This is a genomic window from Thermosynechococcus sp. QS41, assembly GCF_031583515.1.
Lineage (GTDB): Bacteria > Cyanobacteriota > Cyanobacteriia > Thermosynechococcales > Thermosynechococcaceae > Thermosynechococcus.
On the sequence record NZ_CP134181.1, the window covers coordinates 1877678 to 1991772 of the forward strand.

The 114095-nt window shown below is 53.8% G+C and carries 108 protein-coding genes, 1 tRNA gene, 3 pseudogenes and 1 riboswitch (2 of these 113 running past the window's edge); of the genes and pseudogenes, 51 read left to right on the forward strand and 61 right to left on the reverse strand.

Annotated elements, in window-relative coordinates; all coding sequences use genetic code 11:
• Positions 1 to 219 carry the start of an exopolysaccharide biosynthesis protein gene (locus RHJ80_RS09275; RefSeq protein ID WP_310800850.1) on the reverse strand. 432 nt of this gene lie to the left of the window's left edge, so only the first 219 of its 651 coding nucleotides appear in the window; its start codon is at positions 217 to 219; its stop codon lies beyond the left edge, outside the window.
• A 112-nt stretch (positions 220 to 331) separates the two neighbouring features.
• Here RHJ80_RS09275 and RHJ80_RS09280 point away from each other — a divergent pair, with 112 nt between their 5' ends.
• On the forward strand, positions 332 to 694 hold the full coding sequence (locus RHJ80_RS09280; protein ID WP_149818841.1) for a DUF6464 family protein: 363 nt from the start codon (positions 332 to 334) through the stop codon (positions 692 to 694).
• 76 nt (positions 695 to 770) lie between these two features.
• On the opposite strand, the gene RHJ80_RS09285 is transcribed toward RHJ80_RS09280, so the two are convergent.
• Complete coding sequence (locus RHJ80_RS09285) at positions 771 to 3299, reverse strand: glycogen/starch/alpha-glucan phosphorylase (RefSeq protein WP_310800851.1); 2529 nt, start codon at positions 3297 to 3299, stop codon at positions 771 to 773.
• A 144-nt stretch (positions 3300 to 3443) separates the two neighbouring features.
• A complete protein-coding gene (locus RHJ80_RS09290) occupies positions 3444 to 4190 on the reverse strand; it encodes a hypothetical protein (RefSeq protein ID WP_310800852.1) in 747 nt (248 codons plus the stop codon).
• Positions 4191 to 4320: 130 nt separating this feature from the next.
• Here RHJ80_RS09290 and RHJ80_RS09295 point away from each other — a divergent pair, with 130 nt between their 5' ends.
• Together RHJ80_RS09295 and RHJ80_RS09300 are read left to right on the forward strand one after the other, a co-directional pair.
• A complete protein-coding gene (locus tag RHJ80_RS09295) occupies positions 4321 to 5262 on the forward strand; it encodes a MoxR family ATPase (protein ID WP_310800853.1) in 942 nt (313 codons plus the stop codon).
• Entirely contained in the window at positions 5259 to 6716 is a 1458-nt protein-coding gene (locus tag RHJ80_RS09300) for a DUF58 domain-containing protein (protein WP_310800854.1), read from the forward strand. The genes RHJ80_RS09295 and RHJ80_RS09300 overlap by 4 nt, the downstream gene beginning before the upstream one ends.
• Here the strand turns inward: RHJ80_RS09300 and RHJ80_RS09305 are convergent.
• The gene (locus RHJ80_RS09305; protein ID WP_310800855.1) at positions 6713 to 6928 is read right to left on the reverse strand and encodes a hypothetical protein; all 216 of its coding nucleotides are present in this window, start codon (positions 6926 to 6928) and stop codon (positions 6713 to 6715) included. The genes RHJ80_RS09300 and RHJ80_RS09305 overlap by 4 nt on opposite strands.
• Before the next feature lie 164 nt (positions 6929 to 7092).
• Complete coding sequence (locus tag RHJ80_RS09310) at positions 7093 to 7353, reverse strand: hypothetical protein (RefSeq protein ID WP_206199935.1); 261 nt, start codon at positions 7351 to 7353, stop codon at positions 7093 to 7095.
• Between the two features lie 436 nt (positions 7354 to 7789).
• Here RHJ80_RS09310 and RHJ80_RS09315 point away from each other — a divergent pair, with 436 nt between their 5' ends.
• Positions 7790 to 10471 (forward strand): CHAT domain-containing tetratricopeptide repeat protein, encoded by a 2682-nt coding sequence (locus tag RHJ80_RS09315; RefSeq protein WP_310800856.1) that lies wholly within the window; start codon positions 7790 to 7792, stop codon positions 10469 to 10471.
• On the opposite strand, the gene RHJ80_RS09320 is transcribed toward RHJ80_RS09315, so the two are convergent.
• Together RHJ80_RS09320 and RHJ80_RS09325 are read right to left on the reverse strand one after the other, a co-directional pair.
• Positions 10468 to 11625 (reverse strand): DUF58 domain-containing protein, encoded by a 1158-nt coding sequence (locus tag RHJ80_RS09320; RefSeq protein WP_310800857.1) that lies wholly within the window; start codon positions 11623 to 11625, stop codon positions 10468 to 10470. The genes RHJ80_RS09315 and RHJ80_RS09320 overlap by 4 nt on opposite strands.
• Before the next feature lie 14 nt (positions 11626 to 11639).
• Positions 11640 to 12098 carry a thioredoxin domain-containing protein gene (locus RHJ80_RS09325; protein WP_310800858.1) on the reverse strand — a complete coding sequence of 153 codons (459 nt, stop codon included), beginning with the start codon at positions 12096 to 12098 and terminating at the stop codon, positions 11640 to 11642.
• A 32-nt stretch (positions 12099 to 12130) separates the two neighbouring features.
• Here RHJ80_RS09325 and RHJ80_RS09330 point away from each other — a divergent pair, with 32 nt between their 5' ends.
• Together RHJ80_RS09330 and recA are read left to right on the forward strand one after the other, a co-directional pair.
• The gene (locus tag RHJ80_RS09330; protein WP_310800859.1) at positions 12131 to 12919 is read left to right on the forward strand and encodes a hypothetical protein; all 789 of its coding nucleotides are present in this window, start codon (positions 12131 to 12133) and stop codon (positions 12917 to 12919) included.
• A gap of 74 nt (positions 12920 to 12993) precedes the next feature.
• A complete protein-coding gene (gene recA, locus RHJ80_RS09335) occupies positions 12994 to 14052 on the forward strand; it encodes a recombinase RecA (protein WP_302678148.1) in 1059 nt (352 codons plus the stop codon).
• On the opposite strand, the gene RHJ80_RS09340 is transcribed toward recA, so the two are convergent.
• Positions 14019 to 14558, reverse strand: a complete 540-nt coding sequence (locus RHJ80_RS09340; RefSeq protein ID WP_310800860.1) for a GNAT family N-acetyltransferase — start codon at positions 14556 to 14558, stop codon at positions 14019 to 14021. The two genes, recA and RHJ80_RS09340, sit on opposite strands and share 34 nt — an antisense overlap.
• Position 14559: 1 nt before the next feature.
• Positions 14560 to 15426: a tetratricopeptide repeat protein gene (locus RHJ80_RS09345; protein ID WP_310800861.1), complete on the reverse strand. Its 867-nt coding sequence runs from the start codon at positions 15424 to 15426 to the stop codon at positions 14560 to 14562.
• Positions 15427 to 15685: 259 nt separating this feature from the next.
• Between RHJ80_RS09345 and RHJ80_RS13135 the strand changes: the two genes are divergently transcribed.
• Positions 15686 to 15907, forward strand: coding sequence for a CD225/dispanin family protein (locus RHJ80_RS13135; protein ID WP_315863378.1), 222 nt, complete (start codon positions 15686 to 15688; stop codon positions 15905 to 15907).
• Here the strand turns inward: RHJ80_RS13135 and nagA are convergent.
• From nagA to RHJ80_RS09390, 9 genes are all read right to left on the reverse strand, one after another.
• Positions 15894 to 17045, reverse strand: a complete 1152-nt coding sequence (gene nagA / locus RHJ80_RS09350) for an N-acetylglucosamine-6-phosphate deacetylase (protein ID WP_310800862.1) — start codon at positions 17043 to 17045, stop codon at positions 15894 to 15896. The genes RHJ80_RS13135 and nagA overlap by 14 nt on opposite strands.
• On the reverse strand, positions 17042 to 17269 hold the full coding sequence (locus RHJ80_RS09355) for a ferredoxin family protein (protein ID WP_011057929.1): 228 nt from the start codon (positions 17267 to 17269) through the stop codon (positions 17042 to 17044). Before RHJ80_RS09355 ends, nagA begins: the two co-directional genes overlap by 4 nt.
• Before the next feature lie 50 nt (positions 17270 to 17319).
• Positions 17320 to 18951, reverse strand: coding sequence for an ATP-binding protein (locus RHJ80_RS09360; RefSeq protein ID WP_206199942.1), 1632 nt, complete (start codon positions 18949 to 18951; stop codon positions 17320 to 17322).
• Between the two features lie 3 nt (positions 18952 to 18954).
• Entirely contained in the window at positions 18955 to 20202 is a 1248-nt protein-coding gene (locus RHJ80_RS09365; RefSeq protein WP_310800863.1) for a D-alanyl-D-alanine carboxypeptidase, read from the reverse strand.
• Positions 20203 to 20209: 7 nt separating this feature from the next.
• Complete coding sequence (locus RHJ80_RS09370) at positions 20210 to 20416, reverse strand: DUF2839 domain-containing protein (RefSeq protein ID WP_206199944.1); 207 nt, start codon at positions 20414 to 20416, stop codon at positions 20210 to 20212.
• A 59-nt stretch (positions 20417 to 20475) separates the two neighbouring features.
• On the reverse strand, positions 20476 to 20961 hold the full coding sequence (gene cysC / locus RHJ80_RS09375) for an adenylyl-sulfate kinase (protein WP_225901714.1): 486 nt from the start codon (positions 20959 to 20961) through the stop codon (positions 20476 to 20478).
• Positions 20962 to 21068: 107 nt separating this feature from the next.
• Positions 21069 to 23636 carry a leucine--tRNA ligase gene (gene leuS / locus RHJ80_RS09380; protein WP_310800864.1) on the reverse strand — a complete coding sequence of 856 codons (2568 nt, stop codon included), beginning with the start codon at positions 23634 to 23636 and terminating at the stop codon, positions 21069 to 21071.
• Between the two features lie 73 nt (positions 23637 to 23709).
• A complete protein-coding gene (locus tag RHJ80_RS09385; protein WP_206199946.1) occupies positions 23710 to 24408 on the reverse strand; it encodes a response regulator transcription factor in 699 nt (232 codons plus the stop codon).
• Between the two features lie 52 nt (positions 24409 to 24460).
• Positions 24461 to 25066, reverse strand: coding sequence for a hypothetical protein (locus RHJ80_RS09390; protein ID WP_310800865.1), 606 nt, complete (start codon positions 25064 to 25066; stop codon positions 24461 to 24463).
• Positions 25067 to 25260: 194 nt separating this feature from the next.
• Between RHJ80_RS09390 and RHJ80_RS09395 the strand changes: the two genes are divergently transcribed.
• Both RHJ80_RS09395 and RHJ80_RS09400 read left to right on the forward strand, forming a co-directional pair.
• Positions 25261 to 25334: transfer RNA gene (locus RHJ80_RS09395), tRNA-Met, on the forward strand.
• A gap of 69 nt (positions 25335 to 25403) precedes the next feature.
• On the forward strand, positions 25404 to 26111 hold the full coding sequence (locus RHJ80_RS09400; RefSeq protein WP_310800866.1) for a fimbria/pilus periplasmic chaperone: 708 nt from the start codon (positions 25404 to 25406) through the stop codon (positions 26109 to 26111).
• Here RHJ80_RS09400 and RHJ80_RS09405 read toward each other — a convergent pair.
• The 7 genes and pseudogenes from RHJ80_RS09405 to RHJ80_RS09435 form a co-directional block, all read right to left on the reverse strand.
• Positions 26108 to 28591, reverse strand: coding sequence for an O-antigen ligase family protein (locus RHJ80_RS09405; RefSeq protein ID WP_310800867.1), 2484 nt, complete (start codon positions 28589 to 28591; stop codon positions 26108 to 26110). The two genes, RHJ80_RS09400 and RHJ80_RS09405, sit on opposite strands and share 4 nt — an antisense overlap.
• Positions 28592 to 28662: 71 nt before the next feature.
• On the reverse strand, positions 28663 to 29895 hold the full coding sequence (locus RHJ80_RS09410; RefSeq protein WP_206199950.1) for an LL-diaminopimelate aminotransferase: 1233 nt from the start codon (positions 29893 to 29895) through the stop codon (positions 28663 to 28665).
• Positions 29896 to 30168: 273 nt separating this feature from the next.
• Positions 30169 to 30641: pseudogene (locus RHJ80_RS09415) on the reverse strand (AvaI/BsoBI family type II restriction endonuclease).
• Entirely contained in the window at positions 30641 to 32068 is a 1428-nt protein-coding gene (locus RHJ80_RS09420; protein WP_315863335.1) for a site-specific DNA-methyltransferase, read from the reverse strand. Before RHJ80_RS09420 ends, RHJ80_RS09415 begins: the two are co-directional and overlap by 1 nt.
• A 166-nt stretch (positions 32069 to 32234) precedes the next feature.
• Positions 32235 to 34910 (reverse strand): alanine--tRNA ligase, encoded by a 2676-nt coding sequence (alaS, locus tag RHJ80_RS09425; protein ID WP_310438144.1) that lies wholly within the window; start codon positions 34908 to 34910, stop codon positions 32235 to 32237.
• 302 nt (positions 34911 to 35212) lie between these two features.
• Positions 35213 to 36064 carry a prepilin peptidase gene (locus RHJ80_RS09430; RefSeq protein WP_399372818.1) on the reverse strand — a complete coding sequence of 284 codons (852 nt, stop codon included), beginning with the start codon at positions 36062 to 36064 and terminating at the stop codon, positions 35213 to 35215.
• Positions 36019 to 36246 carry a hypothetical protein gene (locus RHJ80_RS09435; RefSeq protein WP_225901554.1) on the reverse strand — a complete coding sequence of 76 codons (228 nt, stop codon included), beginning with the start codon at positions 36244 to 36246 and terminating at the stop codon, positions 36019 to 36021. The genes RHJ80_RS09430 and RHJ80_RS09435 overlap by 46 nt, the downstream gene beginning before the upstream one ends.
• A 317-nt stretch (positions 36247 to 36563) precedes the next feature.
• Between RHJ80_RS09435 and RHJ80_RS09440 the strand changes: the two genes are divergently transcribed.
• The gene (locus RHJ80_RS09440; protein WP_310800870.1) at positions 36564 to 40304 is read left to right on the forward strand and encodes a PAS domain S-box protein; all 3741 of its coding nucleotides are present in this window, start codon (positions 36564 to 36566) and stop codon (positions 40302 to 40304) included.
• Here RHJ80_RS09440 and RHJ80_RS09445 read toward each other — a convergent pair.
• Both RHJ80_RS09445 and RHJ80_RS09450 read right to left on the reverse strand, forming a co-directional pair.
• Positions 40237 to 40818, reverse strand: a complete 582-nt coding sequence (locus RHJ80_RS09445) for a hypothetical protein (RefSeq protein ID WP_302677770.1) — start codon at positions 40816 to 40818, stop codon at positions 40237 to 40239. The genes RHJ80_RS09440 and RHJ80_RS09445 overlap by 68 nt on opposite strands.
• A gap of 81 nt (positions 40819 to 40899) precedes the next feature.
• Complete coding sequence (locus tag RHJ80_RS09450) at positions 40900 to 41079, reverse strand: hypothetical protein (RefSeq protein WP_206199958.1); 180 nt, start codon at positions 41077 to 41079, stop codon at positions 40900 to 40902.
• Between the two features lie 236 nt (positions 41080 to 41315).
• Here RHJ80_RS09450 and hemL point away from each other — a divergent pair, with 236 nt between their 5' ends.
• Complete coding sequence (gene hemL, locus RHJ80_RS09455) at positions 41316 to 42551, forward strand: glutamate-1-semialdehyde 2,1-aminomutase (protein WP_315862931.1); 1236 nt, start codon at positions 41316 to 41318, stop codon at positions 42549 to 42551.
• Here the strand turns inward: hemL and RHJ80_RS09460 are convergent.
• The gene (locus tag RHJ80_RS09460) at positions 42542 to 44698 is read right to left on the reverse strand and encodes a histidine kinase dimerization/phospho-acceptor domain-containing protein (RefSeq protein ID WP_310800871.1); all 2157 of its coding nucleotides are present in this window, start codon (positions 44696 to 44698) and stop codon (positions 42542 to 42544) included. The genes hemL and RHJ80_RS09460 overlap by 10 nt on opposite strands.
• A 218-nt stretch (positions 44699 to 44916) precedes the next feature.
• On the opposite strand from RHJ80_RS09460, the gene RHJ80_RS09465 reads away from it, so the two are divergent.
• The 5 genes from RHJ80_RS09465 (at position 44917) to RHJ80_RS09485 (ending at position 50331) form a co-directional block, all read left to right on the forward strand.
• Positions 44917 to 45768, forward strand: coding sequence for a circadian clock protein KaiA (locus RHJ80_RS09465; RefSeq protein ID WP_310800872.1), 852 nt, complete (start codon positions 44917 to 44919; stop codon positions 45766 to 45768).
• 5 nt (positions 45769 to 45773) lie between these two features.
• Complete coding sequence (gene kaiB / locus RHJ80_RS09470; RefSeq protein ID WP_302678165.1) at positions 45774 to 46100, forward strand: circadian clock protein KaiB; 327 nt, start codon at positions 45774 to 45776, stop codon at positions 46098 to 46100.
• A 75-nt stretch (positions 46101 to 46175) separates the two neighbouring features.
• The gene (gene kaiC, locus RHJ80_RS09475; RefSeq protein ID WP_302678166.1) at positions 46176 to 47732 is read left to right on the forward strand and encodes a circadian clock protein KaiC; all 1557 of its coding nucleotides are present in this window, start codon (positions 46176 to 46178) and stop codon (positions 47730 to 47732) included.
• Positions 47733 to 47736: 4 nt separating this feature from the next.
• The gene (locus RHJ80_RS09480) at positions 47737 to 48657 is read left to right on the forward strand and encodes an NAD(+) kinase (protein WP_310800873.1); all 921 of its coding nucleotides are present in this window, start codon (positions 47737 to 47739) and stop codon (positions 48655 to 48657) included.
• Positions 48658 to 48717: 60 nt separating this feature from the next.
• Complete coding sequence (locus tag RHJ80_RS09485; RefSeq protein ID WP_310800874.1) at positions 48718 to 50331, forward strand: HD domain-containing phosphohydrolase; 1614 nt, start codon at positions 48718 to 48720, stop codon at positions 50329 to 50331.
• Here RHJ80_RS09485 and RHJ80_RS09490 read toward each other — a convergent pair.
• Genes RHJ80_RS09490 through RHJ80_RS09500 form a run of 3 tightly spaced genes read right to left on the reverse strand, consistent with a single transcriptional unit; the run spans position 50328 to position 51732 of the window.
• Complete coding sequence (locus RHJ80_RS09490; RefSeq protein WP_206199966.1) at positions 50328 to 50924, reverse strand: CPBP family intramembrane glutamic endopeptidase; 597 nt, start codon at positions 50922 to 50924, stop codon at positions 50328 to 50330. The genes RHJ80_RS09485 and RHJ80_RS09490 overlap by 4 nt on opposite strands.
• 4 nt (positions 50925 to 50928) lie before the next feature.
• A complete protein-coding gene (locus tag RHJ80_RS09495; RefSeq protein WP_149818908.1) occupies positions 50929 to 51255 on the reverse strand; it encodes a 2Fe-2S iron-sulfur cluster-binding protein in 327 nt (108 codons plus the stop codon).
• A gap of 42 nt (positions 51256 to 51297) precedes the next feature.
• Positions 51298 to 51732 (reverse strand): thioesterase family protein, encoded by a 435-nt coding sequence (locus RHJ80_RS09500; protein ID WP_149818910.1) that lies wholly within the window; start codon positions 51730 to 51732, stop codon positions 51298 to 51300.
• Between the two features lie 112 nt (positions 51733 to 51844).
• Here RHJ80_RS09500 and RHJ80_RS09505 point away from each other — a divergent pair, with 112 nt between their 5' ends.
• On the forward strand, positions 51845 to 52891 hold the full coding sequence (locus tag RHJ80_RS09505; RefSeq protein WP_310800875.1) for a WD40 repeat domain-containing protein: 1047 nt from the start codon (positions 51845 to 51847) through the stop codon (positions 52889 to 52891).
• A gap of 88 nt (positions 52892 to 52979) precedes the next feature.
• On the opposite strand, the gene sufB is transcribed toward RHJ80_RS09505, so the two are convergent.
• Positions 52980 to 54416: a Fe-S cluster assembly protein SufB gene (sufB, locus tag RHJ80_RS09510; RefSeq protein WP_310800876.1), complete on the reverse strand. Its 1437-nt coding sequence runs from the start codon at positions 54414 to 54416 to the stop codon at positions 52980 to 52982.
• A gap of 121 nt (positions 54417 to 54537) precedes the next feature.
• On the opposite strand from sufB, the gene sufR reads away from it, so the two are divergent.
• From sufR to aroQ, 5 genes are all read left to right on the forward strand, one after another.
• Entirely contained in the window at positions 54538 to 55197 is a 660-nt protein-coding gene (sufR, locus tag RHJ80_RS09515; protein ID WP_149818916.1) for an iron-sulfur cluster biosynthesis transcriptional regulator SufR, read from the forward strand.
• A 1-nt stretch (position 55198) separates the two neighbouring features.
• On the forward strand, positions 55199 to 56077 hold the full coding sequence (locus RHJ80_RS09520; RefSeq protein ID WP_206199970.1) for an alpha/beta fold hydrolase: 879 nt from the start codon (positions 55199 to 55201) through the stop codon (positions 56075 to 56077).
• Positions 56078 to 56127: 50 nt separating this feature from the next.
• The gene (psb28, locus tag RHJ80_RS09525; RefSeq protein ID WP_149818920.1) at positions 56128 to 56460 is read left to right on the forward strand and encodes a photosystem II reaction center protein Psb28; all 333 of its coding nucleotides are present in this window, start codon (positions 56128 to 56130) and stop codon (positions 56458 to 56460) included.
• Positions 56461 to 56586: 126 nt separating this feature from the next.
• Positions 56587 to 56715 (forward strand): hypothetical protein, encoded by a 129-nt coding sequence (locus tag RHJ80_RS09530; RefSeq protein ID WP_255451719.1) that lies wholly within the window; start codon positions 56587 to 56589, stop codon positions 56713 to 56715.
• A gap of 50 nt (positions 56716 to 56765) precedes the next feature.
• Positions 56766 to 57212, forward strand: coding sequence for a type II 3-dehydroquinate dehydratase (gene aroQ, locus RHJ80_RS09535; protein ID WP_190278250.1), 447 nt, complete (start codon positions 56766 to 56768; stop codon positions 57210 to 57212).
• Here the strand turns inward: aroQ and RHJ80_RS09540 are convergent.
• A complete protein-coding gene (locus RHJ80_RS09540) occupies positions 57209 to 57748 on the reverse strand; it encodes a YqeG family HAD IIIA-type phosphatase (RefSeq protein WP_206199971.1) in 540 nt (179 codons plus the stop codon). The genes aroQ and RHJ80_RS09540 overlap by 4 nt on opposite strands.
• Positions 57749 to 57891: 143 nt before the next feature.
• On the opposite strand from RHJ80_RS09540, the gene RHJ80_RS09545 reads away from it, so the two are divergent.
• From RHJ80_RS09545 to RHJ80_RS09560, 4 genes are all read left to right on the forward strand, one after another.
• On the forward strand, positions 57892 to 58389 hold the full coding sequence (locus RHJ80_RS09545; RefSeq protein WP_206199972.1) for an HNH endonuclease: 498 nt from the start codon (positions 57892 to 57894) through the stop codon (positions 58387 to 58389).
• Between the two features lie 172 nt (positions 58390 to 58561).
• Positions 58562 to 59272, forward strand: coding sequence for a Crp/Fnr family transcriptional regulator (locus RHJ80_RS09550; RefSeq protein ID WP_310800172.1), 711 nt, complete (start codon positions 58562 to 58564; stop codon positions 59270 to 59272).
• 68 nt (positions 59273 to 59340) lie between these two features.
• A complete protein-coding gene (locus RHJ80_RS09555; RefSeq protein WP_302677762.1) occupies positions 59341 to 59925 on the forward strand; it encodes a hypothetical protein in 585 nt (194 codons plus the stop codon).
• A gap of 112 nt (positions 59926 to 60037) precedes the next feature.
• On the forward strand, positions 60038 to 61150 hold the full coding sequence (locus RHJ80_RS09560) for an RNA polymerase sigma factor, RpoD/SigA family (RefSeq protein WP_310800877.1): 1113 nt from the start codon (positions 60038 to 60040) through the stop codon (positions 61148 to 61150).
• On the opposite strand, the gene ispE is transcribed toward RHJ80_RS09560, so the two are convergent.
• Positions 61147 to 62082, reverse strand: coding sequence for a 4-(cytidine 5'-diphospho)-2-C-methyl-D-erythritol kinase (gene ispE, locus RHJ80_RS09565; RefSeq protein ID WP_206199976.1), 936 nt, complete (start codon positions 62080 to 62082; stop codon positions 61147 to 61149). The two genes, RHJ80_RS09560 and ispE, sit on opposite strands and share 4 nt — an antisense overlap.
• Before the next feature lie 82 nt (positions 62083 to 62164).
• On the opposite strand from ispE, the gene RHJ80_RS09570 reads away from it, so the two are divergent.
• Positions 62165 to 63019, forward strand: a complete 855-nt coding sequence (locus RHJ80_RS09570; protein ID WP_149818932.1) for a metal ABC transporter permease — start codon at positions 62165 to 62167, stop codon at positions 63017 to 63019.
• Here the strand turns inward: RHJ80_RS09570 and tsaD are convergent.
• Positions 62964 to 64025, reverse strand: a complete 1062-nt coding sequence (tsaD, locus tag RHJ80_RS09575) for a tRNA (adenosine(37)-N6)-threonylcarbamoyltransferase complex transferase subunit TsaD (protein ID WP_310800878.1) — start codon at positions 64023 to 64025, stop codon at positions 62964 to 62966. The genes RHJ80_RS09570 and tsaD overlap by 56 nt on opposite strands.
• Positions 64026 to 64240: 215 nt before the next feature.
• On the opposite strand from tsaD, the gene RHJ80_RS09580 reads away from it, so the two are divergent.
• Together RHJ80_RS09580 and cysK are read left to right on the forward strand one after the other, a co-directional pair.
• Positions 64241 to 64678: an Rrf2 family transcriptional regulator gene (locus tag RHJ80_RS09580; RefSeq protein ID WP_206199978.1), complete on the forward strand. Its 438-nt coding sequence runs from the start codon at positions 64241 to 64243 to the stop codon at positions 64676 to 64678.
• Between the two features lie 63 nt (positions 64679 to 64741).
• On the forward strand, positions 64742 to 65707 hold the full coding sequence (cysK, locus tag RHJ80_RS09585; RefSeq protein WP_302677758.1) for a cysteine synthase A: 966 nt from the start codon (positions 64742 to 64744) through the stop codon (positions 65705 to 65707).
• Positions 65708 to 65792: 85 nt separating this feature from the next.
• On the opposite strand, the pseudogene RHJ80_RS09590 reads toward cysK, so the two are convergent.
• The 3 genes and pseudogenes from RHJ80_RS09590 to RHJ80_RS09600 form a co-directional block, all read right to left on the reverse strand.
• Positions 65793 to 66068 (reverse strand): annotated as a pseudogene (locus RHJ80_RS09590) (transposase); the annotation flags it as partial.
• A gap of 83 nt (positions 66069 to 66151) precedes the next feature.
• On the reverse strand, positions 66152 to 66457 hold the full coding sequence (locus tag RHJ80_RS09595) for a hypothetical protein (protein ID WP_149818940.1): 306 nt from the start codon (positions 66455 to 66457) through the stop codon (positions 66152 to 66154).
• A gap of 92 nt (positions 66458 to 66549) precedes the next feature.
• Complete coding sequence (locus RHJ80_RS09600) at positions 66550 to 67941, reverse strand: ParA family protein (RefSeq protein ID WP_302677757.1); 1392 nt, start codon at positions 67939 to 67941, stop codon at positions 66550 to 66552.
• 218 nt (positions 67942 to 68159) lie between these two features.
• On the opposite strand from RHJ80_RS09600, the gene rpsB reads away from it, so the two are divergent.
• Together rpsB and tsf are read left to right on the forward strand one after the other, a co-directional pair.
• Positions 68160 to 68951: a 30S ribosomal protein S2 gene (gene rpsB / locus RHJ80_RS09605; protein ID WP_149818942.1), complete on the forward strand. Its 792-nt coding sequence runs from the start codon at positions 68160 to 68162 to the stop codon at positions 68949 to 68951.
• A gap of 17 nt (positions 68952 to 68968) precedes the next feature.
• Positions 68969 to 69895 carry a translation elongation factor Ts gene (tsf, locus tag RHJ80_RS09610; protein WP_206199982.1) on the forward strand — a complete coding sequence of 309 codons (927 nt, stop codon included), beginning with the start codon at positions 68969 to 68971 and terminating at the stop codon, positions 69893 to 69895.
• 5 nt (positions 69896 to 69900) lie between these two features.
• Here tsf and RHJ80_RS09615 read toward each other — a convergent pair whose 3' ends face one another.
• Genes RHJ80_RS09615 through RHJ80_RS09635 form a run of 5 tightly spaced genes read right to left on the reverse strand, consistent with a single transcriptional unit; the run spans position 69901 to position 76704 of the window.
• Positions 69901 to 70551, reverse strand: coding sequence for a riboflavin synthase (locus RHJ80_RS09615; RefSeq protein WP_310453735.1), 651 nt, complete (start codon positions 70549 to 70551; stop codon positions 69901 to 69903).
• 7 nt (positions 70552 to 70558) lie between these two features.
• A complete protein-coding gene (locus tag RHJ80_RS09620) occupies positions 70559 to 72409 on the reverse strand; it encodes a S9 family peptidase (RefSeq protein WP_310800879.1) in 1851 nt (616 codons plus the stop codon).
• A complete protein-coding gene (purF, locus tag RHJ80_RS09625) occupies positions 72406 to 73854 on the reverse strand; it encodes an amidophosphoribosyltransferase (protein ID WP_310800880.1) in 1449 nt (482 codons plus the stop codon). Before purF ends, RHJ80_RS09620 begins: the two co-directional genes overlap by 4 nt.
• Positions 73855 to 76140: a phosphoribosylformylglycinamidine synthase subunit PurL gene (purL, locus tag RHJ80_RS09630; protein ID WP_310800881.1), complete on the reverse strand. Its 2286-nt coding sequence runs from the start codon at positions 76138 to 76140 to the stop codon at positions 73855 to 73857.
• Between the two features lie 39 nt (positions 76141 to 76179).
• On the reverse strand, positions 76180 to 76704 hold the full coding sequence (locus RHJ80_RS09635; RefSeq protein WP_310800882.1) for a GNAT family N-acetyltransferase: 525 nt from the start codon (positions 76702 to 76704) through the stop codon (positions 76180 to 76182).
• A 71-nt stretch (positions 76705 to 76775) separates the two neighbouring features.
• Here RHJ80_RS09635 and RHJ80_RS09640 point away from each other — a divergent pair, with 71 nt between their 5' ends.
• Both RHJ80_RS09640 and RHJ80_RS09645 read left to right on the forward strand, forming a co-directional pair.
• Positions 76776 to 77498, forward strand: coding sequence for a hypothetical protein (locus RHJ80_RS09640; protein ID WP_302677752.1), 723 nt, complete (start codon positions 76776 to 76778; stop codon positions 77496 to 77498).
• Between the two features lie 40 nt (positions 77499 to 77538).
• Positions 77539 to 79197, forward strand: coding sequence for a Ppx/GppA phosphatase family protein (locus tag RHJ80_RS09645; RefSeq protein WP_310800883.1), 1659 nt, complete (start codon positions 77539 to 77541; stop codon positions 79195 to 79197).
• A gap of 10 nt (positions 79198 to 79207) precedes the next feature.
• Here the strand turns inward: RHJ80_RS09645 and RHJ80_RS09650 are convergent, their stop codons facing one another.
• The 6 genes from RHJ80_RS09650 to RHJ80_RS09675 all read right to left on the reverse strand — a co-directional run bounded on the left by RHJ80_RS09650 (position 79208) and on the right by RHJ80_RS09675 (position 82202).
• Positions 79208 to 80143, reverse strand: coding sequence for a branched-chain amino acid ABC transporter permease (locus tag RHJ80_RS09650; protein ID WP_206199990.1), 936 nt, complete (start codon positions 80141 to 80143; stop codon positions 79208 to 79210).
• Entirely contained in the window at positions 80144 to 80527 is a 384-nt protein-coding gene (gene gcvH / locus RHJ80_RS09655; protein WP_206199991.1) for a glycine cleavage system protein GcvH, read from the reverse strand.
• Positions 80528 to 80543: 16 nt separating this feature from the next.
• Positions 80544 to 80741, reverse strand: a complete 198-nt coding sequence (locus RHJ80_RS09660) for a hypothetical protein (protein ID WP_206199992.1) — start codon at positions 80739 to 80741, stop codon at positions 80544 to 80546.
• A gap of 18 nt (positions 80742 to 80759) precedes the next feature.
• Positions 80760 to 81326 (reverse strand): peptide deformylase, encoded by a 567-nt coding sequence (gene def / locus RHJ80_RS09665; RefSeq protein WP_310800884.1) that lies wholly within the window; start codon positions 81324 to 81326, stop codon positions 80760 to 80762.
• 73 nt (positions 81327 to 81399) lie between these two features.
• Positions 81400 to 81741: a LapA family protein gene (locus tag RHJ80_RS09670; RefSeq protein ID WP_149818967.1), complete on the reverse strand. Its 342-nt coding sequence runs from the start codon at positions 81739 to 81741 to the stop codon at positions 81400 to 81402.
• A 95-nt stretch (positions 81742 to 81836) separates the two neighbouring features.
• Positions 81837 to 82202: a hypothetical protein gene (locus RHJ80_RS09675; RefSeq protein WP_206199993.1), complete on the reverse strand. Its 366-nt coding sequence runs from the start codon at positions 82200 to 82202 to the stop codon at positions 81837 to 81839.
• Between the two features lie 78 nt (positions 82203 to 82280).
• On the opposite strand from RHJ80_RS09675, the gene RHJ80_RS09680 reads away from it, so the two are divergent.
• The 4 genes from RHJ80_RS09680 to RHJ80_RS09695 all read left to right on the forward strand — a co-directional run bounded on the left by RHJ80_RS09680 (position 82281) and on the right by RHJ80_RS09695 (position 86152).
• Positions 82281 to 83108, forward strand: coding sequence for an aldose epimerase (locus RHJ80_RS09680; RefSeq protein ID WP_310800885.1), 828 nt, complete (start codon positions 82281 to 82283; stop codon positions 83106 to 83108).
• Between the two features lie 33 nt (positions 83109 to 83141).
• Positions 83142 to 84662, forward strand: a complete 1521-nt coding sequence (gene trpE, locus RHJ80_RS09685) for an anthranilate synthase component I (protein ID WP_310800886.1) — start codon at positions 83142 to 83144, stop codon at positions 84660 to 84662.
• Positions 84663 to 84828: 166 nt separating this feature from the next.
• Positions 84829 to 85446: a Crp/Fnr family transcriptional regulator gene (locus RHJ80_RS09690; protein ID WP_310800887.1), complete on the forward strand. Its 618-nt coding sequence runs from the start codon at positions 84829 to 84831 to the stop codon at positions 85444 to 85446.
• 124 nt (positions 85447 to 85570) lie between these two features.
• Positions 85571 to 85655, forward strand: a riboswitch (Glutamine riboswitch).
• A 44-nt stretch (positions 85656 to 85699) separates the two neighbouring features.
• Positions 85700 to 86152: a DUF4278 domain-containing protein gene (locus RHJ80_RS09695; RefSeq protein WP_206199997.1), complete on the forward strand. Its 453-nt coding sequence runs from the start codon at positions 85700 to 85702 to the stop codon at positions 86150 to 86152.
• A gap of 117 nt (positions 86153 to 86269) precedes the next feature.
• Here RHJ80_RS09695 and RHJ80_RS09700 read toward each other — a convergent pair whose 3' ends face one another.
• From RHJ80_RS09700 to RHJ80_RS13140, 3 genes and pseudogenes are all read right to left on the reverse strand, one after another.
• Entirely contained in the window at positions 86270 to 86818 is a 549-nt protein-coding gene (locus tag RHJ80_RS09700; RefSeq protein ID WP_302677741.1) for a hypothetical protein, read from the reverse strand.
• Positions 86819 to 87369: 551 nt separating this feature from the next.
• Complete coding sequence (locus RHJ80_RS09705) at positions 87370 to 87504, reverse strand: FmdB family zinc ribbon protein (protein WP_225901716.1); 135 nt, start codon at positions 87502 to 87504, stop codon at positions 87370 to 87372.
• A gap of 5 nt (positions 87505 to 87509) precedes the next feature.
• Positions 87510 to 87626 (reverse strand): annotated as a pseudogene (locus RHJ80_RS13140) (acetamidase/formamidase family protein); the annotation flags it as partial.
• A gap of 130 nt (positions 87627 to 87756) precedes the next feature.
• On the opposite strand from RHJ80_RS13140, the gene RHJ80_RS09715 reads away from it, so the two are divergent.
• Both RHJ80_RS09715 and lnt read left to right on the forward strand, forming a co-directional pair.
• Positions 87757 to 88956 carry a DNA double-strand break repair nuclease NurA gene (locus RHJ80_RS09715; RefSeq protein WP_310800888.1) on the forward strand — a complete coding sequence of 400 codons (1200 nt, stop codon included), beginning with the start codon at positions 87757 to 87759 and terminating at the stop codon, positions 88954 to 88956.
• Positions 88907 to 90427 (forward strand): apolipoprotein N-acyltransferase, encoded by a 1521-nt coding sequence (gene lnt, locus RHJ80_RS09720; protein ID WP_310800889.1) that lies wholly within the window; start codon positions 88907 to 88909, stop codon positions 90425 to 90427. The genes RHJ80_RS09715 and lnt overlap by 50 nt, the downstream gene beginning before the upstream one ends.
• Here the strand turns inward: lnt and RHJ80_RS09725 are convergent.
• Entirely contained in the window at positions 90390 to 91217 is an 828-nt protein-coding gene (locus RHJ80_RS09725) for a DUF3598 family protein (protein WP_310800890.1), read from the reverse strand. The genes lnt and RHJ80_RS09725 overlap by 38 nt on opposite strands.
• 179 nt (positions 91218 to 91396) lie before the next feature.
• Between RHJ80_RS09725 and RHJ80_RS09730 the strand changes: the two genes are divergently transcribed.
• Genes RHJ80_RS09730 through RHJ80_RS09740 form a run of 3 tightly spaced genes read left to right on the forward strand, consistent with a single transcriptional unit; the run spans position 91397 to position 94853 of the window.
• Positions 91397 to 92263 (forward strand): response regulator, encoded by an 867-nt coding sequence (locus RHJ80_RS09730; protein ID WP_310800891.1) that lies wholly within the window; start codon positions 91397 to 91399, stop codon positions 92261 to 92263.
• Positions 92260 to 93507, forward strand: coding sequence for an FAD-binding oxidoreductase (locus tag RHJ80_RS09735; RefSeq protein WP_310800892.1), 1248 nt, complete (start codon positions 92260 to 92262; stop codon positions 93505 to 93507). Before RHJ80_RS09730 ends, RHJ80_RS09735 begins: the two co-directional genes overlap by 4 nt.
• 20 nt (positions 93508 to 93527) lie before the next feature.
• The gene (locus RHJ80_RS09740) at positions 93528 to 94853 is read left to right on the forward strand and encodes a heterodisulfide reductase-related iron-sulfur binding cluster (protein WP_310800893.1); all 1326 of its coding nucleotides are present in this window, start codon (positions 93528 to 93530) and stop codon (positions 94851 to 94853) included.
• On the opposite strand, the gene RHJ80_RS09745 is transcribed toward RHJ80_RS09740, so the two are convergent.
• The 3 genes from RHJ80_RS09745 to RHJ80_RS09755 are packed head-to-tail and all read right to left on the reverse strand — an operon-like array spanning position 94850 to position 97447.
• Positions 94850 to 95284 (reverse strand): hypothetical protein, encoded by a 435-nt coding sequence (locus RHJ80_RS09745; RefSeq protein ID WP_206200005.1) that lies wholly within the window; start codon positions 95282 to 95284, stop codon positions 94850 to 94852. The two genes, RHJ80_RS09740 and RHJ80_RS09745, sit on opposite strands and share 4 nt — an antisense overlap.
• Before the next feature lie 27 nt (positions 95285 to 95311).
• Positions 95312 to 95683 (reverse strand): hypothetical protein, encoded by a 372-nt coding sequence (locus RHJ80_RS09750; protein ID WP_149818994.1) that lies wholly within the window; start codon positions 95681 to 95683, stop codon positions 95312 to 95314.
• A 54-nt stretch (positions 95684 to 95737) separates the two neighbouring features.
• The gene (locus tag RHJ80_RS09755) at positions 95738 to 97447 is read right to left on the reverse strand and encodes an AarF/ABC1/UbiB kinase family protein (RefSeq protein WP_302677732.1); all 1710 of its coding nucleotides are present in this window, start codon (positions 97445 to 97447) and stop codon (positions 95738 to 95740) included.
• A gap of 357 nt (positions 97448 to 97804) precedes the next feature.
• Here RHJ80_RS09755 and RHJ80_RS09760 point away from each other — a divergent pair, with 357 nt between their 5' ends.
• Both RHJ80_RS09760 and RHJ80_RS09765 read left to right on the forward strand, forming a co-directional pair.
• A complete protein-coding gene (locus RHJ80_RS09760; protein ID WP_310800894.1) occupies positions 97805 to 99730 on the forward strand; it encodes a DICT sensory domain-containing protein in 1926 nt (641 codons plus the stop codon).
• A 48-nt stretch (positions 99731 to 99778) separates the two neighbouring features.
• The gene (locus tag RHJ80_RS09765) at positions 99779 to 100504 is read left to right on the forward strand and encodes a segregation/condensation protein A (protein WP_310800895.1); all 726 of its coding nucleotides are present in this window, start codon (positions 99779 to 99781) and stop codon (positions 100502 to 100504) included.
• Here RHJ80_RS09765 and RHJ80_RS09770 read toward each other — a convergent pair.
• Complete coding sequence (locus tag RHJ80_RS09770; RefSeq protein ID WP_310800896.1) at positions 100501 to 101352, reverse strand: inositol monophosphatase family protein; 852 nt, start codon at positions 101350 to 101352, stop codon at positions 100501 to 100503. The genes RHJ80_RS09765 and RHJ80_RS09770 overlap by 4 nt on opposite strands.
• A 6-nt stretch (positions 101353 to 101358) precedes the next feature.
• Entirely contained in the window at positions 101359 to 101751 is a 393-nt protein-coding gene (locus RHJ80_RS09775; protein ID WP_225901556.1) for a 2Fe-2S iron-sulfur cluster binding domain-containing protein, read from the reverse strand.
• 141 nt (positions 101752 to 101892) lie between these two features.
• Here RHJ80_RS09775 and RHJ80_RS09780 point away from each other — a divergent pair, with 141 nt between their 5' ends.
• Positions 101893 to 102441 (forward strand): DUF1269 domain-containing protein, encoded by a 549-nt coding sequence (locus RHJ80_RS09780; protein WP_149819006.1) that lies wholly within the window; start codon positions 101893 to 101895, stop codon positions 102439 to 102441.
• 231 nt (positions 102442 to 102672) lie between these two features.
• On the forward strand, positions 102673 to 104445 hold the full coding sequence (locus RHJ80_RS09785; RefSeq protein WP_310800897.1) for a hypothetical protein: 1773 nt from the start codon (positions 102673 to 102675) through the stop codon (positions 104443 to 104445).
• 6 nt (positions 104446 to 104451) lie between these two features.
• Here RHJ80_RS09785 and RHJ80_RS09790 read toward each other — a convergent pair whose 3' ends face one another.
• Entirely contained in the window at positions 104452 to 105285 is an 834-nt protein-coding gene (locus RHJ80_RS09790; RefSeq protein WP_206200012.1) for an acyl-CoA desaturase, read from the reverse strand.
• 702 nt (positions 105286 to 105987) lie between these two features.
• Between RHJ80_RS09790 and RHJ80_RS09795 the strand changes: the two genes are divergently transcribed.
• From RHJ80_RS09795 to ntcA, 4 genes are all read left to right on the forward strand, one after another.
• Positions 105988 to 108714 carry an MGH1-like glycoside hydrolase domain-containing protein gene (locus RHJ80_RS09795; RefSeq protein WP_310800898.1) on the forward strand — a complete coding sequence of 909 codons (2727 nt, stop codon included), beginning with the start codon at positions 105988 to 105990 and terminating at the stop codon, positions 108712 to 108714.
• Positions 108715 to 109084: 370 nt separating this feature from the next.
• Positions 109085 to 109744 carry a hypothetical protein gene (locus tag RHJ80_RS09800; RefSeq protein ID WP_310743736.1) on the forward strand — a complete coding sequence of 220 codons (660 nt, stop codon included), beginning with the start codon at positions 109085 to 109087 and terminating at the stop codon, positions 109742 to 109744.
• A 6-nt stretch (positions 109745 to 109750) separates the two neighbouring features.
• On the forward strand, positions 109751 to 110395 hold the full coding sequence (locus tag RHJ80_RS09805) for a DUF2834 domain-containing protein (protein WP_310743737.1): 645 nt from the start codon (positions 109751 to 109753) through the stop codon (positions 110393 to 110395).
• 174 nt (positions 110396 to 110569) lie between these two features.
• Positions 110570 to 111235: a global nitrogen regulator NtcA gene (gene ntcA, locus RHJ80_RS09810; RefSeq protein ID WP_190278317.1), complete on the forward strand. Its 666-nt coding sequence runs from the start codon at positions 110570 to 110572 to the stop codon at positions 111233 to 111235.
• Here the strand turns inward: ntcA and RHJ80_RS09815 are convergent.
• Together RHJ80_RS09815 and psb35 are read right to left on the reverse strand one after the other, a co-directional pair.
• A complete protein-coding gene (locus RHJ80_RS09815; protein ID WP_310800899.1) occupies positions 111232 to 112848 on the reverse strand; it encodes a cyclic peptide export ABC transporter in 1617 nt (538 codons plus the stop codon). The genes ntcA and RHJ80_RS09815 overlap by 4 nt on opposite strands.
• Positions 112845 to 113075: a photosystem II assembly protein Psb35 gene (gene psb35, locus RHJ80_RS09820; protein ID WP_315862966.1), complete on the reverse strand. Its 231-nt coding sequence runs from the start codon at positions 113073 to 113075 to the stop codon at positions 112845 to 112847. The genes RHJ80_RS09815 and psb35 overlap by 4 nt, the downstream gene beginning before the upstream one ends.
• Before the next feature lie 159 nt (positions 113076 to 113234).
• On the opposite strand from psb35, the gene RHJ80_RS09825 reads away from it, so the two are divergent.
• On the forward strand, positions 113235 to 114095 hold the 5' portion of the coding sequence (locus tag RHJ80_RS09825) for a TIGR03279 family radical SAM protein (protein ID WP_310800900.1). The gene runs 483 nt beyond the window's last position; 861 of the gene's 1344 nt are visible here — the first part of the coding sequence; the start codon lies at positions 113235 to 113237; the stop codon falls past the right edge of the window.

The following is a 114095-nucleotide window of genomic DNA, read 5'->3' on the forward strand; positions in this document are numbered from 1 at the left end:
TAACAGCACAATGCCAAAGGGGGTGGAGTAACCGGGGGCTGGAATAGGCAGCGCCGAGGGCAATGAAAGTACAGCCAGCAAAAAGCCGAAGGTTCGCTCTCCTGCCAACTGCAGAATATCCCCCAAGGACACCAGTTGCTGCGTTAACACCTCGCCATCGCTGAGGCTGGGCACAGGACTCAAAAAGGCACGTTCGAGGTCAGTGGACAGTTTTGCCATAAAAAATTACGGGAGGTGGAAATGTTGCCACTGCTAGGATACGATAGATTGATCGTTAGTTATGCCCAACACAGTTGACAGGCGATCCTAAGGCCGCGATCAACCTGAAGCCATGGCAACCCCATCCGACTTACCGACAGAGTTGCACCTGATCAACCCGCGGCGATCGCTGGGTCATGTTTATCTCGACTGGACACCCCAACCTGGTTGCCATGTGGATCATGAAGGGGAAACCTATACCGTGTTAGAACGCCGTCATCGCTACCGGTTTCGTGGCGGACGTTATCAACTGGAAAAAATTGCCCTCTATGTGCAGCATAGTGACACCACGAGCGATCGCCATCTCGTCAATGGACAGTGGGTGATTGGAGATCCCACCTGCCGCTGGAATGCGCTTTCACCCTTGTTGCGGTGTGCTGTGAACCCTCAAGGCTCCTGCCAAGACTGTCGAGATTACCAGCCTCGAGAACCTTAACGTTTTGCTGCGAAACCCCCCCTCGCGCAGAGGGGGAGCATCAGGGTGATTTCAGATTGAGCCAGAGACGGCCAGCCTACTGCACAGCGGGCGTCATATAGGACGTTTCCGGTAGAACAATTTTCACCGGTTCAACGTGCCAGATGTCTTGGCAGTACTCGCGAATGGCGCGATCGCTAGAAAATTTGCCCATCCGTGCCACATTCAGAATCGACATTTTTGCCCATTGGGCTTGATCTTGATACACCTGAAGCACCTGTTGATGGCAGTCCATGTAGCTTTGGTAGTCTGCCAAGAGGCAATAGCGATCGTTTTGCCAGAGGTGTTCCACAATTGGGCGAAAGAGTTCCGTATCCCCATGGGAAAAGTAACCAGAGCCGATGAGGTCAAGGACTCGCTTCAGCATCGGGTTATTATTGGCAAACTCCCACGGACGGTAGCCGTTACGCCACAATTCCTGCAATTGCTCCACCCTATTGCCAAAGAGGAAGAAGTTTTCTGCTCCTACTTCTTCACGAATCTCCACATTGGCACCATCGAGGGTGCCAATCGTCAGCGCCCCATTGAGGGCAAATTTCATATTCCCTGTGCCTGAGGCCTCGTAGCCTGCCGTTGAGATCTGCTGTGAGAGATCCGCTGCGGGATAGACCCGCTGTCCCAGAGTCACATTGTAGTCGGGTAAAAAGACCACCTTCAGGCGATCGCGCACCGCTGGATCACGGTTAATCACGTCGGCTACCGAGTTGATGAGCTTGATGATCAACTTGGCCATGTAGTAGCCCGGTGCTGCCTTACCGCCAAAAATAAACGTTTGGGATACCATCTCCAGTTGCGGATTGTCCTTCAACATCTGATAGAGGGTGATGATATTGAGGACACACAGGTGCTGCCGCTTATATTCGTGGATGCGCTTCACCAAAATGGAGAAGAGGGAATGGGGATCCACCGTTACTCCCACGCGATCGCGAATGTATTCCGCAAGGCGTTCCTTGTTTCCATGCTTCACCGATCGCCACTGAGCCGCAAAGTCGCGATCCTCTGCCAAGGGTTCCAATCGCCGCAGTTGATCCAAGTGCTTCACCCAATCTTCGCCAATGCGTTCGGTAATCAGGCGAGTTAATCCGGGATTACTGAGCACCATCCAGCGCCGAGGGGTGACGCCATTGGTTTTATTGGAAAATTTCTGCGGCGTCAGTTCGTAGAAATCCTTGAGCACCGTTTGTTTCAAGAGTTCTGAGTGCAGCGCCGCCACTCCGTTGATGGCATGACACCCCACCGCTGCCAAGTGTGCCATGCGCACATAACGACAGCCACTTTCATCAATAATCGACAGCCGCCGTAGGCGATCGTTATCCCCCGGATATTGCAGGCGCACCTGATCGAGGAAGCGTTGGTTAATTTCGTAGATGATTTGCAAGTGGCGGGGTAGTAGTGAGCCAAAGAGATCTAGCGGCCATTTTTCCAGTGCCTCGGGCAAGAGGGTGTGGTTGGTGTAGGCAAATGTCTTGCAAGTAATGTCCCACGCCTGCTCCCAAGGCATGAGATGCTCATCCACCAACAGGCGCATCAGTTCTGCCACCGAAATCGCCGGATGGGTATCATTCAACTGCACGGTGAACTTTTCGTGGAAGCGGCTGAGATCCTTATTCCCCGATTGCTTGTAGAGGCGGATCATGTCCTGAAGGGCACAGGAGCAGAAGAAATATTGCTGCATCAGCCGCAGTTCTTTGCCCTGCAATTGCTCATCGTTGGGATAGAGCACCTTGGTGATGTTTTCCGAGGCAATTTTTTGATTGACGGCACCGTAGTAATCGCCCGTGTTAAAGGCTTGAAAGTCAAAGGACTCCACCGCCTCTGCCCGCCACAGACGCAGAAGATTGGCGGTATTCACCTTGTAGCCCAAGATTGGGGTGTCATAGGCTACCCCCTGCACCACTTGATGGGGGTGCCAAACCACTCGGTAGCGACCCTGATCATCGGTGTAGCTATAGGTATGGCCGCCAAACTTTACCTGCAAAATCAACTCTGGCCGCGGAATTTCCCACGGGTTGCCGTAGCGTAACCACTTATCCGTAATTTCCACTTGCCAGCCATCGCGAATCTCTTGGTCAAAGATGCCGTACTCATAGCGAATGCCGTAGCCAATGGCGGGGATTTCCAATGTGGCGAGGGAATCCATATAGCAGGCGGCCAAGCGACCCAAGCCACCATTGCCCAAGCCCGGCTCTTCCTCCTGATCAAGGAGTTCCTTGAGGTTTAAACCCGTTTGCCGCATGGCTTCCTCAACGGCTTCATAGAGCCCAAGGTTAATTAGGTTATTGCCAAGGTGTGGCCCCAGTAAAAATTCCGCTGAAAGATAGCAAACAGTGCGGCTTTCTTGATCTCGATAGGTTTTGGCAGAATTCAGCCAGCGCAACAGCAGGCGATCGCGCACGGTGTAGGCCAAGGCCAAGTAGTAATCATTTTTCGTCGCCACTTCGGGGAACCGCCCTTGGATAAAGAAGAGATTATCCATAAAGGCGCGGCGCAGCGTTTCAATACTCGTACCGGTGCGATCGTCTTCCGTCAGCACCGTGGGACAACCGGGCGGAATGAGACTGGTCATTGTGGGAATCCTCGCAAAGAATTAACGCGATTAGTAGTCAGCCCTTCCCTTCTGTTCTACCGCGATCGCCGAAGATTCCCCGCTAAGTACAGAATCTCTTTACCAGAAAAGGGCGGAACATCCCAAAGGAACCTTAGCAGGTGCTCATTGACTCTGGAGAAAGAGTTGGCAGGTGAGTTCTTCCTCTGCGTCTGTCTCTGAGGTGACGGCTGGAATAACAGTGGGTGGGGTACTGCCAAGGGTATCCTCTGGGGGTTGGTTTTGTGGATACCGTTGATAGAGCGTGCTTAGGAGTTTGATCAGGCGATCGCCCGCACTGGCATAGAGAGGGTCATCGGGCAAGCGCGCCAAAGCAGCGGCCATCTGCGTCTGCAAGATCTCTAAATCCCCATAGCGGCGAGTCAGCCGTTGCAGTAAATCAATGAGGGTAAACCGCTCTAGGCCTTGAGCATGCACCGGTTTGGTGGTCAACAGGGCAGCCACAAGAAGCTTCATCTGCAGGGGGGTACAGTAGCGAGTGACTTCCAAGCGCAAATCGTAGAGATCGGCGGTGCTGAAGGTTGGCGCCTCGATGGTCAGTGTGGCCGTTGGGGATTGGGTGTAGAGGGGCACCAAAATTTGCAGGAGTGCCGCTGAGAGAACCTGATAAGCCTGTGCTTTGTTGAGACTATTGACAATGGCCGTTAGGCGCTGTGCCAAAAGGGTGGGGGTTTTCAGCCGCTCAAGAATTTGGATCACGGCCTGTTGCACATCGCTGACGGTCCACGGCGGTGTTTGGGTCGGCCACTGATTCTGGTGCAGGGCATACAGTAGCTTAAAAAGACGGTTGTGCTGCGGATGCTGGACGATTTGTTGGGCAGCGGTGGCAATTGGAGAAGTCGTTGTCGTCACAGGTTTGCCCAAAGTCCCTCGATCTGTATTCTAGCCAATTTTCCTAGACGATAATTTATTGATTGTCATCAAGGGGAGATTGTCAAGACCTCTGCTAGCATTGGGAGAGTTTAGCAGTGACAGAACGGGTGTGAAAGCGCTTTTTCATCGCCTGCAGCAGCGTCTCAATGAGATTGTTGTCGGTCAAGGGGCGATCGCCCACGGGTTAATGGTGGCGCTTCTTGCCGAAGGCCATGTCATCCTTGAGGGGGTGCCGGGAACCGCCAAAACCCTCCTTGTGAAGCTCCTCGCTCGCCTAATTGCAGCGGAATTTCGCCGTATCCAACTCACCCCCGATGTCCTCCCCGCCGATATTCTCGGTACGAGTATCTTTGACTTTAACAGTCGCACATTTCGCCTGCGCAAGGGGCCAATTTTTACCCAAGTGCTGCTGGCGGATGAAATTAACCGCACACCGCCTAAGACCCAAGCGGCTCTCCTCGAAGCCATGGAAGAACGGCAGGTAACCCTTGACGGCACCACTCTCCCCCTCTCGGGTTTATTTTGGACAGTGGCCACCCAAAACCCCTTGGAATTTGAAGGGACATATCCGCTGCCAGAAGCCCAACTGGATCGCTTCCTCTTTAAGCTAGTCGTCCCCTACCCAGAGCCAACTTCAGAACGGCAAATGCTTGAAAATGCCCTTGGGGGCTTTGAGGCGCGGGATCTCGATCAACTCAATTTGGAGCCGTTGATTACCGTTGAGCAAGTCTTGGCAGCACGGCAGCAAGTGCGGCAAGTCCATGTGGCGCCTGCGGTGCTGGATTATCTGTTGGCCTTGGTGCAGGCCAGTCGTCAACATCCTGAACTGCTGTTGGGGGCTTCCCCACGAGCGGCGGTGGGCTGGTTACGTGCCACCCAAGCCCAGGCGTGGTTAGAGGATCGCGCCTATGTTACCCCTGAGGATGTGAAGGCGATCGCCACCCCGCTACTGCAACACCGCTTAATCCTCAAGCCCGAAGCCCAGTTAGACGGCACCACGCTGCCCCAAGTGATCCAAGGTATTCTCGCGAAAGTTGCTGTCCCCCGATGAAAGCACCTGCCAGTTATCAGTTTGGTCGCCATCGCCCCCGCTGGGTGCCCACGGTTCGCTTCTATGGCCTCTTGCTGCTGGGGCTTCTCTTTCCAGTGCTGACCAGCTTTCTGCCAGCAGAGCTATGGCCGATCGCCGAGGCAGTTCCCCAAGGGAAGTTGCGGGAATGGTTGCACCACTGGCCTCTGGGGCTGGGATGGCTCCTGATGGGACTGTACGATCTGGTCATTTTCGGCCTGTCCCTGTGGGACTATATCCGCATCGGTCGCTGGCAACTGACCCTCGATCGCGCCTGTGAGTCACGGCTCTCCATTGGTCGGCAAAACCCGATTCGCCTCAGGCTGCACACCCGTGGTGAGGTTTCCTTGAATGAGCAGATCTGGGTTGAACTCTACGACTATGTGCCTGCTGAGTTTACGGGTGAAATCCCCTACTTTGCCTTTGCGGCCTCAGCCCAGAGTACGCTGGAATTGCTCTACCATGTGTTTCCACCGCGACGGGGTGCCTTTCAATGGTCAGGCTGCGATGTGCGGCTGCGCAGTTCTTGGGGCTTGGCGTGGCGACGCTGGTTTGCACCCGTTGTGACTGAAGTGGAAGTCTATCCCGATTTGATGGGCTTGCGATCGCTCTCGATTCGCCTCAGTTTAGACTTCAGTGGCAGCTTGCGGCGGCGACGCTATGCCTTGGGGGGCACCGAGTTTGCCGAATTGCGGGAGTACCACTTGGGGGATGATCTGCGCCTCATGGACTGGAAAGCGAGTGCCCGCCGCGGACGGCCTCTTGTGCGCGCCATGGAACCCGAACGGGATCAACCCCTGATCATTCTGCTGGATCGAGGCCGCTTGATGACCGCTACTGTCGCTGGTTTGAAACGCTTTGACTGGGGCTTAAACGCGGCATTGGCACTGGCGCTGACGGGCTTGCGACGGGGGGATAAGGTGGGCTTGGGGATTTTTGATCAGCAACTGCACACGTGGATTGCGCCTCAAAGTGGCGATTCCCATCTGGGGCAGATTCTGAGTCAGGTGTATCGCTGTGAACCCGTTCTCGAAGAATCTGACTATGTGGGCACCGTCAGTGCGATCTTGGGACACTATACCCGCCGTGCCCTTGTGGTGGTTCTCACAGAGGTCATTGATGAGGTGGCTTCCCAAGAACTCCTCGCAGCCATGGCTCGCCTCACGCCGCGTTTTCTACCCTTCTGCGTTGCCTTGCGCGATCGCCACATTGAAACCCTTGCCCACCGCCCGTTGATGCCACAGCCCTTAGCTGCCGTGGATCAAGTGACCAGCCTCTATGAACAGGCCGTCGCTCTCGATCTGCTGCATCAGCGGCAACGTGCCTTTGCCCACTTGGAGCAACAGGGGGTTCTTGTCCTTGACGCGCCTGCGGATCAAATGAGTGAGCAACTGGTGGATCGCTATCTGCTGCTAAAAGCCCGTGGTCGCCTCTAGGGTTGGCTAGCCTCGATCACACTGGTATTCCTTGGCTCCTGTAATGGCCGTAGGGGCGGGCGATCGCCCGTTGGTGTCGCTAGGGGAAGGGGTGTCGAGGTCTGCGTCAGCCCACAAGTTGCCCGCAAACGCGCTTGCAGGAGTTGACTCACCACCTGACGTCGAATAAATTCTTGCTCAATTGCTGGGGGGACTGAACGTTGCAGTTCCATAGGTTGCCTCGAATTCACCGTTGTTCACGGCAACACAGGCTTCCGTGCGCTTCCCACACCCACATTCAACCGGTCATAGGCTTCACCTTGATCTTAACGGCGATCGCCCACGATTGTAAAAATGACTACCAAAATGCAGTGGGATTTGTGGGGATTTCCTAACACTATTGCAACGGGGATACATTCGGGGATTGAGGTGATTCCCATTTCTGCTGGCAAAACTCGTGGATCACCTTACCGCCATGAATAATCACATAGAGCGTCACTCCACTGAGGACAAAAGGCATGATCTTCTCGAGCCAAGGAAGATGGCAACCGAGGCGGGTCAGGACAAGGGCAAAGGCATCATCTAAAAGGCTAATCAACAAAGGTAGCAATTGTCTTAGAAGGGTAAGAATCTCTGGTAAATAACCATCACTATCCATAAAAATACTCTCGGCTGAGTTGACGCAGAAAATCACTTAAAGAAACATTGATTAGTTGGGATGATTGGTGAGTGGAAATACTTCATAGGCACTTCGTTCTCATCAATACAAATAAAGAATTGAAAAATGAATTACACGTCTTTACAAATTGATGACCTTTAGATAAGCCTACCCTAACTGCGATTGTTGTTTCTGCGAGTGTTCCCAAGAATAGCCGAAAACCCTGCCCGTCAGGCATTAAGGCTGCTATTGCTATTGCTAAGTTCGGTTGCAAATGAGAGATTATCGTGAATTGTTAACAACCGTAACACTTCTATTATAGGCAACGCCTAGGGGTTAGGGGATAACTGTAATTTGTCGTTACATTGGGAACGCATTCTGAAAGTTAGCTGTCTAGGATAGAGATGACAGCAGCGGCAGGTGCTTTATGAGACAGATGTCGGGTCATCGGTGTGGTTTTGCGCTTCTGTTGGCGATCGCCACCACCACAGGATTTTACCAGCGGGGACTCGCACAAAATGAAGCCCAACAGTTGCGCGATATTATGCAGCGGTTGGATGCCCTACAACAGCGCTATAGTGCCGCCGTCAGTGAACTAGACGTGATTCGCAAAACCTCTTTTGGCGGCGATAGTAATCATGTTATTGCCCTCACAAATCAGATTGAGCAGTTGCAAAAACAGGGGAATTATGGCGCAGCAGTGGCACCCTCGCGGGAATTGGTAGCGATCGCTGAGCGGGTTTTAGGTGCCCATCACCCCACTGTGGCTGCAACTTTGAATAACCTTGCTGTCACCTACAAGGAACTGGGCAACTTTAGTGAGGCGATTCCCCTCTATCAGCGCAGCTTAGCCATCCGTGAACAAGCCCTTGGCGCCAATCATTCCGATGTTGCCACCAGCCTCAATAACCTCGCCAACCTCTACACCGATCAAGGCAACTACGGTGAGGCCCTGCCCCTCTATCAACGCGCCCTTGCCATCCGTGAACAAGCCCTTGGCAAGACCCATCCCGATGTGGGCTTGAGTGTGCACAACTTGGCAGTGATGTACCATTTGCAGGGCAGCCTAACCACAGCCTTGCCCCTCTACCAGCGCAGTCTGGGTCTCCTCGAACCCGCCTTAGGGACAGAACATCCCTTGGTGGCAACGGTGTTGAATAACCTTGCCGAACTCTATCGTGCTCAGAGCAATTATGGCGCGGCACTACCCCTTTACCAACGCAGTTTGGCCATCCGCGAAAAAGTGCTGGGGACAGATCACCCCGATGTGGCCACTAGCCTCAACAACTTGGCTGAACTCTATCGAGTCCAAGGCAATTACGGGGCAGCGCTTCCCCTCTATCAACGCAGTATTGCCCTGCGGCAGCGTACCCTTGGTGGCGAACATCCCTACTTGGCGCTGAGTCTTGCCAATTTAGCCAAAGCCTACTGGGCACAGGGAATGATCAACGAGGCCTTAACGGCTCTCAACCGTGCCCTTGAGATTGAAGAGGTCAACCTTAGCCGCAACCTCGTGGTTGGCTCTGAGGAATACAAGCGCAACTATCTGGCCACGTTTCAAGACTCCACCAACACCGCGATTTCCTTCCATTTACAGGGGAATCCCCAGAATCCAGCAGTGGCCAACCTAGCCTTGACGACCATTTTGCGCCGTAAAGGTCGGTTGTTGGATGTTTTAGCGGCAACGGCCAGTCGCCTACGCAATCAATTGGATGCCTCGGGGCAGCAGCAACTGGATGAATTAATTCGTGTGCGAACACAGATTGCTAGCCTCACCTTTGTGCGCGATCGCCCACCGCCGGCCAGCCAAATTAGCCAACTCGAACAGCGAGCCAAGCAACTGGAAGCCCAGCTGATGAGTCAAAATGTCAGCTTCCGTTTAGACGTTACCCCCGTCACTCTCAGTGCCGTGCAGCAAGCAATTCCCGCCAATGCTGTGCTATTGGAGTTTATCCAGTATGTGCCCTACAACCCGAAAGCCAACCGCTGGGAAGCCCCCCGCTACGCCCTCTATGCCCTGAAAAATAGGGGTGCTCCCCAATGGCGTGACTTGGGTACCGTCGCTGATCTCGATACGGTCATTAAGGCAGCACGCCAGCGGATGGCGGATCCAAGATTGCCCGCTACGGTAACGAAGCCCTCTTTGAAGGCGGCCTATGAGCGCCTCTTGGCTCCTCTGGAACCCTTCCTAGCGGGCAGTACCCATCTGCTCGTCGCCCCCGATGGCCAGTTGAATACCTTGCCCTTTGAGGCTTTGGTGGATCGGCAGGATCGCTATCTGGTGCAGTCCTATACGATCACACTGCTCACCTCAGGACGCGACTTGCTGCGGCTGCAACAGCGGGGCAAACCGGCAAATCCCCCCTTGGTAGTGGGTAATCCCACGTTTAGTCAAGGGAGTGGTCGTGCCGTGGCAAGTAGTCAGCGGGGAGTGAACCCGCGATCGCTGGATTTGCGCAGCCTGACATTTACGGAGTTACCCGGAACCGCCACGGAGGTGAAAACCGTAAGCACGCTCTTGCCCCAAGCGCAGATCCTCACGGGTAGCAGTGCCACCGAAACTACCATCAAACAAACGCAGCGGCCACGGGTACTTCACCTCGCCACCCATGGATTTTTCCTAGAGAGTCCGCCCGTCTCTCCCCAAGTGCTGCAAAACACTCGTGGTCTCAATGCCAATACTCCCTTTAGGGGGGAAAATCCACTGTTGCGCTCCGGCTTGGCCTTGGCGGGTTTCAATCAACGGCAGAGTGGGGTGGATGATGGCGTGTTAACGGCTTTTGAAGTCACCGGCATTAACCTTGATGGTACCGAGTTAGTGGTGATGTCCGCCTGTGATACGGGGCGTGGCGATATTCTCAATGGCGATGGTGTCTATGGCTTGCGGCGAGCCTTTACCTTGGCGGGGGCACGTACCCAAGTGAGTTCCCTCTGGAAGGTGGATGACACCACGACCCAACAACTGATGGTTGCCTTTTATCAAAATCTAGCGGCTGGCAAGGGACGCAGTGAAGCCCTACGGCAAGCGCAGTTGCAGTTAATGAATGACTCCAGTAAGCAAATTCCCTATTTTTGGGCGGCCTTTGTTAGCAGTGGTGAGTGGCGCCCGCTGCCCTAAGACAGGGGGTAGCTGATAGGGGTTTGTAATTGGCTGCCGAGGGGGCGATCGCGATCAATCCACAGAATTGCCCCATGCCGCCGTGAGGGTGGCTCTCCCCAGAGCACAGTGATACTGCCGGGGGGCAAAGGTTCAGGACTAGGCCATTGACTGGTGAGCCAGACAAGGGAATCGATGGGATACTCAGCATCGGTGTCGCCGGGGGCGATCGCTGCTAGGGCCCGCAGTACCGTTGGCTGACCGTGGAGCATCCCCGTGGCGGGACTCCAAAACTGGACAGGAATTTGCTGTTGCAAACTGTAAAGGTAGAGGCTAGCCGCCGCAATCACCGCCTGCTCAAAGTCTTCGCCGCTCCAGTGGGGATGGGTATCAAGGGCAACGGTCACGGCATTGCCACCGCTAAAGGTGTCAAACTCGCGCACTCGCAGTTCGCCATAGCGGGCACTGGTGCGCCAATGCACTAGACGCAAAGGGTCTCCCCAGCGGTAGGGACGTAAGGCACGGGTGATGCCCTCTTGGGCAACGTGAAGATGATGCTGGCGATCGCGCCACTCTTGGGAAATCTCTTGCCCCAGTTGATCGAGTAAAGGACACTGTTGCAGTTGCAAAACCTGCGGATAAATCACCACCTGCTGCGGTACGGGAAATGAGCGCTGACACCAAAAGAGGCCCAAGGGAGCAGCGGTGCGCAGCCGAAGCTGTTGCCACTCATAAATCCCCCGCCGCGGTGGGATGAGATCGTACTGCCAAGTGGTTGTTTCCTGTGGTGGCAGCCGCTCGATCGCCTGTTGGGGACATTCGCGCTGGGTGGCTGACCAGAGGCCACGGGGAACGGGGTCAATCACTTGCAAATTGTGGCGAGGCGTTTGGGTGGCATTGGTCAGAAAGACGGTCAGGCGTAGGCGATCGCCCGCATGAACTGGATCCACCTTGGCTCGCTCCAGCACCAATCCCCGCAAATAGCGCGGCGGTAGAATCGCCGCCACCAAGAGCAGACCAAAAATGATCCCCGTAATCACGTACAGCCAACCCGCCATCGAATTAATGGCTGCCGCAAAAAGAAAGAGATTCATGCCCAATAGCAACAGTCCCGCATAGGCGGGGGTCACCCAGCGTTCCTCTAAAAACTGACTGAGGCGACGCAGCTTAGTCATCGCAACTTCGGGTCTTAGGAGCGGTGGGACTCAGCAGGCAAGAGGCTAGGAAAGGAGTGGGCAAGCAGTTGCTGCAAGGCTTGACGAAAGTCCCCCTTGACAAGAGCAGGATCAAACCGCTGCACCAATTCGCCGCGATCGAAAAAAAGAAGGGTTGGCAGACTCGTCAGTTGGAAGTGACGACTGAGGGCAAAGTTTTCATCGGCATTGATCCGAAGAATTTGCAACCGGTGCGGCAGCGACTGCTCCAGTTGATCCAGCAGGGGATCAATGAGGCGGCACAGGCCACACCAAGGAGCCCAAAAATGCACGATCACAGGCACAGGGGCACTGCGAATTTGCCGCTGGAATCCTTCAATATTAAATTGCTGAATGCCCTTCACGTTGTTATCTCGGTTTGTCTTGGGATCATGGTAGCAGTCAGCGGCGGTTTTGCAGCAGCGATTTGCGGCGATATGATGCCGTAGGATCAAAAATAGCTCATACGATCGATTGGCGCTCCCAAATGACCCCCAAGCCCACCCTTTGGCAAAACCTTTTCCCCCTGCTGTTACGGGAAGCGATCGCCACACTTCAGGGAATCAGTGAACTGCTTAGCAAGGCCACAGAGCAACTCAAGGGGGTGGCCACACAACGGGCGATTGCCCCGGAGCAGTTGACTCCGGAACGTTCATGGGTCAGTCGAGGGGCAGCCCTATGGTGGCAGGGAATGGGCTGGGTGCAGCAACGGCTGCCGAGTCATCTCCAGGAGCGTTATAACCGCGCCACATTGACCGCGATCGCGATCGCCCTACTTCTCATTTTGCTCTGGTTGAATCCCCTGAGTTGGTTTCAATCTCCCCCTCGGCCAACGGTGAAAGCAACCCAGCGTCCCCAACCCAGTGTCCTTGTGCAACCCCGCCCGGCACCCACACCCATGGCGGCAACACCCGCCCCAATACCCCAGCCGACACCGACACCCACTCCGTCACCAGGGGCGATCGCTCCTTCCACTTTCGTCAGTGACAGCCTCACCGTCCGCCAACAATTGCTGGCCCTTTGCGATCGCTACAGCAACGCTCTTGATCCCACCCTCACCCTCACCCCCAGCGAACAGCGCTTGGAATTGATGCTGGCCAACAGTTGGTATGATCTCAGTCCTACAAAGCAGGATCAACTAGCCCAGAACCTTTGGCAAACTGCCCATGACTTGGGGTATCAGACCGTGATTGTGGTGGATACCGAAGGTCACCTGCTTGTCCGTGATCCGGTGGTGGGTGATAATGCCATCGTTGTGCGTCGCAAGCTGATCTAACTCACCCTCGCAGCTTAAGCCATCAATTTCGCCAATCCGCTAACCTAGAAAAGTGCCAACTTCTTCAGCTTGCTATGAGTGACACCACCCTTTCCCCCGAAAAGCGCAAAGCCCTTGAGCTTGCCGTCTCCCAAATCGAACGCAACTTTGGTAAGGGCAGCATCATGCGCCTTGGGGATGCCACCCGCATGAAAGTGGAAACCATCTCTAGCGGGGCACTCACCCTTGACCTTGCTTTGGGGGGTGGACTGCCGAAGGGGCGGATCATTGAAATTTATGGCCCTGAAAGTTCGGGGAAAACTACCTTGGCGCTCCATGCCGTAGCTGAAGTCCAAAAAGCCGGTGGCGTGGCTGCCTTTGTCGATGCTGAACATGCCCTTGATCCCACCTATGCGGCTGCCCTCGGCGTGGACATTGAAAACCTACTGGTGGCTCAGCCAGACACTGGCGAAGCGGGTCTAGAAATTGTTGATCAACTGGTGCGCTCGACAGCCGTGGATATTGTGGTGGTGGACTCCGTTGCCGCCTTGGTGCCCCGCGCCGAAATTGAGGGGGATATGGGGGATAGCCATGTGGGATTGCAAGCCCGCCTGATGAGCCAAGCCCTGCGCAAAATTACCGGTAATATTGGTAAAACAGGCTGCACCGTGATTTTCCTGAACCAATTGCGGCAAAAAATTGGTGTCACCTACGGTAACCCAGAAACGACAACCGGCGGAACCGCCCTCAAGTTCTATGCCTCGGTGCGCCTAGATATTCGGCGGGTGCAAACCCTGAAGAAGGGAACGGAGGAATTTGGGATTCGCGCCAAAGTTAAGGTGGCCAAAAACAAGGTGGCGCCACCCTTTCGCATTGCCGAGTTTGACATTATCTTTGGTAAGGGCATTTCCAATCTCGGCTGCATTCTTGATATGGCCGAGGAAACCGGTGTGATTAGCCGCAAAGGGGCTTGGTACTCCTACAACGGTGAAAATTTGGCCCAAGGCCGCGACAACACAATTAAATACATGGAGGAGAACCCCAGCTTTGCCCAAGAGGTCGAACAGCAGGTGCGGCAAAAGCTAGACCAAGGGGCAGTTGTCTCCGCCAATACGGTGACTCATACCCACGATGACATGGGTGACGGAGAATAGGGGCGATCGCCCGCGAGGGACTTCCGCAGGAGTAATTTCCGCTCTCCCCAAAACGTGAAGCCTTCCTCAACCACTGCAAAGCCACAGCGGGCATATAATTGCTGTGCTGCTTGATTGTGAGCAAGGACGTGAAGATAAAGATCGGAGTAGTTAGAGCAGAGGCTGCCCTCAACAGTGTGCAGCAAGCGACGGCCAATGCCACGCCGCCGGTAGTCCGGATGCACCGCCAAATTGGACAGGTAAGGTTTGGGTTCACCCTTGATCTCACGGAGCTGCACTTCCACACTCCCCACACATAGAGCAGACGTTCCCATGGATATGACGGCTAGCCAACACTGGTAGTGGGGACGCTCGCGCTGCCAGCGATCGCGCAAATCCTGCTCCATCCCCAACTGGACAAAGCTGCGCCAAAGGGCTTGCCAACCACCACCGGGGTGAAAACTCAAGGCCACTAATTGGGCAATGCTGGCAAGGTCAGTGATCTCTGCCGCACGAATCTCAATCATTCTAGGGCTGAGGAAGGGCAGATTGCTCAGGTTGGAGTTGGCTCATCAGTGCCCGCAGAGGGGGCTTGGCCAATAGGGTTTGCGTATCGGCCACTAGGCGATCGCCCCAGAGGTTTTCCCGCTGGAATTCCACCGTGCCGTAGCGGCTATCGAGACGCAGGGCTTCCGCTGCCAGTTGTAGTGCTCTTGCTTCATTCCCCAGTTGCAGCAGGGCTGTGGCCAAAGCAAGTTTCGGCTCACTGGCTTTGGGGTCAATCTCTGCCGCCTGTTCCCAGTTCTTGGCTGCTTGGCGGATATTGCCTTGTTCATAGAGCACGAGACCAATGTTGGTATAGGCTGGCCAAAACTGACGATCCAAGCGCAATGAGCGGCGGTATTGCTCGATCGCCCGATCCTTTTGTCCCAGTTTTAGATAGGCGTTGCCAAGGTTGAACCATTCCTCTGTGGCATCGGGTTTCAGTGCCAATCCCTGCTCGATCGCCCGCACTGAGGCTCCATAATGTCCGAGGCGAAAATGGGCAGAGCCTAAGTTGAAATAAGCCCCCGGATTTTTATCATTGAGTTTCAAAGACTGCTCTAGGGCTGGCACTGCATCCTTGGGTTGATTGACCGTGAGGTAGAGTCCCCCCAGCAATGCCCAAATTTCGTGGGCTTGAGGTGCCAACTGCACTGCCAGTTTTGCCCGCACCAACGCCTCTTGAAATTGCTGGAACTGTGCCAGTTGCAGGGCTTCTTGCGCCACAATAAAACCATTTTGCTCCATCTCCTTGGCATTGAGTTCAAGGGTGCGCGGTAACACCACTTGTGCCGTTGCCAGACTGCCACTCAGGAGAACAAGACCCAGACTCAGGGTTAAACGGGCAAGCATTTTAGGCACGATCAATTTCCGTGTTGCAAGCTAAGTGAATTCCTCTTTAGTTTGCCATACCCTACCGACGTTTGCGGTGACTGAGGGCGACGCTTGACAAAAGTGGAAAGGAGATGATTGTCTTTAGAGAAAAAATAGGCTAGCCTGTGCTTATTCAAAGATCGCTAATCAATTGCTGTCAATTTTTTAAACCCTATTCAAACCTGATTTTTAAGGAAATTTAACAATGAACCCTTCAAATGAAAACATTCCTAACTACATGGTTCCAGCGATTCTGTCCACGATTTGCTGCTGTTTGCCTTTCGGTATTGTCGCTATTATTTTTGCTGCCCAAGTCAATTCAAGGTTAGCAGTAGGCGATCGCGCCGGGGCGTTGGAGGCCTCAAACAAGGCCAAGCTTATTTACTTGGATTTCGGTGATTGCGGGATTGCTCGGTGGTGCCCTTTATGCGGTACTCATGGTGCTCTCAATCATGGCTGAGCAAGGGGGGATGTAGCTCGCTGGGCAGTCGTTCATAGTGGTGGGGCGATCGCCAGCGCAGGAGATGACTCACCGGTTGCCCGAGTAACGCCGTCGTCAAACCAATGGCACGGCGGGGGTTCAGCGTTGCCAAGCCAAGAGCCGCCTCAAAATCACACACGCCCCAATCCACCAAGCGCCCCACCATTGCCAAGAGGGGAACCGTTGTGCCACAGAGAGTCCCATCCTCAAGGCGAGCAGTGCCATTTTTCACTGCAATGTGCCGTTGATCCCACGGGTAGATGCCATCCCCCAAGCCAAGGGGTGCCAAGGCATCACTGACCAAAAACAGGCGATCGCCTGCGCACTGCCACAACACCTTCAGTATTTGCGGATGAACATGAACCCCATCACCAATCACGCCGCACCAGACCCGCTGATCTGTCAAGGCTGCTGCTAACAGTCCCGGCTCGCGATGATGCAGAGGGGGCATGGCATTAAAGGCATGGGTGATCATTGTGGCACCGGCATCAAAAGCCGCCTGCGCTTCCTCCACGGTGGCCAAAGAGTGACCTAAACTCACGGTAATTCCCAACTGCCGCACATAGGGCAGCGCTTCACCATTGGCATCTAACTCTGGAGCAAGGGTGAGAATCTGAACGGTGTCACTGAACTCCCCTAAAACTGTTTGCACCCTTTCTAGGCTCAAGGGCTGAAGATGAGACTGAGGATGAGCACCGCGCTTCTGGGGATTGAGGAAAGGCCCCTCCAAATGCACACCTAAAATGTTGGCTTCAGGCTCTTGCGCATTAGGCACGTATTCGTGGATCACCCTCAAGGCAGTGTGAATTTCCGCGAGGGGAGCAGTCACAATCGTCGGGGCGTAGGCATCAATCCCCTCTTGCCAAAGATAGCGGCCAATTTTTGGCAGTGGTTCGGTGGTCTTTAACCAAGGAAAGGGAATGCCCAAGGCACCGTTAATTTGCAGATCGACGCCCCCAAGGGAGAGATAATCGCCGCCGAAGTCCAGCACCTCAGAGCCATCGGGGGGAATCAGGTCAGTGCCGATCGCCGTCACTTTACCATTTGTGAGTTGTACTTGTTGCCAGCGATCGCTCCCCAAAAGCCGCACGCGATCGAGCCATTGCTCAGTCATCATGCCGGCGTTGCTTGCAGATCAGGGCGTTCTTCAGGCACAATTGCCCCCTCCACGGGACATACCTGCAAACAAATGCCACAGTCAATACAGGTGGCAAAATCAATCCAGAACCAATCGGTGCCCTTGGCATTTTTCCCCGGTCCCGGATGAATACAGGCCACCGGACACGCCTCAACGCAATCGGCAACCCCTTCGCAGGTATTCGTGACAATGGTGTGCGCCACAGCGTTTTCCTCACTGAGAGTTGATTCAGGATCAATTCTAAAGCTCTAGGCTAGATCCCCAGATCTGACTTCGCCGCTTGAGCCGCCTCCAATAACATGGGTGTAGGGAGTTCCTCCCAATCGCGATCGCCGATCTCGGCATAGAAGGTTTCGTCATAGCTGCGGGTTTGGATCACCACAGGCATCGGCACCGCATGACCCAGCACAAGCGCCTGTTGTTTAGAATCCAGCTTGGCCAACACCGATCGCAACTGCTGCGAACCCGCCACCCCAGTGAAAATGGCCTCAATGTCCTTTTCATCGTTAAGGAGTGCGGTGATGCGGGTGCCAATTTGCGACATGATCTCGCTATCAATGCCCGAAGGCCGTTGATCAACAACGAGGAGCGTGACAAAGTACTTGCGCATTTCGCGGGCGATCGTCCCAAAAATCGTTTGCTTCACCGTCGCTGCATTCAAGAAGCGGTGAGCCTCCTCAATCGTGATCACCAGTTGACGCGGGCGATCGCTGGGATTTTTGGTTTGCAAAAAAATCTCCGACTGCTGCACATAGGCTTGGTGGATGCGGCGGGCAATAATATTCGTCGCCAGCATATAGGAGAGCATATTGGCTTGGGAGCCAAACTCAATCACCACATGTTGACCCGCCGCAAGAGTGTCCAAAATCTGACCAATGTAGTTCTTGGTACAGGTATTCCGCAGGTACTTCAGTTGCTCTAGCCGTGTCAGTTTGCGTTGCAGCGCCATGATCGAGGCTTTGCTGCCCATCTTCGTTTCGCAAAACTCCTGAATCTCCTGATTTGTCATCACCAAAAGGCGACTAATCCAACCCTTGCCAAACTCATTGCGCAGAATAATGGCATTTTCGAGGCTGGCTTCTGAAAGGTTAAGTTCCCCCTGCACCAGCGCCAGATCCTCCACCTCAATTTGATCAAAGCCAATGTAGAGTTCTTGGGCATCGCGCACCCCCCGCCGTTGCGTGGATTCGGGATCAAGGGTATAGATCTTCACCTGCTGTGGAAACAGTTGCCGCAATCCCTTAACGGTGCTGACTGACTTGCCTTCACGGGTGGCTTCCCAGCCATACTCCGAGTGCATATCAAAAATCAAGTTCACCGCCGCCTGTTTGCGGATAATCCCCGACAGCAACAGCCGCGTTAGGAAGGATTTGCCCGTCCCCGACTTGCCAAAGATGCCGTTGCTGCGCTCGACAAAGCGATCCAAGTCCAAACAGATGGGGACTGCCATATCTAAGGGAGTGCCAATGGCAAAGTTGCGCCGCTGCGGATCGTCTTCCCAGCCAAACACGGCGCGAAACTCCCGTTCACTGGCCTCATAGACAGGACTGAAATGGGCAGGGATCGTTTTTACGGGCAGTAAATCCTGCTCATCGTTGAGGATCATCAACATCGGTGCCACACTTAGCGTCGCAAACGTGCCCGTACCCGCCAGTACCTCCTGCAAAAAGGTATCCTCAAGGGCGGGGGGATTGAGCAGAATGCGGGGATTGGCCGTACCAAGCACGACATCCGTCAGCAGACAAAAGAAGCGCGATCGCTGGCCTTGCACCACCAAAAATTGACCAACCCGCAGTTCCTCAACGGAGACGCTACCACTGAGCCGCACTTCAAGGCCTTGACTGAGGGAACCTTGGACGACAATTCCCAGTTGTTGAGCCGTCATTGCCTATTGAGCCGTCACGAGTTGGATGCGTTGCGGGTCGCCAAACCGCGGAGCAGGGGCTTGGCGGTGAAATTCAGCACCCAGTCTTGGCGTCGCTTGTAGCGTTTGACTCAAGTGCTGCACATAGCGATCCTGTGCCCGCCGAAACCCTTCTAGGTTGTCTCCGCCATTGAGAAGCGCAAAGCAGACAGTGCCGTATTTTGCTGTGGGTAAGACGCCAACCAACGCACTCACATTCCAAAGGGAACCGGTTTTCACCAGTGTGGCGGTGGGTAACTGACGATACTCAACGGTGCCGCGATCGCGCCCCGCCATGGGTAGCACATCCGCCAAACTGTGGTTTTTCTGAGCGAGCATCTCCTGAAGCGCCAAAAGCATCCCACACGCCGCCCGGGGAGAAATGCGATTCTCCTCCCCCAGACCTGAGCCGTTGATCAGTTGAATTTCACTGGGGGGTACATTGGCTTTACGGGCGGCCACTTGAGCTACGGTTGCAGCACCCCCTGCCATTTCTGCTAGGGTTTCCGCAATCTCATTATTACTGTAGATATTCATTTGCCGCACAATTTCCCCCAAGGGGAGTGAGCGATGCTCGAGGCGCAGGGTAACACTCGCAGGGATCGTGCTTTGGAAGCGTGTTTCACCCGTCATACTTACTTGGGGGCGGGGTTGTCCCTTCAGGTGCTGTTCATAGGCCGTTTGAATTTCAGGCGTCCAGCGGCGGTGATCTAGGGCGAGTTTGAATAGCGCTGCGGCGGTCTGGGGTTCAGGGTAAAAGTTCATTACAAAAGGGGGAACGATGACTAAATTCCCCTGCACTTGACGAATGCCCAAGCGATTGAGGGCATTACCGATGGCGATCGCCTCCTCCCAGACAAAGAGGGGATCATTGCCGCCAATCAAGACCAAGTCCCCCCTGAGAACACCATTTTGCAGCGTGCCTGTGGTGCCGATGCGAGTCAGAAACTGATAGTCAAAGGGGTATTTATCCAGCACAGCAAGGCTCGTGGCAATTTTAGTGACCGATGCAGCCGCAAGGGGGCGATCGCCTTGGTGGTTCACGAGTAACTGCTGAGCACTTTGAACCCAGATGCCCTGTTGATTGGGAGAAAAACCCTCCTGTGCCAATGTTTGCAGGTAGCGATCGCGATACTGATGCAGTGCCACCTCAGAGGGAAAGATGACTGCCTTTAATGCCTCAATGCGCGGCTGTCCCCAGTACCATGCCAATGCTGCCAACAAATCTAGCATACCCGTTCTAATTTGCTGTCAATTGCCACCATCCCAAACTGGGGCCAATAAAGCGAACCGTTAGCCAAATCACCACCAGCAGGCCAATCCCTACCCAGGTGCCCCGCGTTACCCACTTCTGGATTAGCAGCAGTTGCTCTTTCTGGAGCCAGCCCTTCTTTTGTTGACCGTAGGCCTCACCGAGGGTTTCCTTGCGCCGTTTTGCCTCACCCATACTCGCTGCTCGAACGGTTACAATCTCTATCCTAGATACTTTTGCGGGGCAATGACCCTCTAGGACTCAACGATTGGGCACACCACACCAAACTTCGCCAGCTTTTGCAACACCTTAGCCGCACTCTCCTCAATCGTCTCCAAATCCGTGCGGCATTCCACCTCTGGATTCAAGGGTGGCTCATAGGGGTTATCAATCCCCGTAAAATTGCGAATCTCCCCTGCCCGCGCCCGTTTATAGAGTCCCTTTACATCCCGCTGCTCACACACTGCCAAGGGGGCATTCACATAAACCTCAACAAAGCGGCCAATTTTATGCCGCACCTCATCCCGAATCTCGCGATAGGGCGAAATTGCCGAGACAATCACGATCACCCCGTGGCGAGTCAGCAGTTGAGCCACAAAGCCAATGCGGCGGATATTTTCATCCCGATCCTCTTTAGAAAACCCCAGCCCCTTTGTCAAATGCTGGCGGACAATATCGCCATCGAGAAGTTCAACAGCATGGCCAGCCGCCTGAAGCTGCTTGTGGACATAGTGAGCCAGCGTTGTTTTACCAGCCCCAGAGAGACCAGTAAACTAGAGAGTTAAGCCTTCGGAGTGGGTCATAGGAGGTTAATACAGTTAAGTGGACTGCGGCAACCAGTGAGGGTCTAGGGGGCTAAGACAAAGTTCACTAACTTGCCGGGAACGACAATCACTTTTTTGATCGTTTTGCCCGCTAGGTAGCGTTGGCCAATCTCCGACTGCTTGGCGGCTTCCTCCAGTTCCACTTGACTAGCCGTGGCAGGCACTTGGATCGCGCCACGGGTTTTGCCCATGACCTGAATGACAAGGGTGATTTCATCGGCAACGAGGGCAGTGGGGTCTGCTTTTGGCCAAGGCTGGCGGTGGATGGAGTCGGTGCCACCCAGTTGGTGCCAGAGTTCTTCGCTGATGTGGGGGGCAAAGGGGGCGAGTAGGGTGAGTAGGGTTTGGATGCCTTCGCTATACACCCCCGAAGTGTGGCAGTCGGCACTGCCAAGGGCATTACTGAGTTTCATTAGTTCGGCAACAGCGGTATTGAGTTGATAGTCGCCTTCCAGATCGTCGCTAATTTCTTTGATGGCAGTGTGAATGGCACGGCGCAGCTCTTTTTCCGCTTTAGTCAGGGTGGTAGGTAAGGGTTGGCCAAGCTGACCGCCGTTGGCTTTGAAGGTTTGCACGAGGCGCCAAACGCGGTTGAGGAAGCGAAATTGGCCTTCGACATCGGCATCGTCCCACTCGAGGTCTTTTTCGGGGGGCGCCTTGAAAAGGATGAACATGCGGGCAGTATCCGCCCCGTACTTCTGAATCACATCGCCGGGGGCAACGCCGTTGTACTTAGATTTGGACATTTTTTCATAGACCACCTCTAGGGGCTCCCCTGTGTCCGGGTCGGTGGGTTGGTTGAGATCGGCGATGCGGCTAGGAATGATGTACTTGCCCGTGCGCGGATTTTTGTAGGTGCGCCCTTGAACCATGCCTTGGGTGAGTAGGCGTTGGAAGGGTTCACTGACATGGACAAGCTGGCGATCGCGCAAAACTTTGGTGAAAAAGCGCGAGTAGAGCAAATGGAGAATGGCGTGCTCAATCCCCCCTACATACTGATCCACGGGTAACCAGTCCTTGATGGCCGCTGGGTCAAAGGGGGCTTCACTGTTGCGAGCATCGGCGTAGCGGAAGTAGTACCAAGAGGAGTCAATAAAGGTATCCATTGTGTCCGTTTCCCGCTGGGCAGGGGTACCACATTTCGGGCAGGGAACATCGCGCCACGCCGCAAGTTTGGCCAAGGGAGAAGGGCCACGACCGCTAAACTCCACCTCTTCTGGCAGCAGCACAGGTAACTCTGACCGCGGCACCGGCACCGCCCCACACTGCGGACAGTGAATGATCGGAATGGGCACACCCCAGTAGCGTTGGCGAGAAATGAGCCAGTCCCGCAGCCGATACTGCACTTGTTCGCGTCCCCAACCTTGGGTAGCAGCATACTCGGTAATCGCTGCTTTGGCGGCGGTGGAGTCCATGCCATCAAATGGACCACTGTTGATCAATCTCCCCGGCTCCGTATAGGCGGCCTTGAGGCGGGCACTGGCTTTACCGTCTGGGGGAATGATCACTTGGCGAATGGGGAGCTTGTGGGCTTTGGCAAACTGAAAGTCGCGCTCATCGTGGGCAGGTACGCCCATCACGGCTCCAGTCCCGTATTCGTAGAGGACATAATCGGCAATCCAGATAGGAATTTCCTCCCCAGTAAAAGGATTGACGGCTTTGCCACCGGTGGCCACACCGCGTTTGGGGCGATCGCCCGCTGTGCGTTCCAGTTCACTTTCCTGTTGGACACTGGCAATAAAGGCTTCGACGGTTTTGCGGCGGCGGCTAGTGGTGACTTTCGGTGTCAGGGGATGTTCGGGCGCCAGCACCACGTAGGTCACCCCATAGACGGTATCGGGACGGGTGGTAAAAACAGCAATTTTCTCATGACTGCCAACAATTGGGAATTCCAGATAGGCACCCGTGGACTTGCCGATCCAGTTGGCCTGCATCAATTTCACCCGCTCTGGCCAGCCCGTCAGTTGTTCTAAGTCATTCAACAGTTCCTCGGCATAGGCGGTAATTTTCAGGAACCATTGCTTAAGCAGTCGCCGTTCCACTAAGGCGCCCGATCGCCACGATCGCCCTTCGCTATCCACCTGCTCATTGGCCAAAACTGTTTGATCCACGGGATCCCAGTTGACCGCTGCTTCCTTCTGGTAGGCCAAACCCGCCTCAAAGAATTCCAAGAAGAGCCATTGCGTCCAGCGGTAGTAGTCGGGGTGACAGGTGGCTACTTCCCGTTCCCAATCGTAGGACAGGCCAAGGCGTTGCAGTTCTTGGCGCATTTGGGCAATGTTTTGCTGTGTCCAAACGCGAGGATGAATCCCCCGTTCAATGGCAGCATTTTCTGCCGGCAGCCCAAAGGCATCCCAGCCCATCGGGTGGAGAACGCGATAGCCCTGCATCCGCCGACAGCGGGCAATGACATCGGTAATCGTATAGTTGCGGACGTGCCCCATATGCAGATTCCCAGAGGGGTAGGGAAACATGGAGAGGGCATAGAATTTCGGCTTTTGCGGATCGGTGTTGGTGCGATCGATCTGGCGGGCAGCCCATTCCTGTTGCCACTTGGCCTCAATCACTTGGGGGTCGTAGCGATCGTCCACAACAGTTTTCCCAAAAGAACAGCTTATCTATTGTATCTGGCACGTTCCTCTCCAAGATACGGCAACAGTGGTCTTAGCTTGCCGGTGCCGCAACGGGGCGTAGCCGATAGCCTTGACCATAGACCGTTTGAATGAGGGAGGGTTCGTCGGCATGCTCAATTTTGCGGCGCAAAAGTCGAATCTGGGCGGCCAATAGGTTGCGATTGACACAGGTCTGATCCGGCCACAGTTGACTGGCAATCAATTCATGGCTGAGAAGTTCTGTCGGGTGCTTGAGGAAAAGAGCTAGGAGCGCTGTTTCCTTCTCAGAGAGGGAGATACACTGTGTTCCTCGGTAAAGCAAGCGACCTTCGACATCGAGCCGCAGATCCTGCCAGCAAAGAATCGGTGCCGTACACCCCATCGTGTGGCGCCGTCGCAGCAGTGCTCGTACCCGTGCCAGCAATTCCCGCAGTTCAAAGGGTTTAACCAAGTAATCATCAGCACCGGCATCCAGACCCCGCACCCTGTCATCCACCGTATCTCGAGCAGTGAGAAAGAGAACGGGAGTCTCATCACCGGCTTGGCGCAATCGTTGACAAAGTTCTAGCCCCGTAGGCGGTGGCACCATCCAATCCAAAATTAAGAGGTGGTAGGGGCGCTGCGTTTGCCAGTAGGTTTGAGCCGTTTCACCATCGTAGGCCACGTCAACGTGGTAGCCCTCTTGGCGCAGGATGTGACCCAAGGGGTCGGCGAGTTCCGTTTCATCCTCTAGCAGCAGAATGTGCTCCACAACATCAATTGATGGCCGATGGACACCAAAATTTTAGCGAAATCCTCTTGAGTTAGGCGGCTGCTTGTAGCAACTGAGGCGGCACTGGAATTCCCGCTGCGATCGCCTCCGCTGGCAGTGTGGGTACAAGGCGATAACAGTAGAGAAGAAATTGCTCTAACCATGTTTGTAGCAGGTCTTGCTGCTTCTCATTGAGGTAGCGATCGGGAGCAGGTACTTGCTCAGTGTAAAAGGTCTCAACCCGAATCGTGCGCAGCCAAGGATGAGTCGGGCGGGTAATCAACCAGTAGTTACGCACAAGGGCACGACCGAGGTGATTCTGCACGATCTGGCTTGCCTTCCTAAACCATGGCAGATAGTTTTGCAGCGTCTGTACCACTGGTGGCGTAAACAAGGGGCGTACTGCGGATGTCACACCAAGCAGGTTCAGGATTTCACCCTCTAGTGCCAAGAGGTAGGCCAAATTGATAGGGAGAGACGCCTTAGCCCGAGCGTAGGACACCAGTAGTGTTTCTAGGGTGGCACGGCTCGCTTCTGGGAGTCCTTCAATCAACAGGAGAAGCTGATTTTCAGTTCGCAGGGGACTGGCAGAGAGGGCTGAGCCTTGGCGCTGATAAATTTCCCTCAGAGTATCGAGGAGAAGAGGCGGTAGCAGCATTGCTCAAGGAGTTAGTCTAAAAAGACCTAGGTAATCTTAATACTTTCTTTATAGGTGTTTGTCGGGATGATGGAAGTAAGGGTTGCTACAGTTGACCCAGAAAAAACTTAGGGTATTGATAGGATTTTATAAATCTTCTAGCGATCGCTTGCCAATCCTCTAGGGAATACGCTACCTTAGATAAGCTAGAGCAACGCGGGGTAGAGCAGTCTGGTAGCTCGTCGGGCTCATAACCCGAAGGTCCATGGTTCAAATCCATGCCCCGCCATTCATGATGTTCAATCGATTCTGGCGCTTCTTAGCTCCTTTAATTCCTCTCCCTAGCTTGATTCTTGGCATGTCCACAGCGCAGACGGCTCAATATCGCTTGAGTGCGCTGAAGATTGAACTGGCACCCCAAGAACCTTTTACGGTACTGGCGATCGCTAATACGGGCAATGTCCCCCTCGACTTTAAGGTGCGGGTGCAGCAGTGGCAACAGCGGGCAACGGGGGAAGATGAACTCCATCTCTTACCCGCAAATAGCCTAGAGCTAGTCGCCTTTCCCAACCTCCTGCATCTGCCCGTGGGCAGACGGGCTGAAATTCGCCTTGGCCATCGCTTGCCGGCTGCTGATGTCGAGCGGACATATCGGCTTTTAGTTGCAGAAATTCCTCCAGCCCCTCAAGGAATCGGCTCAGAAACGCGCCTCGTAACGGTGCATAGCCTACCCGTATTTATCAAACCAGCGGTCATTCGGCGGCAGGGGCAACTCCTCAATGCCCAAGTGCAGCAGGGAACCCTGCAAATGACTGTCAGTAATCGGGGCAATGTGCATATCGAGGCGGATCAAATCACAGTCAGAGGCTTGGCGGAGAATGGTCAACGGCTCTTTGAGCTGCGCCCGCAACGGGAATATGTTCTTGCAGGGGTGACGCGGCCCTTAATGCCCATGCCTTTGCCCCAAGACCAGTGTGCAGCCGTGCGAACCCTACAGATTGTCTTGGACATTGCTGCCCATCCCCCCACCACCCAAATTGAGCGACCCACGGGGGTTTGCCGTTAGAGCCTTTGATTAAGAGCAGCAAAAAGACGCTGGCGATCGCCCTCTAGAGCCTGATCTAGTTCTGGCAAAAAGGTGTTGTCTGGCCACAGCGGCGCGAATAAAGTCACCATTGGCAGACTGTCAATGGCAATGAAAAAGTCCGTAGGTTGGGGGCCATCAATGTGGCGACTATTGACGCCAAAACCGGCACGGGTATAGGTAATCGCCACGGCAGGCGCCGCCGAACGCAACCAATCAAGGGGTGTTGGCTGACCAGCTATGGAGCGCACCATCTGTTCCAGTTGCTCTGGACTTCCCGGCCAAATGGAGGCCAAGAGGTCACGGCGGTTGTTAGGGTCATCCCATGCCTTGAGGAAGGTTTGCAGCGTTGCAGGAGCCTTCAATGTTGCCTCTTGGGGGTTGGCCAAGGGTTGCAGCCATGCAGCTAGGGGGTCGGTGTCCCGAGGGAGTTCCCCTTGCCACCAGCGGAGGAGGGTTGACACTTGACGCACATAGGCGCCTGAGGGGCGATCGCTGGCAATGTCCTGCTCAAGCTGACGATAACGCTCCGTGACCGCCGTCAGAACTGGTTGATAAAAGGGTGCGAGGGGAGCAACCCGCCAAGCCGGACTGGTGATGAAGATGGGATGGCGCAGCACCTCAAGGATCAGGGCTTGGGTGGCGAGTTGCGGTTGATTCTTACGAATGAGGGCTAAGCCGAGACCCAGAAAATTGCCCCGTTTAGCCGGTACCAGTTGAGCCGCTTTGGCAAAGGTAGGAACTGCTGCACCCAAATTGCCCTCGCGCCAATAAAGCCATGCCAAGTTACTATAACCAAACTCAAGGTAGGGGGACAGCTCAATTCCTTTTTCAAACTCAACCGTTGCTGTACGCAAGAGGTTTGCCCGTGCTGTGGGGTTGTCTGTCATCATGCCCCGCTGGCCATAGTGCCACCCCCGTTGCAGCGGATAGTAGGGTTCCCAAGGGGCGAGTTCCTGAGCATGGAAGAGCTTCTCAGTAAAGCGATTCCAGTCGGGAGGGGTTTCCAAGAGGGCTAGAAAACCTTCGCTGCTACTTGCCCAAGCACGGTGAATCGGTGTCAGCCAACCCACCATCACTAGGATGATTCCTAAAGCCACGCCCACCAGCGAGAGTGCCCAGCGTACCCGCAACCGTTGGGGAGGAGTTTGCCCTTGGCCTGTGCGAATCAGGGTTGTTAAGAGGGTAAGTTCAATTAGGAAGAGGCCACCAATGCCAACATTGTCCAGTTGAAAATCCGTAAGACTGAGTACGCCGTAGCCCCAAAGCGCAAGGTAGAGGGCGATCGCCAGCCGTTGTTCCCGTTGTGTTAAGTTCGGCCACCAGCAACGATAGCGCATTGCCCAATAAACCAGTAGCCCCACCCCCAAGAGCAATACGGCAATGCCCCAAAGGCCAAGTTCGGCCCACAGTTGTACGGGGGTACTGTGGAGTTGATAGATCCACTCCGCTTCACGGCCAGCCCAGCCCGGCCGATAGTGCTGATACCACAGGGGCACACTGCCTAAGCCATTGCCCCTCAGAGGATGGGCGGCCCCCATCCGCCAGCCAACAATACTGGTAATCCAGCGGTAGGCTAGTTCGCTCCCTTGTCCTCCCTGCCAGAGAGCCACTAAGCTGCGGCGCAGGCGATCGTTGGCCAAAGCGACCACCGCTAAGCCCACCAAAGCCAACAAGCCCCACCAAGAGCGACGCTGGCGGCGATAGTGCCAAACCCAACCCACGCCAAGGGGAATGACCATTGCCAGTAAGCCGAGGCCACCCCCCCGTGAAAATGTTGTATAGAGGGTAACTAGACCCAAAAGCAGCACCGCCATCCAAAACCGGCGCGATCCACTGGCTTCTGCTTCTATGGCCAACAGTCCTACCAAGGGTAATGCCAGCAGCAGGTAGCCCGCCACGTAGTTTTGGTGGCCAAAGGGTGCCCAGTTGCGGAGTTCCAAAGTGTCCACATTGAGGTGGGGCGTTAATCCTTGGGGAGTATCAAAAATTGCCGGGGCGATCGTTGTGCCCAGCCAAAGGCCTAAACTGACAAGAATCACGAGGGCAGTGAGATAGCCTTGAAAGCGCACAATTTGCCAGCGGCGTTCTGGGGTGCGCAACCAAGCCCCGAGGGGATAAAGAACAGCAATACCTCCCAACAGTGCCCAGCCATACCAGCGAGCCTGATGGGGAAAAGTACTCCACGTCCCTGAAATCGCCAATGCCAACAGGAGTAATAGCACTACGCCATCAAAGCCATTTCCCAAGGGCTGCACCCGCCGTTGATAGGCCAACACCTGCAAAAACCAAAGCAGAGGCACCCCCAGCGCGGCTTGCCAGAGTAAGACCCAAGGCCACGCCACCATGAGACTGTGACTATCGGGTAGAAGCGTAAAAAAGGTATAGCCAGCTGCTGTGAACAACCCCAGCAGAATGCCCTCCTGTTTCGCTGCCTGTTCGCCCCAATGTTTTGCCGTCATCGGTGATGCTAAAAGGGTTTAAAGCCGCTCCAACCGCTTTGATGAGCCTTGTCCTGATTCTAGGTGAATTCTTAGGCAAAGGCTGCCACCACCCGATCCATGGCTTCAACCACATTTTCCCGACTATTAAAGGCCGAAAGGCGCAGATAGCCCTCACCCGCTGCCCCAAAACCAGCACCGGGGGTACCCACTACATAGCAAGTGTGCAGCAATTTATCGAAAAAGTCCCAACTGCCAATCCCTTGGGGCGTCTTCAGCCAGACATAGGGAGCATTGACCCCACCATAGACTGCAAAGCCCGCTTGGGTGAGTTTTTCGCGAATGAGACGGGCATTGTCCATATAGAAGGCCACCAGTTCCCGTACTTGGGCTTGACCGGCTTCAGAGTAAACCGCCTCGGCGCCCCGCTGCACCATGTAGGACACACCATTAAACTTCGTGGATTGCCGCCGTTGCCACAGCGCCCAGAGTTCGACGGCCTCGCCACTGGGGGTTTGCCCCTTGAGACCCTTGGGTACTACGGTAAAGGCACAGCGAGTTCCCGTAAATCCGGCATTTTTCGAGAAGGAGCGGAATTCAATGGCACACTCGCGGGCACCGGGAATTTCATAGATGGAGTGGGGAATAGCGGGATCGGTAATAAAAGCTTCGTAGGCGGCATCAAAGAAGATAATTGCTTGGTGGGCACGGGCATAGTCCACCCACGCCTCTAAATGCTCCCGTGTGGCCACCGCACCGGTGGGATTGTTGGGGAAGCAGAGGTAGATTAAGTCCACAGGTTCACTGGGTAGCGTGGCGGTGAAGTGGTTTTCAGCGGTAATCGGCAAATAGACCAGTCCAGTGTACTCCCCGCGTTCATTGGCTTCCCCCGTGTGCCCTGCCATGACATTGGTATCCACATAGACGGGATAAACGGGGTCGGTAACGGCAATGCGGTTGCCGTCGCCAAAAATATCGAGGATATTCCCTGTGTCGCACTTGGAGCCGTCGGAAATAAAAATTTCACTGGCATCAATGTCGCAGCCGCGGGCTTGGAAGTCGTGGGCGGCAATTTTTTCCCGTAGCCAAGGATACCCCTGCTCAGGCCCATAGCCTTTGAAGGTGGCGCGATCGCCCATTTCTTCCACCGCTTGAATCATTGCTTGACGACAGGCTGCCGGCAGCGGTTCGGTGACATCCCCAATGCCGAGACGAATCAGGGGGGCATCGGGATGGGCTTGCAAGAATTGATTGACACGGCGGGCAATTTCCGGAAAGAGATACCCTGCCTTGAGTTTGAGGTAGTTTGCGTTAACAAAGGCCATAGATTAGACTGCAATCAGGGAGATTTGTTAAATTTTAACCTCAAACATTCTAAAGTGATGCTTTAATTTGGGCAACTCAATATCCTTCAGGATGAGCACCCTAAAGAATACGGGATTATTCACGCTTTCCTCACTCATATTCGCCAGCGATTGCTCTATAAGCCTCTGGAACTGCACAGTAAAGCTCACGGCCTGAAAAGCAGTACTTGCAGCAAAAGTGAGTCCTCCATTGGGGCGATCGCTAGTTGGTATAACTAAATTGGGTCAGCACTTTTACAAATCACATAACCAGCGACAGATCGATGCAATTTGATTTGGATTGTTTAGGTTAGCAGCGTTGGCAAGTAATCCCTTTTCCAGTTGATCCCATATCTCGACCGCCATTTTCTTCTCAATCGCTGCACCTATAAAGAAAACATGCGGGGAGTGTTTCGCTTTCGAAAACGCTTCACGGATACGGTCAAGAGCCGCTCGCGCAGTTTTCCAATGCTCAGATGAACCAGCGCCTTGTCAGATAATCCTGCTGCCCTGAGAAGACCTACTTCTATGCCTTTGATAGCCAGCAAATCAGCAGGGGTTTTAGCCCTTGATGCAGCTTCTTGCAATGCCCTTGCTTCGGCGACATAGGGTGTAGAGCGACGATTCTTTTCGAGTGCAAGAGCAACAAAACCCGCGCGTGTGGCTTCATGGCTCGTGACGAGATCAGCACTAGACTGAAGATGGTTTCGGTATGGGCGCAAAGACATTACAATTTTCTCCAGATGTAAATGCCCTTACGTAGGGCTTCGCGTCCGTACTCCCCCATCTGCTGACTACTATTGCCTTTGCCGTTTGGCAAAACGAGAATACGTTCAACATAAAAGCCTAATTTCTCTGCAATATCAGAGAGGATCATATCGACCGAAACGCTCGCTCCTGCATAACGGACATTATCGTTGACCATAAACAAGAGTGCGTTTGGTTTCAGCACACGCGCACATTCGGCGATAACACAAGCCATCTCATAAAAATAGCCCTTCATTATCCGAGGAATTCCGTTATTGTTCAGAGCCCGTTGCGCTTTTTGGTCTTCCAAGTACTTCAGAATGGCTTGTAATAGTTCCTCCTCATCAGCAGCAGCCAATGCTGTTGCCCATTGCGGGTTAATGTCCAACAAGTCTTTTGGGCGATTTTCCACTGTACAACTAAGCATCTCTTGTCGAACTCTCAATAGTTTTTGTTCATCTGTGCCCAACAACGCGAGTTCCAGTGCATAGGTGCGCGTATAGTCATAGCGGTTGCAGTAAGGCGGAGAGGTCAGAATTGCATCGTAGGTGCTGTCGAGTAATTGCGGCAATATTTGAAGACATGAACCCTCAAACAAACGGATTTGCCCCTGAAGTTTCTCAGCAGGCAACAAAGTTGTTTGATGATCGGGTGATACATCTTCTAAAATCTCGTTTATCTTTTCACAAATAGCCTGATCGAACTCTAGGATTTCGCCCTTGTCGAAAATTTTCTTACCCTGTGTGCGTCCAGAGCGGTAATCCCACCGAAGGTATTGACCATCCTTTCGAGTAAAACTGATGGATTCCAGTACACAAAGTAAAGCAAAGCGCAAGATGGATTGAACTCTACTATTCTCGACTTGGTACGCGCCTATATATTTTTCGATAGCTTTTTTTGTTTTTTCGGGATAAGCTCTCTGTGTGATTCGCAGCTCTGGCAAGGGAACGCTTATTTGCGACTCTTTCCAAACTCTCAACGTCGACCATTGGCACAATCTCTCGAAGTCTTCAGGGGTGAATTCGGCATCTAGAATTTGTTTGGCCGCAATGATTTCGCGACCAATGGGTAACAACTCGATCCCATCTGCATCTATACCCATTGCACTTGCAGCAAACAAAGCTGTCCCACTGCCTGCGAAAGGATCCAGAATTCTACCTGCGTTAATACCGTACTTATGAAATAAATGTTCGACTAAAGAGGCTGAAAACGCTTCTTTGAACTTGTACCAGCGATAAGAAGGTCTAGTTTTATTGCCTTGGAAACTCACCAAAAAACGCGAGAGTGTAGGGTCAATGTCGAATCTGTTTCTGAACCGATCGTGTAGCTGCTTATCAAGATGTCTAATAGTGCTGAGGAACTCAGGGGGTTGAGACAATACAGCAGTGGATGCCGTAGTATATTGCATTTCAATAGCTGAATACTAAACGTACCGATAGGTTGTGACCTCTCGCCTGCACGAGCAGACTGTTGCTCTCGGTTAAGTGTTTCTGTCTCCGGGGCAGCCAGTTGTGCTTCACGACTCTCACTCCAACTGAGCAAAGATCGACAAAGAAGATAGTGATGCCAATCGATCAACCCTCGAGTATTTCCTGTAGCCGCGATCGCGCCCTTTCAAAGGCCTCGGCCAATTTCTGAGGTTGAGATCCGCCGGCCTGAGCAAAGTTGGGACGCCCGCCGCCGCGGCCACCACAGACTTGGGCGAGTTCCGCCACCAGTTGACCGGCATGAACCCCCCGCTCTACAACATCCGGACTGGCGGCGACTAAAAGGTTCACTTTGTCAGCAGCCGGTTGAGTGGCCAACACCACAGCTCCACTGCCCAGTTTATTCAGGAGCCATTCAGCAGCGGTTTTTAGCCCTTGGGGATCTACCCCCGCCAGCGAGGCAATAAGCAGATGGGTAGTGCCGATGGCTTCAGCCTGCTCCAAGAGGGCTTGGGTTTTGGCAAGAGCTAGTTCGGCTTTGAGGTGTTCCAGTTCCTTTTGCTGGGCTTTGAGATCCGCTTGGAGTTGGCTAATGCGATCTAGAATCTCTTCCGGTTTGGCTTTGAAGCGATCGCACAACTCGCGGACAATGCTATCGCGCTGTTGCAAATAGTCACGCACCGCCGGTCCAGCAATGGCTTCAATGCGGCGAATCCCAGCCGCCACACCACTTTCGCTAATGATCTTAAAGAGGCCAATTTCAGCAGTGTTGTGGACATGGGTGCCACCACAGAGTTCCATAGAGACACCGGGAATATCGAGAACGCGCACCTGCTCACCGTATTTTTCACCAAACATGGCGATCGCCCCCTTGGCCTTGGCTTCATTGAGCGCCATGATACTCGTGTGGGTGGCATGGCTTTCACTAATCCACGTGTTGATTTGATCTTCAATCTGTTGCAGCTCTTCGCGAGTGAGGGCACGGGGGCAGTTAAAGTCAAACCGCAGCCGATCAAAAGCCACCAGTGATCCCGCCTGGGAAATGTTTTCGTCAATCCGCTTTTTCAAGGCCGCCTGCAAGAGATGCGTTGCGGTGTGGTGCGCCTGTACCCGCCGCCGACAACTGAGATCAATTTGGGCGCTCACGCGATCGCCAACGCTGAGGCTGCCCCGCTCCACTTTGCCGTAGTGAACAAACACTTCCTTTTGCTTTTGCACATCGTGGATTTGCACTAGCGCATCACTGGTGGCGAGATACCCGCGATCGCCAATTTGGCCACCGGATTCAGCATAGAAGGGAGTTTCCTCAAGGATCACCTGCACTTCAGTCCCTGCTGTTGCCGTTGTTACCGGATGACCCGCCACCAAAATCGCTGTTACGGTCGTGGTCAAACTAAACTCGTCATAGCCACGAAACTGCGTCGGATGCAGTTGATCCGCTAGGGAGTCAATCCCCTCCTGAACGGTAATATCAATGGTTTCGTGAGCGGCTTGGGAGCGTTGCCGCTGCTCGGCCATACAGGCTTCAAACTCAGCCACATCCACACCAATGCCTTGCTCAGCGGCAATCTCTTGGGTCAACTCCAAGGGGAAGCCATAGGTATCAAAAAGAACGAAAGCATCGCGCCCTGCCAATTGTGGTTTACTGCGTTTTTTGCCCTTAGTTGTCTTCAATGGAGCGAGCATCTCCGCTAAGAGCTTCTCACCCCGATCCAAGGTCTTAAGAAACTGTTCCTCCTCCCGCTGGAGTTCGCTGAGAATCACTGCCTGCCGCTCGCGCACATTGGGATAGACATTGGCAGCCAGATCAATCGCCACTTGAGCCAAGGCAGGGGTCACCAGTTCATTGATCCCCAACAGCCGACTATGGCGGACAATGCGCCGAATCAATCGCCGCAGGACATAGCCACGCCCCACATTACTGGCGGTGACGCCATCGGCAATGAGATGAACCACGGCACGGGTGTGATCGCCAATCACCTTGAGGGACGTTTTGGTGCTGGCATTGGCTTTGCGGTACTGAATCCCGGCGCGCTGCGCTGCCGCCTCAATCATCGGGAAAATTAAGTCTGTCTCGTAGTTGTTGGGCACCCCTTGCAGAACCTGCGCCATCCGCTCCAAGCCCATACCGGTATCAATGTTTTTCGCCTTGAGGGGGGTGCGGCGCCCTTGATCGTCTTGGTTCAACTCCATGAACACCAGGTTGTAGAGTTCGATGAAGCGGCGATCGTCATCGAGATCAACGTCAGCTAGCCCCTTTTCCGGATAGAAGTCGTAGTAAATCTCAGAACAAGGGCCACAGGGACCCGTTGGCCCCGCCGTCCAGAAGTTGCTCTCCTCTCCCATGCGCTGGATGCGCTCCTTGGGCAAGCCCACTTGGCGATGCCAAATGTCATAGGCCTCATCGTCATTTTCAAAGACGCTCACCAAGAGCCGTTCCGGGGGCAAACCATAAACCGTGGTCATCAATTCCCATGCCCAACCAATGGCCTCCGCCTTGAAGTAGTCGCCAAAGCTGAAGTTGCCCAACATTTCAAAGAACGTGTGGTGGCGAGCAGTGCGACCCACATTTTCAATGTCATTGGTGCGCAGACACTTTTGCGCAGTGGTGACGCGGCGTACCTTTGGCGTTTCTTGGCCGAGGAAAATGGGTTTGAAGGGGAGCATGCCGGCGATCGTCAGCAGCACCGTCGGATCCTCTGGAATCAGCGAGGCACTGGGCAAAATCGTGTGTCCCTTAGCGGCATAGAACTCAAGGAATTTTTGGCGAATTTGATCACCTGTGAGGGCAATTGTCGCCGACGCAGAGGGGGACGAGGTCATTGGAGCAAAGTCTCAACGGAGCGCAACAAACGGCAAGAACATTATTTCATCATACTGGATTGTACTCTGGGAATAAGGCACCCCATTGGCAGGATTTACGAGAATAGCCATGACTGAGCCAGCCACCCGCTCTGAAATGGGTCAACTCCTTGAGGAAGTGAGAGGAATGCGCGCTAATATGAGAAAGTTGCTGATCTGAGCGATCGCCAGCGGGTGGTGGATGCCCGCCTATGGGGTTTTATTGTCGCCCTTGTCAGGGGATTTTGGCTTATCTTGTCAAGTTGTCTTTTCTTTGATAGGAGTTAGCGCACAAACACGCCGGGCAAAAAGGTTTCGAGATAAAGATGAATCAATTGGCGGCCAAAGAGACCACTGACAATAGCCGCTACTGCCAAAAAAGGGCCAAAGGGAATCGGTTGCCGCCGCTGAATCCAACCGAGGGCAATCCCCAGTCCACCCATCAGGCCACCGAGGGCACAGGCCAAGAAAAAGGTAACGAGCAATCCCTGCCAACCTAGCCAAGCCCCGATCATCGCCGCCAGTTTGCTATCCCCTCCCCCCATGACCTCCTGACCAAGGGCGATCGCCCCCCCCCAGCGGATCAGATCAAAGAGCCAAATGCCAATCACTGCGGCAATGATGCCTTCCGTGAGTCCGCCTAGACCCGTCGTTAACCCTCTCAGGAGCAGGCCGACAATCAACCCCCATTTTGTCAGGGGATGGGGCAGCGTCATCGTGTCTAGATCAATCAAGGCCAAAGCCAAGAGCCACGCACTCAGCAGCCAGAGCACAAGGGTTTGCACTTGCCAGCCACTCACAGCCACAATCAGGACGTACAGCAGTGCCGTCAACAGCTCAATCGCAGGATACCGCCAAGAAATGGGTGCATGGCAGTAACGACATTGCCCCCGCAGGAATAGCCAGCCCAAAATTGGGATATTGTCCCAGGGCTTGAGTGTGGTCAAACAGATCGGGCAGCGAGACGGCGGATAAAGGAGCGATCGCCCACTCGGCACACGGTAGATCACAACATTGAGAAAGCTCCCCACCGCTGCCCCAAGGCCAAAAACAAGGCAGTAGCTAGCAAAGGTCAAAAAAGTTAGTGCAGTTATAGGCGTGTTACTTCCGGCAGATGATCGTAGGGAATAAAGCATTCTTGGGGCAGCAGCACTGGTTGGCTAGTAAACAGCACATAGCCCCGCAGGGTTTGCCGATTAACAGCGACACCCGCAGGCACCGTTTTTGCCCCATGAACCTGCTGGTAGAGATTATAGATGGATTGAGCAGCGGCTAATAGGGGGGTATCAACGGTTTCCATGGTCTGCAAAACTGGCATGTGCCCCACTCCTCGGCAAGCGAACAATTAGAAACGGTTATGTTTGGTTTTGAGCCAATCATCAGTTCTCGCCAAGCGCTCCGCCTATGCAAAAGCAGATCTGAAATCCTCTACCTGACTATCAATCATCTTGTCTTAGCAAAGCGATAGCATAGGGGTAGGATGGCGCTAAGACATCTTCCTCGTGAAATCACCTCAGGAGAGTATTCATGAAGGAATTGATTGTTTCACCATGCCCAGCCCCCTGGCGATCGCTAGCCTCGCCCTGTAGCTATTGACTGTGTTCCTTGTTTCCTCACAACTCCTTTGACCCAACCATGAACTCACAGCAGTTCTCCCTTGCCAATCATCTGCACCATTTACCTCATCCTGTCTTGGCGGGCGATCGCAAGGGCACCATTCTTTATGCCAACGCTGCGGCGCAACGGTTATTGAACCACGCTAGTACCGATTTAGCGGGCCTCTCCGTCATCGAGCTACTGTCCGCCAACTTTGACCTCTCCCTAGAGCGGTTCCAGCAAGTGCTCAACACCCAAACCCCGGCACAATGGGACTGCTATGATCCGCCCAAACAGCAGTGGTGGCAACTGGATTTAACCGCTGATGCTCACGGCTGGACCCTGACCCTAACGGAAATTACCGAACGCTATCGCCATTGGCTGCTCCAAGAAGCGCGGGTTAATGAACTGGAAAAATGGTGGCAGCGATTTCACACCCTGACGGAGATAGGTCAACAGCTCTTCTGGGAAATCCAAGGAGAGTGGTGTTATTGGTACGGTGACAGTCAAGGGGTGCTGGGGTACCCCCTAGAGCAATTGCCCAAAACCCTGCGAGCGTGGCAGCAACTCATCTACCCAGAGGATCAAGAGCGCTTTTGGCAAGCCATCCCTCAGCAAGGGGGAGCAACACCCTGCGATTTGGAATATCGCCTGCGCCATGCCAATGGTGCGTATGTGTGGGTGCGCGATCGCTGGGAATATCGGCAGGAACCACCAAACACCACAACCGTCATCGGCGTCATGGTCAATATCCATGACCAAAAGATACAGGAAATGCGCCTGCGGGAAAGCGAACAACGCTATCGCAACCTCGTAGATCACCTACCCGCCGTGGTGTATCGCTGTGCCATTGATGCTTCGTGGACGATGGAATACCTAAGTCCCAAGTTCACCGAGCTGACGGGGTATCTCCCGAGCGAACTGGTGCACAATCAGGTTCGTAGCTACGCTAGTATTACGCATCCAGAAGATAGCGATCGCGTTGATTGCACAATCCATGAGGCTCTTGCCAAGGGCTTCCCCTTTAGTGTCGGCTACCGCATTTTCTGTGCTGATGGGTCGGAGCGTTGGGTACATGAGTACGGTCAGGGAGTCTATGACGTAACCGGCAAAGCCTATGCAATTGAGGGCATCATTGTGGATGAAACAGAACGGATTCAGTCAGAACAAGCCCTCAGAGAAAGTGAGTATCGCTGGCGTGCGGTCTTTGAAAATGCCCAAGTCGGGATTATTGTCACTAGCCCTGCTAACCACTACCGCCTTGTGTATTGCAATCCCTTTTTTTGCCAATTTGTCGGCTACACCGCTCCTGAACTGGCAAATCTCACCGCCCATGATCTGACCTTTGCTGAAGATTGGCCTGAGGAGGCGGCTCTCATCCAAGAGTGTCAACTGGGACTGCGCAACACCTATCAAATTGTCAAGCGTTACCGCCACAAAAAGGGGCACACCGTCTGGGGAAATTTAACCCTCTCCTGTGTGCGCAATGCCAATGGTGAGCCTCACCTGCTGATTGCCCTGATTGATGACATTACTAGCCAACGCCAACTGCAACTCGCCCTCGATCGCGAGCGCAACCGCTATGAGCAGTTAGTGAACAATTGTCCCGTCATCATTTTGACTCTCAATCGCGACAAAACTCTCTTAACCAGTAATTGGGTTGGCTTGAAGACACTGGCAGCGGCTCAAGTGGTGCCCGGTATGCCATTTTCGGCACTGCTCCATCCCCAAGAATCAGTGACTCGGGTGGAAGCCCTGATTGACCGCGTTCTGGACAGAGAAACCATTAACGACGAAGAAATTCTGCTGCGTTGCCGCACCGATGCTCCCTGTGATATGCTCAGCCACCTTTTTCCCCTGCTGGATGAGGAGGAAGAAATTGTCGGCTGTGTGGTGGTCTGTACTGATATTAGCGATCGCAAACGTGCCCTTGCTGAACTGGATGAGCGCGAGGCTCAATATCGCAGTGTTTTCGAGTCTGTGGCCGATGGCCTAGTGATCTATGACACCGAAAACCTACAGATCGTTGAGGTCAATGATGCCATCTGCGACATCTATGGTTTCAGTCGTAGTGAATGCCTTGAACTCCAACCTGAGGATTTTCTGCACCCCGACTACCGCGATCAGTTTCAGGAATTCCTAGAGACGATTCGGCATCAGCCCACTTGGCACGGTGTCAGCAAGCATCGCTGTAGCGATGGCCAGGTTATTGATGTGGATATCTTTGCCACAAGGTTGCGCTACAAAGGCAAAAATCAAGTCCTCTGCGTCATCCGCGATATTACACAAATCAAGCGTTTTGAAGAAACTCAAGTGGCGATCGCCAAAGAACTCAGCCGACGGGAAGCACTCTTTCGCAATCTCATTAACGATTTAGATGTGGGAGTGATGCTGTTGTCTGCTGATCTCTACGCAAAAGTGATTAATCCTCGGGGCTGTGAGCTGCTGGGGGTCAAGGAAGCGGACATCATTGGTCAAAAACCAACAGAAATGGCTTGGGATGCCCTCAACGATGCCGGGGAACCAATGCCGCCAGCGGCTTTTCCGCTGATGATTGCCATTGCTCAAAAGCAACGGGTACAAGGGGTGATGGGCATTCTCAATCAACAAACCCAACAGCGGCTCTGGCTGCAAGTGACCGCTGATCCAGAAGTCACGGCAACGGGGAGCATTGAGCAGGTGATTCTCACCTTTAGCGATATTAGCGATCGCAAGCACTACGAGGCCTACCTTCAAGATCAAGCCGTTCGCCAGCGGGAACTCAACCAGCTCATTCAGGAGATTCGCGAAGCCCCTGATCTCAATCAGGCCTTTGCCAAGGCGGTACAGGAGGTGTGTCATATCCTGCGGGTCGATCGCGCCATTGTCGTCAAGTACGAGCCAGAACAGCACCACTGGATTCCCCTAGTGGAGTTTCTCAACAAACCCTATATAACCCCTAGCGTGGGGATAACGATTCCAGACGAGCATAATCCCATTGCCGCAACCCTCCGCCAAGGAAAAATTGCCGAGCTGCCTGCCCTAGAGAATCTGGATCCCACCGATGCAGTGAACCGTGCAATTGCTCAAGTGCTCGGTGGTGGCTGGCTCATTGCCCCAATTCGGATCAATCAGCAGATTTGGGGGGCTTTTTCCTTTCAGCGTTTTAATCATTCCAGCGGCTGGACAGATGAGGAACGCCAACTCATTCTCTCCTTCACCGATCAACTGGCAATTACCATTCAGCAAACAAACTTGTATGACTCACTGCAATTGGCCAATGCCGAACTCTCCCGCCTTGCGACCATTGATGGCCTCACCCAGATTGCCAATCGGCGCTATTTTGACCAGGATTTGCAGCAGCAGTGGCAGTTAGCCCAGCGAGAACAGACGAACATTTCCCTGATTCTTTGTGATGTCGATTTCTTCAAGAACTTCAACGACCACTACGGCCACCAAGCAGGGGATGACTGCCTGATCGCGATCGCGAAAATATTAACCCAAGCGGTGCGCCGTCCCACCGATTTAGCCGCACGCTACGGTGGTGAGGAATTTGCCTTGATTTTGCCCAATACCGATCTCGCTGGCAGTCTGTGCGTCGCCGAACGCATCCAACAGCTTCTCTATGCCTTGGAGATTCCCCATATGGCCTCCTCAGTGAGCGATCGCGTCACCTTGAGTATGGGCATTGTCAGCTTGCTGCCCCAAGTCGGCCAACCGGTGAATGAATTCATCACCCTTGCTGATCAGCAGCTCTATCTCGCCAAGCGGGGCGGGCGCGATCGCTATTGCTATGCTTAGACTCTTGCTTAGTGAGAACTCTTTCGTAGGCCTTCAGCAAATAGTGGGGCTTGAGGGCAGTCACTTGGTAGCCCACCAAAATCAGTAGCACAGCCACGAGGGCGATCGGTAGCCCCAAGGGCAGGAACAGTCTATGCTTTGGATCATGGCTAATCATGCGCCGCAACCGTTGGCCAAAAATTTTCAACTTGCCCCGCCAGCCCTGATGATCTTGCACCCGTGGTCTTTGGGAGGGCTTTCCTAACAAGCGCTGCTGCCAGTAGTCATCGTGGCCAATGAGCAAAAATCGCCAGTAGAAGTGCCAGAGGCCATTGGGGGGAGCATGACTCGCACGGGCTTGGGGTTGACGCCAAATACACTCCCCTTGTTGCAGCAGTGTGTGGGCATGAATGACGCAGTTACCGCGATAGAGGGACAATTCAGTGGGAATGGGGTGATCCGGCAAAAACTGACGGCGAAAAGCCACATTATTCAAAAAGTAGCCCGCCCGCCGGTTCCATTTGCCTTCCCCCACTGTATTGCGGAAAAATGTCAGTCAGTGCCATAGCTGTGCGGTAAACACCAGCCCCGCGAATCGCAGTTTCCCCAGCCAGCACTAGATACGCTTGGGGAGCATCCCCTGTTTCAAGAGCAGGACTTCATTGGCGGCAGTGGGGGGTAAATCTTGGCTAGCAAGGGACTGGAGGGCACGGTGGAGTCCAGCCATATCCGCATTTGCCAAGTGCTCAGTTTCCAAGATGATGGAGAAGGTGGGCAGAAGTGGCGTGGAGGACATAGACATCTTGCAGAGGTAGCCGTTCTGTGGGTACAACTCCAGTGTTATTCTCCCAAACGCCATAAATGAGCCGCCCAAACCGTAAAGAATTGCAACATGCGCCTTTGTCGGGTTAAGGGGCAGAAGAATTGCCTATAATACTGTGAGCACGCCAATGCTTGAGGGAGTTGACGTTGACCACGACCGTTTTTCAAACCACAAAATCCCAAGAAATTTTTGCCGCTGCCCAAAAACTCATGCCCGGTGGCGTCAGTTCACCTGTGCGTGCCTTCAAGTCCGTCGGCGGCCAGCCCATTGTCTTTGATCACGTCAAGGGTGCCCACATTTGGGATGTAGACGGCAACCAATACATTGACTATGTGGGGTCTTGGGGACCCGCGATCGTCGGCCATGCCCATCCCGAAGTCATTGATGCTCTCCATGCCGCCCTTGAAAAGGGAACCAGCTTTGGCGCCCCCTGCGTGCTTGAGAATATCTTGGCGGAAATGGTGATTGCCGCTGTCCCTAGTGTCGAGATGGTGCGCTTTGTGAATTCTGGCACCGAAGCCTGTATGGCAGTGCTGCGGCTCATGCGTGCCTATACCCAGCGGGAAAAGGTGATCAAGTTTGAAGGCTGCTACCACGGTCATGCCGATATGTTCTTGGTCAAAGCAGGGTCAGGAGTCGCTACATTGGGTTTACCCGATTCTCCCGGCGTGCCGAAAGCAACCACCGCCGCCACATTAACCGCACCCTACAACGATCTCGAAGCGGTCAGTCGCCTCTTTGAACAGTATCCCGATGACATTGCGGGGGTGATCCTTGAACCTGTGGTCGGCAATGCGGGTTTTATTCCGCCAGATGCCGGCTTTCTCGAAGGGCTGCGAGAGCTGACAAAACAGTACGGTGCCCTCTTGGTCTTTGATGAAGTCATGACCGGCTTTCGCATCGCCTATGGTGGTGCTCAGGAAAAATTTGGTGTGACACCAGACCTCACCACCCTCGGAAAAGTGATTGGCGGTGGCCTACCGGTGGGTGCCTATGGCGGTCGCGCTGACATTATGAAGATGGTGGCGCCGGCAGGACCGGTGTATCAAGCGGGTACCCTCTCTGGCAATCCCTTGGCAATGACAGCGGGCATTAAAACCTTGGAAATTCTCAGCCGCCCCGGTAGCTATGAGCAGCTGGATCGGATCACAGGCAAGCTGATCCAAGGACTGTTAGAGGCCGCACGGGAATTTGGCCATGAGGTGTGTGGTGGGCACATCAGTGGCATGTTTGGTCTCTTTTTCACCGCTGGTCCGGTGACGAACTATGAGCAAGCCAAGCAGTCCGATTTGAAAAAGTTTGCGGCCTTCCACCGGGGTATGTTGGAGCAGGGGATTTACCTTGCGCCATCCCAGTTTGAAGCGGGCTTTACTTCCCTTGCCCATACAGAGGCGGATATTGAGCGCACCATTGCGGCAGCGCGGACAGTGCTGAGTCAGCTTTGAGCTTTCACCGTCGCGGCAAGGAGCACCACATCCATTAAGTCCGCAAGGTTGAGGCAGGGAAAGACCATGACATCCCCCAATTGATGAATGGCTCGGCTGCTATCTTCGGCCAAGGTAATCATGGGGAGTTTTCGCAGTTTGGGATGATTCTCCAGATCGGCGACCTCGTCAGCGGGCAAATCCCAAATCAGAACATCGGGTTGCCAAATCTCCACCAAGAGATCGGCCTGTTCGAGGTCTTCTGCTTCGAGGAGCCGCAGGTGGGGCAGGCTAATGTCATGGAGGAGGCCGAGGCGGAGTACCGTTTGATTGAGGAGGGGACGCTCAAAAGTCGATTCTTCGACTGGAGCAGCCAATCGCGGGAAACACCAGCGATCGAGGACATCAATCAGCAGGCTGGGATGACTACTCAAGGGCAGCCGTTGCACAAAACCGGTCAAGCCCAAGGGAGTGGCTTCATCGGAGAGGATGATCAACGGAACAGTGGCCGTGAAGGGGCTGGTGGCCAGACTCTCAACCACATCAGCCAAAATGAGACTACTGGCGGGGCGGACAACAATGGCCGTGGGTTGCAGTTGCTCCAGCTTATCCAGCGCTTCAAGGGGATGGCGAGCGACCACATAGCCGTAGTGACTGCGCTGCAATGCGGAAGTCGTGTCCATGATCCACGTGGCATCATTACTGACCAAAAGGATCAATTGAGCCGTAGTGGGTAATTCAGGGGGAAGTTCCTCAGCAAAGGGCAGTAGTACTGTCCACTCACTGGAGTCGTCAGCTTGGGCAATAAAGGAAAGCTCACCATTGTGGAGACGACAGAGTTGGCGGGCGAGCATCAGCCCCATGGTGACTTCGGCGTAGTCCTCGAGGCATTCGTGCAGCAGGCGATCGTGATCCTTGAGGGGAATGCCATGTCCCTCTTCCCACAGTTGCAGCGCCAGCCAATTTTGCCAGCGACTCAGGCGTAGTCCATAGCGATCGCTGGGAAAGAGCATCAGCCACCCCAAGAGATGGGCAAGAATCTGCCGTAGCCGCAGAGCATCGCCGTAGAGGTACACATGGCTCAAGGGCTGATCAATGTGCCACTGCCACTGCCAACCCGGCGGGGTTAGATGGTAAAGATGCTCCGCCAACTCCTGCGATCGCAACCACAAACCCGCCAATTCTACGGTTTCCCATTGCAATTCCAACTCTCGCCAAAGGGCACGGGTGTAGTCCTGCCACGCCTGAATGAGGCGATTCATTTGCCAACCGCTACGCTGGATCAGGGCAAGGTAGTCCTGTTGCTCTGGTAGAGGGTGCTGCCACAAAAGTTGGGTGAGGCTGAGAATCGCCGTTAGGGGATTTTTGAGTTCATGCCCCAAGCTCAGGAGGAGGCGCTTTTGCTGATGGAGGCGCAGTTGGTGCAAGCGGGTGGGGGTCGTCGGATCTGACTCCTGCCGCCGTTGGGCAAAAAATAACCAATAGCGATCGCTCGCCACCGCGACACCGCTTTCTGCCTTCTCCCAGTCCAACGACGTTAAATTCAAGGGAAACGAACACACCTGCCAGAGCGATCGCCCGAAGGGCGCGCTACGCGATCGCGCCTCTAGTGCCTGACAATTCATGCCTTCAAATTTAGGCTGCACCAGTGGCAAGAAATCAGTTAAGTGTTCTGACCAAGCGCGATTTTGCCAAACGACTCTCCCTTGGGCGTTTTGAATTTGTACCGGCAAAGGCAATTGTTCAATCACCTCCAGCCAAGGCAAAGGGGGCTGGCACGCCCAGCGATAGAGCAAGCGTTGCTGATCCAGCAGTCCCAAAAAACAACCCTGTGCATCCACAACCGCAATATAGGCTGGCATCTGGACTTGGCTGCGCAACCACCCCTGAAACTGCAATAAAGTCCACCCTGCGGGTACCACCATCACGGGCGATCGCCAAGAAGCCGTCACACTCCCCACCGCCAAGTCGGCTAACGTCCCTTCCCGCTCCAAACTCAACGCCAACCGCCAGCCCTGCACCACTCCCAAGGGTTTTTGCCCCTCATCCACAATGACGATCGTCTCTGGGAGGGTTTCTTGCCAACGCTGGCACACCTCGCTGAGAGACAAACCTGCCCCCACCGTCATTGCAGGTTCAGTAAAGCTGGCTAGGGAGAGGGAATTCATGGATACAGCCCTTTTTTGCAATGGGGGATACATCAAATAATGAAGTAGGATGCCGTTTTACGCCGGCTTTGCCATTCTTGAGTGTGTTCTGTCCTTGTGAGCAGGGCTGTTGGTCCTAAGCTTGTAATGAAATGGCAACACTCCTCCAGAAAACACTGCCACCACCAGCGAGAAAGTGATAGGATGCTATCAGATGCAAACTCAAGTTCTGAAAGCACGTGGCGCAGTCAACCGCACTAACAATCTGTGGCTTAGTTTACTCGCCCGCTATTGGCCAAGAACTAGTTCGTTTGCACAACTCCGACATTGATGAACTTGTTTACTTTTCGACTGAGAGAGAGTTTTGCAGCTATGTAGAGCAGCGGCGAAATAGCATCGCTTGTTTAATTTTAGAATGGGGAGAGGGGACTCCGCAAATCATTACCTACCTGCACCACAGCGCCACCCTCCTGCCGGCAATTATTATCTTTCCGGCTGACCTGTCGCCACTTCCCCCAGGCCCCCACTATCACATTGCTGAAATCATTCTTAGCACCGATAATCTGCATTCCCTGAATCAGTCTATTGAGGAGGCCATCACCGGATTTATCAAGTTGTGTCCGGGGTGTGCGGTGCCCCCCCACGTCATGTTCCGCATGCCGACCCTCAAGGACAGTGGCAACCTTGACCCCCAGCACCGTTTGTCCCAAAAATTAAAGGAGCGCCTAGGCTACCTTGGGGTGTATTATAAGCGCGATACCGCCTTTTTCTTTCGGCGGATGTCCGCTGCCGACAAGCGCAAGCTCCTCGATGAGTTGCGCTCAATTTATCGTACCATTGTTCTGGAGTACTTCAGCAGTAATTCCAAAGTTAATGAGCGTATTGATGAATTTGTTAGCAAAGCATTCTTCGCAGATATTTCCGTTTCCCAAGTCCTAGAGATTCACGTTGAACTCATGGATAATTTTTCTAAGCAACTCAAACTGGAAGGCCGCAGTGAGGACATTTTGCTCGATTATCGCCTGACCCTCATTGATGTCATTGCCCATTTGTGCGAAATGTACCGTCGCTCAATTCCGCGTGAGGTGTAGCGCCCATGACCCCACTGCGGAAAACTTACGTTCTCAAACTCTACGTGGCCGGCAACACCCCCAACTCCGTGCGGGCTCTGAAAACCCTCAATAATATTCTTGAAAAGGAATTTAAGGGGGTTTATGCCCTCAAAGTGATTGATGTCCTAAAAAATCCGCAACTGGCGGAGGAGGATAAAATTTTAGCGACCCCAACCCTTGCCAAAGTCTTGCCGCCGCCTGTACGTCGCATCATCGGTGATCTGTCCAACCGAGAGAAGGTGCTCATTGGCTTGGACTTGCTGTATGAAGAAATTGGTGAGCCAGCGGATGACGATCTCAGTTTGGAATAGGCGCAGTGGTTAGAGTATCTCAGTTTAGAATAACCTTTTGGAATTTTTGGCAGCATACTGATCTCAACATCTTCTATGACGAACCTACCTGAAAGTCAGTTCAGTACAACTGAGCAATCGCCTGCGGAAGTCAAGAAAATCCCGACAATGATTGAGGGATTTGACGACATCAGCCATGGGGGACTGCCCCAAGGACGCACCACTTTGGTGAGTGGCACCTCCGGCACAGGGAAGACCCTTTTTGCAGTTCAGTTTCTCTACAATGGCATTACGATTTTTAATGAGCCAGGTATATTTGTTACATTTGAAGAGTCGCCCCAAGACATTATTAAAAATGCCCTGAGCTTTGGCTGGAATCTGCAAAGCCTCATTGATCAAGGCAAGCTCTTTATCCTCGATGCTTCCCCAGATCCCGATGGTCAGGAGGTAGCTGGGGATTTTGACTTATCTGCTCTGATTGAGCGCATTCAGTACGCCATTCGCAAATACAAAGCAACACGGGTTTCCATTGACTCCGTGACAGCTGTTTTTCAGCAGTACGATGCCGCCTCAGTGGTGCGGCGGGAAATTTTCCGCTTGGCGTTTCGTCTGAAGCAACTGGGCGTGACCACCATTATGACCACGGAGCGGGTAGATGAATATGGGCCAGTGGCGCGTTTTGGGGTGGAGGAATTTGTCTCCGATAACGTGGTGATTTTACGCAATGTGCTTGAGGGGGAACGGCGGCGGCGCACTGTGGAAATTCTCAAGCTGCGGGGCACCACCCATATGAAGGGGGAATATCCCTTCACGATCAACAATGGCATCAATATCTTCCCCTTGGGAGCCATGCGTCTTACCCAGCGCTCCTCCAATGTGCGGGTGTCTTCGGGGGTCAAGACCCTCGACGAGATGTGTGGGGGTGGCTTCTTCAAGGATTCCATTATTTTGGCCACGGGGGCAACGGGTACGGGCAAGACCCTGTTGGTGAGCAAGTTCTTGGAGACAGGATGCCAGCAGGGAGAACGCGCCTTGCTGTTTGCCTATGAAGAGTCAAGAGCCCAGTTGTCTCGCAATGCCTCCTCTTGGGGAATTGATTTTGAGGAGCTAGAACGGCGAGATCTGTTGCGGATTATTTGTGCCTACCCTGAGTCAGCAGGGCTAGAGGATCACCTACAGATTATTAAATCCGAGATTGCGGACTTTAAGCCCTCACGGGTGGCCATTGACTCCCTTTCTGCTTTGGCGCGGGGGGTAAGCAACAATGCCTTCCGGCAGTTTGTGATTGGGGTCACTGGATTTGCCAAGCAAGAGGAGATCACCGGCTTTTTCACCAATACGACCGATCAGTTTATGGGCTCTAACTCCATTACCGAGTCCCATATTTCTACAATCACAGATACGATTTTGCTGCTACAGTATGTGGAAATTCGCGGTGAAATGTCGCGGGCAATTAACGTCTTTAAGATGCGGGGTTCGTGGCACGACAAGGGCATTCGCGAGTATGTCATCACAGAAAAGGGCGCCGAGATCCGCGATTCGTTCCGTAACTTTGAGGGGATTATCAGCGGTACCCCAACCCGTATTGCGGTGGATGAAAAAACGGAGTTGGCACGGATTGCCAAGGGAATGCAGGATCTAGAGAACCAGTAACCCCATGCAGCTCAACCAAGTCATTGTGGTGCACAAGGCCGGCGATCGCCAGAGCAAGGAATGGGCGGATCGCGCCTCCCGTCAACTGCAACAGCGTGGCGCCAATGTGCTTGTGGGGCCGAGTGGGCCTAAGGACAACCCCTACCCCGTCTTTATGGCCTCGGTAACAGAGCCGATAGATCTGGCCGTTGTTCTGGGGGGAGATGGCACTTCCTTGGCGGCGGCACGGCATCTGGCTGCGGCGGGGGTTCCGATTCTGGCGGTCAATGTGGGGGGGCATTTGGGGTTTTTGACGGAACCATTAGAGCTGTTTCGCGATATGGAGGCGGTTTGGGATCGCCTTGAGCGGGATGAGTACGCCATGCAACAGCGAATGATGCTGCAAGCCCAAGTGTTTGAGGGATCAAAATTGCATCCTGAAGTGGTGGGCGATCGCTACTATGCCCTGAACGAAATGTGCATTAAGCCGGCATCTGCCGATCGCATGATCACCGCCATCCTCGAAATGGAAATTGATGGCGATGTGGTGGATCAGTACCAAGGGGATGGGTTGCTGGTGGCCACCCCTACCGGCTCCACCTGCTATACGGTCGCCGCCAATGGCCCCATTTTGCATCCGGGGATGGAAGCGCTTGTGGTGACGCCGATTTGTCCCTTGAGTCTCTCGAGTCGCCCCATTGTCTTGCCCTCGCGCTCTGAAGTGAGCATTTGGCCGTTGGACGATCACAGCCTCAATACTAAACTGTGGATGGATGGCGTACTGGCCACCTCCATCTGGCCGGGACAGCGGGTACAGGTGACGATGGCCGATTGTCAGGCACGCTTTATCCTCCTGCGGGATCACTACTCTTTCTATCAAACGCTACGGGAGAAGTTGGCTTGGGCAGGGGCACGCATTCCTTACCACAACAACCACCGCAATTAGATCACAACCCCATGCTTGCAACGCATCTATAATGGGCGCATTCCTCACGGGTCTTTTGCGATGATTGTCAGTCCCCTTGAACGAGCGGTGCTTGGATCGAGTGCCGAAACGCTTGTTGATCAGCTTCTGGAAATTGGCATTGCCCTTTCCGCGAGCCAATCCCTAGAGGAACTACTGCATCTCATTCTCACGAAAAGTCGCCAAATTACTGCTAGCGATGCCGGCACAATTTTTCTAGTTCGGGGCGAACGGGCAGTTCTGGAATTTAAGGCGGCTCAAAATGATAGTGTTGCTCTCCCTGAGCAGGTACAGGACACTACAGTCCCCCTCACCCCTGATAGCTTGGTGGGCTATGCCGCCCTCACGGGGGAATCCCTGAATATTCCCGATGTGTATGCCCTAGCGGGAAACGAGCTGTACCAATTCAATCGTTCTTTTGATGAAGCCCTGCGCTATCGAACCTGCTCGGTGCTGGTGGTGCCGATGCAAAATGTCAGTGGTGAGGTGATTGGCGTTCTGCAACTGATTAACCGCAAGCGATCGCCCGACACCCTGCTGACGCCAGAAACCACTGTGGCTCTCACCCAACCCTATAGCCCTTGGGAAGAACACATTGTGCGATCGCTGGCCAGTCAGGCGGCTGTGATTATTGAGCGCAACCATCTCCTAGAAAGTATTGAACAGCTCTTTGAGGGCTTTGTCACCGCTTCAGTTCAGGCCATTGAGGCGCGGGATCCAACAACAGCAGGACATTCCGAACGGGTTGCCGCTCTCACGGTTCATCTAGCGCAGACTATTAATGAAACCTCTAGGGGAGTATTTCGCGAGGTCGCCTTTAGCGATCGCCAACTGCAAGAGATTCGCTATGCAGCGCTGCTCCATGATTTTGGCAAGGTGGGTGTGCCGGAGGCTATTCTCAACAAGCAAAAGAAACTCTACCCTGAACAATTGGAGGTGATTCGCCAACGGTTTGCCCTCGTGCGCCGCACCCTAGAAATGGAAACAGCTCAAGCCAAGGTGAACTATCTCCTGTGCCATCCCCACACGGTTCATAGCCCAGAACAGGCCTGTCACCACTGCGCCTTTTTGCGTCACTTCGATGAGGAACTTCGCCAACAACTGGTCACCCTCGAAGCCTATTGGCAGTTGCTCGAGCAGGCCAATGAGCCGCAAATTCTCGATCAAGAACCCCTTGCCCGCCTTCAGGAATTAACCCAGTTTTATTATCGCGGGACTGATGGCGAACTCCATCCCCTGATTACGGCCAGCGAACTGGAACAACTCTTGGTGCGGCGAGGGAATCTTACCCAACAGGAGCGGCGGCTCATTGAGGCCCACGTCACCCATACCTACCAGTTTCTCTGCCGCATTCCTTGGACACCCCACCTAAAAAATGTGCCGATCATTGCCTATGGTCACCATGAGCGATTGAATGGCAGTGGCTACCCGCGAGGTATTGGGGCGGCGGAGATTCCTTTGCAAACCCAGATGCTGGCGATCGCCGATATTTACGATGCCCTGACGGCCAAGGATCGCCCCTACAAAAAGAGTCTACCCGTGGATGCGGCCCTAGAGATTCTGTGGCAGGAGGCCAAGGAATTTAAGATTAATCCCGATCTCGTTGAACTCTTTGAGCAACAGGAGGTCTTTCGGGTGCTGGGGCACCAGCGCTAGGGTTGATGGGGAGACGATCGCAAAAAGGAGACTTTCCAAAGCGTAGCCGCCAGCCAATTAGTACAGGTATGGGCGACGATCGCTAGGAGTAAATTATTCATTGCGACGGCACTATAGGCAAACAGCCCGCCCACAATGGTTGCCCACAGGGCATAGGGCCACTGCTGCCGCGATCCAGCGTGCAAAATACCAAAGCACACCGAGCTACCGATGATCCCTGCCCAGTTGAGACCCAAGCTTGGTAGGAGCACCCCGCGAAAGAGCAGCTCTTCACTGAGGCCGGGCAGAATGCCAATCCAAAATAAATCAGGCCACAGCAGCGGTGAAAGTACCAGTTTCAGGTAGGTATCCGACGCATGGCGGTAGGCGGGCCAGAGCCGATACAAAATAGCCCCCATCCCCGTAATTCCTAAGCAGAGGACAATCCCTAAAACCACTGCCCAACCATCCCAGCGCAGCGGCAGAAGTCCCGCGGAAAAGGGGGTCAATAACCACACCCGCGCCAAAATCAACCACAGGATGGCCGTCAACGCCATGGCCACTAAGACCTGCGTACGACTCAGAGGCTCATCGGGCAGGGGGGACTCCTCCATAGGCCTACGCTTTCTGGAATTGACCAAATTGGAAGTTATAGACCTCTTCCTCTTTTTCAGAGATGAGTTTGAGATCTGAACAGGGGCGAGCCACACAGAGGAGCACATAACCTTTTTCCCGCAGTTCGGGACTCAGCCCCATGGCATCGCCGTGATCAACGGTACCCTCTTGAATTTGGGCGGCACAGGTAGTGCACACCCCGGCATTACAGGAACTGGGGAGATCAATGCCAGCAGCGGTGGCCGATCGCAGGATGGGTTTATCGGCACTGGCTTCAAACGTGTAGGTTTGTCCTTGGTGCAGGATCTCAACACGAAAGGTTTGGGTCATTCTTGCAGTGAGCTATGACGCAACATCTTTCCTATTATCCCCCTAATCCTCGCGATCGCTGGTTTCCTCTGGTGCGGACTTTAGCCAGCGGCTCAAAGGTTCAGGGATGGCGACCCGTTGGCGTTCTTGCAGGCAAATGTGTTGCGTCTGGGCAATGGCCACCCGATCGCCCCCCGCATTGTAGAGCGTATAGGTCAGTTGAAAACGGCTGTGATCCAGTCTTTGGGGGTCAATGGTCACCCGCAGGCGATCGCCACAGTAGAGGGGCTTCAAAAAGCGCACCTGCGCCTCCGTAATCGGCACAATCAGGCCATTGTTGCTAAAAAATTGCCGCAGATCCACCCCCAACTGGGCAAGGACATCCTCATAGGCCTCATGGCAAAACCGCAGCAGATTAGCAAAGTAAACTACCCCAGCGGCATCCGTGTCAGCAAAATGAACCGTGCGCTCATAGTCGCGAAGGGGTGTTGTATTCATTGATGACCATCCCATGGGGTTGTCCAACACAAGCCATACGCAAAAACGCGCCACAGCCTTTATTGTTAATGTAGGGTACAGCCCTTTTGCAAGCTATTGGGGTACGGGACGGATGAGTAACAAAGGCAGTTCTGATCTGCGACTTCTTTTGAGCACGCTTGTCATCAGCGGCTTGGTCGCAGCACTGGCCTATTGGCAACTCAGTCAACGCTGGACGCCCTCCCCCGATCAGAATGGTGGCTCCCCCACGGAAACCACCTCCAAGTGGCAAAAAATTGCCCTCGCTACGACGCTGCGCGGCCATCAAGATGAAGTGAACGCGATCGCCCTCAGTCCCGACGGTAATTTACTCGTCAGTGGTGGCGACGATCGCAAGCTGTATTTTTGGAATTTGGCTACGGGAACTGCCCTCGGACAAGCCACCGGTCACACCGATTGGATCTACGCCCTTGTGATCACTCCCGATGGTCAAACCGTGATTAGCGGCAGCAAAGACAAAACCATCAAACTCTGGGATGTGAGCGATCGCCAGCTCCAGGCCACCCTCACTGGCCACCAAGATTTTGTAAATGGCTTAGCTCTTAGTCCCGATGGCCGCACCCTTGCCAGTGCCAGCTATGATCACACCGTCAAACTGTGGGATCTCCCTAGCCGTCAGGAAATCACTACCCTAAAAGGCAATGAGGGCATCATGCTCAGCGTTGCCATTAGTCGCGATGGGCGTTTTTTAGCCACTGGCGGAGTGGATAAGCTGATCCGCATTTGGGATTTGCCCTCGCGCCGCCTCCTGCGCACCCTCGAAGGACACACCAGCGATGTCAATAGCCTCGCCTTCACCCCCGACAGCAGCCAACTAGTGAGCGGCAGTGACCAAGACGGGATCAAAGTCTGGAACTTGGCCACAGGAGAACTTCAGCATCAGTTTGGCACCGAAGGTGGGCAAGTCTTTAGCGTGGCGGTGAGTCCCGATGGCAGCACCATTGCCAGTGGCCACGGCGATCAAACCGTCAAACTTTGGTCTCTCTCCGGCCAGTCATTGCGCACCCTCAAAGGCCACTCTGGTGCCGTGTACAGTGTCATTTTTGGTCAAGATCAACTGATTTCCGCCAGTGAAGACCGAACCATTAAGGTGTGGCGCCTCTTTCCCGGAAGCTCATAGAGAACTTATATGTCTCAACTGCGAAGCAAAAAAAACGGCTAAGATGCCCAAGAATCTTAGCCACGGAGAACAACGGCTTGAATCTTCTTTAGCCAACACTCCCCTCGAGCTTCAGGCTCAGCAGGCGATCGGCCTCGACCGCGAATTCCATCGGCAACTGGTTAAAGACATCGCGACAGAAGCCACTAATCATCATTGAGACCGCATCTTCGGCAGAAATGCCCCGCTGGGCAAAGTAGAAGAGTTGATCCTCACCAATTTTTGAGGTTGAGGCCTCATGCTCCACCTGTGCCGTGGGGTTTTGCACCTGAATATAGGGGAAGGTATTGGCGGCTGCCGTATCACCAATGAGCATCGAATCGCATTGGGAATAGTTGCGTGCTCCCGTGGCCTTCGGCCCAATTTTCACCAAGCCGCGATAGCTATTTTGGGAGTGCCCTGCCGAGATCCCCTTGGAGACAATCGTGCTGCGGGTATTCTTACCAATGTGGATCATCTTGGTGCCCGTGTCCGCCTGCTGGTAATGATTGGTGAGGGCAACGGAGTAGAATTCACCCACGGAATTATCCCCCACCAAGACACAACTGGGGTACTTCCAAGTAATGGCTGAACCTGTTTCCACCTGTGTCCAAGAAATTTTGGAGTTGCGGCCAAGGCAGAGTCCACGCTTGGTCACAAAGTTATAGATGCCCCCCTTGCCGTTTTCATCGCCAGCGTACCAGTTTTGCACCGTGGAGTATTTGATTTCGGCATTGTCAAGGGCCACCAGTTCTACGACTGCTGCGTGGAGTTGATTGGTATCGAACATGGGAGCAGTACAGCCTTCAAGGTAGCTCACATAGCTGCCCTCATCAGCAATAATCAGCGTGCGCTCAAACTGCCCCGACTCACCATTGTTAATGCGGAAATAGGTGGATAGCTCCATCGGACAGCGGGTGTTCTTGGGAATATAGACAAAAGAGCCATCGGAAAAGACGGCGGAGTTCAAAGCAGCATAGAAGTTATCGCCAATGGGGACAACGCTGCCCAAGTATTTCTGCACCAACTCGGGATATTCGTGGAGCGCTTCAGAAATGGAGCAGAAAATGATCCCCTGCTTGGCCAACTCCTCACGGAATGTGGTAGCCACTGACACGCTATCGAAAATGGCATCTACGGCCACATTGCTCAGCCGCTTTTGCTCTGAAAGGGGAATCCCCAGTTTCTCAAAGGTTTCCAGCAGGACGGGATCCACTTCATCCAAGCTCTTCAGCTTTTCCTTTTGTTTTGGAGCCGAGTAATAGACAATGTCTTGGTAGTTGATGGGGGGATAGCTCACCCGTGGCCATGTGGGTTCGCTCATCTTCAGCCATTGGCGATAGGCCCGCAGGCGAAACTCCAGCATGAACTCTGGCTCGTTCTTTTTGGCAGAGATGAGGCGGATAATGTCCTCGTTGAGACCTCGGGGAATGGTTTCCGTCTCAATTTGGGTGACAAAGCCGTATTTATAGGGCTGATTGACGAGGGATTGTACCGTTGCCGACATCGAGTGTTCTCTTGGGTGAAGGAATGGCCAAAATTTAGAGTATATTAAGCAACAAGATGGTTGCTTTATCTCTAGGACTAATTTAGCAACAAAACGGTTGTTTTAGTCAAGGGGGCGTTGCGTGACGCTCACATCAGATACTAAACAGGACATCTTACACTGCCTTCTCCGCGACGGTCACCTCAGTGCCCAGGAGTTGGCGGCACAACTGGCGATTAGTCCGCAAGCGGTGCGGCGGCACCTCAAGGATCTAGAGGCGGAGCAACTAGTGACCTATGAAGTCCTGTCGGGTACGGTGGGGCGTCCCCAATACCGTTACACGATTAGCGAGGCGGGACGAGAGGAACTACGGCAACTGCAACTGCGGCAACAGTCGAGTCAGACAAAGGGCTTTGCCGTTGAACTCTTGGAATCCGTAGCAGCAACCCTAGGCCCCGAGCAGATGCAGGACGTATTGCAGGCAGCTTGGCAGCGCAAGGCATTGGCCTATCGCGAGCAAATGGGAAGCGGTACGTTGGCGGAACGCTTGGCACGACTGGTGGCCCTGCGGCGACAGGAAGGGTATATGGCAGAGTTTTACCCCGTAAGTGAGCCTCAAGGTGCCTATCTCTTTACGGAATACAATTGTGCAATTTCCGCCGTTGCCCAGTCTTTTCCCACCGTCTGTAATCATGAGTTAGAGATGTTTGCGATCGCCCTTGGGGATTGTGCTGTGGAGCGCACCCATTGGCTTGTGGATGGTGAACATCGCTGTGGTTACCTGATTCGTCCTCTGAAGTAGCATGGCCTTTTGTCCGCCCACGTTTGTCCAGCAGAGCTTTAGCACCAGCAGTGGCCGTATGGTCTATTACACCCCCAGCGATCGCTACTGGGGTCAGGTGCAATCTCGCCCTCCCCTGGTCTTTCTCCACAGTTTGGGGGGTGGGTCTAGCCACTACGAGTGGTCGCAGGTGTATCCTGCCTTTGCGGCTCGCTACCGCGTTATTGCCCCGGATCTCATTGGTTGGGGCGAGTCGGATCACCCTGCCCGCGACTACAGCACTAGTGATTACTGGCTAATGATTGCTGAACTGTTGCGGATGCTGGGTTCCCCTGTGCCGGTGGTTGCCTCCTCCCTAACGGCGGGCATTGTGGTGCGCTTGGCGATTCAGCAACCCCATCTTTTTGAGCGTTTGTGTCTGGTCTGCCCCAGTGGATTCAATGACTTTGGTGAAGATCAAGGACAGGCGATCGCCAATGCCCTGCTGAGGGTGCCGATTCTTGATCGCCTCATTTACACCGTTGCTGCTGCTAACCCCTTGGCAGTGCGCAACTTCCTGAGCCAGTTTATTTTTGCCGACCCCCAGCGGCTTAAAGAAGAAACCGTAGAAGCGTACCTCCACTCTGCCTGTCGTCCCAATGCTGAATGGGCAGCTCTGGCCACCCTGAAGGGAAATCTCTCCTTTGATCTCAGCCAGTATTTACCCCAGTTAACGATCTCCACCGTGATCCTCTGGGGAGAAAAGGCCAAGCTCACGCCCCTTTCTCTAGGTGAGCGACTCTATGCCACCGCCCGCGATCGCCTGCAACAGTTTCACGTGATCCCCAAAGCAGGGGTCTTACCCCATCTGGAGCAACCCGAATGGGTGATCTACAGCCTGCGGCGCGATTTCTTGCTTTAAGTTGTTCCCGATACAGGTATCCTAGAAGTATTGCTTGAAGTATTGGTGCAATGGCAGAAATTCAATTTATCCGTGGCGTTGATGAAGAAGTGGTTCCCGATGTGCGTTTGACGCGGGCACGGGATGGCAGCAGTGGTCAAGCCATGTTTTACTTTGATAACCCGAAAATCGTCCAAGAGGGCAATTTGGAGATCACGGGGATGTACATGGTGGACGAAGAAGGCGAAATTGTTACCCGTGATGTCAATGCCAAGTTCATTAACGGCCAGCCCGTTGCCATTGAGGCCACCTACACGATGCGCAGCCCCCAAGAGTGGGATCGCTTTATTCGCTTTATGGATCGCTACGCTGCCAGCCATGGCCTTGGCTTCCAGAAGTCCTAACCAGTCTTAAATTGATCGGGTGCCGATTCAAAAAGATTGTGCTAGCTTAAAGTTACGATGCCTTTTTTGTCTTTATTCAGGACACAGGGCATCTGCAAGTTCTATAGCGATACAGTAGGGACATCAATGGATTATCTAGAGAGCCTGCTTGACACCCTCAAATCGTGGTTAAAAAAACTGTTGGAACTTCTAGGTGGCGCCGATCCCACCCCTGAGCTGGAGCCAATTCCGATTCCCGTGCGCGATCGCCGATAGAGCGACAGCATTCAACACCATTGAGTCAGTTTTGAACGGTTAGGTTAAGCTTGGCCTTTCATATTTTGGTGCTTCATGGCCCCAATCTAAACCTGTTAGGGCAACGGGAGCCGGGGATTTATGGGGTTGTGACACTAGCGAGCATCAACCAATCTTTGGCAGCCTTGGCGCAGGAGTTAGGGGTAACCATTGAGTGCCTCCAATCCAATCATGAAGGGGTCTTGGTAGATGCGATTCAAGAGGCAATGGGGCGTGCCCAAGGCATTTTGATTAACCCCGCAGCCTATACCCACACCAGCGTAGCTCTACGAGATGCGATTGCTGCGGTTGCCCTGCCCACTGTGGAAGTTCACCTGAGTAACATTCATCAACGGGAAACTTTTCGCCATCATTCCTACATTGCGCCGGTGGCGATCGGTCAAATTGCTGGCTTTGGTGCTGATAGTTATTTGTTGGGGTTACGGGCACTGGTCAATTATTTACAAGCAAAAGGCTAATTCTCAGCGGGGGGGGCGATCGCCAGCGGTGTTCCCAACTGTCGTGCCAGCCAAAATTCCAGATTGCGTACCCAAGATTTACCATCAAGGCGCTTGACAAGAACGGGTTGCACCAAGATCGTGAACATCCCCAAGCGATTGCCCACGAGAATATCCGTAAACAGGCGATCGCCCACCATGGCCACCTGATCATAGGGCAAATTCATGGCTTGCACGGCCTGACGAATCTTACGCCGCGAGGGCTTGCCTGCCCCCATCAAAAAGGGTAACTCCACCTGCTGGGCAATACGTTCAATGCGGCGATGGTTCAAGTTATTGCTCACTAGCCAGATCGGCATCTGATGCTTGATCTCCAGTAGCCACGCCAGAATTTTCGGCGGCAGATCTTCATCCCACGTGGGGAGGAGCGTATCATCCACATCCAGCACCATGCCCCGCAGATGATATTTTTCCAACAGACTGGGGTGCAACTGTTCAATGGTGCTTTCAAGAATTAAATCCGGTTGCAGCAGTGCTGCTAGAGACCCAGTGGCCATTGAAAACGCAAATAACAAAGAAGAAGCTTCTGCCAGACTATCACGATCCTAGGGGAGAGTGGGAACTGCAAAAATCTTTCCTAGCGTTACTCCAATCACAAAGGATATGCTACCATCTGAGAGAATGCCGCGTGTCAACGGATATGGCGAAGGTTCTGGTACTCAATGCCTCCTATGAACCACTCAATATTACGAGTTGGCAACGGGCAGTTGTCCTTTTAATCAAGGGCAAGGCGGAGCAAGTCGAGCACAACGGCAAGATGGTTTACAACAATTTTCCCTTGCCGACCGTCATTCGTCTGCGGCATTATGTCGTCACTCCCTACAAAGAAATTCCCCTTACTCGCCGCAATATCCTGCATCGAGATGGCCATTCTTGCCAATATTGTGGCTATACCGGGGATGAGCTCACCCTTGATCACGTCATCCCCAAATCGCGAGGGGGAGGGGACACTTGGGAAAATATTGTGACCGCTTGTGTGCGCTGTAATGTCAAGAAGGGGAATCGCACCCCAAAAGAGGCCAATATGCCCCTACGGCAAACACCGCGGCGCCCCATTAGTAGTTTGTACTTTGAGGTTACAAAGCACGTGCGCACGGGTACTCACCAAGAATGGCGTAAGTATGTTATTGGTGCCTAGTTTTTTCCACTCCATTGAATCCTGAGGGGAAAAGTGGCGGCCTCTCTCTGCAAAAGCCTTACCGAGACCTTTGGCAAGAATCAGTGGCTAGCAAGGGAGAAGTGAGGCGATCGCGTATTCTAGTATCGTAGGGAAGAAGCTTTACCTTTGAACAACTCCACTTAAGGTCGTTATGTCAAGTATTGAGGCCGAAAACTTTAGTCAACTCTTTCCGCTTTTTGGTGCCAGTTCCCAAGAGGCGCTTTCCTCGATGCTCTCAGTGGCTTGGCATAACACCTACCCGGCGGGGCGTGCCATTCTAATTGAAGATGCGTGGGGCAATGCGGTTTACTTTATCCTCTCAGGCTGGGTGAAGGTGCGGCGACTGCTCGCTGATGGGGATTTCATGACCCTAGCGATCCTTGGGCCGGGGGATTTTTTTGGTGAAATGGCCATTCTTGACCAATCACCCCGCTCAACAGATGTGGTGGCACTGTGTCCAGCGGAAGTTTTGTCTGTGCCGGCGCAAAAATTTGTCCATGTCCTGCGCCATGAGCCGGATCTGCACTATCGGATGCTGCAATTGATGGCACAACGGCTACGCTTGACCAATACGCGCATTGAACTGTTGCACAAACCTCCTGCCGTCAAACTAGCCCATGTCTTGGTGAATTTGGCACGGCGCTATGGTCAGCATCCAGGGGGCAATGCCAACACAGCCGTGATTTTCAATGTGCCCATCAAGGATTTAGCGGATGTGGCCAACATTAGCCCTGATGAAGCCCATCAACTGCTGGATAAACTGGTGGCGAAAAACTGGATCAAGATTGATGCGGCCAAGCAACAACTCCAAATTCTCAATTTGCCGCAACTAGAGCAATTGGCACAGCAAGCGGTGAATTAAAGTTCTGTTGGCTTGTTGAGGCGCAGTGACCTCGCCTAGGATAGCAATAGTTGCAAGCTCTTTCTGCTATGGCGATCGCCCCCAACCTCTACGAACACACCTTGGTTCGCTACACGGATCCGCTGCATGCGACAGAACTCCTGCGGCAATATCGCCCGTACCTAGAAATGATTCCCAGTATGCGGCGACCTCAAGAGAGTTTAATTCCGATTCCGCTGCCGATCGCCCATATTCAGGTTCCTGCCGCCACAACCTCGAACCAACGTCCCCAAGTGAAGTCGGTGATGGTGCCCTGTGATTTGGTCTTTGTCCTGTGCGATCCCGAGTGGAAAGTCAAAACCGACATTGAACTGCTGGTCTTTATCCATCGGCCAGGGGAAAGCTTTACGGAACTGCTGACCCGCTGGCGCCAATCCCAAGTGCTCCTCAGTCGCAGTTATAGCTGGGATATGCCCTTGCAGCATCGGGATGTCTTTAGTGAGGGCGCCAATCGTCAATTTCCCCTCTTTGTCCTCTTTCAAGAAACCCTTGCCGTGATCAAGCGCGGTCTCAAGGCTGCCCGATTGCCCTGCGTGATTGATACCACGATTCTCAAGGAACAGCCGTCTTCAGCCACAAAGCTTATGACGGGTGCCTCAGAAAGCACAGAATAGGTTGATCAATATCACAACTTAAGCACCAGCTCCATCACTGCCCTCCCCCTCGCCAAGGGCAGAGAATACCACTATCGAGCTGAATTCTCGATGTTGTGAGTTGAGTTGTCCTATGGTGGCTACCCCCATTCAACCCGTGTCCGACCGTCCATTGACAACGGATTTGGTGCGGCAGTATTTGCAGGAAATTGGCCGTGTGCCCTTGCTCACCCCTAGCCAAGAACTGCGCCTTGCCCAACAGGTTCAGCAGTACCAAGCCCTGCTCGCAGTGCGAGATCAGTCCGATGACCCCCAGATCAAGCGCTATGTGGCGGCTGTTACGGAGCGCGATCGCCAGCAGCGGCAGTTGGGGCGTCCCCTTACCCGTACCCAATGGGCTGCGCGACTTAAGATGAGTGTGGCTGAATTGCAAACCTGTGTGCAGGCGGGTCGTCAAGCTTGGGCAAAGGCAGCGAATATGACCCTAAGTGAACTTCAGCACATTGAGCGGCAAGGACAGCGGGCAAAAACCCAATTGCTGCAAGCCAACCTGCGCTTGGTGGTGAATATTGCCAAAAAATATCAACATCGCGGCGTGGAATTTTTAGATCTGATCCAAGAGGGGAGTTTGGGTCTAGAACGTGCCGTTGAAAAATTCGATCCGACCAAGGGATTTCGCTTTAGCACCTATGCCTACTGGTGGATTCGCCAAAGTGTCACCCGTGCCGTTGCTAGCCAAAGCCGCACAATCCGCTTGCCCATTCACATGGTGGAAAAACTCAATAAAATTAAGCGTGCCCAACGGCGTCTTGCGGCTCAACAAGGCGCGATGCCCAGTCTAGCGGACATTGCCCAAGAACTGAATCTGGAGGTGTCACAGGTGCGGGAAGTGCTCATGGCTGTTCCCAAATCCGTGGCCTTGGAACAGCGGGTTGGCTCCGACCAAGAAACGGAATTGCAGGAGCTAATTGAATCCACTGCCCCCACCCCCAATGAAGTGATCATGCGTGAGTCCCTGCGTACTACTTTGAAGCAACTCCTCAGTGATCTATCGCCCCGTGAGCGGCAAGTGATGGAACTGCGCTATGGCCTCGGCGAGCAGCTCGCCCTTGAGATGGCGGAAATTGCGGCACTGCTGGGACTGAGTCGGGAGCGGATTCGCCAAATTGAGCACCGTGCCCTGCAAAAGTTGCGGCAGCCCCAACGGCGCCGAGAAATTCAAGACTATCTTGAGGAGTTTGCCTAGGGCGTCTCCAACTGAATGCCGTGGGGACAGCACTCACAGATCCATAGATCAAGGTCGGGGTCTGGTAGGGCGCGCCGTACCCGTTGCATGATGCTGTAACCTTCATCGGCAGAGGGCGCTAGGGCAAACACTGTTGGCCCAGATCCTGACATCATGCTGGCGATCGCCCCAGCGGCGAGGAATTGCTCCTTTAACTCTGCCACCAAGGGATAGCGGGGCAACACTACCTTCTCTAAATCATTACGGAGGCTGGCGGCCAATTTGGCGATGTCACGCTGCTGAATGGCCTGTAACAGGGTTGCGGATCCCCCCTCTTGGCGGGCTTTTTCCTGCTCGTTGGGGGTTTGGGCATAGGTGGCGGCGAATTCCTGCCGATAGGTTTGATAGGCCCAAGGGGTGGCCACACTGAGGGAGCGATACTTCCCTAGGATCACAGTTAATCCCTGTAAATCCGCTAGGGGCGTCAACTGTTCACCGCGCCCTAGGGCTAAGGCGGTTCCCCCTTGCAGACAGAAGGGCACATCAGCCCCCAATTGCGCTGCAAAGGTTTGCAATTCCGCTTGCGTCAGACCCAACTGCCACAGGAGATCTAAGCCCACGAGTACCGCTGCTCCATTGGTGGAACCCCCGGCCAAGCCTGCCCCCATAGGAATTCGTTTTTCAATGAAAATTTCAACGCCATCGCGATCGGGAAAATGCTGCTGGAGTAAGGCCGCTGCTTTGTAGGCGAGATTTCGTTGATCGCAGGGGACAGCCGGGTTGGTGCAATGGACTTTAATTTGGCGATCGCGCCGCGGGATGAGTTCAATGCGATCCATGAGGGAAACCGCCTGCATGACCATTACCAGCTCGTGGTAGCCACTGCCATCTAAACAATTGCCAACAATTTGTAAAAAGAGATTAATTTTGGCAGGTGCCAGCAAACGATACACGCAGCCCCATCCTCACAACCACCTCGTTCAATAGCATATTATTCTTCTATTCCTCTTTGGCAGGCGCTAAACAGAAGTCCCCATGATTTTGGAACGAATGATTGAGCTGTTGCAGTTGCCCTTTATGCAGCGGGCACTGTGGGCAGGCATCTTTACGGGAGGGATGGCGGGTGCCCTCGGTAGCTTTACAATCCTGCGGCAACTTTCTTTTTTTAGTGATGCTTTGGGGCACTCAGCCCTACTGGGAATTAGCCTAGGAATTATTCTAGGATTGAATCCCTCCGTGATGTTGCTGCCCTTTGCCGTGGTGTTTGCCCTCGGGGTGACCTATCTGCTGGAGCATACACGACTGTGGACGGATGCCCTCTTGAATATCATCTACTCAGCCTCCTTAGCACTTGCGGTGATTTTGCTGAGTATGAGCGATCGCTATCAGGGGGGGCTAAATAATTTACTCTTTGGCGATATTTTGGCGGTGCGCCCAGCCGATCTCGTCATGAGTGGCATGCTCTGCGCCCTTGTCGGCACTTTCATCCTGCTCACGTTACGGGTGCAATTGTTAATCACAGTGAATGAGGCCTTGGCGGTGGCGCGGGGGGCGGCGGTGGGGATTCAGCGGCTGCTGTTTATCACCCTATTGGCCTTGGTGGTTGCCGTCTCGATTAAGACAGTGGGGGTATTGCTCATTAGTGCCTTTGTGGTGATTCCCGCCTGTGGCGCTCGCCTGTGGAGTCGGCAATTTTCGCAGTACGTGGTTTTGGCGGCCCTAGTAGGGGTAGGCAGTGCCATTGTTGGTATGCTCTTGTCAGCAGGGATGAATTGGCCATCGGGGCCGAGTATTGTGGTCTGTCAACTGGTGTTCTTTTTAGGCTCGATCGCGATTAACTCACTGCGAGGGGCGTGGCTGCATAGAGGGCAGAAATCTCCAGCAAGCTGAGGCGTGAACGGGCTGTCAGCTCCAAGGGGGAGCGATCGCCCCGCTGGAAATGATCCACTGCCGCACAGCCAATCATCGCCGCATTATCGGTACATAGCCGCAGAGGCGGAAAAATCAACTGTAGCCCCAAGGGTTCAGCAGCCGCAGTCAGGTGTTGTCGCAGTCCAGAATTTGCCGCTACGCCTCCCCCAATGGCGAGGGTTTTGAATCCATGATCCACTGCTGCCGCGATCGCCCGCTTGGTCAAGGCCTGTGCCACCGCCTTCTGAAAACTGGCCGCAAGGTCAGCCACCGGCAATTCATCATGGGTTTGACGCAGCTCCTCCACGAGTCGTGCCACTGCGGTTTTCAGCCCACTAAAACTAGAATCGTAGGGATGCACCTTGCCATCGGGGAGGCGAATATTTCCCTCTGGTAGATCAAAGGTCTCTGGATTGCCCTGCTGCGCCAAGCGATCGAGCACTGGCCCCCCTGGATAGCCCAAGCCCAGTAGGCGTGCTACCTTATCGTAGGCTTCCCCCGCCGCATCATCCCGCGTTTGGCCAAAGAGTTGGTACTCGCCACAGCCATAAACGCCAATGAGACTGGTATGCCCGCCAGACACCAAGAGGCAGAGAAACGGTGGTTCAAGGGTCGGTTCCGCTAAGTAGGAGGCATAGAGGTGGCCTTCAAGGTGGTGAATTCCCAAGAACGGTTTTTGCTGCACAAGGGCAAGGGTTTTTGCCGCCGTAACCCCAATGAGCAGCGACCCCACCAATCCGGGAGCACAGGTGACAGCAATGGCATCAATGGCAGACCAATCACAACCGGCCTCACTCATCGCTGCTGTGATCACGCCGTTAATGTTTTCCAAGTGGGCACGGGAGGCGACTTCCGGTACGACACCGCCAAAGGGTTGATGGGCACGTACTTGGGAGGCAATCACATGACTTTCAATGGCGCGATCGCACACTACGGCTGCTGCCGTTTCATCACAACTGGTTTCAATGGCCAGAATTCTTACCATCGGGCAGACGTGGGCATGAAGCTAGAGCCTCTTTTCAGTCTAGCCGGTTTTTCGAGTGAAGTTGCTGAAGGGCGTTTGCGCAATGCCGTGAATTCTCGAGGTTGCAACCAGCGCTACGGTGAAGATTCTTAAGAATCTCCTAAATCCCGATCAAGAAGTAGAATATACTATGGGTTGGGCAATCTGCTCAATGTCGTGCGTGTGCCAAACGTCTTGTGGAACTGTCTGCCAAAAGTGAGTACGCCCTCTTGGCGCTCTTGGAAATGTCAGCGGCCTATGAACAGGCGGAGCCGCTACAAATTCGCCAAATTGCTGCCCTGCACAACATTCCCGATCGCTATCTGGAGCAACTGATGGCGACCCTACGCCGCAAGGGGCTGATTCGCAGTCAACGGGGGGCACGGGGTGGCTACCTGCTGGCAAAAGCACCTTGGCAAATCTCAATTTTGGACGTGCTCAACTGTATCGAGGGGATTGAGTCCAAGCTCGCCCAAAAGCCGCCTGAAAAGGGCGATCTGGAGCGTAGTCTGATCCGTTCAGTGTGGCTAGAAGCCTGCGCAGCAGCCAATGATGTTTTGAAAAAGCATACCCTTCAAGATTTGTGCGATCGGCGGCAGGCTTACCAGCACGTGGATGTCATGTACTACATCTAGGCTGGGGTTGACATTCATCTAATTTTTCTAAGGTTTTTGTCTTGAATTGGAGATTGATATCCCATGAACATTGCCCCCGATATTACTGCCCTCATTGGTCGGACGCCCCTTGTACGCCTGAACCGCATTCCCCAAGCGGAAGGCTGTGTGGCAGAAATTGTCGTCAAACTAGAGAGCATGAATCCTGCGGCCTCGGTTAAGGATCGCATTGGCCTGAGTATGATTCAGGAGGCAGAAGCAGCGGGTCTCATTACCCCCGGTAAGACGGTTTTGGTGGAACCCACATCGGGCAATACCGGGATTGCCTTAGCAATGGTGGCGGCGGCAAAGGGCTATCGCCTGATTCTCACTATGCCAGAGACCATGAGTGCAGAGCGGCGAGCTATGCTGCGTGCCTATGGAGCAGAGCTGGATTTGACCCCCGGCACAGAGGGGATGAGTGGTGCCATTCGTCGCGCCGAAGAAATTGCTGCCTCCCTTGAAGATGCTTTCATGCTGCAACAATTCAAAAATCCCGCCAATCCCAAGATTCATCGTGAAACCACTGCCCTCGAAATTTGGCAAGATACGGACGGTCAAGTGGATATTTTGGTGGCTGGAGTGGGTACTGGAGGTACGATTACGGGAGTGGCAGAAGTGATCAAAGCCAAGAAGCCCAGCTTTCAGGCGATCGCTGTCGAACCTAGCAATAGTCCTGTCCTTTCAGGAGGCAAACCAGGGCCGCACAAAATTCAAGGTATTGGCGCCGGCTTTGTGCCCCCCGTTCTCAAACGGGAACTTATTGATGAAGTGATTACTGTTTCTGATGATCAAGCGATTTATTTTGGTCGCCGCCTAGCCCGTGAAGAAGGCCTTCTTTCAGGCATTTCCAGTGGGGCTGCCCTTTGCGCTGCCATTCAGGTGGCTCAACGACCCGAAAATGCGGGCAAGTTAATTGTCATGGTGCAGCCGAGCTTTGGTGAACGCTACTTAACCACACCCCTGTTTCAGGATGCACTGCCCTTGGTACCCAGTTACTTGCAACATTAGCCACAAGTGGAGTTCAGTGTCAGGGGTTGTTTTGTGCCAACTAAAACTTGGTTTGTAGGTTGCGGCGATCGCCTAGGGTGGGTCATCAGTTAAGCCAGATAACAGCGGCAGCGAGATATATCGCACCTAAAAAGTTTCGCGCTGTCTTATCGTAACGTGTGGCAATCCCTTGATACGGCTTGAGCCTAGCAAAAAAATTCTCAATCAAGTGCCGAGCTTTGTACAGTTCTTTGTCATAACCACGACGCTGTTTACGACAAGACTTGGGCGGAATGACAGCCGCGCACCCTTTCTCCGCTAGTCGTCTTAGCACCTGCTGCTCATCTGCATCATAGGCTTTGTCCGCCAGTAATGCCTCAGCAAAACACTGCCTCGATGGTCAATCGATCTGATGATACGCCCTAGAACTTCGGCCAATTGGGACTGAGTCACAGCAATTTTCCTCTAAACTCTGTCAAACAGTGTAATTTTGGCCAAGAGTCCTGCCACCATCAAAAACAGTGCCACCAGTAATGCCCACAGGCGATTGTCCGTTGAACTTTGGCGTTTCCCTAGCTCCACTAACTGTTCGCGATTGTTCTGTACTTCTAGGCGAACGGCCTCGATTTTGGCCTCCATGGTGTTGAACTTTTCACGGATTTCTGCTTGCCCCACCTTCACTTCAAGGGTGAGTTCTGTCAACTGCGACTGGATTGCCTTGACGGTTTCCAGAACTTCGGCTAGTTGGGATTGGGTGACAGGCTCGGTCATGACGGCTGCTCAGGGAGGGGTAATTTCATTTTAGGGGAACAAGCAATTTCTGTTTTCAGATTTTTTATAAATCTTGTTAGGAAGGTTGTTGGTTAGGGGAGGTCATTGACAGCAGCTAAGGGGCGAAGATAGGTCTGCACCAATGTTTGATAAAAGCCTAAGACGCGCTTATCTTTGAAGACAGCAGGAACACGGGCAAAGGCGGCACGGGAAATAATGGCATATTCAGGAATGGCAAATACGCTTGTGTCATTGGCTTGATACTGTGGCCAAAAGTAGGGAGTGAGGTGGGGAAGTTTCTGGAGAATCCGTTCAATTTCTGCTTGGGCAACAGCCATCGCCTTGTCGGTTGTGGGAGCACCATTAAAGAAAATAGGCAAAGGAAGGGGGCCGCCTTCACGGCGCAAGGTGTGAATTTCATTAAAGAGAAATTGGTGAATCACCTGAGCGGCATTGTTGAGGGAGGAGAGATCGGTGTGGCGGGTGGGAATCAAAACGGCGTCACTGGCATACACGGCGCTCTTACTTAAAAAGAGCCAAGCACTGGGGCAGTCAATGAGGATGTAGTCGTAGCGATCGCGCAAGGGGGCGAGGAGTTCCCGCAGGCGAGTAATGGGTGGATGTTGGGTTTGCATCGCCTGAATAAGAATGCTTTGCAGTTGCGGCGCAGCGGGAATGACATCAAAAATATGGGCAGACTTGATACTGCTGCTGGTGCGGATGCGCAGGTCAAAAGGGCGAATCGTAGCCGTAATCGGCTCATCAGGGTTTTGCAGACAAGCCGCAAGGGTCGTACTGGTGGGGGTTAGCTCAAGGGCGCGGCTGAGATCCCCCTGAGGGTCGCAATCAATAAGCAAGACAGCGGCATCTGCCACAGCAAGGGTGGCGCCCAAGTTAATCGTGGTGGTGGTTTTGCCCACTCCCCCCTTATGGTTATAGAGACAGAGGGTGGTGGCACGGGGGCGCGATCGCAAGCAGGTTTTGAGGTCTTCGATAATGCCCTCAAGGCGATCGCCCGTCAGTTCATAGTTGGGCGTCACTGGATAGACCAAGTGACCATGGCGTTGAAAAAGCTGTAGATGGCGAGCATTCGTGATCAACCCCCAAGCGGTTCCTTGGCAATGGCAACCCCTGAGAAGTTGGCGGAGTTGTTGCAGAGCGCGGCTATGATGGGCAGACCCATTCTCAAGGCTCAAGACCACGGTTTGACTGGGGGTATTGCGGGAGCGACGGGCAGGGGGTTTAATCTCCACAATTAAATCGGGGTCAACTTGAGTCTGACAAAAAGGAGGCTGATGTTCGCGGGGAAAACGGGCTGCCACATCGGCAATGCCCATACCTGTGTCAAAAGAGGAGACGCGATCGCGATCGCCAAAGCCCAACACACTCAGGAGCGGTTGCACAAAGTGCTGCTCAATAACGGCTTCAGAGGTTTCGTCACCGTGAATTTGTTGCCATTGCGATCGCAAGCGGGAAATATCCAACGTTCAGCACCATCCAGCCGTCTTGAATCTTTACAGAATAGGTTGGCCACCCCTGAGCGTCAAGATCACGAGGCTACCAAATCACTGTGGATTGAGCTTTCCAACAGCCTTGATCATTGGCTATGATAGTAAATCTGCAAATCTTTCACATTCGTCCCCTTGGGTGTCCTCACCGGATGATGGACGGATGGTTGTTTAACCCATAGGAGTACAACTCAATGGCAGTTCTTAGCCTTGCCCAAATGCTGGAGGCAGGGGTTCACTTTGGCCACCAAGCCCGCCGCTGGAACCCCCGGATGGCACCCTACATCTTCACGGTTCGCAATGGGGTGCACATCATTGACCTCGTGCAAACCGCCCAACTGGTGGATGAAGCCTACAACTACATCCGCAACGCCGCTGAAAAAGGCAAACGCTTTTTGTTTATTGGTACCAAGCGCCAAGCCGCCGGCATTGTCGAACAGGAAGCGCTCCGCTGCGGCAGTTACTACGTCAACCAGCGCTGGCTGGGGGGGATGCTCACCAACTGGAATACCATCAAAACCCGTGTCGATCGCCTCAAAGAATTAGAAAGCATGGAGGAAAATGGCCTCATTGATCTGCGGCCAAAACAGGAGGCTTCAGCCCTGCGGCGAGAACTGGCACGTTTGCAAAAATACCTTGGCGGGATTAAACAGATGCGGCGGCTTCCTGATGTCGCGATTATTGTTGATGTCAAGCGGGAATACAACGCCGTTGCCGAGTGCCACAAATTGGGGATTCCGATCGTGGCGCTGCTGGATACCAACTGCGACCCCAATCAAGTGGATATTCCCATTCCCGCTAACGATGATGCCATCCGTTCGATTAAGCTGATTGTGGGTAAACTAGCCGATGCCATTTACGAAGGCCGCCATGGTCAGTTGGACGAACCAGAAGCGGATCTCGGTGATGAGGACGACGATGGGATGACCGCCAGCGACGATGGTGATGCTGACGCCCTAGATATTCCAGATGATTCTGACGCTTAATCCTTGAGGAACAGATCATGGCAGAGATTTCAGCCAAACTAGTCAAAGAACTGCGGGACAAAACCGGTGCCGGCATGATGGACTGCAAGAAAGCCTTGCAGGAGTCCAACGGCGATATGGAAGCCGCCATTGCTTGGTTGCGGCAAAAGGGTCTAGCCTCTGCGGGCAAAAAAGCCGGGCGCGTCACCAGTGAAGGTCTCGTGGATAGCTACATTCACACTGGCGGGCGCATTGGCGTGCTGGTGGAGGTGAACTGTGAGACCGACTTTGTGGCTCGCAACGAGAAATTCAAAGCCCTTGTCCAAGACATTGCCAAGCAAATTGCCGCTTGCCCCAATGTGGAATTTGTCTCAGTGAATGATATTCCCGCTGAGTACAAGGAAAAAGAACGCCAGATTGCCCTTGGCTCCGATGCTCTCAAGGGGAAACCTCCGGAAGTCAAGGAGAAAATCGTTGCTGGCAAACTAGAGAAAACCCTCAAAGAGCTGTGCCTGCTCAACCAGCCCTTTATCCGCGATCAGTCCAAGACCGTTGAAGAGTTGGTCAAAGAGCACATTGCCGAACTGGGGGAAAATATCCAGATTCGCCGCTTCCAACGCTTTGTCCTCGGTGAGGGGATTGAGAAGCAAGAAACCAACCTTGCTGAAGAGGTGGCTGCCCAAACCCAAGCCATGAGTGCTGCCGCAAAAACGGCCAAAGCACCCCCAGAAGTGGCCGAAACTGCCCCACCTGAAGTGAGTGCCCCTGAACCAGCAGCGGAAACAACACCTGACGAGCCAGCCCCAGAACCTGTCACAGTTTCTGAGCAGACAGTGGAACCAGTGGCTGAGCCTGCTGCCAAAAACCCTGAACCAGTCGCTGAACCTACGGCTGAAAGTAAGGGATTTGGTGCTGCTGCCAAAAAATCTGGTGGCAAGTCTCGGACTGCCAAGAAGAAAAAATAATGATCCTAGGCGTAGCCATGGGCTTGGAGAAAGGCGAGGTCAATTTCGACTGCGGTTGAGGCGTCTTGAGGCTGGAGAAATTTGCGGGTATATTTGCCCAACAGATCCGCCTCTAGGTTCACACCATCGCCAACCCTAAGAAATTGCAACGTCGTTTCTGCGTAGGTATGGGGGATAACAGCAATGCTGAATTCATCCCCTTTTTCATTGCAATGGGCAACGGTGAGGCTAATGCCATTGATGGCAATGCTGCCCTTGGGGATGATGTACGTCGCTACCACTGCAGGGGCAGAGAAGGTGAATTCCCAACTCGTGCCTGTGGGCGCGATCGCTAGCACGCTACCCACACCATCCACATGACCGGTCACAAAATGCCCTCCCACCCTATCCCCAACGCGCAGGGCAGGTTCTAGGTTCACCATTGCGCCTGCTGCCGCTTTGGCCGCCAATGTGGTGCGTTGCAGCGTTTCCGGGGAGACACTGACCGTAAACCCCGTGGCATCAACTGTTTCCACTGTGAGGCAGACCCCATCCACAGCAATACTATCGCCAATGGCCACCTCAGCAAGGAAAGGGGCATCGGTAGCGTTAATTGCCAACTGGGACTCGGAGCGTTGCTGGAGGACACCGATCGCCTGAATAATGCCAGTAAACATTGTTCTTCTAGCCGTTGAGTAAATGCCTTTGATAAAACTTTAATTCTGCCTCAAGGGCGGTGGCGATCGTGCTGCTTTGGCGGAAGCCGTGTCCCTCTTCGGCAAAGGTGTAATATTCTACGGGAATGCTCTTGGCCTGAAGGGCGGCTACCATCTGTTCCGCTTGGCTGGGGGGAACAACGACATCCTTTAGCCCCTGAAAGAAAATCACCGGACAGGTGAGACGATCCGCATGGTAGAGGGGCGATCGCTGGCGGTAGAGGTCTGCCCCTTCGGGATAGGGGGCAATCAGTTGATCAAAATAATGGGCTTCAAAAGCATGGGTTTCCTTGAGCAGGCTAAGGAGATCACCAATGCCGTAGTAACTTGCTCCCACATGGAAGGTTGTCGTAAACGTCAGGGCACACAGAGTGGTATAGCCCCCAGCACTGCTGCCGCGAATGGCCAAGCGATCGCCCGCCACCCGTCCTTGAGCCACTAGATACTGGGCCCCTGCCCCGCAGTCCGCCACATCCACCACTCCCCACTGTCCCCGCAGGGCATTGCGATAGGCACGACCATAACCCGTACTGCCACGATAGTTGACATCCAACACCGCAAAGCCGCGACTGGTCCAAAACTGGATGCGCAAATCGAGACCTGTGCCACTGGCTGCCGTTGGCCCGCCATGACTTCTCACGATTAAGGGGGGGCGTGAGTCTGCTGGGGGTTGTACTTGGGGATTTTGGGGCGGGTAGAAAAAGCCGTAGGCGGTTGCGCTGTCACTCGTCGGAAATTCCATCACCTCGGGCTGGGAAATCCACTCCCGTGGCAGGGGAGAAGCAATGGGTTGCAGCGGTGTGGTGGTGCCGTCATCCAGATTGAACTCAACAATATGGGGGGGCAACAGGGGCGAACTGCCAATCAAGGCAACGGCGCGATCGCTCAGGCGAACGAGGGAATGAATCTCGGTATAGTCTGCCGCTACGGTTTGCCATTCCCCCGTCGTGAGGGAAACCACTGCCAATCGCCATAGGCCGCGATCGCTATAGGTTAACACCACGGTTTCCGGGTTCACCAAAGCATAGGTGGACTGACCAAAGACCCACAGGGGCACACCGGCATCATAACTGGCCTGCCAAACGGGTTCATGGTGGTCATCACGGTAACGATAGAGATTCCACCAGCCAGAGCGATCGCTGATGTAGTAGAGGGTCTCTCCCTGCCATTGGGGTTGCTGAACCGATTCATCGCTGCTGCCAGCAATACGGTAGGGGGTACCAAGGGAGCCGTCGTCATTGAGGGTTGCCCCCCAGAGTTCACAGCCATCCCAAGGCATCTGCGGTGCTGACCATTGCAACCAAACCAAGGTGTTGCCCCCTGGACTCAAGCGTGGCGCCGCATAGAAGCCCGCTCCTTGAACCAGCACTGTCCGTTTTCCCGACAGGTGAATGGCAACAATGGACTGTTGGCTGGAGCCATCGGCAAAATGCGCCTCTTCGACACACAACAGGCGATCGCGCCAAGGATCGACGCAACCATCGGCAAAGCGCGTATTCGCCGCTTGATAGATTAACTGAGGGCTGGGTTCCCCAAGGGCATAGATTCCCTGATCGGCATCATTGACAAAGTAAATCTGATCACCGTGGTACCAGTAGGCACCGCCGCCATACTCATTCACGCGCGATCGCGCACTCCAAGGGGCAGCCAAAAGTTCTTGCCCTTGACGCACCAGCACTACTCGCCCCTTTTCTTGGGGACGCCGCTCTAACCACACCAAACCTAGGGGAGTGGCGCGCAATTCACTGAGACTGGTGGCCGCAGCACTGACTTCGGCGGCAGAGAGGATCGAAGGCCAGTGACCGTAGTCCAAACTCATTGGGGAATTTGCTCAAGCACCAACTTTTGCCGTTTCACTGGCTCCGGGATGCTAATCGGGTACTTGCCCGTAAAACAGGCGGAACAAAAGCGATCGCCCGTATCATAAGTGGCGGCAATCATTCCCTGCCAACTGAGATAGCTCAGGGAATCGACACCAATCTGAGCGGCAATCTCAGCCACGGACTTGGTGGCTGCAATCAGTTGATCTTGGGTATCGGTGTCAATGCCATAGAAGCACGGGTGAGTGACCGGCGGCGAGGAAATGCGCATATGTACTTCCACTGCACCGGCATCCCGCAGCGCTTTGACAATTTTGCGGCTAGTGGTGCCCCGCACAATCGAGTCATCCACAATCACCACCCGCTGTCCCATCAGCACATCCCGCAGCGGATTCAGTTTCATGCGAATTCCCGACTCCCGCATCGACTGGGTAGGTTGAATAAACGTCCGCCCCACATAGCGATTTTTAATCAAGCCTTCGGCGTAGGGCACCCCCGTCGCTTGGGAAAAGCCAATGGCGGCAGGGATACCGGAATCCGGTACAGGAATGACGATGTCCGCCTCGGCGGGAGCTTCGCAACCCAACTGCTGTCCCAACCGCTGCCGGTAGCTATAGAGGCTCTCCCCCTGCATCACACTGTCAGGGCGGGCAAAGTAAATCATCTCAAAGATACACAGCTTGCGTTGCGACTCTGCCCATTGCACACTGCCAATCCCGTCGGCACTAATGTGGACGAGTTCCCCAGGCTCCACCTCCCGCACATAGTCCGCACCAATAATATCGAGGGCACAGGTTTCAGAAGCTAGCACGTAGTGGGGCGTGGTCTCACCCATGAGGCGGCCAATCACTAAGGGACGAATGCCATGGACATCTCGCAGCCCAAACAATCCTGCTGGTGTCCCCATCACCAGACTAAAAGCCCCTTGGCACTGTTGAGCAGCGGTAATGATCCCCTCGGACCAGGATTGACCAGTAGCCACCGCTTGGGCGATCGCCCAAGCAATGAGTTCCGAATCTGTGGTACTGGCTAACACCGCCGTAGGGGCATCACAGGCTAGGACTTGTTCGCGCAGAGCGTAGGTATTCACTAAGTTACCGTTGTGGGCTAAGGCCAAAGGCCCAAGGCGAGTGTCCACCACAACGGGTTGCGCATTGACAATGCGACTAGAACCGGTGGTCGAGTAGCGGTTGTGGCCGACAGCCAAATCTCCCACCAGCCCTCCAAGAATCTCTTCGTCAAAGACTTGGGAGACCAAGCCCATATCCTTGTAACAGTGGACGGTGTCACCCGCAAATGTGGCAATTCCCGCCGATTCCTGACCTCGATGTTGCAGGGCATAGAGACCAAAGTAGGCGAGGCGAGCCACATCCGCCCCCGGGGCATAGACCCCAAAGACACCACAGGCTTCTTCCGGCTTATCAGCAAATTGTTGTTCTGTCATTTAGTCCAAATACTTCGGCAGGGGCGATCGCCACGCAAGAGCTAACTCTTCCATCGTAACCTTGATAAGCGGAGAATTGTCACAGGTGTCAATACACAGTTCTGTATGTTCACCATTAACAACCCCTAGGCGTGTCCAAGCATTGGGCAGTTGCGCCTGCACATAGGCTTCCCACACCGTCTGTGCCGCTGGCGGCACCGAAACCAGAATGCGCGCCCCCCCTTCAGCAAACAGCAGCACATCCCACCGCGGATAGGTGCCCGCTGGCAATTGAATCGTTGCCCCCCGTTGGCTGCTGAGACAGCTTTCCGCCAAGGCCACGGCCAAGCCCCCCTCGCTGAGATCGTGGGCACTGGCAACCCACCCCTGCTGAATGCCATAGCGACACACCGCCTGCACTCGCTGCTCTAGGTCTAAATCAATCTGAGGTGGACGCCCCGCCACAAGGCCATGGATCTGGGCAAGGTATTCCGACCCACCGAGGCTCAGGCGCGGATCACTCAAGGGCGTGGTCAGAGGCAACCCCAATAGGTAAATGGCATCTCCGGGCGATCGCCAGCCCTGACCGACAACCCGCTGCAAATCGGGAATCAACCCCACCATCCCCACCACGGGGGTCGGATAAATCGGCTGTGGTTGGCCATTGCGATCAATTGTTTCGTTGTAGAGGGAGACATTGCCACCCGTGACTGGCGTTTGTAGAGCCCGGCAGGCCTCCGCAAGACCGCGGCAGGCATGGGCCAACTGCCAGTAACCTACGGGCGTTTCGGGACTGCCAAAGTTGAGGTTATCGGTGACGGCCAGAGGCTCTGCCCCCACACAACTCAGATTACGAGCGGCTTCGGCCACAGCTGCTTTGCCGCCTTCGTAGGGATCCAGATACACATAGCGGCTGGGGCAATCGACCGTCGCCGCAATCCCTTTGGAGGTGCCCCGCAGGCGAATGACCGCTGCATCAGCATCACCGGGGAAGACGAGGGTGTTGTTTTGCACCTCGTGATCGTACTGACGATAGACCCATGCTTTAGAGGCAATACTGGGGGTGGCGAGAAGAGTGAGCAAAATCTCCGCGGGCGATTGCGCCGGTAGCGCCAATTGATCCACCGACCATTGCCGCGCCTGTTGGACATAGACAGGTGGCTCACTGGGACACTGTCGCTCATAGAGGGGGGTATCTTCGGCAAGGGCACGGGCAGGCACCTCTGCGGCCACCTCGCCGCGGTAAAGCACCCGCACCAGCGGTTCAGCAATGACGCGACCCACAACCACCGCCTGCAAGCCCCAACGATGGAAAATCTCAATCAGTTCGGCTTCCCGCCCTTGCGCCGCCACAAAGAGCATCCGTTCTTGGGATTCCGAAAGGAGAAACTCGTAGGGCACCATCCCCTGTTCCCGTACGGGCACTTTGTCCAAGTCCAGTTCAATACCGACACCGCCTTTGGCAGCCATTTCCGAGGTCGAGCAGGTCAAGCCCGCTGCCCCCATATCTTGGGCGGCCACCACTGCCCCCGTTTGAAAGGCTTCCAGACAGGCTTCAATGAGGCATTTTTCCATGAAGGGATCCCCCACTTGGACGGCGGGGCGATCGCTCATTGATTCATCAGTGAGTTCGGCACTGGCAAAACTAGCCCCCCCCATGCCATCACGACCCGTTGTAGATCCCACATACAGCACCGGATTGCCAATGCCACTCGCTCCCGATTTAACAATTTCTGGGGTTTCCATGAGGCCCAAGGCCATGGCATTCACCAAGGGGTTACCGGCATAGCAAGGGTCAAAATAGACCTCGCCCCCCACCGTGGGCACACCGACACAGTTGCCATAGTGGGCAATACCCGCCACGACTCCTTTCACCAATTGTTGGGTTTTGGCTTCCTTGAGATCGCCAAAGCGCAGGGCGTTCAGCAGGGCAATGGGACGCGCCCCCATCGTAAAAATATCCCGCAGAATCCCCCCCACGCCGGTCGCTGCCCCCTGAAAGGGTTCAATGGCCGAGGGATGATTGTGGGACTCAATCTTAAAGGCAAGGCGCAAGCCATCCCCTAAGTCCACGACGCCGGCATTCTCACCAGGACCGACCAGTACCCGTGCCCCTTGGGTGGGAAACTGCTTGAGCAAGGGACGGGAGTTTTTGTAGCAGCAATGCTCTGACCACATCACCCCAAACATACCCAATTCCGCGCGGTTGGGATGGCGGCCAAGGCGGCGGACAATTTCGGTGTACTCTTGGGGCTTGAGGCCTTCAGCAGCAATCTCAGCCTCAGTGACGAGGGGCGTTTGGCTCATAGCAAAGGATGATTTCGGCTACGTTATTGATTATCGAGCCTAGCGGGAATTGGGGTACCAAAACATCCCCTTAATCCCCTCGGGATCCGGGCGAAAACCCAACTGACGGTAAAAGTCGACAACATGGGGATCGGCAAAGAGGGTAATGTTGCTGATGTCCTCGCTGCGCAGTTCTTTGATCATCTGCCGCATTAATTCTTTGCCCAGCCCCCGTCCCTGAAACTCTGGATGCACGACCACATCCCAAATCGTGGCATTAAAGGCGTGATCCGAGGTCGCACGCGAAAAACCAATGAGGCGACGATAGGCACCCCGCTGCTCCCACATCGAGATCACAAGGAAACTGTGCTGAATCGCTTTTTTCACCTTGCGAATGGGGCGGCGTGACCAGCCCACGGCATCACAGAGTTCTTCGAGTTCATAGACATCAATTTCTTTTTCTTTGCTGAAAATAATTTGGCTTTCGCTGCCATTGTCCCGCTCTACCTGAGAACCTAAACTAGGGGACGTCGTGGTGGCGCTGGCAGTCGGTTGCGAATTGAACAGCGATTTCCAGAAGCTCATGCAAGTATGCTGGAGATGGGGAAACGACCAAGTGTAACCCGGCCTAGGCTATAGTATAGCGACTCTCACCCATGGTTTCCGATTTTCAACTGCGTAACCTTGATGTCCTGAAGCGCTTCAACCGCTCTTTTCCGGACTTTTATGAGCAATTTGTCGGTCGGGATGTGCAACTGCAAAACCTGAAACTGGGGTTTCAAATTCATAAGACCAATCAGGCGGTGATTCAGATTGTCCCCGAGGGCGATCGCTCCGTTCTCCACTTTGCCCACCGCAATCACTCTTACCTGCTCAGTGATCTCTTTGGGGTGATGGCCGCCTACAAGCTGACAATTCACAATGTCTCGCTCTATGGCCATGTCCGACCACCGATGCTGGTGTTTGTCAAACTGGTGCTCTCAGAGCAGGGCAAACCCCTGACGAAAAAGCGCAGTGAAAGCGTGCGCCGTGCCCTCCAACAGACCCTCAGTGGTGAATTTGCCGTTGAGGAAATGCTGGCCATGGAGTTTAACCTCAACGAAGGCCTGCCGCAAATTACCACCAGCTTTTATCAGGATCAGGTCTTTCATCTGCCGGCACTGTTGGTGGAGTCCGCGAATCATCCGGCGTTGCTCTACAAGGTGATGCACGCCATTTGGCAAGAGGAACTGCTGGTGGTGAATATCAACTTTATGCTTTGGCAGGGACGGGTGCGACTGTTACTCTATCTGCTGGGACCCAATGGCAGTGTGATTCCCGATTATTTAGGCTCGCGTATTGCTGCCAAGATTAAGGATCATCTAACGGGAAACACTTAGGGTAGGATAGGGGGTGTTTGTCTCCTTTGTTACAAGTCCAATGACGGCTGAACAACATCTCCACCTGTGGCGAGCAGTGAATCTCAGCGATCGCATTCTGGCGGCCATTGATGTTGGGACAAACTCAATTCACATGGTGGTGGTGCAAATTCAGCCCAGTTTACCCAGTTTCAAAATCATTGCTGCTGAAAAAGATATGGTGCGGCTGGGGGAACGTTGCCAAATTACGGGGCAACTGACAGAGGAAGCGATGAAGCGGGCGATCGCCACCCTGCGCCGCTGTCGTGAACTGGCCACGGGTCTCAAGGCGGAAGAAATTATTGGCGTGGCCACCAGTGCGGTGCGCGAAGCCCCCAATGGTCGTGAGTTTTTAGAGCGGGTCAAGGAAGAGACCGGCCTGACGATTGATCTAATTTCCGGTGAAGAGGAAGCGCGGCGCATCTACTTGGGCGTGCTCTCGGGGCTAGAGTTCAACGGCAAGCCCCACATCATCATTGACATTGGCGGTGGCTCCACAGAGTTAATCTTGGGGGATGGTCATGAACCCCGCTACCTCAGCAGTACCAAAGTGGGGGCAGTACGCCTGACGGACTTATTTGTCAAAAGCGATCCCATTAGCGATCAGGACTACGCGGCCCTGCGCGCCTATGTACGGGGAATGTTGGATCGTGCCGTTGAAGACCTGCGGCAGCAGCTCGGCCCCCATGAAAAACCGCAATTGGTGGGTACCTCAGGCACGATTGAAAGCCTGATGATGATTCACACCTGCGATCGCCTTGGTGCTTGTCCCCCCTCCCTACGCGGCTATGAACTGACGCTAGGAGACTTAAAGGCACTTGTGGCCAAATTGCGGCGACTAAACTTTAACCAGCGCTGTCAACTCTTGGGGATGTCGGAGCGGCGCGCTGAAATTATTGTTGCAGGGGCAGTGATTCTCGCTGAGGCCATGGAGATGCTTGGTCAAACCAGCCTGATCACCTGCGATCGCGCCCTGCGGGAAGGCATCATTGTGGACTGGATGCTTACCCACGGCCTGATTGAAGACCGCCTCCGCTATCAAAGCTCGGTGCGTCAGCGCAGTACCTACAGTTTGGCGCAAAAGTTCCATGTCAATCTTGCCAGCAGTGAACGGGTGGCCGATTTCGCCCTGACGCTCTTTGATCGCACCCAAGGGATTCTCCACAACTGGACAGAAGCAGAGCGAGAACTCCTCTGGGCAGCAGCGATTCTCCACAATGCCGGTCACTACGTCAGCCATTCTGCCCACCACAAACATTCCTACTACCTTGTGCGCCATGGGGGTCTGCTCGGCTACACCGATACGGAAATCGAGATCATTGCCAACCTCTGTCGCTATCACCGCAAGAGTCCCCCCAAGAAAAAGCATGAAAACTTCCGCCAACTGGTGGGACGGCGAGAACGGCAAATTGTCGAGCAACTGAGTGCGATTCTACGGCTGGCTTCGGCCTTGGATCGGCGACAAATTGGGGCCGTGGATCACATTACCTGTGAGTGGCGCGCTCTACAACGGGAGTTTTGTGTGCAGGTACATCCCGCTGATCCGAGCGATCGCTGTGAACTGGAAATTTGGAGCGTCAACTACAAAAAAGAACCCTTTGAAAGCCAATTTGGCGTCAGTTTGAAGGTGGAATTAGTGCCCGCCAGTAGTACGGCTCTAGCCACAGCAGTCAACTACTAATTCAACAGCCTTAAACTTTTTCCACTGGGGGCTGCCCCAACAGTCCTTGGGGGCGCACAAGCAGCACCAGAAAGAGAATCGCAAAGGCCGCAGCATCCCGAAACCCCGAAGCAGCGGCAGGCACCATTGCCTCCACTAGTCCCAGCAAAAAGCCCGCCAACATTGTCCCCGGTAAGCTCCCTAGGCCCCCCAGAACAATCACCGCTAACCCCTTGAGACCAAAGATCACGCCAAACTGCGGCCCCGTAATCCCAACACTCAGGGCGACGAGGGTACCAGCAACGGCAGCCAAAGCACTGCTGACAAAAAACGTCACTTGAATAATGCGATCGCTATCAATGCCCAGTAATGTCGCGGCAGTCGGATTTTCGGCCACCGCTTGCAATCCTTTCCCCATGCGCGTCCCTTTGACCCAATAGGTCAGGGCAATCATCAAAACCACGGCCACGGCAAAGATGACAAATTGACTAGTGCGCAGGGCAATGTCCCCCAATCGCAGGGTGAGGGGCAATCCCCCCCAGAGTTGATCGGGATAGGTATAGACTTCGGCACCCACCAAATACTGGATCAGGTTGGTGAGGAGAACAGCCGCCCCAAGGCTGGCCACCACGGTCAAGAGGGTATCGGCGCGCTGTTGCCGCAGGGGTCGAAAGACGACCCAATCAATGCCAACCCCCAACAGGCCACAGCCAAGGGCACTGAGAACTAAGGCCAGCGCAAAGGGTAAGGCAATGGGAAGCTGTCCATTGGCCAACAGACCATTAAAGCCAAAGCGTCCCCCTAAGAGGGCATAGGTGAGATAAGCGCCAATGGCAAAAACAGCACCGTGGGCAAAGTTGATGATGCCCAAAATCGAGAAGACAAGGGTATAGCCGAGGGCAAAGATGGCATAAACACTCCCTGTGGCCAATCCATCCACAAGGACTTGCAGGCCGCTTGTTAGCACCTACGCTCCTTCCACAAGGGCACGATAATCCGCTGCTGAGAGGAGTCCCGTAGGGGGGGTACTGACTTGCACCTTCACCAACCACCCCTCCCCATAGGGATCGGCAGCAATTTGCTCCGGGTTGTCAATGACAGCTTGATTGACCTCAATCACGGTTCCGGCGAGGGGTGCATAGAGATCCTCAACGGCCTTGACCGACTCAATGGTGCCAAAGCGTTCGCCGGGTTCTAGGACATCGCCAACGGCAGGCAACTCAACAAAGACAATATCCCCCAGTTGATCGACGGCAAAGGCACTAATGCCGAGGGTGGCTGTATCGCCCTCAAGGCGCAGGTACTCATGGCTGTCGAGATATTGCAGGTCGTCAGGGTAGGTGAGCGTCATAGCAGATTCCAATCCATCAGGGGCGATCGCTGGCACGGGCAAGGCGCACCGCCGTTACAAAGGCTACTAAACCAAGGGGCACACTGAGGAGCAAAATCACGGTAGTTGGAAGGGTTCCCAACTGGGCTTCTCCCGAACTCAGTTCAAAAACACAACCCACCGTGGCGATCGCTGCCACACAGGCACCCAGTAGGTATAGATAACTCTTGGCCACAGACGATGATCCTCAGGGTTAGGCAGCAATGGGACGCACGGCACTGGCGGTAAACCCATGCTCTTTGAGTTCGTGGCGCAGTAGGGCTTGGTTCTCGACGCGATCGACAAACATCACCCCCGTCAGGTGATCAATTTCATGCTGGATCGCCCGCGCCAGTAGCCCACCCGCCATGATGAGTTGGGGACGCCCCCACTCATCTTTGTAGGCCACCTCCACCATGGCCGGACGACGCACCTCTAGGTACACCCCCGGAATACTCAGGCAGCCCTCTTGGCAGACTTCAAGGTCTTCACTGAAGTCCTTAATGACCGGGTTAATCATCACCAACGGTTCTGCCTCGGGGTCATCGGGATGAATATCAATGACAAGAATTTGCTTATTGATGCCCACCTGCGGTGCCGCCAAGCCAATGCCATCGGCACTGTACATGGTTTGCAGCATTTTCCGCACAATATCGCGGATACTGTCATCCACTTTGCTGACCCGTTTGGCGGGTTGACGCAGCACGCGATCGCCCAAATAGTGCAATTGCAGGGGCAGATTTTTTAACTTTTTCTTTTCAACAGCCAGAGAGGTAGCCATAGGACACGCCGAGTTAACACAAAATAACAAAAGTTAATCATTTCCTAGCCTAACGAATTTTCAAGGCTCTCGGCTACTTTTCCGTCGAGGCACTGCTGACACTGGGCAAGAGGCGTTGTTGCTCCTCAAGGGCAGCTTTGTAGCGTTCCACATCCTCCTCAAGGTGGGCAATTTGCTCATCGCGGGCTTCCATTTCCACCCGGATTGTAAAGATGCGCTGCACCTGTACCCAGACGTTAAAGACCCAAGCAAAGACGGCACCAATGCCCATGGCCACGATGAGTTCAATGCACAATGGGGCTTGAATCACTTTCCCTTCAAAGAACTTAATACTAACGGGTTCGGTATTTTGAATACTAAAGAGAACTAAGCCCAAGCCAATGACAAATATCATCAAGAAGTTCAGTTGTCGCATAGGGCATCCTGTAACAAATCTAAGCATAGACAGGGATTGTCGCATCGGGCCTCTTGCCAGCGACCAACAATCTTGGGCTAATCATACCACTGTGGCTAGTCCTCAATCACTGAATGACTGACTTCTACTGCTTGGACATCAATGGTGCCGGGGGGAGCCAAGCGTTGAAACTGGCGATCGCGCACCATCAGGATTTCGCCACAGGCGGGGCATTGGGTTTGGGTATTCTTCAAACTGCTAAATTCAAAGCCACACACTGGGCAAGCCGCCGTCACCAACTTCCAGCGAAACCAAAGTTGTAACCCTGCAAAAAGGAGTACAGGGGTCAACATCAAGATGAAAAACAGCACCAGAAAGGATTGCACTAACCAGCCTAGCCCCAGTAGCCCCAGTAACCAAGTTACCAGCAACACACTGAACCAAAAACGCAGGGTGGGGTTTAGGGTAAATCTTAGGGACATTGGCCTCCCTCCAAGGGCATTGCCGCTATTCTAGCGTAGTCGCGAGTGTATCCTAAAAAGCAGGCGTACTGTCCAGCTATGGTAATGCCCTATACTCTCCACGCCGAACGTACTCGCGTTGAAGTAATTCCAGAGCGCGGTGGCCTGATTAGCCGCTGGCAGTGGCAAGGTCATGAGCTGCTGTACTTGGATCGGGAGCGCTTTGCCAACCCGCAGTTAAGCGTGCGTGGCGGTATTCCCATTCTCTTTCCCATTTGTGGCAATTTGCCCGAGGATACATTTCACCACAATGGCCAAACCTATCACCTCAAGCAGCATGGCTTTGCACGGGATTTGCCATGGCAGGTGTTAGATCAGCAGGAACATCTCTTGACGCTGGGATTGCAGGATACGCCAGCCACGCGCCAAGTCTATCCCTTTGCCTTTCATCTGACCTTAACCTACACCCTTGCTGCTGATGCCTTGGCGATCGCCCTTGAGGTGGCTAACCCCGGTGACACCCCCTTGCCCTTTAGCTTTGGCTTGCATCCCTACTTTGCCGTTGCTGACAAGCACCAATTGCAGTTTGACCTGCCAATCCATGCCATGGTGGATCAGAAAACGCAACAACCCCTCACCTTTAGCGGCACGTTTGACTGGCATGCAGCAGAACTGGATTTGGCCTGTCGTCCCCTCACGGGTCAAGTGGCTCGCGTCTGTGATCTGCAACAACAGTACTGCCTGACGCTGCGCTACGATACAGCGTTTACAACCCTTGTTTTTTGGACGGTTCAGGGCAAACCCTACTACTGTCTAGAACCTTGGACTGCCCCCCGCAATGCCTTGAATACGGGGGTAGATCTCCTGCACGTGCCACCCCAAAAGCACCTCACCCTTGGCGTTGAGATTGCTGTTGCCCCCCTTTAGGGAGAAAATAGAAAGGTTTTCACAGACGCGACCATGTACCCCGATTTTCAGACCTTTTGTCAGCTTGCTGAGCAGGGTAACTTCATCCCCATCTATCAGGAGTGGGTGGCGGATATGGACACGCCCGTATCGGCTTGGTATCGGGTCTGTCGCGATCGCCCCTACAACTTTTTGCTCGAGTCCGTCGAGGGGGGTGAACAATTGGCTCGCTACAGCCTCCTCAGTTGTGATCCGCTCTGGGTACTAGAAACGCGGGGCAACCAAACCACCCAAACCCATCGCGATGGCTCAGTCACCACATTTACGGGCAATCCCTTCACAATTTTGGCCAATTGCCTTGCCCCCTATCAACCCGTGAAGCTACCCCAACTGCCGGGGGGCATTGGCGGTCTTTTTGGTTTTTGGGGCTATGAACTGATTCAGTGGATTGAGCCGCGGGTTCCGATTCATCCTGCCACTGAAAAGGATTTGCCGGATGGCGTGTGGATGCAGGTGGATCAAATCCTGATTTTTGATCAGGTGAAGCGGAAAATTTGGGCGGTGGTCTATGCTGATACCCGTGAGACGGACTTGAAAACGGCCTATACCCATGCCAGCGATCGCCTAGAGCGGCTTTTGAGTCAACTGCAAACTCCGATTCCCGCTGCGGCCACCCAGCTCTACTGGCAACCCAGTCGCCAGACCCCTAGTTATACCAGCAACATCACTCCCGAAGCCTTCTGTACCAATGTGGCGCGGGCCAAGGACTACATCCGTGCGGGCGATATTTTCCAAGTCGTTCTCTCCCAACGCCTCAGTGCCACCTACAGCGGCGATCCTTTTGCCCTCTATCGCTCCTTGCGCCTGATTAACCCTTCCCCCTACATGGCCTACTTTCAATTTGGCACGTGGCAGATCATTGGCTCTAGCCCAGAAGTCATGGTCAAAGCCGAACACCATCCTGAAAAACGTGGGTCTCTCCTTGCCACTGTCCGACCCATTGCCGGTACCCGCAAGCGGGGTCACACCTACGCCGAAGATCAGCAGCTCGCCGCAGAACTCCTTGCCGATACCAAAGAAGTGGCCGAACACGTCATGCTCGTTGATTTGGGGCGCAATGATTTGGGGCGCGTGTGTCGTCAGGGGAGTGTCACCGTCGAGGAGTTTATGGTGATTGAACGCTACTCCCACGTCATGCACATTGTCAGTAATGTGGTGGGCGAACTATTGCCCGATAAAACGGCATGGGATCTGCTCCAAGCTTGTTTTCCGGCTGGAACCGTCAGTGGTGCCCCCAAAATTCGAGCCATGGAAATCATCTATGAATTGGAGGGCTGCCGCCGTGGCCCCTACTCTGGTGCCTATGGTTACTATGACTTTGAAGGTCAACTCAATACCGCGATCGCTATTCGCACGATGGTGGTGCAACCGCTAAGCGACCACCAACATCTCATTCACGTCCAAGCCGGTGCTGGTATTGTTGCGGATTCCGATCCGCAGCGGGAATACGAAGAAACCTTGAACAAAGCTCGCGGTTTATTGGAGGCCATCTCTGCGCTGGGCGGCAAGCCTTAACCAAATGATCAAGGAGCCATCATCTGGTTTTTACATTTACCCCTTAGTCTAATAGGCGGTTGTTGCTAACGTTACCCAGAACACAGGCACTGGGAATGTTGGAAAAACCACCCATCTCTCAGGCACACACCTAAGGGCTGGTTCCTTTGCTTGAGGTTCTACTGCCATGGCAAACGTCTCCACCGCTGCAATCACTCCCCCTGTGGATGGACGCTGGCGTTCCCCCTCTCGACTACACACGTTTGGCATGGGGGACAGCATCTGGATGGAGCCAGAGCGCATTTGGCTAGTGAGCCGGGGCGTCGTGCTGTTAAACCTTTTGCACCCCGATGGTGAAGAAGTGGTGGTGGGACTGGCCACACCCGGTACTGCTTTTGGTTTACCCTTGACCAGTTTAACGGCCTACCAAGCCAAGGCACTTTCCAAGGCAGAGTTGATGCTCTTTACACTGGTGGAGGTAGAATCCTCACCCAACTTGACCCAAAGCCTTGTGCGGGGTCTGGCTCGTCGCCTACGGCAAGCGGAAGGTCTTTTAGGAATTACCAGCCATCGCCGGATTGAGGAGCGATTACGCCATTTACTCTTGCTTTTGAAGCAAGAAATTGGTCAACCCCATCCCCTCGGCACTCGCTATAGTGTTCGCCTCACCCACCAGCAACTGGCAACGGCGATTGGCACAAGTCGAGTGACCATCACACGTCTGTTGGGCAAACTCAAAGAGGAGCAGTGGCTCACCTACGATCGCGATCGCCACATTATTCTCACCAACGCCGCTCAGATTTAGGTGATTTAGGTTAGTTCTCCCCTGATCAGGGCACCTCTGGTACAAAAGAGAAGGTTTCTAGTGTAAATTTTTGTAACCACTTGCACTCATAGTGGCAAAACTGTTAAATTAGATACAGAAATAAATCGTTCATCTTTGCTATGAGCCACCAAAAAACTTAGGTGAATAGCGAAGACGGAAGTAGGGCAATTGTCCCGAAGGAACGCGCCTCAGCTGACAACAACTAGCCAGTACATCATTTGGGGCGATGATGATGACAACTACACTCACCTATCGCGGCGTTCAATACGACTACGTTCCTCCGGCAGTCCGTACTGAAGCAACCGATGTTGTAGCCAAATATCGGGGTTGGAACTACCACTGCACTCGAGCAGTGAATCCTCCGGCTCAACCTGTGCGGGATTTAATCTATCGCGGTGTGGTCTACCGTACGGGTCAAACGGAAGCTGTGAATACGACAGCAACCACTGCTGCCAACACAGCCAAGGAAGTGAATATGCCAGCGCTTGATCTCAATCAACTTTCGCGGGTCATTCTCACCCATCACCACCAAGTGATCAAAAACCGCGAACAATCCCTCCTCACGCGAATGATTGCCCAAATGGGATTACCTGCGGCCGCAGGTCACTATTGGAACCAAATTCAGGGCAAAATTAAGCCCCATGTCTGGACAAGCTACGATCGCAGTCATGCCACGATGAGCTAGCGCACGGGTGTGATTGTCCTCTCTCAAGACTGATTCGTAACGGCACTCGCATGGGAGTTATCTCTGGTGCGAGTTTTTTATTTCAGCCTAGGGCGTCAAGCAATGGCTGCACTTGGCCTAACTTAGCCATTCAATCTCATTAAGATCAAAATCAAGATCGAGATCGATCTCCGCCAAGTCCTCTGGATCGGCCACCTTCTTCAGGGAGGCAAGGGATTGTTTTGAAGGCTTGCGACTTTGGGGAGTTGGGCGCTTGATATCCGATAGGGTAGCCTTCTCGATGCGCGTCCTTTCTTTGAGGGCATTGGGGTTGACGTATTCTAGGAAGAAGTTTACTGTTTCCTGTTTTACCCAGCCATTGAGGACAGCCAAGGCACCGAAGCGATAGTTCACCTGCCACTGCTCCTTGAGAATTTGTTTTATTTGCTCTTCCGTCAATAAGCCTGCCTTTTTCAGGTAAAAACCAATCGGCCGTTTTGCCTTGTCTTGGATCAGTTTTGGCCACTCTTCTACAAAAAAGTCAATGGTTTTTTGGGGCAACCAACCATGGAGGGCAACAATTTCACCAAAGCGCAAGTTGGTATAAATGCTTTTTTCCATTAAGGCGACTTGGAGTTGGCCTCGTGTAATTAACCCCGCCTTCAGTAGTAATTCACCAATTCTCATGATTGCCCCTACGAGTAGAAAATCATCAACTTTCAACAACAATGGGACATCAATTGGGTACAGCCCCTTTCACAGGGATCGAACATCCTTGCAGCAGCCAACGCCGCTGTAGGACGGGTCACACATTTTTGTGCTTATTGTGTTTAGGCACAATATGTTATGACATATTTCAGAAAAGGGCTGCCGTTTTTTCAAGGACATACATCCGTTACTCTTGACAGTACCTCTCACAATAGCTGAAGTTACGCGAGACTCCTAATTGTAATAAATCTTAATACAGCTCTTTTCAGAGGGATCTCTTCACACGAATTCAGCGTGGCCAGTACAGCTCTTTTAAGAGAAGCTAGATGTTCGGATGTCAGTTTAGCCAAGGCTGAAAAAGCGGCAAAAATGCTCACCTCATCCTGTGTGAGCGGTTAATTAGTGATTGAGCATCCACGGGCGACCGCAGGATTGCTGCTGAAAGCGGGGAGGCTTGGGTTCTTGGGGCGATCGCTGCACCAGTTCTGGGTCACTACTCCGCGAGGGTCGGGGTAAGGAAGAAGAGAGATTTACCGCTGGTACGGAAAAATACGTCGGCCAAGCTGCTGACACTCTGGACAAAAGGCGGGTTCACTAGATTGGGCGAGCGATCGCCATTCCTCAAAAATGCCACACGTAGAGCAGCGAAACTCATAAAGGGGCATCTTTCATCACCGAGATTGACTGAAACCACTGCGGGGATCTCTGGATGCCAGCGATTATGCCCCGGCAGTTCTTGCTGATCCATGGGCTTAGTCAAATCCACTTTGAACAGGGTCTTCGGCATAGGGACGGACTCCAACGATTGGCAGTGTGCTCACCTGTAACTCAGTACCCATGAGCAATTATTGAGATGTTGTTTAGATTTAGTATTGGAGCAGGTCTTCAGGACAGCTATATCTCCAGATACGAAAACAGTGTTGGACTTCGTCAAAGTGGCTGCTCAAATGGGAACGGTGGGTCAAGTGATCCGCCAAGGGGCGATCGCTAGCCAACAAAAGCAAGCCCATGCCCTCGAAGTGTTGACAGCGATGGCAGAAAATTTAGAGCACTATCGCCAAGCCATCCAAGCGTGGGGCGAGTCCTTTCCCTTTAATGCTGCTGAACCCATTGAATCCCTGACGGTGAAGCACGCTGTCCCCCCTGCCCCAAGGTCACACATAATTTTTGCCACCGATGGCTCGCAAATTGCCCCCAGTCACCACGAAATTGCCTATTGCTATTTGATTAATGTGGGACGGGTGGCGATCGCCTACGGTCAAGGGCAACGCCCCCATTTAGATAGTGTGCCGCAGTTGGTTTATGACCCCGATGAATTGGGGCGATCTCGGGGTTGGGGACTCACCATAGAGGATTGGTTACGCTACCGCCGCACTCAAGCGGAAATTCTTGCCCTTGTTGAACTCATTCAAACGCAAAACAAGAAAGCCCCCAGCCTAGCACTCGTGGATGGTTCACTCATCTTCTGGGCGTGGGAATCACTGCCGCCAATGGTGCGTGAGGAATTGTTGACGCCCATCTTAGCTGCTTGGGATGAATTGCGCGCGAAGCGAATTCCCTTGGTGGGCTATGTCAGCGCCTCCCGCAGTCATGAAACGGTGAATTTTCTGCGCTTGGGGGTTTGCCCTTACCCTGAACCCAACTGTGCCCTCCACTGTGGTCAGACAAGTCAGACTGGCCTCGAGGCGACTCGCGATCGCCCCCCTTGTCAAGTCTTTGATCCCCTGCGGGATGTGCTCCTCTGGCAAGCACACTTGGCACCGCAACAGTATAGTCCCCTCTGGCGGAGCCGCAGTCGCATTCTGGAACATTACGGTGAACATCAGATCTACGTTGCCTATCTCCACGGTGGCTCGGAAGTGGTGCGTTTGGAAGTTCCTCAATGGGTGGCGCGGGATGCAGATCTGTGGCAACAGGCAGTTGCGTTGACGGCAGCACAAATTGAAAAAGGGCGGGGTTACCCCGTGGCATTAGCAGAAGCCCACAATTTAGCCGTTGTGCGCGGCAGCGATCGCCAACGCTTTTTTGCTTTACTGGAACGGGAACTGATTAAAGCAGGACACTGGCATGTGGCTCCTTCCCCCAAAGAGCAACGCAAACGCCAAAGTATTGCCTAGGTGGCTGCTGTGTGTTGGTTTAGGCATCGCGGGCTGGGGAACGCAGTTGGCGCTACCGCCAGTAAGCGGGTGGTTCTTGGCCTTCATAGGAATTGTGCCCCTGTGGTGGCAGTGTCAGGTTTTATCGCCACTGTGGGCAGCGATCGCCGGCCTGTGTTGGGGACTAGGGTTCTACGGCAGTAGCTTAGTCTGGGTGTGGGATTTGCATCCCCTGACGTGGATTGGCATTGCGCCAGTGCCCAGTTGGTTGATCTCGCGGGGGATTTGGCTTTTCCTGAGTGGTTGGGGGGCAGTCCTGAGTGGGAGTTGGGCCTTTTTGATGGCACGCTATGGGGTGCGGCGATCCGCCCCTTGGCAACTTCTGTGGGGTGTCACCCTTTGGTGTGCCCTTGAAGCCCTCTGGAGCTATTCGCCCCTGTGGTGGATTAGTTTATCCCTGACCCAAAGTCCAACGGGACTCCTTCAACTGGGTCGTCTGGCGGGACCCACCACGATTACGGCAGTCGTGATGACAGTGAATGGCTTGGTCACCCTCAGTCTGCGGCGGCACACATGGGCAAAGCGATGGCTCGTTGTTACTCTTTTGGGGGCGATCGCCCTCAATGCTGTTTTAGGCGCTAGGGTCATGGTGGATCAAGGGGAACCCCTACGGGTGGGTTTGATCCAAGGCAATATCCCGACACGGGAAAAGCTCACGCCAGAGGGTATCCGCCGCGCTTGGCAGGACTATCCCCGTGGCTATCGCCAACTGGTGGCTCTAGGGGTTGATGCCGTCTTGACTCCGGAAGGGGCACTGCCGATTTTGTGGCAACCACACCAAGTCAATCCCATCACCAGCGCTGTTCGCGAGGCAGGGGTTCCCCTGTGGTTAGGGACATTCATGGAGACGCCAGGGGGGCATCATCAGGTGCTCCTGACCCTCGATGGGCAGGGGGAGATTTACAGTCGCTACAACAAAGTCAACCTTGTTCTTTTGGGGGAATATATTCCCGATTGGCTGGCGGGGGTAGTACAGCGGTTATCCACGTTGCGATCGCGCCTCCTGCCGGGGAACCCTGATCAGGTCTTTACCACCCCTTGGGGCAAGGCCGTTGTCCTGATTTGCTTTGAATCTGCCTTTTCCCACCGCAGCCGCTGGCAACTGGTTCATGGGGGGCAGTTTATCCTCAGTGTTGCCAACAATGATCCCTACCGTCGCCAACTGATGACCCAGCACCATGGCCATGATGTGTTGCGTGCCGTCGAGGGCGATCGCTGGCTCGTGCGTTCTACGAATACGGGCCTTTCTGCGGTGATTGCGCCTACGGGGGAAACTGTTTGGCTCTCCAATGCTGATGAGTTTGTGATTCATGCGGCAACGATTTTGCGGCGGCAAACCCAGACCCTCTACACTCGCTATGGGGATTGGTTGCTACCCCTCTTGCTGGGGATGCTTAGCTTATCCGTTCTTCGACAACGAGTGTCGCACTGACCCATTCGCCGCGATCGCCATAGGTGCGAATGAGGCGCTGCCGCTGTCCTTCTGCCCACAACCAGCCCACCTCCACAAAAAAGGGGTGACGAAAGGACACCTGCAAGGGGGTTAGGCTAGAGGTACCGTCGGGGAGCAACAAAAGCTGCTTGGGTTGATCCGTATCCGTAAAGAGTAGGCGCGACCCAGCAATTGTGGCCGTTGTTTTCACCTCGTGGTCGGGGGTTTGCAGCAGTTGGTAGAGCCGATCGCCCTCGCGCCAAAGACTTAGATGGGTCGGGGTTTCCGTGGGCGATCGCCAGTCGGCATAGACGGTGTAGGCAGTACCGCGCCATTCCCCTAGGAGTTGATCCACGGTTAAGGGAGGACGTTCAACGGCGTTGCTGTGGGCACGAAACTCGCGAATCAGAGTCATGGATTGGAGGTGCTGATTTTTGTCAAAGAGTTGGACAAACCGCAGTCGGCGATCGCCCATGACAAAGCCATACTCCGCACCAAACTCGGCAAAGGGCGCCACCTGCAACGATCCCTTAGAAAAAGCCCCCGTCGGAAAAAAGACATTTTGGCGGCCAATGGTGGCATACTCCTGCACCGTTTCACTGGTGGGGGGCTGATCGAGACCATTACCAAAGCGTCGCAGTTCAAAACGCACCCGTTGACCGTCAGCAGTATCGGCAAGGATCAAAATCGAGGGCACTGACGCTCCCACGTCTCCCGTAGGGCTGACCGCCGTAAAGGAGCCATGCCATTCCCCAAGGTTTTTGCGAAAATTTTCCCAATTTGTTGTCATTGATTATCCTTGATTATCTTTACCGCTGTGTGCCACCATCATCATTACTATAGAAAAATAAAGTATTGGAGATCTTGCCAATTGGGAAGTGGCCGGCGATCGCCGGCGCTCAGAAAAAACTTTGATAGGATGGGGAGTGTCAGGGCGCTGACAAACGATCGCCATTGGGAGACCCGTGCATGACCACCGACCTCTTTGATTCAGGGGCTGGTCGCATTCTGATAGTCGATGATACCCCCGAAAATGTTGAAGTTTTGACCACACTGCTGCAACTGGAAGGCTACGATGTGCGCGGTGCCATTAGTGGCCAAATGGCGCTCATGGGGATTGAGGCCGAACCCCCGGATGTCATTCTCTTGGACATCATGATGCCTGATATGAATGGCTACGAGGTCTGTCAAACCCTGAAGGAGAATCCCAAGACTAAACATATCCCCATTATTTTCATTAGTGCCCTCGATGATGTCTTTGACAAGGTCAAGGCCTTTGAGATTGGCGGCGCCGACTACATCACCAAACCCTTTCAGCAGGCGGAGGTGCTGGCACGGGTAAAAAATCAGTTGACGATCGCTCTCCTACAGCGGAAGCTGCGGCAAAAAAATGCCCTCTTGCAAAAGCAAAACCAGCAGTTGCAGGAAATTGTTGAGGAGCGGCGCGACTTGGTTGCCTCACTGCAAGCAGCGCAAGAACAGTATCGGCAGATGTTTGAGGAAGCCGTGGTCGGGATTTACCAAAGTTCGCCCGAGGGGGTTTACTTCAAAGTCAACAATGCCTTGGCACGCATCTATGGCTATGCCGATGCTGAAGACTGGCTAGCGGATATAGAACACCATAATCATCGTCCCTACGTGGATGACAGCAGTTGGCAAAAATTCCAACAACAAATTGAAACTCGTGGCTTTGTGCGCAACTTGGTTTCCAAGGTGTATCGCGCGGATCAAACGATCACAACCATCTGTGAATGTGCCCGCCCGGTCAAAAGTGAGGACGGTCAACTTTTATACTACGAAGGGTTTGTTTTTGAACTGCCCACCCGTAATCCATGAAACGCACACTGAGCGCACTGTTGGGGGATGCCGCCGTCCATTCTGTGGCTGAATTGGGCGATCGCGCCCCCCACCTGCGCCCCTACCTTCCTGAGCGAGCCCTGCTGCTGACTCCCCCCACCCCAGAAGCGGGGGCAGAAGTGATTGCCTGTGCCCGGCGCCAAGGCTGGCGAGTGTTGCCCATTGGAGCAGGCACCAAACTCAATTGGCTCGGGAACACCCCCAAGGCAGATATTTTTCTGCGGACAACGGCGTGGCAGAAGCTCATCGATCATGCGGCTGCCGATATGACCGTCACCACCCAAGTGGGTATTCCCTTTCAGCAGCTCCAGCACCACCTAGCACCCGCAGGACAGTGGATTGCCACAGATCCCCTCTTTCGAGAAACGGCCACCCTTGGCGGCTGCTTGGCCACCCAAAGCAATGGCACACTACGGCAGCGGTATGGGTCATGGCGCGATCAATTGTTGGGGGTGAAGTTCATTCGCAGTGATGGCCAAATCGTCAAAGCGGGAGGGCGGGTGGTCAAAAATGTTGCCGGCTACGACCTGATGAAACTCCTGATCGGCAGCTATGGCACACTGGGGATTCTGACAGAGGTGACGCTGCGGGTGTATCCTCTGCCGGATGCGGTACAAATCTGGCAGTTGCGGGGGGAAGTCTCTGCTTTGGCCAAGGGACTTGAGGTGATTTTGACGAGTTCCCTTGCGCCGGCGCGGTGTGTGTTGCGCCTTGAACCACGGGGGACGCTGCTGTTGGAATTGGAATTCCATACCCTGCGGGAAGTGATTGCTGCGGGTACGTTGGGCGATCGCCTGAGTCAGATTGCCCAGACCCATAATCTGCAACTGGAACCCCAAGCCCCTCTAGGCATTACCCTCAACCCCACCCCCGATCAAGTGACTCTCAAAATCGGTGTGCCTCTAAGCGAAATGTTGCCCGCTCTCACCCAGCTTCAGCAGTTGGCAAGGGAATTGGCCTGCGAGTGCCGAGGCGAAATGAGTGCAGGGGTCGGTTACACCTATCTCCACGGACAGGAGGAGCATCTCCGTCAACTCATTCTCAGGCTGCGCCAAGGGCTACCACGGGGCTATGTCACCGTCTTAGCCGCCCCCCTGAACCTCAAGCAGCAACTCGATCCTTGGGACTATCGCGGCAACGCCCTTGAATTGATGCGGAATCTTAAGCAACAATTGGATGCAACGGGTGTCTTTGGCACTGGCGTTTTTGTCGGCAATCTCTAGACAAGTTTCAATACTTACGAATGACTGCAACTGATCCTGTGGCTGGCTTTGATGCGCAGTCGCCTCCTGATCCACACCTGATTGATGCCTGTGTCCACTGCGGGTTTTGCCTCTCCACCTGTCCTAGCTATCGGGTACTGGGGACGGAAATGGACTCTCCCCGTGGTCGTATCTATCTCATGGATGCCATTCATGAGGAACAGGTGCAACTGGCGGATGTCGTACAGCACTTTGACTCCTGTTTGGGTTGCTTGGCCTGCGTCACCACCTGTCCATCGGGGGTTGAGTACGATAAGTTGATTGCGGCCACGCGGGTTCAAGTGCAGCGCCATTATCAGCGTCCCGTGGGCGATCGCTGGTTGCGGCAGTTGATTTTCCAAACGCTGCCCTATCCCCAACGGCTGCGTGCCCTCCTGTGGCCGCTCTGGCTCTACCAAAAACTAGGCTTGGCCAATCTCGAAAAGCGGCTGGGACTCCTGAAACGGCTCTTGCCCAAGTCCCTTGCGGCCATGTATCAAATGCTACCGCCCCTTTCAGCCAAAACATTTCGCGATCGCTGGCCTGAAGTGGTGCCTGCCCAAGGGAAACCGCGTGGCCGCGTGGGGGTGATTCTGGGCTGTGTCCAACGGCTCTTTTTGCCGGAAGTGAATGAAGCCACGATCTCCGTCTTAAGTGCCAATGGCTTTGAGGTGGTGCTGCCGCCGCAACAGGGATGCTGTGGTGCCCTGCCCCATCATCAAGGGGAAGAGGATCAGGCGCAAACCCTTGCGCGCCAGATGATTAATTGTTTTACTGCCGCTCATGTGGATGCGGTTTTAATCAATGCCTCGGGTTGTGGCCACACCCTCAAGGAATATCATCGCCTTTTGGCTGCCGATCCAGAGTACCGCGATCGCGCCCGTGACTTTGTGCAAAAGGTGGAGGATGTGCAGGTCTTTTTGGTCAAACAGGGCTTGGTGACACCGCTCCACCCCTTGGGCGATCGCCCCTTGGCCTTGGTGTATCAAGATGCCTGCCACATGATCCACGGCCAAAAAATTCGCCTTGAACCGCGGCAACTGCTGCGACAAATTCCCCAAGTGCAACTGCGCGAACCCCTCGATGCAGCCCTGTGCTGTGGCAGTGCCGGGGTTTACAACATTCTTCAACCCGATGTCGCAGCGGAATTGGGACGCCAAAAGGTACGCAACCTGCTGAATACGCGCCCTGATGTCATTGTCTCAGCCAATGTGGGCTGCACCGTGCAATTGCGGCAGTATCTCCAAGAGCAGAGTAGCTCCGTGCCCATTTACCACCCGATGCAACTGCTAGACTTGGCGATTCGTGGTGAGCAGCTTCCGTCCTAGGCCATATCCGGGGGAGCACTGAGGATTGCGCGCACTTGAGCTAGTAACCATTCTCGCCCCACTTCCCAGCCTCGTTCGCCATCCGCCTCAAGGATCATCAGGCTATCCACTGGCTCTGCCGCCAACAGTTGAAACAAAAGGGGAATAATTGGCATGGGCACTGGGATCACTTGTTCATCACAGGCCTCTTGAGCCATGGCTTCACTACCGTAGGCGTGGATCACATTTTTTTGCTGGTGGGGGGGCTGCTGTTCCTCAAGGGTAATCACCTGCCACTGACCATCGGGAGTTTGCAGGACGTAGTAAACCGTTTGCCCGTAGCGCTGGGCTTCCTCGTAGAGAATGGGGGCGATCGCCTGTACCGCCGCCACAGTCGCAGGGTCATCGGGGGCGTTGGCAATCAGTTCATCCACTTGGGTCAGTAAATCCACAACGCCTCCTTTAGGAGTTATAAAAAACTATTCCTTGGCCTCAAGGGCATCGAGATCAAGGGCACGAGAGCCACCCGTACTTAAAATCGTCAGCACTTTCCCCAGTTGATACCACACCAAAAGGGCGGTGGCGATCGTCAGCACAAAGGCAATGACCATACTCAGCCCTGCACCAAAGCCATAGGTCCACAATCCCGCCATCAGGAAGAGCCAGATACCAATGGAAATCCCCAAGTAGGGCAACTGAAGTTGGGGGCCGCGCAATTGACTCAGAACACGGGTGGAGCGACTGCGGTTCCATTCTTGGACACTCTGCTTGAGGGTGGCTTCAAAGGCTTTACCACTGGTCAACCCCATAAAAATACCCGCCAGTAGCAAGACAATGGGTGGATCAAACACGGGATACCTAATCCTTCTTGGACACTCAGGAACGTTGATAACCGCTGCCAACCCTTAGCTGGCCACCACCAAGGAATTGCTGTCTTCTTCTTTACCGAGCGTGTGGGAGACAGAGGCCTTGAGGGCTTCCCATGCCACATCAATCAAGAAGAGCGGACGCAGATCAGACTTGACCAAATTCCAAAGGCGTTGCACCTCTTCGGTGTGGAGACGGTCATCTTCGGTTAACGCTAGCACAATTTGCCGCCGCAGGTACTGCCCCTCCTCAGAAAAGAGATACTGCAAGCCCAAGGTGGCGGTTGGCGCGAGGTTAAAGTGCTGATCCTGCCGGGCGATCGCAATTAGGTTTTCCAGGCGTTGCCACTGCAGACGACCATCCTTGAAGAGGACATCCAATAACCGTCGCCGCAGTTGGGGCGATTCTCCTTGCAGCAGACGCCGTGCCACATAGGGATAGCTGACATCAACAATGCGGAAGTTAGGGTTGAGACACAGGGCAATGCCCTCTTGGGTGACTAGAGAGCGAATGATCAGGGCAAACTTAGCGGGAACCCGGAAGGGATAGGCATACATCAACTCGGAGAAGCGATCGGTGATCACTTTGAAGTTGAATTCCCGCACACTGGAGCCAATCACCTCTTCAAAGACCGACTCAAGGGCAGGGATAATCGGCGTAATATCCGTTTCCGGAGTCAAAAAGCCCAGTTTGACAAAGTCCGTCGCCAAGGCTTGATAGTCCTTGTTCACCAAATGAACGACGGCATCCACCAAGGATTCTTTAGTGCTCTCCTCCAGTTGATCCATCATGCCGAAGTCAATGTAGGCCATACGGCCATCGGGCATGGCGAACAGATTCCCCGGATGCGGATCCGCATGGAAAAAGCCAAATTCCAAGAGTTGCCGCAAACCAGAAATCACGCCAACACGGATCAGCTCATCGGGATTGACGCCCGCCGCCACCATACAATCCGTACGGGTGAGTTTAATGCCATGGATCCACTCCAGCGTAAGCACGTGCTCCGTGGTGTATTCCCAATAGATTTTCGGTACCTTGACCGTGGGATCATCGCGGAAGTTGGCAGCAAATTTCTCGGCATTGCGCCCTTCATTGAGGTAGTCAATTTCCTCGTAGAGCTTGCGGCCAAATTCATCAACAATGTCTCGCAAATCATGGCAGAGGTTAATCGGTAGCCAAGGCTTGACCCACTGCACCAAAAGGCGAATCAAGAAGAGATCGCGGGTAATCACGGGCAAAAGGTTGGGACGCTGCACCTTGACGGCCACTTCTTCACCACTGTGGAGTTTGGCTCGATAGACTTGGCCGAGACTGGCGGCGGCCACCGGTTGGGGTGAGAATTCGGCAAAAATATCCCCTAGGTTTAAGCGCAGATCTCGCTCAATAATGGCAATAGCAATCTCATTGGCAAAGGGGGGCAATTTGTCCTGAAGGAGCGTCAGTTCTTCGAGGTAGTCGGGACAAATCAAATCGGGGCGAGTGGAGAGGGCTTGACCGACTTTAATGAAGGTTGGGCCTAAACGGATTAGGAGTTTGCGCAGTTGCATTGCCCGCAGGGGACGCTGACTTTCCTGTTGCCCTAACCACTTGTCCCACTGCAATAACAGCCAAAATGTTAGGAAAGAGACCGCAATGTTCAGGAACCGCCAGATAACTCGCCAGGGATGTCGCCAGTAGTAGCGGGCGATCGCCTCAGGATCATACCGACGATGACCAGCACTAGGGACAGCAGAAATACGGGCAGTCACAGCTTTTTCACCTTATTCTCTGAAACCCAACTTACTACACCCCTCTTGCTTTGCCATGGGTGTTTCCACGGAGCGCTTTTGGGAACACTGTAAGCAACCATTGCAATGATGAGGATTTTGTTGATCCCCGGTGCTAGAGGAGCTGATCTTTTGAGGTTTGCTTAAATATAGTATAGAAAACTACACATAAGCCCTGCCGATCAATAAAATTCTTAACAAAAGTTTAAGATTGAAGGTTCCAGCAATTCAGCCGTTGGTTGACTTAGGTACAGCCGCTCGAACTGAATTTCAATAGGTTCGCTGGTGCGGATTTGCCGATAATGGTACCGTAGGGCATCTTCTTATTCACACCCTTCCATGGCCAACAGGATCATTGCCACATCTGTTCTTGAGGAGTTGTTGGCGCGGTTGCCTCGCTTGCGATCGCAACTGTACTTCAAGACATCGCTGACGGCGCTTTCCCATGCAATGGAGGATCAGGTTTTGGCCAATGAGGATGCGCCGATTATTATTGCCTGCTTTCAGCGGGAACGCTTTTATCGCCAAGAAGCCCATCGCTACCGCCGTATTGCCACCAAGTCCCACCACGTTTACGTTTTGGCTGCCCCGGAAACCGAGTTTAAGAACTGCTCGGGAGACTATGAAATGGTTGCCTTTGATCCCGCCGATGCCCTCAGTCAAGAATGGCATTTGACCGTCTTGGGCAAAAATTACAGCACTTGCTTGGTCTGCCGCGAAGTCCAGCGATCGCCTGCCCAGCGCTTGGATGTGTTGCCGCCGATGGATGCGGCGCGTCGTTTTGAGGGCATTTGGACCTTTGATCGGCAGGTGGCAGCGACAACCGCTGAAATCCTCCTCAACCGTATTCGGGAGTACCGCCCTGAACTGAAGGAGAAACTCAAGGAAGGTCTGGCATGGGTTGAGACCTATCGCCAAGTGGCGGGGTGCAATAGTGATCCTGCCCCTTTTGCCGATCGCCTAGTGACCTATCTCCAAGCTGGCCAGTACAAGCAAATCAAGGCCTACCGCCAAATTGCCATTCAAGAGCGCAAGGAACGCCTCACCAATGCAATTACCACGGCGATTCGCAACTCCCTTAATCCCACAGAAATTCTCACTCGTGCGGTGGCAGAACTAGGGGAAGCCCTCAAGGGCGATCGCTGTCTCATTTACCGTTGCCGCAGTACCGATACTCGCGTGCGCATTGAGCACGAGTACACCAGCGGTGCCCTACTGCCATTGCAGTACCAGTATTGGCCCGTGAGTGAGCACCCCTACACCCAGCGGGCACTGGCACATCAGCAGGTGATTCAGGTGGATGATGTGGCCGCTGATCCCCACTACGAGGCGACCCGTTTCAAACCCCTCGAGGCCGCCGGCGTCAAAGCCCTTCTACTGGCACCTGTTCTCTATCAAGGGCGGCTGTTGGGCATTGTTGAACTCCACCGAGGCGAACCGCTGCCGTGGCACGATATGGACGCAGAATTAGTGGAGGCGATCGCCACCCAAGTGGGGGTTGCCCTGATTCAGGCGGAGGCCTACGCAGATCTGGAGGAACTCAACGCGCAACTGGAGGCCTTAGATCGCACCCGCAGTAATCTCATTGCAATTACGGGTCATGAACTGCGCACGCCCCTTTCGACTATTCAAGTCTGCCTCGAAAGTCTAGCGAGTGAACCCGATATGGATCCAGAACTGCGGCAGGTGATGTTGAGTACGGCTCTCGCTGATGCTGAGCGCATGCGGAAACTGATTCAGGACTTCCTCACCCTCTCGCAGTTGGAAAGTGGCCGGGTGCAGTGGCGACCGGAACCCCTCCCCCTCCAAGAACTGGTGGACCTAGCCCTCAGTAGTCTGCGCACTCCCAAGGATCAACTACCGACCATTCGCACAGTCTTGCCCAAGGAATTGCCCTTGATCCGAGCAGATGGCGAATGGCTAGTGGAGGTGCTCTCGAAGCTACTCGATAATGCCTGCAAGTTTACGGAACAGTCGGGTCAGGTTTCCATTGCTGCCAAGCCTCGTCCCGATGGTCTATTGGAAGTGACGGTTGCCGATACGGGGCGCGGTATTGAGCCGGATCGCTTGGAAACGATTTTTGATCGCTTTTATCAGGAGGAGGGAGCACTGCGGCGCTCTGCGGGTGGGACGGGCTTGGGTCTCGCGATCTGTCGCCAGATCATTACCAATTTGGGGGGGCAAATTTGGGCGGAGTCGGCGGGGCGCGATCGCGGCAGTGAGTTTCACTTTACGATTCCCATTGCTGAGCCTTTTTCTGGATAGGGGCTGCCAAGCCTCCTAAGATAGACAACAACGAGTGGGCAGCCAACCATGAGCCAATCCTTTGCCGATACCGCCATTGACATTTTGATTGACTTGGCTGAGCAGGGGGAAATTGACCCTTGGGATATTCAAGTGATTGAGGTCTTCGATCGCTGTTTGGCGGAGTTGGCACGGCGAGGGGAACCCAATCTCAGTGAATCAGGGCAGGCCTTTTTGTATGCAGCGATGCTGGTGCTCCTGAAGAGCGATCGCCTAGTTGCAGTTGCTGAACCGATGCCCGAGGAAACAGAATTCCCAGAACCGCCAGAGATCAGTGAAAACCAGTCCTTTGTGGTCTTGCCCCATGCCCTAGAGCAGCATTTGCATCGTCGCCCCGTGGCTCCCCCCCAACAACGGCGCCGCGTCACCCTTGAGGAATTGATTGCCCACCTGAAAACCATGGCAGTTCAGAACGACCGTGCAAAGGTGCTGCGGCCGCATCAACCGCGGCGGCGTCGCCGTCCCACAACCCTCAAAGCAATTACCCAACTGGCGCACCAAGAAAACCTGACGGAGATAGCTAACGAAGTAGAAAGTCTCCTCGGAGAAATGGCTCCCGAAGGGACATGGCTAGACTTCCAAGAGCTACTGCGGCGCAAACCCGATCCTGTGGGGGTCTTTTGGGCGCTGCTATTCCTCACTGCCCAGTCTAAGGTGGATCTCCAACAAACCAATTTCTATCAACCCCTACAGGTACGGACGTGTTTAGCTGAAGCGATACGCCTAGAGGCCTAACCTCCCTTTGGCAGAAACGAAAAGCCCAAGGGTTTTACCCGCAGGAGTGCCTCACTCAGGGCAGTGTGGAGATACCCATTCGTCGCTAAAATCCGCCCTGATGTCAGTTGAAAAGGGGATTGATCGTAGGCAGTGACGACGCCCCCAGCTTCACGAACAAGGACTACACCAGCGGCCAAGTCCCAAGGGGAGAGACCCCGTTCCCAATAACCATCAAGGCGACCACAGGCAATGTAGGCCAAGTCAATGGCTGCCGCGCCGCCCCGCCGTACCCCTTGGCTGAGATGGGTGAGATAGCAAAATTCCGCATAGTTGTTGTCTTCGGTTTCACGGCGATCGTAGGCAAAACCCGTGACCAAAAGGCTATGACTCAGTTCTGCGGTGGTGGAAACCTGAATGGGCTGGCGATCGCGGGTGGCACCGAGGCCTGTAGCAGCCCGAAACAGTTCGCGATGAAAGGGATCATAGACGACACCAATGTGGGGTTCTCCCTCTACTAAGAGAGCTACTGACACCGCACTAAAGGGGTATTGATGGGCATAGTTGGTGGTGCCATCCAGAGGATCAATCGCCCACAGAAATGGATTATCCTTCAGTCCCGAAAGACCCGATTCCTCCGCGAGCACCGCATGGTCTGGACAATGGCGATGAATGACATCCAGTACCGCTGCTTCTGACTGGCGATCGGCCACCGTGACGAGGTCACCAGAGCGCCCCTTTTCCTCAATCTCACTCAGTTTGCCCCAATAGTGCTGCAGGACAGCGCCCCCCGCCAAGGCTGCCTCCGTGGCAATTTCTAAATAGCGCTGCCGCTCATTCTCCGGCAGTGGGCAACTCACGGCTGTCATGGATCACTAGTCCTCATCGAGGGGCAGCCCCAACTGGACTCGTCCCTTGCCAAAGTAGCGGCCAAATTGCAGCTCATAGACCTCATCTTCATCTTGGGTTTCCACCTCAAGGTCAGAGCGGGCATAGCTGACACACAAGAGGGCATAGCCTTGGGCTTGCAGGGCGGGGGAGAGTCCCATGGCTTCAGGTTGATAGACATGGCCAGAGAGAATGCGCACGGCACAGGTAGTACAGGCACCGTTACGACAGGAAAAGGGCAACTCAAGGCCTTGGCTCTCAGCGTATTGCAGGATATAGCGATCGCTCGGAACAGTAATTGTGTACGTCCGCGTGGGGGGATCCCCCGGCTTGAGGGGACGCACGTGAATGGTCACAGTGTAGGTTTGTGGCGTGCTCATGGTCTCGCTATCTTACCGTGAAAAGGGCTGTCAAAGACCTTGCTTCGTCCCTTAGCTACAATACCGCAATCCCAACCTGCTAATGACAATGCTAGGGTAGGAGCGGTTCTATGACCCACATTCGTAGGGAGACCTAAAGTTATGAGTACCTTAGTGGTCATTGCGTTTGATGATGAGTACAAGGCGAACGAAGTATTAATCCAGCTATTGAAACTCCAGCGTGAGCATCTCATTGACCTTGAGGACGCGGCTGTTGTCGTGCGCACCAAAGATGGCAAGGTTAAAATCAACCAGACTCAGGATTTGACCCTCCAGGGGGCTCTTGGCGGTGGCTTTTGGGGGCTGCTCATTGGTCTATTGTTCTTCAATCCCCTCTTGGGCTGGGCTGCGGGTCTTGTGGCCGGGGCGATTTCCGGCAAATTTACCGATATTGGCATTGACGATAATTTCATCAAGGAATTGGGGCAAACCATTGCCCCCGGCAGCTCGGCCATCTTTACGTTGGTGCGTCAAGCCACACCCGACAAAGTCCTTGAGGAAATTGCTCCCTTTGGCGGTAAAGTCCTGCGCACCTCCCTGTCAAAAGAGGATGAAGCCAAGTTGCAAGAAGCCCTTAACCGAGGCAATCCGGCCTCCCAATCGCCTGCCCCGAGCGAAGCGACAACCCCCAGTGAAACGGCGAACAGTTAGTTTGTTGAGTTTGTCTTGGGTCTAGCTCTCGCTCTAAATTGATTAGGATAATTTTGAAAGGCTCGGCCATTCCCTAGGTACAGCCCTTTTCCCAAGAATGGAACCCACGCAACACTGCGCAAGTGAGTGTCGGGAACATTTCAGTTCCTTAACGCCTAAGAAAAGGGCTGTCACTGGGCATTGTGCTCACAGTTAGGGATGCCAATAGGGAGTATTGGGGACTGGGAGACGGTGCAGGATCAAACTAAATCAACCGCAGTGATCGCGATCTTAAAACGCTTTGGTGGGCGATCGCGCCAACTCAATCGTCTAGTCCCCCTTGTCCAAAAGCAGTGGCGTGCCTGCTTACCTTGGTTGCAACACTGGCAAGTGGTGGCCAGCCTCTCCCTCCTCACCTCCGTCGGGATTTCCGGGCTATCCCTGTGGCTGCTGCTGCGGCAACCGACGACTCCCGGCAATTGTGATTTTGTCCTTTGGCCTTTGGCATCGGCCTCCTTTCGCCTCTACTGCGCCCAACAAGCGGCGGAGCGACACACCCTTGAAGATTTGCTCCATGCCATTGATCTCATTGATGACTTGCCTCGCGATCATCCTCTTGCCCCTGAGATTAATCGCCGCCTAGAAGCGTGGTCAGATCAGGTTTTGGCCTTGGCAGAGGTAGCCTTTCATGAGGGGCAATTAAATCGGGCGATCGCCTTTGCGCGGCGGATTCCTCGGGATGTCCAAGCCCATACCAAAGTGGAAGAACGCATTCAACGCTGGCAGGAAATTTGGCAAGAGGGGGAGAGCATCTACCGACGCGCCGAAGCCGCCTTGAAAAACCTCGAATGGCGAGAAGCTTTTCAAATCTCGCTCCAGTTGCAATTTGTTGCCTGTCGTTATTGGGCACAGGAGCAGTTTGGCGCCTTTAATGAGCGGATTATCCGTGCCCAACGGGAAGATCGGCAGTTGGATGAAGCCCGTGCCCTCATGGCACAGGGGGGAGCCGATAACTTGGCCGCTGCCATTGCAATTGTGCGGCGAATTCCCACCACCAGTGATATTTATCCCGGTGCCCGTCGCCTTCTCAATGAGTTGGGGGAGCGCTTGTTGGAATTGGCGATCGCCGCCTTAAATCGCTATGACCCCCAAGAGGCAAGGCGCATTGCTGGTTTAATTCCCCGTGATGTCAGGAGTGCCCGCAGCGCTGAGGATGTGGTGACGTTGGCAACCGCAGAAGAATTTGCCCAAGCGGGGATGGTTCAGGACATTGATCGAGCCATTGCCCAAGCGCGGACGATTACTGCAGAACGCCCCCTCTACTTTGAAGCCCAGCAGGCCATTCGGCGCTGGCAAACAGATTTGCAGGTACTGCGAACCCTCGCAGAAGCTCAAGCCATTGCCCGTGGCGGCACGCTGGATCGCCTCTACCTTGCCCTCAACCGCCTCAACATTCCTTTGGCGGACGCGAGTCCCTATCGCCAAGACCAAATCCGCGATCAGCGACGGCTGTGGCAACGTCAAATCGAGATTGCTGAGGATCAACCCCTGATCGATCAGGCCAACGCCCTTGCCCGCCAAGGCACCCCTGAAGCCTTGCTGCAAGCCCGCCAACTCCTTGAGCGAATTCGTCCCCAGCGTGCCCTCTATGAAACGGCTCAAAATCGCCTCAAAGAACTCTTTCCCCCCGTGGCAACTGCAGCAGTGAGCTGGCAGCTTGATCCGGAGATGGCTCGCCTGAATGAAGCCCAGCGCCGTGCTCGAGGGGGGCGCGATCGCGACTTTGCTGCTGCCATTGCCATTGCCCAAGAAATCTCCCCCAACTCCAGTGTCTATGTCACCGCCAACCAGTTGATTGTGCAGTGGGGCAATAATATCTTGGAGCAGGCGCGCTATTGGGTGGGGCGGGACAACCAGCAGGCGATCGCCACCGCCGAACTCATCCCCCCCACGCATCCCCTCTACCCAGAGGCGAGGGAATTGATCCGCATTTGGCAAGAAGCGGAACCCCAGTACCCCTTTTAAGGGCTTTTACTGATTCGTGGGGGCTTCCACGAGCCGCACCTTTTGGGCCAGACCAATCGCTTGCAATGCCCGAATCGTGATCCACGTAATATCAAATTCCCACCATTGCAGACCGTGACGTGCCGAATGGGGGTAGGTGTGGTGGTTGTTGTGCCAGCCTTCGCCAAACGTCAGCAGGGCAACCCACCAACAATTTGTGGAGCGATCGCCCGATTCAAAGGTGCGGTAGCCAAATTTATGGGTGGCACTATTGACAAACCAAGTGAGGTGATACACCAGCACAAGGCGGACAAAGATGCCCCAGACCACAAAGGGCAGTCCCCCCCACAGATACAGCAAGACCCCTAAAACCACTTGAATGGGCACAAAGTACTGATTCAAAAAGCGATACACCGGATCAGTGTTAATGTCCTTGGTGAGGCGTTCTACCTCTGCCTTGGCGGGCACTTCTTGGAGCATCCAACCCATGTGCGACCACCAAAACCCCTTTTGGGAATTGTGCTGATCCAGTTCTTGATCGGAGTGGAGGTGGTGATTACGGTGGAGGCCAACCCATTCAATAATTCCACCCTCACAGGCCAAGCTGCCGCAAAAGCCAAAAAAGTATTCCAGCCATTTCGGGCACTGGAAACTGCGATGGGTGATCAGGCGATGCCAGCCTAGGGTGATGCCAAGGCCTCCAGACACCCAATAGAGAACAACACACAACAGCACAGCCGGCCAAGAAAACAGCCCCGGTACCAATGCCAGCAACGCTCCCAAATGCACAATGCCCATAAAAAAAATCACCCCCCAATTGGGACGCAGGGGGCGCGCAGGCAACGAAGAAACAGATGTCATAAAACTCTCGAACAAATTGACAAACTCACAGGGGAGTTGAGCCCTGTAGGCTGCTCCCTTAGAGCAAAGATGGTTACGACTGCTTTTTACCTAGATGCCTAGAGAAATGGCTTCCTAAACAATCTACGTTTAACGAGCAAACAACCAACCCTTACTTTCATCGTAGCAGAGATTGGAGAAGACTTGACCTCCTCCCCGGCCTGAAAGCCGCAGATTCCTACGACGGGGATGACTGCGCAATCGTTTCGGCGGGTTCTAACCGCTGCTTGTATCTTGCCGGCATGCCCTGCCGTAGGCCACCTTGGGTTTCAGTGGCAATACCATGATTAGGATGCCTCCGCCATCCGCACTATCCTTCGCCGCCGACATGAATGCCGGGGCTTGCCGCGCATCAGGTCAAGCAAAATCTGGGTCGGGTACTACCTCTTTCACGAAGACGCTCAACACTGCGACAACTCCTACTATAGCGGATTGGATTCCCAGATGTCCCCCTAGTTCAGGAAAGGGCTATATCTGCCCTAGCAGATTACTAAGCCTTAATGTTTCCTTTCTTGGAGTTTAGGATATTTTGCTTATACTCAAAATCTATGAGCTTAAGCTCTTTATCTCTTTTTATTTTTTTTATTTATAAGAGTTTTCGCTTAAGTTCATATAAGTTTGTAGGCCTTTATGGAATTTTTGAGATAACAAGCGAGGTTAAAAATGGCTTCTCCTGTCAATCCTGAACTGGAACGACTCAATCAAGTTCATGGCCAAGCCAACCCTTGGAAATTTTGGGGACCTTACTTGAGCGAGCGGCAGTGGGGCACTGTACGGGAAGACTATTCCGCCGACGGCAATGCTTGGGAGTATTTTTCCCATGATCAAGCGCGATCGCGTGCCTACCGTTGGGGTGAAGATGGCCTCGGTGGCATTTGTGATGCGCAGCAACGGCTTTGTTTTGCCTTGGCTCTTTGGAATGGCAACGATCCAATTTTCAAGGAACGGCTTTTTGGCTTAACCAACAATGAAGGCAATCATGGGGAGGACGTTAAAGAGTATTACTTTTACCTCGACAGTACGCCCACCCATTCCTACATGAAATACCTCTACAAGTATCCCCAAGCTGCCTATCCCTACATTGATCTGGTGATGACCAACCGCCACCGCAGCCGCTTTGAAATGGAGTATGAACTCTTGGATACAGGGGTCTTTGAGGGCGATCGCTACTTCGATGTCTTCATTGAATATGCCAAAGCGGCTCCCAATGACATTTTGATTCAAATCAGCATTCACAATCGCGGCAACGAAGCTGCCCATTTGCATGTTCTGCCCACCCTCTGGTACCGCAATACGTGGAGTTGGACACCGGACAAGGTTCTCGCCAAACCAGAACTGAAGCAAATGGATGCGACACTGGTGCGGGCACGCCATGGGGAGCTAGGAGAGTATGAATTTGTGAGCGATCGCCCGGTGCCCTTCCTCTTCACCGAGAATGAAACCAACTTTGAGCGGCTCTTTGGCCAGCCCAATGCCTCGCCCTACGTTAAGGATGCCTTTCACCGCTACCTGATCAATGGTGAGCAAAATGCCGTCAACCCCGACAAAGTCGGCACCAAGGTGGCTGCCCACTATCAAGTCACCGTTGCCGCCCAAGGGGTTGAGATCATTCAACTACGCCTAGCATCTGCCAAAAGTAGCCCCCTCAGCTTTGGCAATGCCTTTAGCGATCGCCTCAACCAAGCCCGCACCGAAGCGGATCTCTTCTTTGATCACCTCATCCCCAGTGACTGCACGGCTGATCAGCGCAATGTGGTTCGTCAAGCCTTTGCCGGCATGATGTGGACAAAGCAGTACTACTACTACCCTGTCAAGCAGTGGCTGGAAGATAAAGCGCTGCCCCCCGATGTGGAAGAGCGCATCGTTACCCGCAACAAATCGTGGTTCCACCTTGAAAGCGCCGACATTATCTCCATGCCCGACAAGTGGGAATATCCTTGGTTTGCCGCTTGGGACTTGGCCTTCCACTGCTCGCCCTTAGCTCTGATGGATATCGACTTCGCCAAAGAGCAGCTTAAGCTGATGGTGAATGAACTGTATCTGCACCCCAACGGTCAAATTCCCGCCTACGAATGGAACTTTGGTGATGTGAATCCGCCTGTGCATGGGATTGCCACGTGGCAAATCTATCTCTTGGACAAAGCCATGAAAAAAGGCGAAGGCGATTTGGCTTTCCTTGAGAGTGTCTTCCACAAGCTCATGCTCAACTTTACGTGGTGGGTCAACCGCAAGGATTCCCTCGGCAACAACGTCATGGAGGGTGGCTTCCTTGGTTTAGACAATATTGGCGTCTTTGATCGCAGTGCGCCCCTACCCACGGGTGGTGTTCTTGAGCAGGCGGATGGGACAGCTTGGGTGGCAATGTTTGCCCTCGATATGCTCTCTATGGCACTAGAGCTAGCACAGCACAATCCCGTTTATGAGGATATTGCCTGCAAATTCTATGAGCACTTCGTTTACATTGCCGGAGCGATGGATCGCATTGGCGTCCAGAAAGATGAACTCTGGGATGAAAAAGATGGCTTTTACTATGACCTGCTGCGGTTGCCCGATGGTCGTGCCCAGCGCTTGAAGGTACGCTCGATGGTGGGATTGCTGCCCCTGTGTGCCACTGCCATTTTCTCAGAAGAGTTGCTGGACTCCCTACCCACCTTTAGGGAACGCATTGCTGCCTTTAATGCCCGCCACCCTGAGCTTTTGGCCAACATTAACCCCATCGATCGCCCGGGTGTAAAAAAACGGCGGTTGCTCTCGCCCGTCAACGAGGCCAAACTACGGCGGATTCTCACCCGCATGTTGGATGAGAGTGAATTCCTCAGTGACTATGGCATCCGTGCCCTCTCCCGCTACCACTACGATCACCCCTATATTTTCCAACTCGGCCGCGAGGCCTATCGCGTTAGCTATGAACCCGGTGAATCCACCACCGGCCTCTTTGGCGGTAACTCCAACTGGCGTGGCCCCATTTGGATGCCCGTGAATGCCCTTTTGGTGCAAGCCCTCCGCAAAATGTATGGCTATTACGGCAACGAGTTTACGGTGGAATGCCCTACCGGTTCAGGCCGCTGGCTCAACCTCTGGGAGGTCTCGGCAGAAATTGCCCGCCGCTTGGCCAGTATCTTCCTCAAGGATGAATCGGGGCGGCGACCGGTCTATGGTGGCACCGAAAAATTCCAAAGCGATCCCCACTGGCGTGATCTAATTCTGTTTTATGAATACTTCCATGGGGATAATGGCGCAGGACTAGGTGCGAGTCACCAAACCGGCTGGACGGGTCTGATTGCACGGATCATCATGGGACTCAATGTTCTCGACGCCGATGAGGTACTGGAGAAAGGACACTTGGCTGTGGTCTCGAAACGCTTAGCGGAGTTGGTCAGCGCCAGCTAGCACCTGATTAAGGCTGAAGCGTATTGTGATAGGGGGGCGATCGCCCCCTTTTTTAGGTCAAGACTTGGCCACCCCCACAAAAATCTAAAACTCGGTAATCCTAGCTGATTTTAGTTCTATTAAATTTGCCAACGTACAAGTAAATTTCCGTGAAATTACTGGCCAAACAGTACCCTCCATCTTCTACATTGATAAAGAGATAGGAGGAATGAACACACTTTTGCCTAAAGTTAGTTTCTACTGCTGCTGGAATCTGCTTCAGGAAGTATAAGGTTTATATTTTGCAATACAGCCAGAGACATGTTAAGCTGATTTACAAAAGTTTACATTCCGCCTGTGTTCCACATTGGCTGCATTTGAGGTTCAGACTATGTCGCTCACACCCATGACCCGCTATTACATTCGCCGTCTCCTTGCAAAGCGTGCTGAATCCCTTGGGTTGACCGTAAGTGGTGCCGAAAGTGACAGTCAAGCCTTTGCCGATCAATTGGCACGCCTAGAATCCTTGGCGGCAACTAAGTTGGCAGAAATTGATCTCATTGTGCGGATGCACCAAACCCTGAGCCGCAACGGCCAAACCTACAATAGCTACCTCGCCAATCTGGAACAAAAACTCTTTGCCCTCATGGGTCTGGGGGGACAGCCTCGCGAAGAACTGACAGACATTACCCTGCCGCAGCTTGGAGAAACAAAAGGCGCCGCAGCAAAAGCCCTCACCTTGGCGGAAGTGCTAGAACACTTTAACAAAATTGGCGACATCGCCCAGAAATACCTTGGCAAGATGATTGTGGCCAACTATTGGCGGGGGACTCGTCCCTACAGCAGTTGGTTCGCTGACTTTACAGTGACCAATGATGGTCGTGTGGTTTGTCAATCGTACCAGTCCACCCGCGATGTGTTTCTCAGTGAGGAGCAGCTAGAGCACTTGCAAGGTTGGCTAGAGGCCTTTATCCGCCAGTGTCAGCGAGTGCTGCCGCAATTTACGAAGCAACTGCAAAAAGCGGGGGTACCCGAAACGGTTTTAGCTTAGGGCGGTATGCGGATTTTCTTTGCGGTTCTGTGGCTGGGATTGATTGTCTATAGCTTTGGTTTTGCCCCCCCCGATCAACCGCAAACACTGACACTTATTCAACGGCTAGCAACGGGAGACTGGCAAGGCATTAACCCCCTCATTGTCAGTCTTTTTAATTTGATGGGCGTCTGGCCACTGATTTATACCGCATTACTGGTGGTGGATGGTCAAGAACAGCGATTTCCCGCGTGGCCATTTGCGGCTTTTAGTTTTGCCGTGGGTGCGTTTGCCCTGTTACCTTACTTCATCCTGCGCCAGCCAGCACCGATCTTCAGCGGAGAACTCAATCGGGGGGTACGCCTTTGGGAATCACGGCTCACTGCCGTTGTCATTGGTTTATTGGCTGTGGGCTTTCTTGGCTATGGCTTGGTTGGCGGCGATTGGCCAGACTTTTGGCAGCAGTGGCAAACCAGCCGCTTTATTCATGTGATGAGCCTAGACTTTTGCCTCCTGTCGTTGCTCTTGCCGGTGCTACTAGTGGATGACTGGCAACGGCGAGGACTGGAAAAGTCACCGTGGCGCTGGTGGAGCCTTGTCCCCCTCTTGGGAGCATTAGGGTACTTGCTTTTGCGTCCGCCCTTAATTCTCTCGAAAAAAAGTGTGGCATGATACAAAAAAATGCCCCTGAATTGGTTTTACTAATCTGTCAATGCTGAACTCTTCACCCAGAGCAAGATTCGCTGGCGTTGAGAGAGTTGCATTGTTGGGGGGATATCAATGCCGACAGCACCCTATGCGATCGCCACACCACCAGTTAAACCACCTTGGATTGACACACGACTCATGAATAAAGATCAACCCTTAGCACCCGTCTTTCGCCACATGGCCAGTGGCCTGTTTCCATCCACCACTGAAACTTACGAACGCGGCAAAACCATTTTCTTTCCGGGAGATCCAGCGGAAAAGGTCTATTTTCTCCTCAAGGGGGCAGTGAAGCTCTCACGGGTGTATGAAGCGGGCGAGGAAATTACGGTGGCACTGCTGCGGGAAAATACCGTATTTGGGGTGCTGTCCCTGATTACGGGCACCCGCTCCGATCGCTTTTACCATGCGGTGGCGTTTACGAATGTGGAGCTATTGGCCGTTCCCATCGAACAGGTGGAAAAGGCGATGCACGAGGATCCCGATTTGCCGATGTTTATGATTCAGGGGCTGTCATCGCGGATCCTGCAAACGGAGATGATGATCGAGACCCTTGCCCACCGCGATATGGGATCCCGCTTGGTGAGCTTTTTGCTGATTCTTTGCCGTGATTTTGGGATTCCCACGAGTGCGGGAGTCACTGTGGATTTGAAGCTTTCCCATCAGGCGATCGCCGAGGCCATTGGTTCGACACGGGTAACCGTAACTCGCCTTCTCGGGGAACTTCGGGATCAAAAAATGATCTCAATTCACAAAAAGAAAATCACGGTGCATAACCCCTTGATGCTCAGTCAGCAGTTTACCTAGGTCACGAGTTGGCCATAGTCGAGTTTGATCAGGCGATCGGCCACGTCAAAGTAGCGATCGTCATGGCTAATCACAAACACCGTTTTGCCCTGAGCCTTTAGCTCGGGTAGGAGTTGGCGGTAGAAAATCTCCCGAAACACAGGATCTTGATCCGCTGCCCATTCATCAAAGAGGTAGGCGGGGCGATCGTCGAGATAGGCCATCAACAACCCCAAACGCTTGCGCTCCCCTTGGGAAAGAGATGTCGTAGAGAAGCGGTTACCTTCTAGGCGAACTTTGTGGCTCAAGCGCAATTTTTCGAGGTAACTTGGCACTTCTGCAAGGCGTTCGGGGGACTCAATGCCCAACAGTGACTCAAAAAGATAAAAGTCACTAAAAACAGTGGCAAAGTGTTGGCGATACCATTCGTAGTCCTCAGGCTGCAAACAGTGATCATCCACCCAAATTTCTCCCTGATCGGGAATGTACAGGCCAGTAATAATTTTTGCTAGGGTGGATTTACCGCTGCCATTGCCACCGACAATAAAAAGGAGTTCCCCAGCCTGCACGGTCAAACTCAAAGGGCCGAGGGTAAAGGTCGCAGGTTCATCCTCGTGGCCACTGCGGTACTGATGACAGATCTGCCGCAGAGAGAGGGTTTTCCAGCCAAGGGGAGGGAGTTCGCCTGTATCGTTGAGGTTTTGGTGCGGATCTCCAAGGCTGAGTTGCAAAGATTCCACTTTTTTCAGGGCAACCCTAGCACGGCTAAAGACAGGAATCGCATCAATCAGCTGCTGCATCGGCAGCATGAGGTAAATGATCGTCAGAACATACCCTGAGAGAACTGTGGGTGTGGCTCCTAGCAAATGGGGCAGCGTAAAGAGAAAGAAGCCAATGGTGACAAACAGCAGCAACTGCCCCCAACTGGCAGCAATGGCAAAGACCATGTACCCTAGCTCGTTTTGCTGCCGTGTTTTCTGAGCCGTGGGTTCCAATTCCCGATAAAAGAAGGCCAACCGCCGTTGCCGATTGAGCTTGAGTTCTTTGTTGCCCTCGGTGAGTGTCCGAAAGTGTTGAAAAAGGTGATCCTGTTGCTGCCGTGCCCGCTCTAGGAATTTGCGTGCTCTGCCCGCTAGAAACAAGTAGCTGCCAGTACCAACGACAATCAAGCCCACAAGGGCAAAAAAGAGGGGCGGCGACAACCAACCCATGTAAATCAGGCAGCCAATAACAATGGCAATGGCATTAAAAAGATTGGGCAGGACGGAAAAGGAACGGGAAACGGCATCCACGTCCTCTGTCAGCGTCGCAAGGAGTTGCGGATTGCCAATGGCTTCTAACTGGCGTAGGGGTGAAGCGAGAATCTGGCGGCTGAGGAGGAGGCGCATTTCATAAACCGCCTGTTGGGCAGCCCGCACCAGGAGCACTTGGGAGCTAAAGTGGGTCAGCAGTAGGAGCGTGCCGAGGAGAATAAATCCCCAAGGTAAGAGGCGCTGGAGGGCAGGGGTTTTCTGCAGGGCGGCATTCATCAGGGCAATGAGCGCAGCCGTACTGCCACCGTTGAGAAGTCCAGCGATCGCTGCCGCAACAATCGTCGGCCAAGCCGCCCGTAAAAGAATCCGAAAGAGCTTCACGAATCTGTTGTCTCATCAGGGGTGGGATTGGACTCAGACTCTTCGAGATTCAACTTGGGAATAAAACTGGGGCGATCGGCATTTTCCCAACCGGGGGGACGCTTCGAGTTGTACCATGCAATGAGGCCAATGCTCACGGCCGCCACAAGACCCAGCAGCAATACCCCATAAAAGGGGACAAAGTTACCTGCACCAACGGTAAAGCTAATCCCCAATGACCCCATCATCGTCCTCGTTAACATTTTTTAGAAATATGTAGAACACCACTATATCAACCCTATGGTTGCTTTGAGAATCCTGAGAGTTGGAAGCGGCTGTGCTGCCTAAGGTACAGTACAAGATAAAGAAGTTTTGCTGACTGTCCCCCCTCTTTTCAACAATCAACCATGAGCGATCGCGCCCTTCGCCCAGCTGTTGTGGCTGCTGTGGAACCCGGCTCCATTGCCGCTGAGTTGGGATTTGAACCCGGTGATGCGTTGGTGGCCATTAATGGCGATCGCCCCCGCGATTTGATTGATTATCGGTTTCTCTGTGCCGAGGAATACCTCACCCTCGAAATACTGGGCAAAGACGGCCAAACCTATGTTCTCGAAATTGAAAAAGACATTGATCAAGATTTAGGACTGGAGTTTACCACCGCCCTCTTTGATGGGTTGATGCAGTGCAACAATCGCTGCCCCTTTTGTTTTATTGATCAGCAACCACCGGGTAAGCGGCAGAGCCTCTATCTCAAGGATGATGATTACCGTCTCAGCTTCCTTTATGGCAGTTACATTACACTCACCAACCTATTGCCCTCAGAATGGCAACGCATTGCCCGCTTGCGCCTTTCTCCCCTCTATGTCTCTGTCCATGCCACGGTGCCCAGCATCCGCCAACGCCTACTGAAAAATCCACGGGCAGGAGAAATTCTGCAACAGATTCGCTGGTTTCAAGAGCAACGGCTGCAACTCCATGCCCAAGTGGTTGTCTGTCCGGGGATTAATGACGGCGAGTGCCTCGAGCAAACACTGCGGGATTTAGCCCAGTTCTATGATCCTGAATGGCCAACCGTGCTTTCAGTGGCAGTGGTGCCGGTGGGGCTGACTCGCTTTCGCCCTGCTGAGGATGAACTGATTCCCGTCACCCCTGATCACGCCCAAGCGGTGATTCAACGGGTACAGGCACTCCAACAGCGGTTTGAACAGCAGTGGCAAACCCCCTTTGCTTGGCTAGCAGATGAATGGTTCTTGATTGCCGGATCGCCC

Bases quoted from the DNA above. Each gene is read 5' to 3' on its own strand.
- RHJ80_RS09280 (WP_149818841.1), top strand. From the start codon at position 332: ATGGCAACCCCATCCGACTTACCGACAGAGTTGCACCTGATCAACCCG.
- RHJ80_RS09285 (WP_310800851.1), bottom strand. From the start codon at position 3,299: ATGACCAGTCTCATTCCGCCCGGTTGTCCCACGGTGCTGACGGAAGAC.
- RHJ80_RS09300 (WP_310800854.1), top strand. From the start codon at position 5,259: ATGAAAGCACCTGCCAGTTATCAGTTTGGTCGCCATCGCCCCCGCTGG.
- RHJ80_RS09305 (WP_310800855.1), bottom strand. From the start codon at position 6,928: ATGGAACTGCAACGTTCAGTCCCCCCAGCAATTGAGCAAGAATTTATT.
- RHJ80_RS09310 (WP_206199935.1), bottom strand. From the start codon at position 7,353: ATGGATAGTGATGGTTATTTACCAGAGATTCTTACCCTTCTAAGACAA.
- RHJ80_RS09315 (WP_310800856.1), top strand. From the start codon at position 7,790: ATGTCGGGTCATCGGTGTGGTTTTGCGCTTCTGTTGGCGATCGCCACC.
- RHJ80_RS09320 (WP_310800857.1), bottom strand. From the start codon at position 11,625: ATGACTAAGCTGCGTCGCCTCAGTCAGTTTTTAGAGGAACGCTGGGTG.
- RHJ80_RS09330 (WP_310800859.1), top strand. From the start codon at position 12,131: ATGACCCCCAAGCCCACCCTTTGGCAAAACCTTTTCCCCCTGCTGTTA.
- recA (WP_302678148.1), top strand. From the start codon at position 12,994: ATGAGTGACACCACCCTTTCCCCCGAAAAGCGCAAAGCCCTTGAGCTT.
- RHJ80_RS09340 (WP_310800860.1), bottom strand. From the start codon at position 14,558: ATGATTGAGATTCGTGCGGCAGAGATCACTGACCTTGCCAGCATTGCC.
- RHJ80_RS09345 (WP_310800861.1), bottom strand. From the start codon at position 15,426: ATGCTTGCCCGTTTAACCCTGAGTCTGGGTCTTGTTCTCCTGAGTGGC.
- RHJ80_RS13135 (WP_315863378.1), top strand. From the start codon at position 15,686: ATGGTTCCAGCGATTCTGTCCACGATTTGCTGCTGTTTGCCTTTCGGT.
- nagA (WP_310800862.1), bottom strand. From the start codon at position 17,045: ATGATGACTGAGCAATGGCTCGATCGCGTGCGGCTTTTGGGGAGCGAT.
- RHJ80_RS09360 (WP_206199942.1), bottom strand. From the start codon at position 18,951: ATGACGGCTCAACAACTGGGAATTGTCGTCCAAGGTTCCCTCAGTCAA.
- RHJ80_RS09365 (WP_310800863.1), bottom strand. From the start codon at position 20,202: ATGCTAGATTTGTTGGCAGCATTGGCATGGTACTGGGGACAGCCGCGC.
- RHJ80_RS09370 (WP_206199944.1), bottom strand. From the start codon at position 20,416: ATGGGTGAGGCAAAACGGCGCAAGGAAACCCTCGGTGAGGCCTACGGT.
- RHJ80_RS09390 (WP_310800865.1), bottom strand. From the start codon at position 25,066: ATGCTGCTACCGCCTCTTCTCCTCGATACTCTGAGGGAAATTTATCAG.
- RHJ80_RS09400 (WP_310800866.1), top strand. From the start codon at position 25,404: ATGTCCACAGCGCAGACGGCTCAATATCGCTTGAGTGCGCTGAAGATT.
- RHJ80_RS09405 (WP_310800867.1), bottom strand. From the start codon at position 28,591: ATGACGGCAAAACATTGGGGCGAACAGGCAGCGAAACAGGAGGGCATT.
- RHJ80_RS09410 (WP_206199950.1), bottom strand. From the start codon at position 29,895: ATGGCCTTTGTTAACGCAAACTACCTCAAACTCAAGGCAGGGTATCTC.
- RHJ80_RS09420 (WP_315863335.1), bottom strand. From the start codon at position 32,068: ATGCAATATACTACGGCATCCACTGCTGTATTGTCTCAACCCCCTGAG.
- alaS (WP_310438144.1), bottom strand. From the start codon at position 34,910: ATGACCTCGTCCCCCTCTGCGTCGGCGACAATTGCCCTCACAGGTGAT.
- RHJ80_RS09430 (WP_399372818.1), bottom strand. From the start codon at position 36,064: ATGCTTTATTCCCTACGATCATCTGCCGGAAGTAACACGCCTATAACT.
- RHJ80_RS09435 (WP_225901554.1), bottom strand. From the start codon at position 36,246: ATGCCAGTTTTGCAGACCATGGAAACCGTTGATACCCCCCTATTAGCC.
- RHJ80_RS09440 (WP_310800870.1), top strand. From the start codon at position 36,564: ATGAACTCACAGCAGTTCTCCCTTGCCAATCATCTGCACCATTTACCT.
- RHJ80_RS09450 (WP_206199958.1), bottom strand. From the start codon at position 41,079: ATGTCCTCCACGCCACTTCTGCCCACCTTCTCCATCATCTTGGAAACT.
- hemL (WP_315862931.1), top strand. From the start codon at position 41,316: ATGCCCGGTGGCGTCAGTTCACCTGTGCGTGCCTTCAAGTCCGTCGGC.
- RHJ80_RS09460 (WP_310800871.1), bottom strand. From the start codon at position 44,698: ATGAATTCCCTCTCCCTAGCCAGCTTTACTGAACCTGCAATGACGGTG.
- kaiB (WP_302678165.1), top strand. From the start codon at position 45,774: ATGACCCCACTGCGGAAAACTTACGTTCTCAAACTCTACGTGGCCGGC.
- kaiC (WP_302678166.1), top strand. From the start codon at position 46,176: ATGACGAACCTACCTGAAAGTCAGTTCAGTACAACTGAGCAATCGCCT.
- RHJ80_RS09480 (WP_310800873.1), top strand. From the start codon at position 47,737: ATGCAGCTCAACCAAGTCATTGTGGTGCACAAGGCCGGCGATCGCCAG.
- RHJ80_RS09485 (WP_310800874.1), top strand. From the start codon at position 48,718: ATGATTGTCAGTCCCCTTGAACGAGCGGTGCTTGGATCGAGTGCCGAA.
- RHJ80_RS09490 (WP_206199966.1), bottom strand. From the start codon at position 50,924: ATGGAGGAGTCCCCCCTGCCCGATGAGCCTCTGAGTCGTACGCAGGTC.
- RHJ80_RS09495 (WP_149818908.1), bottom strand. From the start codon at position 51,255: ATGACCCAAACCTTTCGTGTTGAGATCCTGCACCAAGGACAAACCTAC.
- RHJ80_RS09500 (WP_149818910.1), bottom strand. From the start codon at position 51,732: ATGAATACAACACCCCTTCGCGACTATGAGCGCACGGTTCATTTTGCT.
- RHJ80_RS09505 (WP_310800875.1), top strand. From the start codon at position 51,845: ATGAGTAACAAAGGCAGTTCTGATCTGCGACTTCTTTTGAGCACGCTT.
- sufB (WP_310800876.1), bottom strand. From the start codon at position 54,416: ATGTCGGCAACGGTACAATCCCTCGTCAATCAGCCCTATAAATACGGC.
- RHJ80_RS09520 (WP_206199970.1), top strand. From the start codon at position 55,199: ATGGCCTTTTGTCCGCCCACGTTTGTCCAGCAGAGCTTTAGCACCAGC.
- psb28 (WP_149818920.1), top strand. From the start codon at position 56,128: ATGGCAGAAATTCAATTTATCCGTGGCGTTGATGAAGAAGTGGTTCCC.
- RHJ80_RS09530 (WP_255451719.1), top strand. From the start codon at position 56,587: ATGGATTATCTAGAGAGCCTGCTTGACACCCTCAAATCGTGGTTAAAA.
- RHJ80_RS09540 (WP_206199971.1), bottom strand. From the start codon at position 57,748: ATGGCCACTGGGTCTCTAGCAGCACTGCTGCAACCGGATTTAATTCTT.
- RHJ80_RS09545 (WP_206199972.1), top strand. From the start codon at position 57,892: ATGGCGAAGGTTCTGGTACTCAATGCCTCCTATGAACCACTCAATATT.
- RHJ80_RS09550 (WP_310800172.1), top strand. From the start codon at position 58,562: ATGTCAAGTATTGAGGCCGAAAACTTTAGTCAACTCTTTCCGCTTTTT.
- RHJ80_RS09555 (WP_302677762.1), top strand. From the start codon at position 59,341: ATGGCGATCGCCCCCAACCTCTACGAACACACCTTGGTTCGCTACACG.
- RHJ80_RS09560 (WP_310800877.1), top strand. From the start codon at position 60,038: ATGGTGGCTACCCCCATTCAACCCGTGTCCGACCGTCCATTGACAACG.
- RHJ80_RS09570 (WP_149818932.1), top strand. From the start codon at position 62,165: ATGATTTTGGAACGAATGATTGAGCTGTTGCAGTTGCCCTTTATGCAG.
- tsaD (WP_310800878.1), bottom strand. From the start codon at position 64,025: ATGGTAAGAATTCTGGCCATTGAAACCAGTTGTGATGAAACGGCAGCA.
- cysK (WP_302677758.1), top strand. From the start codon at position 64,742: ATGAACATTGCCCCCGATATTACTGCCCTCATTGGTCGGACGCCCCTT.
- RHJ80_RS09595 (WP_149818940.1), bottom strand. From the start codon at position 66,457: ATGACCGAGCCTGTCACCCAATCCCAACTAGCCGAAGTTCTGGAAACC.
- rpsB (WP_149818942.1), top strand. From the start codon at position 68,160: ATGGCAGTTCTTAGCCTTGCCCAAATGCTGGAGGCAGGGGTTCACTTT.
- tsf (WP_206199982.1), top strand. From the start codon at position 68,969: ATGGCAGAGATTTCAGCCAAACTAGTCAAAGAACTGCGGGACAAAACC.
- RHJ80_RS09615 (WP_310453735.1), bottom strand. From the start codon at position 70,551: ATGTTTACTGGCATTATTCAGGCGATCGGTGTCCTCCAGCAACGCTCC.
- RHJ80_RS09620 (WP_310800879.1), bottom strand. From the start codon at position 72,409: ATGAGTTTGGACTACGGTCACTGGCCTTCGATCCTCTCTGCCGCCGAA.
- purF (WP_310800880.1), bottom strand. From the start codon at position 73,854: ATGACAGAACAACAATTTGCTGATAAGCCGGAAGAAGCCTGTGGTGTC.
- purL (WP_310800881.1), bottom strand. From the start codon at position 76,140: ATGAGCCAAACGCCCCTCGTCACTGAGGCTGAGATTGCTGCTGAAGGC.
- RHJ80_RS09635 (WP_310800882.1), bottom strand. From the start codon at position 76,704: ATGAGCTTCTGGAAATCGCTGTTCAATTCGCAACCGACTGCCAGCGCC.
- RHJ80_RS09640 (WP_302677752.1), top strand. From the start codon at position 76,776: ATGGTTTCCGATTTTCAACTGCGTAACCTTGATGTCCTGAAGCGCTTC.
- RHJ80_RS09645 (WP_310800883.1), top strand. From the start codon at position 77,539: ATGACGGCTGAACAACATCTCCACCTGTGGCGAGCAGTGAATCTCAGC.
- gcvH (WP_206199991.1), bottom strand. From the start codon at position 80,527: ATGACGCTCACCTACCCTGACGACCTGCAATATCTCGACAGCCATGAG.
- def (WP_310800884.1), bottom strand. From the start codon at position 81,326: ATGGCTACCTCTCTGGCTGTTGAAAAGAAAAAGTTAAAAAATCTGCCC.
- RHJ80_RS09670 (WP_149818967.1), bottom strand. From the start codon at position 81,741: ATGCGACAACTGAACTTCTTGATGATATTTGTCATTGGCTTGGGCTTA.
- RHJ80_RS09675 (WP_206199993.1), bottom strand. From the start codon at position 82,202: ATGTCCCTAAGATTTACCCTAAACCCCACCCTGCGTTTTTGGTTCAGT.
- RHJ80_RS09680 (WP_310800885.1), top strand. From the start codon at position 82,281: ATGGTAATGCCCTATACTCTCCACGCCGAACGTACTCGCGTTGAAGTA.
- trpE (WP_310800886.1), top strand. From the start codon at position 83,142: ATGTACCCCGATTTTCAGACCTTTTGTCAGCTTGCTGAGCAGGGTAAC.
- RHJ80_RS09690 (WP_310800887.1), top strand. From the start codon at position 84,829: ATGGCAAACGTCTCCACCGCTGCAATCACTCCCCCTGTGGATGGACGC.
- RHJ80_RS09695 (WP_206199997.1), top strand. From the start codon at position 85,700: ATGACAACTACACTCACCTATCGCGGCGTTCAATACGACTACGTTCCT.
- RHJ80_RS09700 (WP_302677741.1), bottom strand. From the start codon at position 86,818: ATGAGAATTGGTGAATTACTACTGAAGGCGGGGTTAATTACACGAGGC.
- RHJ80_RS09705 (WP_225901716.1), bottom strand. From the start codon at position 87,504: ATGCCCCTTTATGAGTTTCGCTGCTCTACGTGTGGCATTTTTGAGGAA.
- lnt (WP_310800889.1), top strand. From the start codon at position 88,907: ATGTGGCTCCTTCCCCCAAAGAGCAACGCAAACGCCAAAGTATTGCCT.
- RHJ80_RS09725 (WP_310800890.1), bottom strand. From the start codon at position 91,217: ATGACAACAAATTGGGAAAATTTTCGCAAAAACCTTGGGGAATGGCAT.
- RHJ80_RS09730 (WP_310800891.1), top strand. From the start codon at position 91,397: ATGACCACCGACCTCTTTGATTCAGGGGCTGGTCGCATTCTGATAGTC.
- RHJ80_RS09735 (WP_310800892.1), top strand. From the start codon at position 92,260: ATGAAACGCACACTGAGCGCACTGTTGGGGGATGCCGCCGTCCATTCT.
- RHJ80_RS09740 (WP_310800893.1), top strand. From the start codon at position 93,528: ATGACTGCAACTGATCCTGTGGCTGGCTTTGATGCGCAGTCGCCTCCT.
- RHJ80_RS09760 (WP_310800894.1), top strand. From the start codon at position 97,805: ATGGCCAACAGGATCATTGCCACATCTGTTCTTGAGGAGTTGTTGGCG.
- RHJ80_RS09765 (WP_310800895.1), top strand. From the start codon at position 99,779: ATGAGCCAATCCTTTGCCGATACCGCCATTGACATTTTGATTGACTTG.
- RHJ80_RS09770 (WP_310800896.1), bottom strand. From the start codon at position 101,352: ATGACAGCCGTGAGTTGCCCACTGCCGGAGAATGAGCGGCAGCGCTAT.
- RHJ80_RS09775 (WP_225901556.1), bottom strand. From the start codon at position 101,751: ATGAGCACGCCACAAACCTACACTGTGACCATTCACGTGCGTCCCCTC.
- RHJ80_RS09780 (WP_149819006.1), top strand. From the start codon at position 101,893: ATGAGTACCTTAGTGGTCATTGCGTTTGATGATGAGTACAAGGCGAAC.
- RHJ80_RS09790 (WP_206200012.1), bottom strand. From the start codon at position 105,285: ATGACATCTGTTTCTTCGTTGCCTGCGCGCCCCCTGCGTCCCAATTGG.
- RHJ80_RS09795 (WP_310800898.1), top strand. From the start codon at position 105,988: ATGGCTTCTCCTGTCAATCCTGAACTGGAACGACTCAATCAAGTTCAT.
- RHJ80_RS09800 (WP_310743736.1), top strand. From the start codon at position 109,085: ATGTCGCTCACACCCATGACCCGCTATTACATTCGCCGTCTCCTTGCA.
- RHJ80_RS09805 (WP_310743737.1), top strand. From the start codon at position 109,751: ATGCGGATTTTCTTTGCGGTTCTGTGGCTGGGATTGATTGTCTATAGC.
- ntcA (WP_190278317.1), top strand. From the start codon at position 110,570: ATGAATAAAGATCAACCCTTAGCACCCGTCTTTCGCCACATGGCCAGT.
- psb35 (WP_315862966.1), bottom strand. From the start codon at position 113,075: ATGATGGGGTCATTGGGGATTAGCTTTACCGTTGGTGCAGGTAACTTT.